Source organism: Nonomuraea sp. NPDC003727, assembly GCF_053586935.1.
Window position 1 is genome coordinate 1 of the sequence record NZ_JBSFNE010000008.1, and the last position, 111,721, is coordinate 111,721.

General features: G+C 72.2%; 104 protein-coding genes and 1 pseudogene (1 of these 105 cut by a window edge). 64 read left to right on the top strand and 41 right to left on the bottom strand.

Going from position 1 to position 111,721, the window contains the following annotated elements; genetic code table 11:
* Window positions 1–85: 85 nt before the first annotated feature.
* The gene (locus tag ACWDLG_RS20835) at window positions 86–229 is read right to left on the bottom strand and encodes a hypothetical protein (protein ID WP_449922157.1); all 144 of its coding nucleotides are present in this window, start codon (window positions 227–229) and stop codon (window positions 86–88) included.
* A gap of 76 nt (window positions 230–305) precedes the next feature.
* On the opposite strand from ACWDLG_RS20835, the gene ACWDLG_RS20840 reads away from it, so the two are divergent.
* The 3 genes from ACWDLG_RS20840 (at window position 306) to ACWDLG_RS20850 (ending at window position 2,366) form a co-directional block, all read left to right on the top strand.
* Window positions 306–785 carry a MarR family winged helix-turn-helix transcriptional regulator gene (locus ACWDLG_RS20840; protein WP_449922159.1) on the top strand — a complete coding sequence of 160 codons (480 nt, stop codon included), beginning with the start codon at window positions 306–308 and terminating at the stop codon, window positions 783–785.
* Window positions 786–820: 35 nt separating this feature from the next.
* Window positions 821–1,447, top strand: a complete 627-nt coding sequence (locus ACWDLG_RS20845; RefSeq protein WP_449922161.1) for a pentapeptide repeat-containing protein — start codon at window positions 821–823, stop codon at window positions 1,445–1,447.
* Window positions 1,448–1,610: 163 nt separating this feature from the next.
* On the top strand, window positions 1,611–2,366 hold the full coding sequence (locus tag ACWDLG_RS20850) for a nucleotidyltransferase domain-containing protein (protein WP_449922163.1): 756 nt from the start codon (window positions 1,611–1,613) through the stop codon (window positions 2,364–2,366).
* Window positions 2,367–2,415: 49 nt separating this feature from the next.
* Here the strand turns inward: ACWDLG_RS20850 and ACWDLG_RS20855 are convergent, their stop codons facing one another.
* Together ACWDLG_RS20855 and ACWDLG_RS20860 are read right to left on the bottom strand one after the other, a co-directional pair.
* Window positions 2,416–3,480, bottom strand: coding sequence for an SWIM zinc finger family protein (locus tag ACWDLG_RS20855; RefSeq protein WP_449922165.1), 1,065 nt, complete (start codon window positions 3,478–3,480; stop codon window positions 2,416–2,418).
* Window positions 3,477–6,062 carry a DEAD/DEAH box helicase gene (locus tag ACWDLG_RS20860; protein ID WP_449922167.1) on the bottom strand — a complete coding sequence of 862 codons (2,586 nt, stop codon included), beginning with the start codon at window positions 6,060–6,062 and terminating at the stop codon, window positions 3,477–3,479. Before ACWDLG_RS20860 ends, ACWDLG_RS20855 begins: the two co-directional genes overlap by 4 nt.
* A 102-nt stretch (window positions 6,063–6,164) precedes the next feature.
* Between ACWDLG_RS20860 and ACWDLG_RS20865 the strand changes: the two genes are divergently transcribed.
* Genes ACWDLG_RS20865 through ACWDLG_RS20875 form a run of 3 tightly spaced genes read left to right on the top strand, consistent with a single transcriptional unit; the run spans window position 6,165 to window position 8,468 of the window.
* Window positions 6,165–6,800 (top strand): DedA family protein, encoded by a 636-nt coding sequence (locus ACWDLG_RS20865; protein WP_354918749.1) that lies wholly within the window; start codon window positions 6,165–6,167, stop codon window positions 6,798–6,800.
* Window positions 6,784–7,836 (top strand): sensor histidine kinase, encoded by a 1,053-nt coding sequence (locus ACWDLG_RS20870; RefSeq protein WP_449922169.1) that lies wholly within the window; start codon window positions 6,784–6,786, stop codon window positions 7,834–7,836. The genes ACWDLG_RS20865 and ACWDLG_RS20870 overlap by 17 nt, the downstream gene beginning before the upstream one ends.
* Window positions 7,827–8,468, top strand: coding sequence for a response regulator (locus ACWDLG_RS20875; protein WP_449922170.1), 642 nt, complete (start codon window positions 7,827–7,829; stop codon window positions 8,466–8,468). Before ACWDLG_RS20870 ends, ACWDLG_RS20875 begins: the two co-directional genes overlap by 10 nt.
* Window positions 8,469–8,664: 196 nt before the next feature.
* On the opposite strand, the gene ACWDLG_RS20880 is transcribed toward ACWDLG_RS20875, so the two are convergent.
* Both ACWDLG_RS20880 and ACWDLG_RS20885 read right to left on the bottom strand, forming a co-directional pair.
* Entirely contained in the window at window positions 8,665–9,708 is a 1,044-nt protein-coding gene (locus ACWDLG_RS20880; protein ID WP_449922172.1) for a glycerophosphodiester phosphodiesterase, read from the bottom strand.
* A 210-nt stretch (window positions 9,709–9,918) separates the two neighbouring features.
* A complete protein-coding gene (locus tag ACWDLG_RS20885; protein WP_449922819.1) occupies window positions 9,919–10,221 on the bottom strand; it encodes a pirin family protein in 303 nt (100 codons plus the stop codon).
* A 62-nt stretch (window positions 10,222–10,283) separates the two neighbouring features.
* Between ACWDLG_RS20885 and ACWDLG_RS20890 the strand changes: the two genes are divergently transcribed.
* Entirely contained in the window at window positions 10,284–10,853 is a 570-nt protein-coding gene (locus ACWDLG_RS20890) for a TetR/AcrR family transcriptional regulator (RefSeq protein WP_449922173.1), read from the top strand.
* Window positions 10,854–10,977: 124 nt separating this feature from the next.
* Here the strand turns inward: ACWDLG_RS20890 and ACWDLG_RS20895 are convergent, their stop codons facing one another.
* Window positions 10,978–11,400 (bottom strand): hypothetical protein, encoded by a 423-nt coding sequence (locus ACWDLG_RS20895; RefSeq protein ID WP_449922175.1) that lies wholly within the window; start codon window positions 11,398–11,400, stop codon window positions 10,978–10,980.
* A 484-nt stretch (window positions 11,401–11,884) separates the two neighbouring features.
* On the opposite strand from ACWDLG_RS20895, the gene ACWDLG_RS20900 reads away from it, so the two are divergent.
* Window positions 11,885–12,928 (top strand): winged helix DNA-binding domain-containing protein, encoded by a 1,044-nt coding sequence (locus ACWDLG_RS20900; protein ID WP_449922177.1) that lies wholly within the window; start codon window positions 11,885–11,887, stop codon window positions 12,926–12,928.
* A gap of 140 nt (window positions 12,929–13,068) precedes the next feature.
* Entirely contained in the window at window positions 13,069–13,515 is a 447-nt protein-coding gene (locus tag ACWDLG_RS20905) for an SRPBCC family protein (RefSeq protein WP_449922178.1), read from the top strand.
* 150 nt (window positions 13,516–13,665) lie between these two features.
* On the opposite strand, the gene ACWDLG_RS20910 is transcribed toward ACWDLG_RS20905, so the two are convergent.
* Together ACWDLG_RS20910 and ACWDLG_RS20915 are read right to left on the bottom strand one after the other, a co-directional pair.
* Window positions 13,666–14,304, bottom strand: coding sequence for a DsbA family oxidoreductase (locus ACWDLG_RS20910; RefSeq protein WP_449922180.1), 639 nt, complete (start codon window positions 14,302–14,304; stop codon window positions 13,666–13,668).
* An 83-nt stretch (window positions 14,305–14,387) separates the two neighbouring features.
* Window positions 14,388–15,077 carry a CTP synthase C-terminal region-related (seleno)protein gene (locus tag ACWDLG_RS20915; protein WP_449922182.1) on the bottom strand — a complete coding sequence of 230 codons (690 nt, stop codon included), beginning with the start codon at window positions 15,075–15,077 and terminating at the stop codon, window positions 14,388–14,390.
* 358 nt (window positions 15,078–15,435) lie between these two features.
* Between ACWDLG_RS20915 and ACWDLG_RS20920 the strand changes: the two genes are divergently transcribed.
* Together ACWDLG_RS20920 and ACWDLG_RS20925 are read left to right on the top strand one after the other, a co-directional pair.
* Entirely contained in the window at window positions 15,436–17,361 is a 1,926-nt protein-coding gene (locus tag ACWDLG_RS20920; RefSeq protein WP_449922183.1) for an outer membrane protein assembly factor BamB family protein, read from the top strand.
* A gap of 2 nt (window positions 17,362–17,363) precedes the next feature.
* Complete coding sequence (locus ACWDLG_RS20925) at window positions 17,364–18,215, top strand: LysR family transcriptional regulator (RefSeq protein WP_449922184.1); 852 nt, start codon at window positions 17,364–17,366, stop codon at window positions 18,213–18,215.
* Between the two features lie 3 nt (window positions 18,216–18,218).
* Here ACWDLG_RS20925 and ACWDLG_RS20930 read toward each other — a convergent pair whose 3' ends face one another.
* Window positions 18,219–18,686, bottom strand: a complete 468-nt coding sequence (locus ACWDLG_RS20930; protein ID WP_449922186.1) for a MarR family transcriptional regulator — start codon at window positions 18,684–18,686, stop codon at window positions 18,219–18,221.
* Window positions 18,687–18,734: 48 nt separating this feature from the next.
* On the opposite strand from ACWDLG_RS20930, the gene pip reads away from it, so the two are divergent.
* Together pip and ACWDLG_RS20940 are read left to right on the top strand one after the other, a co-directional pair.
* Entirely contained in the window at window positions 18,735–19,682 is a 948-nt protein-coding gene (gene pip, locus ACWDLG_RS20935) for a prolyl aminopeptidase (RefSeq protein WP_449922188.1), read from the top strand.
* A 94-nt stretch (window positions 19,683–19,776) separates the two neighbouring features.
* On the top strand, window positions 19,777–20,730 hold the full coding sequence (locus ACWDLG_RS20940) for a membrane protein (protein ID WP_449922189.1): 954 nt from the start codon (window positions 19,777–19,779) through the stop codon (window positions 20,728–20,730).
* A 41-nt stretch (window positions 20,731–20,771) separates the two neighbouring features.
* Here ACWDLG_RS20940 and ACWDLG_RS20945 read toward each other — a convergent pair whose 3' ends face one another.
* Window positions 20,772–21,050 carry a DUF6401 family natural product biosynthesis protein gene (locus tag ACWDLG_RS20945; RefSeq protein ID WP_354918704.1) on the bottom strand — a complete coding sequence of 93 codons (279 nt, stop codon included), beginning with the start codon at window positions 21,048–21,050 and terminating at the stop codon, window positions 20,772–20,774.
* Between the two features lie 125 nt (window positions 21,051–21,175).
* Here ACWDLG_RS20945 and ACWDLG_RS20950 point away from each other — a divergent pair, with 125 nt between their 5' ends.
* Genes ACWDLG_RS20950 through ACWDLG_RS20960 form a run of 3 tightly spaced genes read left to right on the top strand, consistent with a single transcriptional unit; the run spans window position 21,176 to window position 23,647 of the window.
* Window positions 21,176–22,078, top strand: a complete 903-nt coding sequence (locus tag ACWDLG_RS20950) for an ABC transporter ATP-binding protein (protein ID WP_449922190.1) — start codon at window positions 21,176–21,178, stop codon at window positions 22,076–22,078.
* Window positions 22,075–22,857: an ABC transporter permease gene (locus ACWDLG_RS20955; RefSeq protein WP_449922191.1), complete on the top strand. Its 783-nt coding sequence runs from the start codon at window positions 22,075–22,077 to the stop codon at window positions 22,855–22,857. Before ACWDLG_RS20950 ends, ACWDLG_RS20955 begins: the two co-directional genes overlap by 4 nt.
* On the top strand, window positions 22,850–23,647 hold the full coding sequence (locus ACWDLG_RS20960; protein ID WP_449922193.1) for an ABC transporter permease: 798 nt from the start codon (window positions 22,850–22,852) through the stop codon (window positions 23,645–23,647). The genes ACWDLG_RS20955 and ACWDLG_RS20960 overlap by 8 nt, the downstream gene beginning before the upstream one ends.
* Before the next feature lie 330 nt (window positions 23,648–23,977).
* Here ACWDLG_RS20960 and ACWDLG_RS20965 read toward each other — a convergent pair whose 3' ends face one another.
* The 4 genes from ACWDLG_RS20965 to ACWDLG_RS20980 form a co-directional block, all read right to left on the bottom strand.
* Entirely contained in the window at window positions 23,978–25,069 is a 1,092-nt protein-coding gene (locus ACWDLG_RS20965) for an ABC transporter permease (RefSeq protein ID WP_449922194.1), read from the bottom strand.
* Window positions 25,070–25,075: 6 nt separating this feature from the next.
* On the bottom strand, window positions 25,076–26,638 hold the full coding sequence (locus ACWDLG_RS20970; RefSeq protein ID WP_449922196.1) for a sugar ABC transporter ATP-binding protein: 1,563 nt from the start codon (window positions 26,636–26,638) through the stop codon (window positions 25,076–25,078).
* Complete coding sequence (locus ACWDLG_RS20975; RefSeq protein WP_449922197.1) at window positions 26,635–27,672, bottom strand: substrate-binding domain-containing protein; 1,038 nt, start codon at window positions 27,670–27,672, stop codon at window positions 26,635–26,637. Before ACWDLG_RS20975 ends, ACWDLG_RS20970 begins: the two co-directional genes overlap by 4 nt.
* A gap of 325 nt (window positions 27,673–27,997) precedes the next feature.
* Window positions 27,998–28,783: an SAM-dependent methyltransferase gene (locus ACWDLG_RS20980; protein WP_449922199.1), complete on the bottom strand. Its 786-nt coding sequence runs from the start codon at window positions 28,781–28,783 to the stop codon at window positions 27,998–28,000.
* A 47-nt stretch (window positions 28,784–28,830) separates the two neighbouring features.
* On the opposite strand from ACWDLG_RS20980, the gene ACWDLG_RS20985 reads away from it, so the two are divergent.
* Window positions 28,831–30,120, top strand: coding sequence for an MFS transporter (locus ACWDLG_RS20985; protein ID WP_449922200.1), 1,290 nt, complete (start codon window positions 28,831–28,833; stop codon window positions 30,118–30,120).
* On the opposite strand, the gene ACWDLG_RS20990 is transcribed toward ACWDLG_RS20985, so the two are convergent.
* Complete coding sequence (locus ACWDLG_RS20990) at window positions 30,117–30,977, bottom strand: hypothetical protein (protein ID WP_449922202.1); 861 nt, start codon at window positions 30,975–30,977, stop codon at window positions 30,117–30,119. The genes ACWDLG_RS20985 and ACWDLG_RS20990 overlap by 4 nt on opposite strands.
* Before the next feature lie 103 nt (window positions 30,978–31,080).
* A complete protein-coding gene (locus tag ACWDLG_RS20995) occupies window positions 31,081–32,055 on the bottom strand; it encodes an LLM class flavin-dependent oxidoreductase (protein ID WP_449922204.1) in 975 nt (324 codons plus the stop codon).
* A 186-nt stretch (window positions 32,056–32,241) separates the two neighbouring features.
* On the opposite strand from ACWDLG_RS20995, the gene ACWDLG_RS21000 reads away from it, so the two are divergent.
* Together ACWDLG_RS21000 and ACWDLG_RS21005 are read left to right on the top strand one after the other, a co-directional pair.
* On the top strand, window positions 32,242–32,967 hold the full coding sequence (locus ACWDLG_RS21000) for a GntR family transcriptional regulator (RefSeq protein ID WP_354918674.1): 726 nt from the start codon (window positions 32,242–32,244) through the stop codon (window positions 32,965–32,967).
* The gene (locus tag ACWDLG_RS21005; RefSeq protein ID WP_449922206.1) at window positions 32,960–33,907 is read left to right on the top strand and encodes a nucleoside hydrolase; all 948 of its coding nucleotides are present in this window, start codon (window positions 32,960–32,962) and stop codon (window positions 33,905–33,907) included. Before ACWDLG_RS21000 ends, ACWDLG_RS21005 begins: the two co-directional genes overlap by 8 nt.
* Window positions 33,908–34,165: 258 nt before the next feature.
* Here the strand turns inward: ACWDLG_RS21005 and ACWDLG_RS21010 are convergent, their stop codons facing one another.
* From ACWDLG_RS21010 to ACWDLG_RS21030, 5 genes are all read right to left on the bottom strand, one after another.
* Window positions 34,166–35,200 carry an ABC transporter ATP-binding protein gene (locus ACWDLG_RS21010; protein ID WP_449922207.1) on the bottom strand — a complete coding sequence of 345 codons (1,035 nt, stop codon included), beginning with the start codon at window positions 35,198–35,200 and terminating at the stop codon, window positions 34,166–34,168.
* A complete protein-coding gene (locus tag ACWDLG_RS21015; RefSeq protein ID WP_449922209.1) occupies window positions 35,197–36,027 on the bottom strand; it encodes an ABC transporter permease in 831 nt (276 codons plus the stop codon). The genes ACWDLG_RS21010 and ACWDLG_RS21015 overlap by 4 nt, the downstream gene beginning before the upstream one ends.
* Window positions 36,028–36,032: 5 nt before the next feature.
* The gene (modA, locus tag ACWDLG_RS21020) at window positions 36,033–36,842 is read right to left on the bottom strand and encodes a molybdate ABC transporter substrate-binding protein (protein ID WP_449922211.1); all 810 of its coding nucleotides are present in this window, start codon (window positions 36,840–36,842) and stop codon (window positions 36,033–36,035) included.
* Between the two features lie 7 nt (window positions 36,843–36,849).
* Window positions 36,850–37,260, bottom strand: a complete 411-nt coding sequence (locus ACWDLG_RS21025) for a TOBE domain-containing protein (protein WP_354918656.1) — start codon at window positions 37,258–37,260, stop codon at window positions 36,850–36,852.
* Between the two features lie 121 nt (window positions 37,261–37,381).
* Complete coding sequence (locus ACWDLG_RS21030) at window positions 37,382–38,719, bottom strand: serine hydrolase domain-containing protein (protein ID WP_449922213.1); 1,338 nt, start codon at window positions 38,717–38,719, stop codon at window positions 37,382–37,384.
* 233 nt (window positions 38,720–38,952) lie between these two features.
* Between ACWDLG_RS21030 and ACWDLG_RS21035 the strand changes: the two genes are divergently transcribed.
* From ACWDLG_RS21035 to ACWDLG_RS21065, 7 genes are all read left to right on the top strand, one after another.
* Window positions 38,953–39,516, top strand: coding sequence for a hypothetical protein (locus ACWDLG_RS21035; RefSeq protein WP_449922215.1), 564 nt, complete (start codon window positions 38,953–38,955; stop codon window positions 39,514–39,516).
* The gene (locus ACWDLG_RS21040) at window positions 39,513–39,974 is read left to right on the top strand and encodes a hypothetical protein (protein ID WP_449922217.1); all 462 of its coding nucleotides are present in this window, start codon (window positions 39,513–39,515) and stop codon (window positions 39,972–39,974) included. The genes ACWDLG_RS21035 and ACWDLG_RS21040 overlap by 4 nt, the downstream gene beginning before the upstream one ends.
* A 57-nt stretch (window positions 39,975–40,031) precedes the next feature.
* On the top strand, window positions 40,032–42,245 hold the full coding sequence (gene recD2, locus ACWDLG_RS21045; protein ID WP_449922219.1) for an SF1B family DNA helicase RecD2: 2,214 nt from the start codon (window positions 40,032–40,034) through the stop codon (window positions 42,243–42,245).
* A gap of 111 nt (window positions 42,246–42,356) precedes the next feature.
* The gene (locus ACWDLG_RS21050) at window positions 42,357–43,541 is read left to right on the top strand and encodes an Ig-like domain-containing protein (protein ID WP_449922221.1); all 1,185 of its coding nucleotides are present in this window, start codon (window positions 42,357–42,359) and stop codon (window positions 43,539–43,541) included.
* Between the two features lie 130 nt (window positions 43,542–43,671).
* Window positions 43,672–45,363 (top strand): protein kinase domain-containing protein, encoded by a 1,692-nt coding sequence (locus tag ACWDLG_RS21055; RefSeq protein ID WP_449922222.1) that lies wholly within the window; start codon window positions 43,672–43,674, stop codon window positions 45,361–45,363.
* A gap of 57 nt (window positions 45,364–45,420) precedes the next feature.
* Entirely contained in the window at window positions 45,421–45,768 is a 348-nt protein-coding gene (locus ACWDLG_RS21060; protein WP_449922224.1) for a PadR family transcriptional regulator, read from the top strand.
* On the top strand, window positions 45,765–46,379 hold the full coding sequence (locus ACWDLG_RS21065) for an HAAS signaling domain-containing protein (protein ID WP_449922226.1): 615 nt from the start codon (window positions 45,765–45,767) through the stop codon (window positions 46,377–46,379). The genes ACWDLG_RS21060 and ACWDLG_RS21065 overlap by 4 nt, the downstream gene beginning before the upstream one ends.
* Window positions 46,380–46,461: 82 nt before the next feature.
* Here ACWDLG_RS21065 and ACWDLG_RS21070 read toward each other — a convergent pair whose 3' ends face one another.
* Window positions 46,462–47,529 carry a hypothetical protein gene (locus ACWDLG_RS21070; RefSeq protein WP_449922228.1) on the bottom strand — a complete coding sequence of 356 codons (1,068 nt, stop codon included), beginning with the start codon at window positions 47,527–47,529 and terminating at the stop codon, window positions 46,462–46,464.
* 399 nt (window positions 47,530–47,928) lie between these two features.
* On the opposite strand from ACWDLG_RS21070, the gene ACWDLG_RS21075 reads away from it, so the two are divergent.
* The 3 genes from ACWDLG_RS21075 to ACWDLG_RS21085 are packed head-to-tail and all read left to right on the top strand — an operon-like array spanning window position 47,929 to window position 49,371.
* Window positions 47,929–48,417, top strand: a complete 489-nt coding sequence (locus ACWDLG_RS21075; protein WP_449922230.1) for a hypothetical protein — start codon at window positions 47,929–47,931, stop codon at window positions 48,415–48,417.
* Window positions 48,417–48,698, top strand: a complete 282-nt coding sequence (locus ACWDLG_RS21080; protein ID WP_449922231.1) for a hypothetical protein — start codon at window positions 48,417–48,419, stop codon at window positions 48,696–48,698. The genes ACWDLG_RS21075 and ACWDLG_RS21080 overlap by 1 nt, the downstream gene beginning before the upstream one ends.
* Before the next feature lie 4 nt (window positions 48,699–48,702).
* Entirely contained in the window at window positions 48,703–49,371 is a 669-nt protein-coding gene (locus ACWDLG_RS21085) for an HD domain-containing protein (protein WP_449922233.1), read from the top strand.
* Window positions 49,372–49,619: 248 nt separating this feature from the next.
* Here the strand turns inward: ACWDLG_RS21085 and ACWDLG_RS21090 are convergent, their stop codons facing one another.
* Window positions 49,620–50,960: an FAD-binding oxidoreductase gene (locus ACWDLG_RS21090; protein ID WP_449922234.1), complete on the bottom strand. Its 1,341-nt coding sequence runs from the start codon at window positions 50,958–50,960 to the stop codon at window positions 49,620–49,622.
* Window positions 50,961–51,274: 314 nt separating this feature from the next.
* On the opposite strand from ACWDLG_RS21090, the gene ACWDLG_RS21095 reads away from it, so the two are divergent.
* The 8 genes and pseudogenes from ACWDLG_RS21095 to ACWDLG_RS21130 all read left to right on the top strand — a co-directional run bounded on the left by ACWDLG_RS21095 (window position 51,275) and on the right by ACWDLG_RS21130 (window position 69,283).
* Window positions 51,275–52,996 (top strand): ABC transporter ATP-binding protein, encoded by a 1,722-nt coding sequence (locus ACWDLG_RS21095; RefSeq protein ID WP_449922236.1) that lies wholly within the window; start codon window positions 51,275–51,277, stop codon window positions 52,994–52,996.
* Window positions 52,993–54,813 carry an ABC transporter ATP-binding protein gene (locus tag ACWDLG_RS21100; RefSeq protein WP_449922238.1) on the top strand — a complete coding sequence of 607 codons (1,821 nt, stop codon included), beginning with the start codon at window positions 52,993–52,995 and terminating at the stop codon, window positions 54,811–54,813. Before ACWDLG_RS21095 ends, ACWDLG_RS21100 begins: the two co-directional genes overlap by 4 nt.
* 709 nt (window positions 54,814–55,522) lie before the next feature.
* On the top strand, window positions 55,523–56,683 hold the full coding sequence (locus tag ACWDLG_RS21105; RefSeq protein WP_449922240.1) for a thioesterase II family protein: 1,161 nt from the start codon (window positions 55,523–55,525) through the stop codon (window positions 56,681–56,683).
* Window positions 56,680–61,752: an amino acid adenylation domain-containing protein gene (locus ACWDLG_RS21110; RefSeq protein WP_449922242.1), complete on the top strand. Its 5,073-nt coding sequence runs from the start codon at window positions 56,680–56,682 to the stop codon at window positions 61,750–61,752. Before ACWDLG_RS21105 ends, ACWDLG_RS21110 begins: the two co-directional genes overlap by 4 nt.
* Entirely contained in the window at window positions 61,749–67,247 is a 5,499-nt protein-coding gene (locus tag ACWDLG_RS21115) for a type I polyketide synthase (protein ID WP_449922243.1), read from the top strand. The genes ACWDLG_RS21110 and ACWDLG_RS21115 overlap by 4 nt, the downstream gene beginning before the upstream one ends.
* 1 nt (window position 67,248) lies before the next feature.
* Window positions 67,249–67,440 (top strand): MbtH family protein, encoded by a 192-nt coding sequence (locus tag ACWDLG_RS21120; protein WP_449922245.1) that lies wholly within the window; start codon window positions 67,249–67,251, stop codon window positions 67,438–67,440.
* Between the two features lie 87 nt (window positions 67,441–67,527).
* Window positions 67,528–67,932, top strand: a pseudogene (locus ACWDLG_RS21125) (condensation domain-containing protein); the annotation flags it as partial.
* A gap of 58 nt (window positions 67,933–67,990) precedes the next feature.
* A complete protein-coding gene (locus tag ACWDLG_RS21130) occupies window positions 67,991–69,283 on the top strand; it encodes an MFS transporter (protein ID WP_449922247.1) in 1,293 nt (430 codons plus the stop codon).
* 169 nt (window positions 69,284–69,452) lie between these two features.
* Here the strand turns inward: ACWDLG_RS21130 and ACWDLG_RS21135 are convergent, their stop codons facing one another.
* On the bottom strand, window positions 69,453–70,322 hold the full coding sequence (locus ACWDLG_RS21135) for a helix-turn-helix transcriptional regulator (RefSeq protein WP_449922248.1): 870 nt from the start codon (window positions 70,320–70,322) through the stop codon (window positions 69,453–69,455).
* A 210-nt stretch (window positions 70,323–70,532) separates the two neighbouring features.
* Between ACWDLG_RS21135 and ACWDLG_RS21140 the strand changes: the two genes are divergently transcribed.
* Window positions 70,533–70,859, top strand: a complete 327-nt coding sequence (locus tag ACWDLG_RS21140) for a hypothetical protein (RefSeq protein WP_449922250.1) — start codon at window positions 70,533–70,535, stop codon at window positions 70,857–70,859.
* 220 nt (window positions 70,860–71,079) lie between these two features.
* Here ACWDLG_RS21140 and ACWDLG_RS21145 read toward each other — a convergent pair whose 3' ends face one another.
* Window positions 71,080–72,117: an LLM class F420-dependent oxidoreductase gene (locus ACWDLG_RS21145; RefSeq protein WP_449922252.1), complete on the bottom strand. Its 1,038-nt coding sequence runs from the start codon at window positions 72,115–72,117 to the stop codon at window positions 71,080–71,082.
* Between the two features lie 215 nt (window positions 72,118–72,332).
* On the opposite strand from ACWDLG_RS21145, the gene ACWDLG_RS21150 reads away from it, so the two are divergent.
* On the top strand, window positions 72,333–73,595 hold the full coding sequence (locus tag ACWDLG_RS21150; RefSeq protein WP_449922254.1) for a hypothetical protein: 1,263 nt from the start codon (window positions 72,333–72,335) through the stop codon (window positions 73,593–73,595).
* A gap of 56 nt (window positions 73,596–73,651) precedes the next feature.
* On the opposite strand, the gene ACWDLG_RS21155 is transcribed toward ACWDLG_RS21150, so the two are convergent.
* The 4 genes from ACWDLG_RS21155 to ACWDLG_RS21170 all read right to left on the bottom strand — a co-directional run bounded on the left by ACWDLG_RS21155 (window position 73,652) and on the right by ACWDLG_RS21170 (window position 77,746).
* Complete coding sequence (locus ACWDLG_RS21155) at window positions 73,652–75,208, bottom strand: protein kinase domain-containing protein (RefSeq protein WP_449922256.1); 1,557 nt, start codon at window positions 75,206–75,208, stop codon at window positions 73,652–73,654.
* A gap of 143 nt (window positions 75,209–75,351) precedes the next feature.
* Window positions 75,352–75,858, bottom strand: a complete 507-nt coding sequence (locus tag ACWDLG_RS21160) for a GNAT family N-acetyltransferase (protein ID WP_449922258.1) — start codon at window positions 75,856–75,858, stop codon at window positions 75,352–75,354.
* 139 nt (window positions 75,859–75,997) lie between these two features.
* Entirely contained in the window at window positions 75,998–76,714 is a 717-nt protein-coding gene (locus ACWDLG_RS21165; RefSeq protein ID WP_449922259.1) for a phytanoyl-CoA dioxygenase family protein, read from the bottom strand.
* A 75-nt stretch (window positions 76,715–76,789) separates the two neighbouring features.
* Window positions 76,790–77,746 carry a radical SAM protein gene (locus tag ACWDLG_RS21170; protein ID WP_449922261.1) on the bottom strand — a complete coding sequence of 319 codons (957 nt, stop codon included), beginning with the start codon at window positions 77,744–77,746 and terminating at the stop codon, window positions 76,790–76,792.
* A 275-nt stretch (window positions 77,747–78,021) separates the two neighbouring features.
* Here ACWDLG_RS21170 and ACWDLG_RS21175 point away from each other — a divergent pair, with 275 nt between their 5' ends.
* Window positions 78,022–78,513 (top strand): VOC family protein, encoded by a 492-nt coding sequence (locus ACWDLG_RS21175; protein ID WP_449922263.1) that lies wholly within the window; start codon window positions 78,022–78,024, stop codon window positions 78,511–78,513.
* Between the two features lie 35 nt (window positions 78,514–78,548).
* On the opposite strand, the gene ACWDLG_RS21180 is transcribed toward ACWDLG_RS21175, so the two are convergent.
* The gene (locus tag ACWDLG_RS21180) at window positions 78,549–79,970 is read right to left on the bottom strand and encodes a hypothetical protein (protein ID WP_449922265.1); all 1,422 of its coding nucleotides are present in this window, start codon (window positions 79,968–79,970) and stop codon (window positions 78,549–78,551) included.
* Between the two features lie 343 nt (window positions 79,971–80,313).
* Between ACWDLG_RS21180 and ACWDLG_RS21185 the strand changes: the two genes are divergently transcribed.
* Window positions 80,314–80,838 carry an RNA polymerase sigma factor gene (locus ACWDLG_RS21185; protein WP_449922267.1) on the top strand — a complete coding sequence of 175 codons (525 nt, stop codon included), beginning with the start codon at window positions 80,314–80,316 and terminating at the stop codon, window positions 80,836–80,838.
* A complete protein-coding gene (locus ACWDLG_RS21190; RefSeq protein ID WP_449922269.1) occupies window positions 80,835–81,320 on the top strand; it encodes a hypothetical protein in 486 nt (161 codons plus the stop codon). Before ACWDLG_RS21185 ends, ACWDLG_RS21190 begins: the two co-directional genes overlap by 4 nt.
* Before the next feature lie 377 nt (window positions 81,321–81,697).
* Here the strand turns inward: ACWDLG_RS21190 and ACWDLG_RS21195 are convergent, their stop codons facing one another.
* Window positions 81,698–82,189: a MarR family winged helix-turn-helix transcriptional regulator gene (locus tag ACWDLG_RS21195; RefSeq protein ID WP_449922271.1), complete on the bottom strand. Its 492-nt coding sequence runs from the start codon at window positions 82,187–82,189 to the stop codon at window positions 81,698–81,700.
* Window positions 82,190–82,283: 94 nt separating this feature from the next.
* Here ACWDLG_RS21195 and ACWDLG_RS21200 point away from each other — a divergent pair, with 94 nt between their 5' ends.
* The 3 genes from ACWDLG_RS21200 (at window position 82,284) to ACWDLG_RS21210 (ending at window position 83,997) form a co-directional block, all read left to right on the top strand.
* A complete protein-coding gene (locus ACWDLG_RS21200) occupies window positions 82,284–82,829 on the top strand; it encodes a YceI family protein (protein WP_449922273.1) in 546 nt (181 codons plus the stop codon).
* Window positions 82,830–82,999: 170 nt separating this feature from the next.
* Entirely contained in the window at window positions 83,000–83,323 is a 324-nt protein-coding gene (locus ACWDLG_RS21205) for a DMT family transporter (protein ID WP_354918551.1), read from the top strand.
* Window positions 83,320–83,997, top strand: a complete 678-nt coding sequence (locus ACWDLG_RS21210) for a TetR/AcrR family transcriptional regulator (protein WP_449922275.1) — start codon at window positions 83,320–83,322, stop codon at window positions 83,995–83,997. The genes ACWDLG_RS21205 and ACWDLG_RS21210 overlap by 4 nt, the downstream gene beginning before the upstream one ends.
* A gap of 281 nt (window positions 83,998–84,278) precedes the next feature.
* Here ACWDLG_RS21210 and ACWDLG_RS21215 read toward each other — a convergent pair whose 3' ends face one another.
* The gene (locus tag ACWDLG_RS21215; protein ID WP_449922277.1) at window positions 84,279–84,866 is read right to left on the bottom strand and encodes a TetR/AcrR family transcriptional regulator; all 588 of its coding nucleotides are present in this window, start codon (window positions 84,864–84,866) and stop codon (window positions 84,279–84,281) included.
* Window positions 84,867–84,993: 127 nt separating this feature from the next.
* Between ACWDLG_RS21215 and ACWDLG_RS21220 the strand changes: the two genes are divergently transcribed.
* The 3 genes from ACWDLG_RS21220 to ACWDLG_RS21230 all read left to right on the top strand — a co-directional run bounded on the left by ACWDLG_RS21220 (window position 84,994) and on the right by ACWDLG_RS21230 (window position 87,981).
* Window positions 84,994–85,929: an NmrA/HSCARG family protein gene (locus ACWDLG_RS21220; protein ID WP_449922278.1), complete on the top strand. Its 936-nt coding sequence runs from the start codon at window positions 84,994–84,996 to the stop codon at window positions 85,927–85,929.
* Between the two features lie 139 nt (window positions 85,930–86,068).
* Complete coding sequence (locus ACWDLG_RS21225) at window positions 86,069–87,250, top strand: MFS transporter (RefSeq protein ID WP_449922280.1); 1,182 nt, start codon at window positions 86,069–86,071, stop codon at window positions 87,248–87,250.
* Window positions 87,247–87,981, top strand: a complete 735-nt coding sequence (locus ACWDLG_RS21230) for a PIG-L deacetylase family protein (RefSeq protein ID WP_449922282.1) — start codon at window positions 87,247–87,249, stop codon at window positions 87,979–87,981. The genes ACWDLG_RS21225 and ACWDLG_RS21230 overlap by 4 nt, the downstream gene beginning before the upstream one ends.
* On the opposite strand, the gene ACWDLG_RS21235 is transcribed toward ACWDLG_RS21230, so the two are convergent.
* Window positions 87,968–90,970: a BTAD domain-containing putative transcriptional regulator gene (locus ACWDLG_RS21235; RefSeq protein WP_449922283.1), complete on the bottom strand. Its 3,003-nt coding sequence runs from the start codon at window positions 90,968–90,970 to the stop codon at window positions 87,968–87,970. The two genes, ACWDLG_RS21230 and ACWDLG_RS21235, sit on opposite strands and share 14 nt — an antisense overlap.
* Window positions 90,971–91,121: 151 nt before the next feature.
* Between ACWDLG_RS21235 and ACWDLG_RS21240 the strand changes: the two genes are divergently transcribed.
* Window positions 91,122–92,168, top strand: coding sequence for a methyltransferase domain-containing protein (locus ACWDLG_RS21240; protein ID WP_449922284.1), 1,047 nt, complete (start codon window positions 91,122–91,124; stop codon window positions 92,166–92,168).
* Window positions 92,169–92,250: 82 nt separating this feature from the next.
* The gene (locus ACWDLG_RS21245; protein ID WP_449922286.1) at window positions 92,251–93,192 is read left to right on the top strand and encodes a GNAT family N-acetyltransferase; all 942 of its coding nucleotides are present in this window, start codon (window positions 92,251–92,253) and stop codon (window positions 93,190–93,192) included.
* A gap of 123 nt (window positions 93,193–93,315) precedes the next feature.
* Here the strand turns inward: ACWDLG_RS21245 and ACWDLG_RS21250 are convergent, their stop codons facing one another.
* Entirely contained in the window at window positions 93,316–93,750 is a 435-nt protein-coding gene (locus tag ACWDLG_RS21250) for a MarR family winged helix-turn-helix transcriptional regulator (RefSeq protein WP_354918524.1), read from the bottom strand.
* Between the two features lie 147 nt (window positions 93,751–93,897).
* On the opposite strand from ACWDLG_RS21250, the gene ACWDLG_RS21255 reads away from it, so the two are divergent.
* Both ACWDLG_RS21255 and ACWDLG_RS21260 read left to right on the top strand, forming a co-directional pair.
* Window positions 93,898–94,314 (top strand): RidA family protein, encoded by a 417-nt coding sequence (locus ACWDLG_RS21255; RefSeq protein ID WP_449922288.1) that lies wholly within the window; start codon window positions 93,898–93,900, stop codon window positions 94,312–94,314.
* A 59-nt stretch (window positions 94,315–94,373) separates the two neighbouring features.
* On the top strand, window positions 94,374–95,933 hold the full coding sequence (locus ACWDLG_RS21260) for an OmpA family protein (protein WP_449922289.1): 1,560 nt from the start codon (window positions 94,374–94,376) through the stop codon (window positions 95,931–95,933).
* Between the two features lie 176 nt (window positions 95,934–96,109).
* Here ACWDLG_RS21260 and ACWDLG_RS21265 read toward each other — a convergent pair whose 3' ends face one another.
* Window positions 96,110–96,613, bottom strand: a complete 504-nt coding sequence (locus ACWDLG_RS21265; protein ID WP_449922291.1) for an ArsI/CadI family heavy metal resistance metalloenzyme — start codon at window positions 96,611–96,613, stop codon at window positions 96,110–96,112.
* Between the two features lie 90 nt (window positions 96,614–96,703).
* On the opposite strand from ACWDLG_RS21265, the gene ACWDLG_RS21270 reads away from it, so the two are divergent.
* The 4 genes from ACWDLG_RS21270 to ACWDLG_RS21285 are packed head-to-tail and all read left to right on the top strand — an operon-like array spanning window position 96,704 to window position 98,455.
* Complete coding sequence (locus tag ACWDLG_RS21270) at window positions 96,704–97,084, top strand: metalloregulator ArsR/SmtB family transcription factor (protein ID WP_449922293.1); 381 nt, start codon at window positions 96,704–96,706, stop codon at window positions 97,082–97,084.
* Window positions 97,081–97,821, top strand: a complete 741-nt coding sequence (locus ACWDLG_RS21275; protein WP_449922295.1) for an aquaporin — start codon at window positions 97,081–97,083, stop codon at window positions 97,819–97,821. The genes ACWDLG_RS21270 and ACWDLG_RS21275 overlap by 4 nt, the downstream gene beginning before the upstream one ends.
* A complete protein-coding gene (locus tag ACWDLG_RS21280; RefSeq protein WP_449922297.1) occupies window positions 97,818–98,243 on the top strand; it encodes an arsenate reductase ArsC in 426 nt (141 codons plus the stop codon). Before ACWDLG_RS21275 ends, ACWDLG_RS21280 begins: the two co-directional genes overlap by 4 nt.
* Complete coding sequence (locus ACWDLG_RS21285) at window positions 98,240–98,455, top strand: hypothetical protein (protein ID WP_449922299.1); 216 nt, start codon at window positions 98,240–98,242, stop codon at window positions 98,453–98,455. Before ACWDLG_RS21280 ends, ACWDLG_RS21285 begins: the two co-directional genes overlap by 4 nt.
* Window positions 98,456–98,566: 111 nt before the next feature.
* Here ACWDLG_RS21285 and ACWDLG_RS21290 read toward each other — a convergent pair whose 3' ends face one another.
* Entirely contained in the window at window positions 98,567–99,199 is a 633-nt protein-coding gene (locus tag ACWDLG_RS21290; protein WP_449922301.1) for a class I SAM-dependent methyltransferase, read from the bottom strand.
* A gap of 1,056 nt (window positions 99,200–100,255) precedes the next feature.
* A complete protein-coding gene (locus tag ACWDLG_RS21295; protein WP_354918513.1) occupies window positions 100,256–100,819 on the bottom strand; it encodes a GNAT family N-acetyltransferase in 564 nt (187 codons plus the stop codon).
* A 141-nt stretch (window positions 100,820–100,960) separates the two neighbouring features.
* Between ACWDLG_RS21295 and ACWDLG_RS21300 the strand changes: the two genes are divergently transcribed.
* Both ACWDLG_RS21300 and ACWDLG_RS21305 read left to right on the top strand, forming a co-directional pair.
* Entirely contained in the window at window positions 100,961–101,977 is a 1,017-nt protein-coding gene (locus ACWDLG_RS21300; RefSeq protein ID WP_449922303.1) for an aminotransferase class V-fold PLP-dependent enzyme, read from the top strand.
* Window positions 101,974–102,291 (top strand): DUF952 domain-containing protein, encoded by a 318-nt coding sequence (locus tag ACWDLG_RS21305; RefSeq protein ID WP_354918507.1) that lies wholly within the window; start codon window positions 101,974–101,976, stop codon window positions 102,289–102,291. Before ACWDLG_RS21300 ends, ACWDLG_RS21305 begins: the two co-directional genes overlap by 4 nt.
* Here the strand turns inward: ACWDLG_RS21305 and ACWDLG_RS21310 are convergent.
* Genes ACWDLG_RS21310 through ACWDLG_RS21320 form a run of 3 tightly spaced genes read right to left on the bottom strand, consistent with a single transcriptional unit; the run spans window position 102,270 to window position 104,766 of the window.
* Window positions 102,270–103,073 carry an ABC transporter permease gene (locus ACWDLG_RS21310; protein WP_449922305.1) on the bottom strand — a complete coding sequence of 268 codons (804 nt, stop codon included), beginning with the start codon at window positions 103,071–103,073 and terminating at the stop codon, window positions 102,270–102,272. The genes ACWDLG_RS21305 and ACWDLG_RS21310 overlap by 22 nt on opposite strands.
* Window positions 103,074–103,075: 2 nt before the next feature.
* A complete protein-coding gene (locus ACWDLG_RS21315; RefSeq protein ID WP_449922307.1) occupies window positions 103,076–103,834 on the bottom strand; it encodes an ABC transporter permease in 759 nt (252 codons plus the stop codon).
* Window positions 103,834–104,766, bottom strand: coding sequence for an ABC transporter ATP-binding protein (locus ACWDLG_RS21320; protein ID WP_449922309.1), 933 nt, complete (start codon window positions 104,764–104,766; stop codon window positions 103,834–103,836). The genes ACWDLG_RS21315 and ACWDLG_RS21320 overlap by 1 nt, the downstream gene beginning before the upstream one ends.
* A gap of 56 nt (window positions 104,767–104,822) precedes the next feature.
* Here ACWDLG_RS21320 and ACWDLG_RS21325 point away from each other — a divergent pair, with 56 nt between their 5' ends.
* On the top strand, window positions 104,823–105,209 hold the full coding sequence (locus ACWDLG_RS21325) for a nuclear transport factor 2 family protein (protein WP_449922311.1): 387 nt from the start codon (window positions 104,823–104,825) through the stop codon (window positions 105,207–105,209).
* Between the two features lie 768 nt (window positions 105,210–105,977).
* Here ACWDLG_RS21325 and fxlM read toward each other — a convergent pair.
* A complete protein-coding gene (gene fxlM, locus ACWDLG_RS21330) occupies window positions 105,978–107,213 on the bottom strand; it encodes a methyltransferase, FxLD system (protein WP_449922313.1) in 1,236 nt (411 codons plus the stop codon).
* A 306-nt stretch (window positions 107,214–107,519) separates the two neighbouring features.
* Here fxlM and ACWDLG_RS21335 point away from each other — a divergent pair, with 306 nt between their 5' ends.
* From ACWDLG_RS21335 to ACWDLG_RS21355, 5 genes are all read left to right on the top strand, one after another.
* Entirely contained in the window at window positions 107,520–107,669 is a 150-nt protein-coding gene (locus ACWDLG_RS21335) for a hypothetical protein (RefSeq protein ID WP_449922315.1), read from the top strand.
* Between the two features lie 718 nt (window positions 107,670–108,387).
* Window positions 108,388–108,846: a ribosomal protein L7/L12 gene (locus ACWDLG_RS21340; RefSeq protein ID WP_449922317.1), complete on the top strand. Its 459-nt coding sequence runs from the start codon at window positions 108,388–108,390 to the stop codon at window positions 108,844–108,846.
* Window positions 108,847–108,863: 17 nt separating this feature from the next.
* Entirely contained in the window at window positions 108,864–109,106 is a 243-nt protein-coding gene (locus ACWDLG_RS21345; RefSeq protein WP_354922778.1) for a hypothetical protein, read from the top strand.
* 384 nt (window positions 109,107–109,490) lie between these two features.
* Entirely contained in the window at window positions 109,491–111,164 is a 1,674-nt protein-coding gene (locus ACWDLG_RS21350; protein ID WP_449922318.1) for an enoyl-CoA hydratase-related protein, read from the top strand.
* A 49-nt stretch (window positions 111,165–111,213) separates the two neighbouring features.
* Window positions 111,214–111,721: the 5' portion of a helix-turn-helix domain-containing protein gene (locus tag ACWDLG_RS21355; RefSeq protein WP_449922319.1), read on the top strand. 1,022 nt of this gene lie beyond the right edge of the window; only the first 508 of its 1,530 coding nucleotides appear in the window; the start codon lies at window positions 111,214–111,216; its stop codon lies beyond the right edge, outside the window.

Here is a 111,721-nt window from a genome sequence, read left to right on the forward strand (position 1 = left end):
GTTTGAGTAGTTCGGGGTGATGCTGCGGTGGTCGTAGCCGGCGCCGGGCCCCCCCCCCCCCGCCCCCCCCCCCCCCCCCCCGCCGCTAGCCTTCCCCACGGACGCCCCGGGCGAGCTCGGCGGTGAGGGCACGGAGGGCCGCGAGCCCGGCATCCTGGTCGGGGGCCTCGAGAAGGGCCTCGACCAGCGCGGAGCCGACGATCTCGGCAGCCTGCTCGGGCGTGGACACACCGATGTCGTCGACCGGCTGCTCCGTCGTACGGGCCGTAGCGAGCCGAAGGCGCCGGGTGCGAGAGACTGGTGGGGTGACCATCGAGAACGGCCGCCCCGCTCCGCCCCCCACCAGCAGTCCCTCCATCGTGCTGCTGACGCTGGCACGGCAGATCGAGACCGAGCTCAACGCCGTCCTGGCCCCGCTCGACCTCACCGTCAGCAGGCTCGGGCTGCTGGCTCACATCGCCATGATGCCCGGCGTGTCGTTCAGCGACCTGGCGCGGATGTCCGGGACGACGGTGCAGAGCGTCCACGCCGCCGTGAAGGTGCTGGCGGGTGCCGGGCTGGTCCGCGACAACACCGCCCGCGCCGGGTCCGCGTCGGCCATCGAGGTCACGGCGGACGGCTCCCGCCTGCTCCAGACGGCTCAGGAGGCGGTGGCCCAGGTCGACGACCGGCTGTTCGGCCCGGGCGGGGACCCGATCCGCCGTCAGGTCGGCGATGCCGTCCGCGCGGCCTTCCAGGGCGGCGAGCCGCGTCCCGCAGGAGGAACCGGCCGCCAGAGCGCATGAGGAAATGTCGGCGCCCCCGTCTAGGCTCTCGACCCATGACGGCTGACCGCAAGCACGGCGTCCCGGCACCGCCGACCGACTCCACCGTCCGCTCCGCCGACTGGGACAGCCGCGACCTGTCGGGCGAGCAGCACCGGCGGGTCGCCTTCGTCGACGTCGACCTGACCGAAGCCGTCAGCAGGGGAGCCGAGTTCGTCGAGTGCACCTTCCGCGGCTGCCGCTTCAACGCCTCCACCCACGAGGAGACCGGCTTCATCAACTGCACCTTCACCCGGTCGTCGTTCTTCGACGCGACGTTCACCAGGTGCAAGTTCGTGGGCAGCATGTTCGACGGCTGCACCCACGACCTGATGAAGGCCGACGGAGGCGACTGGTCGTTCGTCGGGATGCCGGGCGCCGACCTGCGCAAGGCGTCCTTCACCGGGGTGCGGATGCGTGAGGCCGACCTGACCGGTGCCCGCTTCGCGGGGGCCACGGTGCGCGGCGTCGACCTGTCGGGCGCCTGGCTGAGCAAGGCCGACTTCACCCGCTGCGACCTGCGGGGCAGTGACCTGTCCTCGCTCGACCCCTTCGGCGCCGAGATCGCTGGGGCGGTCATCGACCCGGTCCAGGCCGTCACGCTCGCCACCAACCTGGGGCTGACCGTCCGCGACCAGGGCTGAGCGGGAAAACCGCTTGCCGCAGGAGGCGGGCGGCTCGGTAGGGTCGGGGCCATGAAGTGACGACACCGGCACCCCCTGCGCACGACGCCGTCCGAGCCGTTGCTCCGGCGTCCGTCCCGGGTGCCCGCGACCGCCGTCATCCACTTCACCCGATCGGACGCTCATGACCGACGACATGTTCCTCACCCTGGTCGCCGACCGCCTCGCTGCCCTGCCCGCCGTACGTGCCGTCACCCTCGGCGGCTCGCGCGCTCAGGGCACCCACACCCCGGACAGCGACTGGGACCTGGCCGTCTACTACCGGGGCGGTTTCGACCCGGCCGATCTGCGCGCGGTCGGCTGGCCCGGCGAGGTCTCCGAGATCGGCGGCTGGGGCGGCGGCGTCTTCAACGGGGGAGCCTGGTTCACGATCGACGGCCGCCGGGTCGACGTCCACTACCGCGACCTCGACGTCGTCGAGCACGAGCTCGCCGAGGCCCGGCAGGGCCGCTTCCGCTGGGAGCCGCTGATGTTCCATCTCGCGGGCATCCCCAGCTATCTGGTGGTCGCCGAACTCGCCCTCAACGACGTCCTGCGCGGCACGCTGCCCCGCCCCGGCTATCCGGAGGCCCTGCGTGAGACGGCCCCGCGGGTGTGGCGCGACCGGGCGGACCTGACTGTCCAGTACGCCGCGGCCGCGTACGTCCCGCGCGGCCAGTCCACCGAGGTCGCGGGGGCGCTGGCCACCGCCGCCATGCAGACGGCGCATGCGGTGCTGGCGGCGCGCGGCGAGTGGGTCACCAACGAGAAGCGGCTCCTGCAGCGGGCCGGGCTGCGCGGCGTCGACGCGATCGTGGCAGGACTGCGGCCGGAGCCCGACGCCCTCGGGCAGGCGGTCGCGGCGGCGCGGAAGCTGTTCGCCGCCGCCGTCCAGCGGTGAGCCCGGGGTTCGATCCGGCCAGGACACGGACACCGGACACCGTGCGAGGTCAGTCGGCGGCCTGGGTGGCGGCCAGCGCGGCGGCGGGGTCGGGTTCTGGCGGGCCGGCGGGGAACCAGTCGCCGTCCGCGTCGACGAACGGGTACCAGCGGCCGTCCCTGCCGTAGCGGACCTGAGCGCCGCCGAGGGTCCACCGGTTGCGGACCGCCGCGAAGCCGGGCAGGTCACGTCGCGCGCGGGCGACGGCCTGCCGGGGCGGTGTCCACGTCGTGGCGAGCGTGTCGAGGGCGGCGGCGCCGCCGTACCGCCATGACCGGACGGCGGCCGGGCTGCCGATGTCGAGGTCGTGGGTGGCGGCCAGCCGTACCCGGTCCTGGAACTCGGTGAGCACCGCGGCGGCCCCCGACACCAGCAGCTCGCGGGCGCGCAGCGCCGCGTCGGCGGCCAGCACCCGCAGCGCAGCGGGGTCGATGCCCGGCGCGGGCTCCACCTCCAGGGGCTCCGGGGCGGGCAGCGCGTCGAGCGGCTCGGCGGTCGCGAAGGACGGCAGCGGCGGGATGCCGTGCGCGTAGGCCTCGGCGACGGGGGTGCCGGTCGGCGCGGTGGCCCGCTGGAGCGAGGCGATCAGGTCGTCCTTGTCGAGGCCGCGCATCAGCATCAGCAGGAACGGGTCGCGGTCGAGCAGCCACGAGGCCTGGTAGCACAGCGCGGCGGCGTGCTTGCACGGGTGCCCCCAGTCGGGGCAGTCGCACTCGGGCTCGAGGTCGCCGACTCCAGGAAGGAGCTCCACCAGGTCGTACGGCAGGTCGCCGTCGAGCAGCGCGGCCAGATGGCCCGCCTTGGCGGCGATCTGCTCGACGAATCCCGCCGCCACGGGTGCCACGTGCACGACCGCGGCGTACTCGCCTTCGGCCATCGCGGCGAGCCGGCCGGAGCTGACGGTGATGGGGCCGAGCTGGCCGGTCTTGGCGTAGGCGCGGCCCTTGGCGAGCAGGGTGTGGTCGAGCGAGGTGTCCTCCAGCGCCTTGAGCCAGGCCCTGCCCCACCACGAGGTGGCGAAGCGGGCGCCGGCGCGCTGCGGGGCGAAGGCGGGGAATCCCTTGGCGGCGGTCATCGCAGCTCCACGAGGTTGAGCAGGTCCGCGTCGGTCAGTTCGGTGAAGTCGTTGGACAGCACGGCCTCGGCCAGCGACCGCTTGGTCTCCAGCATGGTCGCGATCCGGTCCTCGACGGTGCCCTCGGCGATGAGCCGGTGCACCTGGACGGGCCTGGTCTGGCCGATGCGGTAGGCCCGGTCGGTGGCCTGGTCCTCGACGGCGGGGTTCCACCAGCGGTCGAAGTGGATGACGTGGTCGGCGCGGGTGAGGTTGAGCCCGGTGCCCGCGGCCTTGAGCGAGAGCAGGAAGACGGGGGCCTCGCCGTCCTGGAAGCGCCTGACCATCTCCTCCCGCCGGGCCACGGAGGTGCCGCCGTGAAGCAGCTGGGTGGCGATGCCCCTTGCGGCGAGGAAACGCTCCAGGAGCCGGGCCATGGTGACGTACTGGGTGAAGACCAGCACCGCGCCGTCCTCGGCGAGGATGGTCTCCAGCAGCTCTTCGAGGAGCTCGAGCTTGCCCGAGCGGCCGTCCAGCACGGGGTCCTTCTCGTGCAGGAACTGGGCGGGATGGTTGCAGATCTGTTTGAGGCTCGTCAGCAGCTTGACGATGAGGCCGCGCCTGGCCATGCCGTCGGCCGCCGCGATGGAGGCCATCAGCTCGCGCACCGTCGCCTCGTAGAGCCCGGCCTGCTCCCTGGTGAGCGAGACGGGCCGGTCGGTCTCGGTCTTGGGCGGCAGCTCGGGCGCGATGCCGGGATCGGACTTGCGGCGGCGCAGCAGGAAGGGCGCGACCAGGCGGCCGAGCCGTTCGGGCCGCGGCTCCCAGCGCGTACGGAAGCGCGCGAGCGGGCCGAGCAGCCCCGGCGTGGTCCAGTCGAGGATCGCCCACAGCTCCGACAGCGTGTTCTCCACCGGCGTGCCGGTCAGCGCGACGCGCGCGGCCGAGGGGATCTCGCGCAGCGCCTTGGCGGTGCCCGATCGGTGGTTCTTGACGTGCTGGGCCTCGTCGGCCACGACCAGGTCCCAGGTGTGCTCGGCGAGCACGGCGGCGTCGACGCGCATGGTGCCGTAGGTGGTGAGCACGAACCCGGTGTCGGCCAGCGTGCGCTGGGCGCCGTGGTAGCGGCGGACCGGGACGCCGGGGGCGAACCTGGCGATCTCCCGCTCCCAGTTGCCCAGCAGCGAGGCGGGGCAGACGACCAGCGTCGGCCCGCTGTTCCTGTGCAGGTGGAGCGCGATCAGCGTGATCGTCTTGCCGAGGCCCATGTCGTCGGCCAGGCAGCCGCCGAGACCCAGGGAGGTCATCTGGGCCAGCCACCGCAGGCCCGCCAGCTGGTAGTCGCGCAGCGTCGCGGCCAGCCCTTCGGGCGGGTCGACGGGATCGGCGACCAGCCTGCCGCGCAGCTCCTCCAGCACCGGACCGGGGGAGACCGCCACCTCCTCGTCCTCCACCAGCGCCGTGCCGGTGAGGGCGGCACCGAGGGCCTCGATGCCGGTGAGCGGTTTCATCTCCCGGTTCCTGGCCTTGCGGGCCAGCTCGGGGTCGATGAGCACCCACTGGTCGCGCAGCCGTACGACGGGGCGGTGGGCCTCGGCCAGCCGGTCCATCTCGGCTTCGGTCAGCTCGTCGTCGCCCAGCCGCAGCCGCCAGTCGAAGCGGAACAGCCCGCTGGACTCGCCGCCGACGACCGCTCTCGCGCTGACGCCGCGCACCAGGTCGCGTGGCCAGTGCACGTCGATGCCGGTGGCCGCGCCGGACAGCAGGCCGGACACCTCCTCGTCGGACAGCTCGAGCTCGTCGGGAACCTCGGCGTCGAGCAGCCGCTCCAGCGGCGGCCACCGCCGGGCCGCCCTGCGCAGCTCGACCACCGCGTCGACCTTGGCGCGGGGGCCGAGCCCCTGGTCGCGGCCCGCCCAGAGCTCGGCGGCGTCCACGACCAGCGCGGGGTCGGCGATGCCGTGCAGCTGTACGACCGCGCGGAAGGCGGCGTGGTCGGCGCCGGCGGTCTCCACCCGCAGCGACAGCCGTACGCCGGGGTCGGCCGCCCATGCCCTCAGCTGTGGCGTCTTGACCGGCTTGGCGGCCGAGTAGGCGGGCACGCCCACCGCGCGCACGGCGCCTGGGGAGCGGGGCATGCCGTCGGCGACGGCGTCGAGGAAGGCGCGGACCAGGCCCTCGGCGTCGGGCAGCAGGCCCGGGGCCGACGGCAGGGGGACGGCCCGCGCCGTGGCGGGCATCGCGTCGGCCAGCTCCCTGACCTTGGCCAGGTCGGCGGCGTCCAGGGGGCCGGCCCGCCACGCGGCGTGGTCGCCCGCGCTCACGCCGGGCCTGATGCGGCCCTTGGCGACGATCTGGAGCGCCAGCAGCGCCACGGCACCCCAGAACCGGGTGGCGGGGTCGGCACTCTGGTCGGTGCGGGCCCTGCTGAGCAGCGCGACCGCCTCGGTGACGGGAACGCGGGTGACCGGAGTTTCACGAGGCCCTTCCGGCTCCGCGATCGTGACTCTCTCGTCGCCCGCCGGGTCGAGGAAGGCCACGGTTGCTGCCCTGGGCGGGTCGCCCGGTTCGAAGACGGCCGTGTGCCGAAGGAGTTCCCGCATAGCCGTACAGCGTACCGTACGGCGTAGCTGTGGTTTACCGCAGCCGCATTTCGGCAGTTGCCCTCATTCTGGGCATATTCGATCACTCATAGGCTCTGAGGCATGACTGCTGAGAACGGAATCGCCGGTTGGGCGACAGGCCTCATGGAGACCCTTGGCGCGCCCGGCGCGGGCATCGCCATCGCGCTGGAGAACCTCTTCCCCCCGCTGCCGAGCGAGGTGATCCTCCCGCTGGCCGGGTTCACCGCGGCACAGGGCGGCATGGGCCTGATCGAGGCGCTGGTGTGGACGACGGCAGGCTCGGTCGTCGGCGCGCTCGCGCTCTACCTGGTCGGCGCGCTGCTCGGCAGGGACAGGGTGGTCGCGATCGCCCAACGGCTGCCGCTGGTGAAGGTCTCCGACATCGAGAAGACCGAGGAATGGTTCGCCAAGCACGGCGTGAAAACGGTGTTCTTCGGGCGGATGATCCCCATCTTCCGCAGCATGATCTCCATCCCGGCCGGGGTCGAGCGCATGCCGCTGGGCGTCTTCCTGGCGTTCACCACGCTCGGCAGCGCGATCTGGAACACGATCTTCGTGCTGGCGGGCTACGTCCTCGGGGAGAACTGGTCGCTCGTCGAGGGCTACGTCGGCATCGGCACCAACCTTGTCATCGGCGCGGTGGTGCTCGCCGTGCTCGTCTTCGTCGGCGTACGGCTGGCCGAGCGGCGCAAGGGCCGGCATGCGAGTCGTCGCTAAGGTCACGCTGGGAGCGCTGAGCGCCGTCGCCGAGCTGATCGCGCTCCCCGTGCTCGCCCACCCCCGCATGGGCGCCGCGCTCGCCCGGGTCGCGGCGACGGAGGCGCGCAGGCTGGACGTGCGGGTGGGCGACTTCTCGCGCGGTCAGGCCCTGCGTTTCCTGGCCCTGCGGCTGCCCCTCGGAATCCTCGGCGGCATCGTCGTCGCCCTGCTCGTCATCGGCCTCGACGTGGGAATCCAGGTGCTGTGGGCCTGGGGCCACGGCGAGGCGTTCGACGGCATGCGCATGACCCCCGGCCTGCTGGCCTACTTCCTGGTCGCGGGACTGGTGCTGCTCTTCCTCGACCTGTCGGGCCTCGTGGGCGTGCAGGCCGTCGAACGGCGGCTCGCCCTGCGCACCCTCGGCCCGCACTCCACCGAGGCGCTCGAACGCAGGATCGCCGAGCTGGCCGAGACCCGCGCCGGCGTCCTGACCGCCGTGGACGCCGAGCGCCGCCGCATCGAGCGGGACCTGCACGACGGTCTGCAGCAGCGGCTCGTCGCGCTGGCCATGGTGATCGGCAGGGCCCGCCGCGGACGCCCCGAACTGCTGGCGCAGGCGCACGAGGAGGCCCAGCAGGCCCTCGCGGAGCTGCGCGAGGTGGCCTGGCGGGTCTACCCGAGCGGTCTCGACGCCCTCGGCCTGGGCGAGGCGCTGGCCGCCGTCGCCGACCGCTCGGCCGTACCGGTGAAGGTGACCTGCGAGCTCGACCGGCGGCCACCGCGCGCGGTGGAGACGGCCGCCTACTTCGTGGTGTGCGAGGCGGTCACCAACGCGGCCAAGCACGCCGAGGCGGACCTGATCACCGTCGACGTGCGCGCCGATGGGACAATCATCGCCGTGAACATCGAGGACGACGGCAAGGGCGACGCCGACCCGGCGGGCGGCGGACTGTCCGGCCTGGCGCGCAGGGTCGCCGCGCTCGACGGCTCCTTCGCCGTCTCCAGCCCCGCCGGCGGGCCCACCGTGATCCGGGCGGAGCTGCCATGCGGGTGATGCTCGCCGACGACTCCACGCTGCTGCGCGAGGGCCTGGCCAGGCTGCTCGCCGAGGAGGGACACGACGTCGTCGCCGCGGTCGGCGACGGCGCCGCCCTCGTCACGGCGGTCGAGGCCGACCGGCCCGACATCGTGGTGGTGGACGTGCGCATGCCGCCCACCCACACCGACGAGGGGCTGCGCGCCGCACTGGAGATCAGGCACCGCCGGCCGGAGGTCAAGGTGCTGGTGCTGTCGCAGTACGTGGAGAAGAAGTACGCCACCGAGCTGATGACCGGCGACGTGTCCGGCGTCGGCTACCTGCTGAAGGACAGGGTGGCTCAGGTCGCCGACTTCCTCGACGCCCTCGAGCGCGTCGGCGCCGGAGGCGCGGCCTTCGACCCCGAGGTGGTACGGCAGCTGCTGGCCCGCACGACCCAGACCGACCCGCTGACCAGGCTGACCCCGCGCGAGCGCGAGGTGCTCGAGCACATGGCGCAGGGCTACACCAACGCCTCCATCGCCGAGGCGCTGTACGTGTCGCAGAGCGCGGTCGAGAAACATGTCAACGCGGTCTTCGACAAGCTCGGCCTGTCCCACACCACCGGCTACAGCCGCCGCGTCCTGGCGGTGCTGCGCTTCCTGTCCTGAGGGCAGACAAGGTCAAGGTCTGCACGTCCGCCACCACGGCCGGTTCGCCTCCATCGAAGGCGCACCGGCCGACGGAGACCGGCTGCCCTCCTGCAGGAGTGCCGTCCTTGGCTCCGGCGATTCAGCCTCACCCGTGGCGAGGGCGCGGGCCGGTTCGTTCGCCCCGCGCGACTGTCAGGCTCTCGCCGCGAGTTCATCACGGCTTGGGTCGGTATTGCTTGGGCAGCTTGAAGCCGCGCTCGGCCATGATCTGCCGCAGCCGGTCCGGGTAGTCGGTGATGATCCCGTCCACCCCGTCGTCGACGAGCTTGTTCAAGGTGGGCTCGTCGTCGACGGTCCATGGAATCACCTTGATGCCCAGACCGTGCGCCTGATCCACCATCTCCCTGGTGACGTACGGCTGGTAGCCCGGGTCCGTCACCCTTCCGTTCTGCGGGAACCCGTGCACCGGCGAAAAGGCGTCAGCGCCGAACGACTTGATCGCCTTGAGCGGGTCCCCGCCGAAATCGTCGATGTCGATGCCACCAAGCCAGGGTGAGGCCCCCGGCTTCCCGGTCTGCAGGAAGTCGCGGTTGGTCAGGGCTACGATCGGCAGCCGCGGCTCGACCTCGCGCACCCGCATCAACGCGCCCCAGTCGAAACTCTGGATGGTGACCTGCCGCATGAGCCCGGCCCGCCGGATCTCCGCCAGCGTCACCTGCACGAACTGCTCCCTCGGCGCCGTCTCATGCGGCGCGCCGGCCTCGACCTTGGTCTCGACATTGAGCATGACGCGACGCGCGCGATAGCGGTCCACCAGCTCGAACACCTCGCGCAGGGTCGCCATCCTGGCACCGGGAACCGGCCGCTGGCCCGGGAACTCCGGCAGCGTCATGGAGCCGCAGTCCATCGTCCTGACCTGCTCGAGGGTCAGCGTGTTGATGTACTTGCCGACATAGGGGAACTCGGGATCGCCCGGCACGGCAGGCGCGGTATCCCTGCACTTCCTGTTGCTGATCCTCCGGTCGTGAGTGACGACCGCCTGGCCGTCCTCGGTGATCTGCACGTCGAGCTCCAACGTGCTGACACCCAGCTCGAGCGCGTTGGCGAACGCGGGCAGAGTGGCCTCCACCACCAGCCCCAGCCCGCCTCGGTGAGCCTGCAAGTCGAAGGGGCGCCTGTCCGCGTCGGCCGCCCCGGGCAACGCCGCGAGCGCGGCACCGAAGATCGTGGCAACCGTGACCACGCGCGATCTGCTCATGGGCCACGAGTATCGACGATCACCGAGGCGGCCGGCCGTACGGGAGGTGATCGTGAGACGAAGGTTCGGTGAGGAGCCGTGCCGCTCAAAACCGGCTCATCGTGACTTTCGGCGTTCGCATGAGCGCCTGCCGGAGCCGCGGTCGTCGCTGGTACCGGCCAGCGGATCGCCATTGCGACCGCCGCCCGTTGCCGGCGAGCCCCGCAGTACTCAGGTGACGATCTCCAGGTCCTGGTGTGGGTGCGTCGCGAAGCCGGTGCCAGGGGGAAGCGTCTCGTCGTTGTGCGCGAGCAGGAACCCGAACCCGACGTCCGCCGGGTCGTCGTGCGGCCCGAACGAGAACGAGCGCCGAGACTCCAGCCAGTCATCCGTGGTCGCGAACCGGTCGCCCGCCCCCCCGCGGCCTGCTGCGCGCCGCCCACCAGGCCGGGAGCGCTGTCGGTGAAGTCTTGGGAAAGGTGAGACGCTTGGTCTCGTTCCTGGAGCGGGCGACGAAGGACGCGTGGATGTCAGTCACGCCCGGTGAGCGGTGTCATGGGCGGGGAGACCCGCTGAGTGAGCGAGGAAGGCGGCAGATGCCACGCGCGGGAGTCACCGCGGAGCGCCTGACCCGGGCGGCGGCGGACCTGGCCGACGAGATCGGCTTCCAGAACGTGACCGTCTCGGCGCTCGCCCGCGGGTTCGGCGTCCAGCCCGCAGCGCTGTACACGCACATCAAGGACGCGCAGGACCTGCGGGTACGGGTGGCCGAGCTGGCCCTGACGGAGCTCGCCGACAGGGTCGGCGCCGCGCTGGCCGGCCGCGCGGGCAAGGACGCGCTGGTGGCCTTCGCCAACGCCTACCGGGACTACGCGAAGGAACATCCGGGAAGGTACGCCGCGGCCCAGATCGAGCTCGACCCGGAGACCTCGGCCACCCGCGCGGCAGCCCGGCACGCGCAGATGACGCGGGCGATGCTGCGCGGTTACGACCTGTCGGACCCCGACCAGACGGACGCGGTACGGATGCTGCACAGCACGCTCCACGGATACGTGTCCCTGGAGACCTCGGGCCGGTTCGACCGCCACCCGCGCGCGGTGGACACCTCGTGGTCCAGAACCCTGGACGCCCTCGACGTCGCCCTCAGACACTGGCCTTCGGCCTGACACCCCACCGCCCCCTTGCCCCTTCCACGGCACCGGTGCACGGTCGGCAGGCGCGCTGGACAGGCGCAGGCGCTCGCTCCGGCGGTGACGAACGTGACCGGGGCCGGCGTCGAGGCCCTTGCGCTCACCGCTGGTCGCTCGCCTCCGTTCGCACGATCCGGAGATCCCGACAAGGCGCCAGGAAGCTCTCGACGTACCACCCCAGATCGACGAACTCGGGCACGCGCGCGAAGGTGCGGTACTCCAGCAGGGGAATCAGCGAGACCGACGCCCTGTCCTCGTGGAACATCACGTTCGCGAAGAAGCCGCCGTCGGGCAGCCTGGCGGTCACGCCTACCGTTTCTCCGGCCTCGTAGGAGGCCCGCATCTCGCGTCTCGCCTCGGCCAGGCCTTCCAGCGGCAGATCCTTCCAGTCGAAGCCGACCATGTACCAGACGGAGTCTTCGTCACGGAGGAACTCCCAGCCCGCCCGGGCGAGCCGGTCGAGGATTTCCTCGAAGTCCACGTCGCGCTCGAACTGCAGGCTGATGATGACGTCGCGGCTCATGTTTCCTCGGCCAGTTCGTGGACCGCCCATCACGATCACCGAGAGTCTTGCCGGTGGCCTGCGTCTCCCGCAACCGCCGGGCGAGGCCACACCCGGCCGGCGGTTGAGGCCACGCCCGGCACGACCCCCGGGTCCATTCTTCGACGCCGACCACATTCCCGGCCCAGACCCCGGCCGCTCCCGGTTCGCTGTCCGCGTGCCAAGGCCCGATGACGCCTCTCGGTTGCGTCGCGCGAACACCTCGGACCCGGCGGCTCACGCCACGTCCAGTCCGACCCCAGGTGGCCGGCCTGCGTCACCGAGCGCACCGCTCAAGATGTTCAGTCGAACGCAGGGCTTCGGAGGCGTCAACACTGAGGGGACCCGCTCACACAGTTGCCTGCCTTTCGCCGTGTCCTGGCCGGCCCCCCGATCGAAGCGCGGGTGTCACCGTCGGCCGGTCGCGGCTGATGGAATGTCGGTGGCTCGCCCTAGGGTGGGTGCCGTGATCAGCCAGCGGGCGCTCAACCGCGCCACCCTTGCCAGGCAGCTGCTCCTGCGCCGGCATGCGATGAACCCCATGGAGGTCATCGAGCACCTGGTCGGACTGCAGGCCCAGGCGCCCCTCCCGCCCTACTTCGGGCTCTGGTCGCGCATGGCGAGCTTCCAGCCGCAGGAGCTGTCGGAGCTGCTGGTCAGCCGGCAGGTCGTGCGCATCACGCTCATGCGCGGCACCGTCCACCTGGTCAGCGCCCGCGACTGCCTGGCCATCAGGCCGCTCATCCAGCCCATGCTCACCCGTGCCCTGGCGGCCAGGCGGGTCGACGGCGTCGACCGCGACGCCGTCGTGGCGGCCGGCCGGGCGCTGCTGACCGAGCGGCCGCTGTCGGTGAAGGCCATGACCCCGTTGCTGGCCGAGCGCTTCCCCGACGCCGCGCCCGGCGACCTGCCGGTGATCCTTCGGTCTCTGCTGCCCATGGTCCAGGTGCCGCCGCGCGGGGTGTGGGGCAGGGCGGGCGATGCCGTCCTGACCCCGGTGGAGGCATGGCTGGGCCGTGACCTCGACCCCGAGCCCGCGCTCGACCAGCTGTTACGGCGCTACCTGGCCGCGTTCGGCCCGGCCACGGTGGCCGACATGCAGGCCTGGTCGGGGCTCACCGGGTTGCGCGCGGCCGCCGCCCGGCTCGACCTGGTCGATCTGGGCGGCGGCGTGCTGGACCTGCCCGACGCGCCGCGTCCCGTGGAGGACACCCCGGCCCCCGTGCGCCTGGTCGCCCCCTTCGACAACCTCGTGCTCGGCCACGCCGACCGCACCAGGGTCATCTCCGACGAGCACCGCAAGCGCGTCATCACGATCAACGGCCAGGTCCACGGCACCGTCCTGGTCGACGGCTACGTCCACGGCATCTGGAAGCGTGACAAGGCCGCGGTCACCGTCTCGCCGTTCGGGCCGCTGACCGCTGCCCAGCGCGAGGAGATCGAGGCCGAGGCCGTCGCGCTCCTCGCCTTCGCCGAGCCGGGCAAGCCGCCCGCCGTCAGCTTCGACTGAGCTTCGACTGAGCGGCTGCCCACCGGTGACCCGCAAGCGAGTCAGTGGGGCGCCAGTGTTCAGCCACCCCCGAGCATCCCGCCGCCCCCAGGCCGCGCGGGCGTCCCGCCAGGCGTCGCGTCGCCCGTAGTGTAGGGATCATGTCGACCCGCATGACCGTCGCCGTGCCGACGACGGTGCCCGCCGAGCGCCTGTTCCAGGTGCTCACCGACTGGCCGCGGCACCGGGAGTGGATGGTCCTCACCACCGCCCGCGCCGTCTCGGGTGACGGCCATGGCGTGGGCGCTGAGCTGGCCGCCTTCACCGGGCTCTGGCGGGTGGGCTTTCTCGACACGATGGTCGTCACCCGGTGGGAGCCGCCCACGACGGTCGCGGTCAGGCACACGGGCCGGCTGGTACGCGGCACGGGCGTCTTCAGGATCGTCGGCGGCCGGCTCGTCTGGGCCGAGGAGCTGTCGCTTCCGCTCGGTACGCTGGTGCGCCCGGTGGCCAGGGCGTTCATGCGGTGGTCGCTGCTGCGTCTGGTCCGGCTGGCCCAGCGATCACGCCCTGTGACCGGCTCTCCCGGGCGGAACGGCACGACCTAGCCGCCGGCCGCCGCACCAAGACCCGCGTTTGACCGCGCACCTCCCGCCGGGACCGAGGGCCGAGCCCCGGCGAATCGCACGTCCAGCAGACCCGTCCCGGCGAACCGGTGCGTCCGGGAAGAGGCGGCGGCCCCGCCGGACGGCCTCGCCCTACCCGCGAACCGTCTCGCGTGCCAGGCCCCGCTCCAGCAGTTCGCGCAGGACGGCGGGCGGCTGGACGCCGGAGAAGCGCGGCGCGCCGTCGATCACCAGGGTGGGGACCCCGGTGACGCCCAGCTCGGCGGCGCGGCGCTCGTCGGCCCTGACCTCTGCGGCGTAGGCGTCGCCGGCGAGCATCTCCCGCACCTCGTCCGCGTCCAGCCCGGTCTCCACGCCCAGGTGTTCCAGCACCGTGTGGTCGGCCACGTTGCGTCCTTCGGTGTGGTAGGCGCGGAACAGCCGCTCCATCGCCTGGTCGGCCAGGCCGTGGCGGGCGGCCAGGTGGCTGAGCCGGTGGGCGTCGAAGGTGTTGACCGGGCGGGCGGCGTGCAGGTCGAGGTCCAGCCCTTCCGCGGCGCCGACGGCCCTGATCCTGGCGGCTCTGGCGGGCGCCTGCTCGCCCCACCACTCGACCAGCGCCTCGGCGGCCGACTGGCCGGGCGTCCGGCTCGCGTCGGGCGCCAGCTCGAAGCTCCGCCAGACGATCTCCAGCCGGTCGCGTTCGGCCATGTCCGCCAGCGCCGCCGCGACGCGTCTCCTGCCGATGTAGCACCAGGGGCACAGCACGTCGACGTAGATCTCGACTCGCATGACCATCCTTTCGTCAGCACCGGGATGACTCCACGGGATGGATGCGATCCTGCAACCTCAACCGCGCTTGAGATCAAGTGCCGTCAGCGCACCGCCACCTTGGCACGGCTGACGGCGGTGGCGAAGGCGGTGATGACCGGGTGCGGCCGGGAGCCGTCGCCGTGCAGCTCGGGCTGGAAGAGGGTGGCCAGAAAGAACGGGTGGCCGGGGATCTCGGCCACCCTGATCGCGCCGTCGTCGGCCCGTCCGGTGAACCTCAGCCCGCCGTCGACGAGGCGCTGCTCGTAGTCGGCGTTCAGCCCGTAGGAGCAGTTGTAGCGCTCGACGGTGGTGGACGAGCCCATGATCTGCTCGACGAGGGAGCCGGGGGCCAGCCGTACCAGGCCTTCGTGGCCGGCCAGGGAGCATTCCAGCGGCAGCAGCAGGAAGTCGCGGGCGGCAGGGTCGTTCTCGGCGTGGGCCACGTCAAGGCCGAGAACGCCTCTGGCGTACTCCAGCATGGCGTGCTGGAAGCCGCCGCAGGTGCCGAGGAAGGGGATGCCGTGCACGCGCGCGGTGCGCGCGGCGTTGAGCGCGCCTTCCTCGCTGCGGTACGGGCTGCCGGGCGGTACCCAGATGCCGTCGAAGCCCTCCAGGTCGGTGGCGTCGGGCGTGGGAATCCAGTACGCGTCAAGTGCCAGCCCTTCCCGCTCGCGCAGCGACTGGAGGATCTGAGGGATGCGGGCGTGCGAGCGGACGCTGGGTGACCGGTCTCCGACCAGGGCGATTCTCATGCCCCCCATCCTGGCGAGCGAGGGTGGTTAAGCGCCAACGATGATTCCTGGTGGACCCATAAGCATTCCTGATGTGTGCGCGTATGTGATCGCGACAGGGCTTGCTCGATCGATTCCGTGCATGGTACGAATGGCCCAATATCGGCCCGGCCCGTAATATGGCAGGCCTCGCTGTGCTCGGTTCCAGAGAGGAACACGACATGCGCCCCGCCTTGGTCGACCTCCACGGTCACCGAGCCGGTCCCGGTCGCCCAGAGCCTCGACGGCCTGGCCACCGACGACCCCGGCACCCCCTCTTACAAGATCGTCGGAAGGCCGCACCGCCATGCCTGCTGAGCACCACACGAGAGGCACATCGATGAGAAGGACACGGTTCGCCGCCGCGCTGGCGACGGCCCTGGTCGTCGCCCTGTCGGGCGTGCCCGCCCCGGCCGCCGCCGCGCCGGTGGTCGAGGACCTGGGCCCCGCGTCGGAGGTCACCTCCATCAGCGCGGCCGAGTTCGTCGGGGACCGGCTCTACCTGGGCACCGGCGGCATCGCGCCGACACGGATCGGCGCCTACAACCCCGCCCGGCGTACGGTGAGCTCGGTGACCGAGCTGCCGACGGGTGAGGGTACCTGGGCCGCGGCGGCCGTCGGCACCGACCTGTACGTCGGCACCTACACCCCCGGCGACATCCACAAGGTCGACACGCGCACCGGCACGGCCACGAAGGTCGCCGACGTCAAGCCTGACCCCTTCATCTGGTGCCTGGACGCCGCCCCCGACGGCAAGATCTACGCGGGCACCTACCCGCGCGGGCGGGTGGTCGAATACGACCCGGCCACCGGCCAGACCCGTGACTTCGGCCAGGTCGTGCCGGGCGAGCAGTACGTGCGCAGCATCGCCGTCGACGAGACCACCATCTACGCGGGCGTGGGCGCGAAGGCGCATCTCGTCGCCATCGACCGGGCCACCGGCGCCAAGCGCGAGATCCTGCCGGCCGAGCTGGCCGACCGCACCTTCGTCGCCACGCTGGCGCTGGAGGGCGGCCTGCTGGCCGCCGGGCTGTCGGCGACGGGCGACCTCATGCTGATGGAGACCGCCGACCCGTCCCGCCACACGCTGGTGGACGCCCCTGGCGACTCCTACGTCACCGCCATCGGCATCGACGCGCCCAACAACGACGTCTACTTCGGCACCAGGCCGTCGGGGACGCTCTACCGCTACGACCGTGACACCGCGAAGCTCGACAGGCTGGCGGTGCCGTACGACGGGGCGGCGTTCAACCGCGTCTTCGTCGGCGGCGGCAAGGTGACGGGCGTGCTCACCAGCTCGGTCGTCGAGTACGACCTGGCCACGGGCGAGCTGACCGGCGTCGACCTCACGCAGGCCGGCATGCCGCCGGCGCCGGAGCTGCCGATGGCCGTCACCGCCACCCGTGACCAGGTGCTGGTCAGCGGCAAGGCGGGCATCCAGGTGCACGACCTGGCCGGCGGCGCGAGCACACGCACCTTCCTGCCGGGCGAGGCCAAGGCGATGACGGTCGTCGGCAGGCAGGTCTACCTGTCGGTCTACACGCTGGCCTACCTGTTCGGGATGCGGCCCGACGGCACCGGGCTCAGGCGCCTGACCCGGGTGGGCGAGGAGCAGAACCGCCCGCTGGACGCCCACTACGACCCGCTCTCCGGGCGGCTGCTGGTCGGCACCCAGCCGGAGTACGGCCTGCACGGCGGCGCCCTGGCCCTCTACGACCCGCGCCGCGACACGATCGAGACCTTCAGGAACGTCGTCAGGAACCAGTCCGTCCGCTCGGTCACCAGCATGCTCGGCACCGCCTACGTCGCCAGTGAGATCGCCGGCGGCCTCGGCACCACCCCGGTGGAGAAGGAGGCCCAGCTGGCCGCCTTCGACCTGCGGACCAAGCGGGTCCGCTGGTCGCTGGTGCCGGTACAGGGCGCCACGTCGATCTCCGACCTCGTCGCCCACCGCGGCAAGCTGTACGGCGTCGCCGACACCGGCGTGCTCTTCGAGTTCGACCCGTGGCGCAGGAAGGTGACCCGCACCGTCCAGGTGCCGCTGAGCGCGGCGCGCAGCGGCACGCTCGTGGAGACGCACGGCCGCCTCTACGGCACCGACGGCAGGACGATCTACCGGCTGGACCCGTCGGCCATGACGATCTCCACCGTGGTCGACGGGCTGGACGCGCAGGCCTACGGCACCCAGCCGCTGCTGGCCGCCGCGCCCGACGGCCGTGCCCTGTACGCGCTGCGCGCGAGGAACCTGGTGCGCGTCACACTCTAGGGATGGACCCGCACCTGCTCAGGACTCTGGTCGCCGTCGCCCGCAGGGGGTCGTTCTCGGCGGCGGCCGAGGAGCTCGGCTACACCCAGTCGGCGGTCTCCCAGCAGATCGCCACGCTGGAGGCCGATCTCGGCATGCCGTTGCTGCACCGCCGTCCGGTCGCGCCGACCGAGGCGGGCGTCCGGCTGCTGGAGCACGCGGGCCCGCTGCTGCTGCGCGTGGAGGCGGCGCGCGCGGACGTGCGCCGCGCGGCGGCCGGGCCCGCCCGCCGGCTGGCGGTGTCCGCCTCGCCGCTGGCCGTCACTGCCTCGATCGCCGTACGGCTGGCGCGTGCCCGCGCCGCCCACCCCCGCCTCGACCTCACGCTGGCCACCGTCGACCGCGACACCGTGGCGGCCGACGTCGCCGCCGGGCGCGCCGATCTGGGGATGATCGACGGCATCGCCGCGCCCAGCGACCCGTTGCGCCTGCCGGACGTCGGCCCGCTGACCGCGGTGGGCGTCGCGGAGGAGGACCTGGTCGTCGCCCTCCCGTCGGACCATCCGCTCGCCGGCCGACCGGGCCTGCGGCTGGCGGACCTGGTCGACGCGGTGTGGCTGCAGACCACGCTGTGCCCGCTCGAGCGGCTGCGCGACCTGCTGGGCGACGGCTTCCGCCCCGGCCTGGCCTACACCGGCGACGACGTGCACACCGTGCGCAACCTGGTCGAGGCGGGACACGGCCTGACCTTGCTGCCCGCCTCGGCCGGCCGGGGCGTCCCCGTGCTCGCGCCCCGCCTCACCCACCGGGTCGAGCTGCTGCACGGCGCGCTGCCTCCGGGCCCGGCCGCCGACGTCGCGGCCGCTCTCCGCTGAGCGTCAGCGGCGCCGGGCGGCCGCGCCGGTCCGCTCCCGCATCGGACGGCGGCGCAGCGCCTCCAGCGCCTCGTCGACCAGGCGGGTGAGCGGGTAGGGGAGTTCGGCCTCGAGTTCGGCCACGGCGGCGTCGGTCGCCAGCCGTTCCTCATCCATCGCGGGCAGCAGCGCCTCGGCCTTCGGGGTGAGGTGGACGATCCGCTGGCGGGCGTCGGCGCCGGGGGAGAGGCCGACCAGTTCCTCCCTGGCCAGCTGGGCGACGGTCTGGCTGGCGGCCGAGTGGGTGACGCCGATGGCGCGGGCCAGGTCGCGGATGGAGCTCGGACCCTCGAGGGCGAGTTGCCGGAGGACCGGCGCGTAGCGGGGGCGGAAGCCGTCCAGGCCGAGCTGGGGGTAGAGCGCCGTCACGCCGTCGTCGAGCAGGTCGAGCAGCAGGCGCAGGCGCGTGCCGAGCACCTCGCGTGGTTCCATGGCCCTAATATAACAGTGCTGTTGTATTTTCTGACGGAAAGGACCGGCATGTATCCCCCCATCGAGCCCTACGACCACGGCCACCTCGACACCGGCGACGGCCACCTCGTCTACTGGGAGGTCTGCGGCAACCCCGAGGGGAAACCCGCGCTCGTCGTCCACGGCGGGCCAGGCTCGGGCTGCACGCCCGGCCATCGCCGCACCTTCGACCCGGAACGCTACAAGATCATCCTGTTCGACCAGCGCAACTGCGGCCGGAGCCTGCCGCACGCCGCCGACCCGGCCACGGACCTGACCACCAACACCACCCACCATCTCATCGCGGACATGGAGCGGCTGCGCGAGCATCTCGGCGTCGACCGATGGCTGCTGTACGGCGGTTCGTGGGGCTCGACGCTCATGCTGGCCTACGCTGAGGCGCACCCGGAGCGCGTCTCGGAGATGGTCATCGTCGCGGTGACGACGACCCGCCGCTCCGAGACCGACTGGCTCTACAAGGGCGTGGGCGCGTTCTTCCCCGAGCAGTGGCAGCGCTTCAGGGAGGGCGTACCGGAGGCCGACCGCGACGGCGACCTGCTGTCGGCCTACGCGCGGCTGATGGCCGACCCCGACCCCGACGTGCGGGCCAAGGCCACCAACGACTGGGCCACGTGGGAGGACACGGTGATCTCCCTGGAGACCAACGGCAAGCCGAACGCCTACAGCGACCGACCCCCCGCCGAGCTGGCGGCGTTCACCAGGATCTGCGCGCACTACTTCGCCAATGACGCCTGGCTGGAGGAGGGCGTCCTCCTGCGTGAGGCGCACCGGCTGGCCGGAATCCCGGGCGTGCTCATCCACGGCCGCTTCGACCTGGGGTCGCCGCTGGGGACCGCGTGGGAACTGGCCCAGGCGTGGCCCGACGCCAGGCTCGTGGTGGTCGACGACTCCGGGCACACCGGCAGCGACACCATGCGTGAGGAGATTCTCGCGGCGGTAGCCGGCTTCGCCCGCTGACGCCGGGCGTCACCGCAGGTCGCGCATAGTCACCAGGTAAAGGGGCAGGGGTCCCGTGCCAGGCTGGACAAGGCTGGAGGGGGGAACCTGAGCCATGAATCCTGACGATTGGAGAAGAGGGCTGGTCGACGCCTGGACGGCGACCGCCAGCTTCGTTCCCAAGTTCGTCGCGTTCCTGGTGATCCTGCTGGTCGGCTGGGTTATCGCCAAGCTGCTGTACAAGATCGTCGACAAGGGGCTGACGCGCATCGGGTTCGACCGCTGGGTCGAGCGCGGCGGCGTCGGCCGGATGATGGAACGCAGCCGCTACGACGCGTCGGACCTCATCGCCAAGCTCGTGTACTACGCGGTGCTGCTGATCACGTTGCAGATCTCGTTCTCGGTGTTCGGGCCGAACCCGATCAGCGCGCTCCTCGGCGGCGTGGTGGCCTGGCTGCCCAAGGCCGCGGTCGCGATCATCATCATCGTCGTGGCCACGGCGATCGCCAGGGCGGTCAAGGACGTCGTCAGCGCCGCGCTGGGCGGCCTGTCGTACGGCAGGCTGCTCGCCACGATCGCGCAGGTGTTCATCATCGCCCTCGGCGTGATCGCCGCGCTCAACCAGATCGAGATCGCCACCACGGTCACCATGCCGGTGCTGATCGCGTTCCTGGCGGCGGTGGCCGGCGTCCTGATCGTCGGCCTCGGCGGCGGCTTGGTCAAACCGATGCAGCAGCGCTGGGAGGCGTGGCTGAGCAGGGCCGAGGCGGAGACCAACGCCATCCGCACCGAGACGGCGGCCTACGACCGCGGACGCCGGGACGCCATGGCGGGGGCGGAGGCACCCGCGACCGCTCCGGCCCCGGCGCGGGCCGGAGCGCCGGGATCGGCCCAGCCGGCACAGGGCGGCGGCTACCAGTCACGTCCGGGCGAGGCCGGGGGCTACGAGTCACGCCCAGGCGAGGCCGGGGGTTACCCGCCACGGCCGGGCGAGGCCGGCGGCTACGAGTCACGCCCTGGTGAGGCCGGCGGATACCGGCCAGGCCCCGGTGAGCCGCCGCCGAGGTGAGCCGGTGCCCGCGCCCTCCCGACGAGGTGGACGGAGAAGCGTCAGGTCGCGGGGGAGAGCATCAGGCACACCGCGCTCATCCGCAGCGTGGCGAAGTCGAGAGGGTGGCCGGGCTCGGGGGCCCGCCACCCTTTCTCGTGCGCGCCGTCCCAGAAGCCGATCAGGTAGCTGAGCAGTGCCGTGTGGCCCACCTGCTCGCCGATGGAGCGGATGGCGTGCCGTACGGCGGCGACGTGCTGGTCGAGGAGCGCCCCCACGCCGGGATGTTCGGCGGGCAGTGCGAGCACCCAATGCGCGAAATCCGCTCGGATCCGCTCCACCCATGCAAGATCAGACACCAGACGCCTCGAAGTCGTTTGCCGCAACGTTACCCTGCAACCATAAACGGCGACGCGCACAGAAAGTAATTTGCCGACTGCCGCACATGTCTGAAAGAAATTGACGGGTGATCCGCGTCGAGAAGTTGACCAAGATCTTCCGTCGCCCGCGCACGTTCGGCGGACCCTTCGGCGCCCTGCGCACGCTGGTGACCCGCCAGTACGACGAGCGCACCGCCGTCGACGACATCAGCTTCGACATCGCCGAGGGCGAGGTCGTCGGCTACCTGGGCCCCAACGGCGCCGGCAAGTCCACCACCGTCAAGATGCTGACCGGGATCCTCACCCCCACCAGCGGCGTCGTCGAGGTCGCCGGCCGGGTGCCGTGGCGCGACCGCCACGCCAACGCCCGCGCCGTCGGCGTGGTCTTCGGCCAGCGCAGCCAGCTGTGGTGGGACCTGCCGCTGATCGAGTCGCTGCGCCTGGTCGGCGACCTGTACGACGTGCCCGCCGCGCGCTTCACCACGTCGATGAAGAGGATGCGCGACCTGCTCGGGCTCGACGACTTCCTGGCCACCCCCGTCCGCCAGCTCAGCCTGGGCCAGCGCATGCGCGGCGACCTGGCCGCCGCCATGCTGTACGAGCCGCCCATCCTCTACCTCGACGAGCCGACCGTCGGGCTCGACGTGCTGGCCAAGCAGGCCGTACGCGAGTTCATCCTCGACACCAACCGGGCCGGCCGCACCACCGTGCTGCTGACCACGCACGACCTGGCCGACGTCGAGGCGCTGTGCAAGCGGATCATCCTCATCGACAAAGGCCGGGTGCTCTACGACGGCGGCATCGAGGACCTGGTCGGCGCCTACGCGCCACCCCGCAGGCTGGTGGTGCACACCGACGACGGCAGCCACACCTACGAGCTCACCGAGGGACTGAAGGTCCCCGACCTGCTGGCCAACCACGCCGTCCGCGACCTGTCGATCGAGGAGCCCGACCTGGAGAGCGTGATCAAGAGGATCTACGCCGCATGATCCGGTCCTTACGCGGCATGGCCCGCATCGGCCTGCGCTTCCAGTTCGCCTATCGCAGCGAGGTCGTCCTGACGTCGCTGACGCTGATCGCGCAGGTGTTCCTGCTGCGGATGGTGTGGACCGCGGTGTACGGCGAGCGCAGGCAGGCCGCCGATCTCACGCTGGAGCAGCTGCTGGCCTACCTCACCCTGGCCAACCTGCAGACGTTCGCCACGATGCCGGTCATCACGCGCCTCGCCCACTTCCGGATCCGCACCGGCACGGTGTTCTTCGACCTGGCCAGGCCCGTCGGCTACCTTCCGCAGATGGCCGCCTTCCAGGCCGGCCACACCGCGGGCGCGCTGCTGCTGCTCTCCCCGGTCGTGCCGGTGGTGCTGCTGGTCGGCTCGATCACCCCCACCTCGCACGCGCTGCCGTACGCGGTGACCTTGGCCCTCGGGTACGTCATCGGCCTGCTCATGGCGCTGCTGATCTGCCTGATCGGCTTCTGGACGATGGAGACCGGCGCGATCTCGCTGCTGTATCGCCTGGTCAGCCAGTTCTTCGCGGGCACGATGGTCCCGCTGTCGTTCTTCCCCGGGGCGCTGGGCGTGCTGGCGGACGCGCTGCCGTTCAAGTACCTGGGCTACGTCCCGGCCGCCATCTACGTCGGCCGGCTGTCCTCCGCCGAGATCGCCCGCGCGCTGCTGGTGGAGCTGGCGTGGATCGCGGCGCTGTGGGCGCTGCTGTGGGCGCTGTGGCGGCTCGCGCACCGCAGGGTGGTGATCAACGGTGGCTGAGCTCACCCGCACGCTGCGCCTGTACTGGCGGCTGCAGCGCGCCGCCATGCGCGGCGCCATGCAGTACCGGCTCAACACCGTCATCGGCATCCTCACCGGCGCGGTCTACCAGGGCAGCGGCTTCGCCTTCATCTGGGTGATCATGCACACCTTCCCCAGCATGGCCGGCTGGAGCCTGCCCCAGATCGCCTTCCTGTACGGCATGCGCCTGACCGCCCACGCGCTGTGCATGCTGCCGCTCAGCAGCCTCATCGGCATCGACTGGCTGGTCCGCGAGGGCGAGTTCGACAGGATCCTGCTGCGCCCGCTCAACCCGCTCGTCCAGGTGATGGCCAAGCGGATGGGGGTGGGCCAGCTCGGCGACCTGCTGGTCGGCGTCGTCCTGCTGGCCGTCGCGGGCGGTGCCGCCGGCATCGCCTGGACGCCCGGCCTCCTCGCCTTCTGCGCGGCCGCCGTCGTCGGCGGCGCGCTGGTGGAGGCGGCCTTCTTCCTCGCCCTGTCGTCGACGGCGCTGCGGATGCTCGACACCTTCGCGCTGCGGGTCTTCGTCGACGACGTCTTCAGCCGGTTCGGCTCCTATCCGATGAGCGTCTTCGGCGGCGTCACCCAGTGGGTGCTGACGTTCGTGCTGCCGGTCGCGTTCGTCGCGTACGTGCCGGCGACCGTCGTGCTGGGCAAGGCCGTCATGCCGCTGGCCTACGCCAGCCCCCTGCTGGGCGTCGCGCTGTTCGCGGTGGCCTACCGGATCTGGGCGGGGCAGCTGCGCCACTATCAGAGCGTCGGCGCCTGACCCAAGCCGGTCCGGGGAGGTCGGCAGGGGTGACCGGAGCGGGGCACGCGGGGACGCCGCCGTTCGTTCCGGCAAGTCAGCCGTGCCCGTCCAGGTCATGCCGGTCGGGGACAGCAGCCCGTTCCGTACGGCAGGCCGTGCCGCGGAAGGGGCTGCTGTTCAGGCCTTGATGGTGTCGGTTCGGCGCAGTCGCCATCCGGCCAGCGCGGTGAGCGAGATGCAGGACTTCTACGCCTACATGCTCGACGAGCTGGTCCCGCTGATCGACAGATGGCGGCAGCGCCATGCCGCCGGCGCCCGCTGACCGCCGACCGGGAGCGCAGGCCGTCGTCAACCGCCGCTGGTCGCCGACCGCCTGGTGTTCAGCTGGTCGAACCCGACCGCGACCAGGATGAGCACACCGATGGCGATCTGGAGGTAGAAGGCGTTGATCGCCAGCAGGTTGCCACCGTTGTTGAGCACTCCCATGATCAGTGCTCCGGTGAAGGCGCCGATGGCGCTGCCCTTCGCGCCGAACAGGCTCGCGCCGCCGATGACACAGGCGGCGATCGCGCTCAGTTCGAAGCCCGTGCCCGCGGTGGGGATGCCCGCTCCCAGCCGGGAGGCGAGCAGCACCCCGCCGAGACCGGCCAGCATGCCTGAGATCATGTAGACCGAGACCGTCACCAGGCGCACGGGCACACCCGCGAGGCGGGCCGACTCGGGATTCGAGCCGACGGCGTAGATGTAGCGGCCGAAGACCGTCCGGGTGAGCACGAACCACATCACGGCGGTGACCGCGAGGGCGATGATGAGAAGGTTGGGAATGCCCAGGACGGTGCCGTTGGCGATCGCCTGGAACGACTCCGGCACGCCCTGAATGGTCTGGGCGTCGGTGCTGAGCAACACCATTCCACGGGCGATGCCGAGCATGCCCAGGGTCGCGATGAACGGTGGCAGCAGGGCACGGGTCACCAGCAGACCGTTGACGATCCCGAGAGCGGTGCCGATCCCCACGCCGAGCAGGATCGACGGCAGGATCGGCATGCCGGCGACCAGGAGCTGCGCGGTGGTGGCGCCGGTCAGGCCCAGGACCGACCCGACCGACAGGTCGATCCCGGCGGTCAGGATGACCAGGAGCTCGCCGACCGCGATGATCCCGAAGATCGCGACCTGCCGGGCGAGGTTGGCCAGGTTGTTGGCGGTGAGGAACTCGTCGCTGGCGAGCGTGAGGGCACCGACCGCCACGAGCAGCACGACGAGGCCGCCGCTCTCTCGTCCTGCGATGTCGCCCAGCGTGACGACCCGTCGCCGGGGCTCGGCCACCTGCTCGGGCGCCTCCCTGGCCTTCGGCACCGTCGCCAGCCCGGGTTCCGCACCCCCGGGCGGCCTGTTGACGATCGTCGTGGTCTCGATCGGCTCACGCCAGATCAGCTTCGGCATTTCGGCTCACTCCTCCTGAGTCGGTGGAGTCACGCCCGGGGCCACCGTGGGCTCTCGGGTCGGCGGCGTCTCGGCGCCTGCGGTACCGCTCGCCAGGTGGAGCACGTCCTCCTCGGTGGCGGATCCGGGAAGCTCACCCGCGACCGCCCCGTCGCGCAGCACGAGGATGCGATCCGCGAGCCCCAGCAGCTCCGGAAGGTACGACGAGACCACGATGATCCCCAACCCTTTCGCGGCCAGGTCGCCGATGATCGTGTACAGCTCACCCTTGGCCCCGACGTCGATGCCCTTCGTGGGCTCGTCGAACATCAGTACTTTCGGCTTGGTGAGCAGCCATCGGGCGAGCAGCACCTTCTGCTGGTTGCCGCCGGACAGCGTCGACACCGGCTGGGCGTAGGAACCGGCCCGCAGCCGCAGGCTGTCGAGCAGCCGGTCGGCCTCCTCGACCTGCTCACGACCGGGCAGGAGACCACGCCGGGAGCCGGTGCGCAGGCTGGCGATGGTGACGTTCTCCCGGATCGACAGCTGCGGCAGCAGCCCCAGCACCTTGCGGTCCTCGGTCAGCAGTCCTACCCCGGTGCTCATCATCGTGCGCGGTCCGGACGGTTTCACGGACTTGCCCTCGACCTCCACCTCACCGGCCACGATGGGGGACGCCCCGAAGATGGACAGCAACAACCCGCTGCGCCCCGACCCCAGCAGCCCTCCGATGCCGAGGATCTCTCCTGATCCGACGTGGAGGTCGATGGCCGGCGAGTTCTCGAACCGGCGCAGTCCCCTGACCCGCAGCGCGGGCGTTCCCGCGTGCCGGTGGGTCTCCGGGTAGAGCGAGCTGATCTCCCTGCCGACCATCGCGGTGATCAGGCGGTCCTCGTCGTAGTTGCTGATCGGCCCTTCCTCGGACAGGCCCCCGTCCCGCAATACGGTCACCCAGTCGCCGATCTCGAACATCTCCTCCAGCCGGTGGGTCACGTAGAGCATCGCGATGTCGCGCTCGCGTAGCCGCCGGATGTGCTCCAGGAGTCGCTCGGACTCGGCCTCGGTCAGCGCTGTGGTCGGCTCGTCGAACACGATCACCTTGACGGAGTCGGCGGTCAGCACCTTGGCGATCTCCACGAGCTGGCGCGTGGCCGCGGGGAGCCGTTCCACGATAGTGGCGGGGCTGATGTCGGTCAGTCCGACCTCGTCGAGCGCCTTCCTGGCATGGGACCGCAACCGGGCCCTGGCGATGATCCCCTTGTGCGCGGGAAGACGTCCCATGAAGAGGTTCTCCTCGACCGACAGGTGCGGGAGCAGGCTGAGCTCCTGGTAGACGGCCTGAATGCCGGCCGTGCGCATGTGCGCGGGGGTCGGCGTGGTGACCGGTTGGCCGTCGATCTCGTAGGTGCCGCTGTCGCGGCGCAGCGCGCCCGTCAGCACCCGGATCAGGGTCGACTTCCCCGCGCCGTTCTCCCCGGCGAGGCAGTTCACCTGGCCGGGAACGAGACGGAGCGAGACGTTGCTGAGCGCCTGCACGGGCCCGAAGGCCTTGGAGACGTCACGTAGCTCGACGACGGGTTCCATCATCATTCCGCCTTCATCGTCGGCGGATTGAGCAACTGCTTCACATCCGGCTCGTTCATGTTCTCCTTGTCGGCCACGACGGCGCCGGGGTCGATGTCACGCGGCGGGATGCGACCGACCGTGGCCATTCCGGCCCCCAGAACGCCCTGGTAGCCGAAGAAGTAGGGGTTCTGCACCACCAGCGCGTCGATGGTGCCGGCGGCCAGCGCGGCGTTCTCCTGCGGGTCGGAGTCGAACGCCACGACGGGGACGGTGTCAGCCACCTTGTTGTCCTGGATCGCCCGCGCCGCGCCGACTCCCGAGGTGTTGTTGTCCGCGAACACGCCCGCCAGGTCGGGGTTGGCGGTGAGCGCGTCGTTGACCTGCGACGCCGCGGTGTTGATGTCGTTGTTGTTGAAGCGCTGCAGTACCACCTTGACCTGCGGGCAGTTGAGCGCGAGGCCCTGCTTGAAGCCGGCGTCCCTGGCGACCAGTGACTGGATGCCGGCCACGGACGATTCGATCATGACGCCGCCGCTCGTCTTGTTCAGCGCCTTGAGCAGGTCGCACATGCGCTTGCCTGCCTGCATCCCGGCCTTGACGTTGTCGGTGCCGATGAAGCCCTCCGAGGCGGTGGTCACGCGGCTGTCCACGGTGATGACCTTGAGCCCCGCCTTGCGCGCCCGGTCGATCGCCGAGTTCAGGGCGCTGGAGGAGTTGGGCGCGATCACGAGCCCGTCAACGCCTCGGGAGATGGCGTTCTCCACCAGTTGCACCTGCTCGTCGATGTTCGTCTCTGACGTGGGGCCGAAGGTGCTCACGTTGAGGCCGAAGTCTCCGCCCGCGTGTTTCGCCCCGGCGATCATGGTCTGCCAGAACGAGGAATCACTCGCCTTGATGACCACGTCGATCTTCTTGCCACTCGCCGCCCCGCCCGCGCCTCCGCCGGTCCCCTGAGCGGCCGAACTCGTCGCCCGGCCTCCCACCACTCCGATCACCAGTGCCACCAGAGCTATGGCTGCGACGAGCGACAGCGAGAAGACGATACGTGAGCGAGCCATGACGGCCTCCTGAAAGCGCTTTCAGGGATCTCGACAGGCGTCTCAGGCGGCTTTCAGGCTCGCTCGTCGGCTTGGGGGACGGACCAGCGCCCAAAGCGGTGAGGTGCGCCCATGGAGAAATTTTCAGTCAACACGTGCTCATTTGGTCGGACGCTTCCAGCAAAGCCCTGGAAGGGTCTCGGGGAAAACTCGTAAAGAGAAAAGAACTCATTACTCGCAACCGTTGCCGGCACCGCGCGCTGGGCGGCGGCCGGCGAGGTCGGGGGGTCTCGGCGGTCCGCCGCCGGGCGAGGCCGGCCCTGCGGTCGCGAGGGCGGGCGCCGGGTCAGGGGCGCTTGGCGGCCACCGCGCACAGGTGGTAGTCGCCCTTGACGGACGACCTGTCGGTGGTCGCGTCGGGACGCCACTCGCGGGTGTTGACGATGCCGGGCTCGAGCAGTTCGAACCCCTCGAGGAAGCTCTCGAACACGTCGCGGCGCCGGGTGGTGAACGGCGAGGAGGCGTTCCGGTAGACGGCGCTGACCTCGCCGGCCTTCTGCGGCATCGTGTCGGGCGCGACGTGTGTCAGCACCAGGTGGCTGCCGGCGGGAAGCAGGTCGCGGTACCGGCGGATGATGCCGCCCGGGTCCTCCGTGTCGGTGATGAAGTGCAGCAGGGAGACCACCAGGAGCGCGATGGGCCGCTCGAGGTCGAGCACCTGCGCCGCTCCGGCCATGACCTTTTCCGGCTCCCGCAGGTCGCCCTCCTGGACCGTGACGCCGGGGGAGTGGCCGAGCAGGGCCCTGGAGTGGGTCAGGACGACGGGATCGTTGTCGACGTAGACGACCTCCGCGCCGTCGATCACCTCGTGGACATGGCCGGCGGTCGGCAGGCCCGAGCCGATGTCGAGGAACTGGTCGACGCCCGACTGCCTGAGGTGGCGGACCGCCCGCTGCAGGAACGCCCTGCTGTTGCGGGCATCGCCCCTGACCTCGGGGATGAGCGCCAGGACCTTCTCCGCGGCACGCCGGTCCACCTCGAAGTTGTCCTTGCCACCCAGGTAGTAGTCGTACATCCGCGCCACGTTGGGGACAACTGCGCTGATACCCGGAGGAACCCGCTCACTGCTCATGAGGCAAACCTAGACGATCTACGTCTTGTCTTGCGATGATCGTGCGCATGTTAGGTCTGGACGCGACGCCCGGCATCAGCAAGACCAACCTGTGGGCCTGCATGGGGCTCGGGTTCCTGGGCACCGCCGTCATCACCTTCCTGCCGGCCGGCCAGCCGTACATCCTCAACGAGGTCCTGCGGCTGTCCTCCGGCGACCTCGGCAGGATCACCGGCTACCTGCAGATCGCCGCGGAGGTGGCGCTGATCCTCAGCCTGACGTGGTACGGCGCGCTGGCCGACCGGATCGGCAGGCGACCCGTCGCGGTCGCCGGGCTCCTGCTGTGCGCGGCGGGCGCGGCGCTGTACCCGTTCGCCGGCAACACGGCCGTCCTCGTCGCGCTGCGCGTCCTGTTCGCCCTCGGCATCGCCGCCCTGCACGTCACGATGTCCGCGATCACGGCCGACTACGTGCGCGACCACGCGCGCGGCAAGGCGTACGGCTGGCTCGGGCTCTTCAGCGGCATCGGCGCGATGATCGCCGTGCTGGTGCTGGTCAGGCTGCCCAGCATGCTGGAGGAGGGCGGCATGGAGCCCACCGCCGCCGCCAGGACCGGCTTCCTGGTCGTCTCCGCGCTCGTCCTGCTCGGCGCCCTGGCGCTGCGCCACACGCTCTCGCCGGCCCTGGGCGCGGCCGAGACGCCCAGGGTGCCGCTGACGCGGCTGATCGCCGAGGGCGTCAGACTGGCCCGCGACCCCGGCGTGGCGCTGTCCTACGCCGCCTCCTTCGTGGCGCGGGCCGATCTGGCCCTCGTGGCGAGCTTCCTGTCGCTGTGGATCGCCGACCACGCCACGTCCGTACGAGGCATGTCGGCCACCGAGGCCCTGGCCAGGAGCGGCGCCGTCGTCGGCATCGCCTACACGGTGATCGTGGTGGGCGCGCCGCTGTTCGGCTGGCTCGGCGACCGGATGCGGCGGCAGCACGTCGTCATCCTCGCCCAGGCCGTCGCCGCCGCCGCCTACCTGTCGACCCTGCTGGTCAGCGACCCGCTCGGGCCGGGGATGATGCTGGTGGCCGCCTTCATCGGCCTCGGCGAGATCGGCGTCATCACCACGGCCGGGCCGCTGCTCGCCCAGCAGGTGCCGGCCCGCTACCGCGGCTCCTCCTTCGGCGTGCAGGTCCTCTGCGGCGCGATCGGGATCTTCGTCATCTCCGGGGTCGGTGGCTGGCTGTACGACCTGTGGCGGCCGGCCGCTCCCTTCGCGTTGTCCGGGGCGTGCGGGCTGCTCGTCGTGGCCTTCGGCCTCGCCGTACGGCGTCGCGTCGTGCCGCACCCCGAGGCGGTAGCCGCCGCCTAGATTCTCCCGTTGCGGCGCAGGACATCGATGGCGTGGACGGTGGTGGCCCCACGCCACTCCAGCGCGCCCGCGGGGGAGACGGTCGCGTAGTCGACGCTCCAGCCGCCGTCCTCCTGCTGGAGCGCGGCCAGCCGGTCCAGGTCCGCCGCCACCGCCTCCTTCGCGAACAGCCGCCGCGACGGCAGATCGGGGTAGGGCGAGAAGTCGAGCGGCCGCAGCTTCTCCTCCTCCGTGCCGCCCTCGACCCGCAGCTCGCCGTCCGGCGGGATGAACGCGGCCAGCTTGTCGAGCAGGTCGGCGTGCTCGGGCCGGGTGTCGAGGAATCGGACGGCGAACGCCAGCACGTAGGCGTGCGGCTGCTCCTTCAGGGCCGCGATCGCCTCCAGGCAGTAGGCGGTGGCGCGGGCCAGCCACGGGTGCCCGCCCACCGCCCCGTCACGGGCGGCCGTCCGCCAGGCGGCCGCCGCCGTCACCGCGGTGATCTGCAACGACGACGTCGTGGTGTCCGCGTCCCGCCACCACGGCGCGGTGGCGGCGGGGACGGTCAACGGCAGCGCGAACGGCAACCCCCCGTCGGGCCGCGTCACCGTCTCCAGCCAGTCGCACAGCTGGGCGGCCCGCGGGCTCGGCGCCTCCTCGAACACCTCGAAGGCGTGCAGTGCCGCCCCCGGCTGGCTCTCCGGCGAGCGCAGGTCCGGCTCCAGGCCCCAGCCGTAGCCGCCGTCGGCGTTGCGGTATCCCTCCAGCGCGGCCAGCGTCGCCTCGGGCGTGCCCGTACCGGCCAGCAGCTCGAAGCGGCGGCGGTCCAGCAGCCGCGCGTGACCGGCCATGAACGCTCTCACCTTGTCGATATCCATGCCCCCATCCTTCCCGGCCGCCGGCCTGCGGTCTTGTACGGATCAGCCATGCCCCCACGTCACCTCTCCGAACGGGCGTCCGGGCGAGCACGGCACCGTCCGGTCAGCGGGTCGGGCCGAGGACGTCCGCGGCGATCCGGTGGAGCTGGTCGGTGAGACGGTCGGGCGGGAACAGCCACAGGCCGAGCGAGTCGGCGCCGGCGTCGAGCAACCCCTGGAGCCGCTCCCGTACGTGCTCGGGGTCGCCGGCGGCGGCGAACTCGTCGATCCAGGCGTCCTCGACGGCCAGCGGCTGCCCGTCGGCCAGGGCGGCGACCCGCTGCCGGATCTCGGCGCCGTAGCGCGACCGGCCGACCAGCGCGGTGTGCGCTTCGGCCTTCAGGAAGAAGCCGACGGCCTCCCGTACCGCCTCCCGCGCCTTCCGGGCGTCATCGGAGACCGAGGCGAGGACGAACGCCGTGACCGGGGGAGCCGGCCGGCCCGCCACGGCCGCCTGCTCCCTGGCCCAGGCGACGTACGAAGGGCCGGCGAGAACCGACAGCAGGACTCCGTCGGCCCTGGCGCCCGCGGCCCGCAGCGCGCGCTGGTTGACCGCCCCGATCCACAGCTCGGGGGGCTGCCGGGGCGGGAACTCCAGCCGGATGCCGTTCAGCTCGTGGGTAGCGGTCCGGCGGTCGACCCGCTCGCCGTCCAGCAGCTCCCGCACCACGTCGAAGGTCTCGACGACGGCGGTCAGCGGACGCTCGGGCAGCAGTCCCATCTGCCGTAGCCAGTGGGTGTTGCCCAGGCCGACGGCGGCCCGGACGCGTCCGGGGTACATGCGAGCCAGTCCGGCCAGTTCCATCGCCAGGATCGCCGGATGCCTGGTCACCACGCTGGCCAGACCCAGACCGACGGGCACCGCCTGGGTGGCGGCGAGCAGCTGGGTGAGGCCGGACAGGCCGCCGGTGAAGAAGCAGTCCTCGGAAAACCACAGCTGCCCGAAACCGAGCCGCTCGGCCAGCGCCGCCCCCTCGGTGACCTCTTCGGGCGGCGTCAGGCTGCCGAAGACGACTCCGATCATGCTGGTGTCCACCATGGTCTCCTTCCGACGACTAACCGGACATTGTGTCCACTACGCCTAAGTGGATGCGGTGTCCACTTATTCCTGGAAGGGAGATCGAGGCCCTGTACCAGGACTTGTATGAGAAGTGTTGACACTTCTCTGTTCAATCCGCACCATGGTGGCCACCGGCGTGATCGTGGCCACGAAGGGAGATCGAATGTGACACGGCGACATCGGACGCTGGCCGTGCAGGTGCGCGACCGGCTCCGGACACTGGTCGTCGAGGAGGGGTTGCGCCCCGGCGACAGGCTGCCCTCCGAGAACGACCTCATCGCGCGCTTCAGCGTGAGCCGGACGAGCCTCCGCGAGGCCCTCAAGCTCCTCGAGCAGGAAGGACTCATCCAGGCCCGCCACGGCGACGGGCGCTACCTGACCTCCCAGCCCAGCCTCGATCGCCCGCTGACCCGCCTGGAAGGCGTCACCGAGATGCTCGCCAGCCGCGGCTACCAGGGGGACAACGCGGTCCTGGACGTCTCGGTGCTGGAGCCCGACAGCCACCAGCGGGAGACCCTGCGGTTGCCGGCCGGGCAGGCGATCGTACGGCTGGAGCGGCTGCGCCGGCACGAGCACGACGTCCTGCTGTATTCGATCGACTTCTTCGCCCGGTCGCTGATCTCGCGCCCGCTGGACGAGGTCGACTGGACCGGTTCGCTGTTCCAGACCCTCACCGAGCACGGCCACACCGTCGCGTACGCGGTGACGCATGTCCGTGCCGTCACCCTGACGGCCGAACAGGCGGCACGGGTCGGCATCGAGGAGTCAGGCGGGGCCTGGCTGGCGCTGCTGCAGACCCACCACGACAGCGGCGGGCAGCCGTTGCTCTACTCCGAGGACTACCACCGGGGCACCGACTTCTCCTTCCACCTGGTGAGGCGCCGTGACTGACCTGACGACCCGCCGTCCGGTGCTCTTCGACCACGACGGCGCCCTCGACGACCTGCTGTCGCTCCTTCTCCTCACCCAGTACGACACGGTCGACCTGCGCGGGATCGCCGTCACGCCGGCTGACTGCCTGCCCGTGCCGGCCATGTCGGCCACCCGCAAGATCCTCGAGCTGGCCGGGCTGCCGCAGGTGCCGACGGCCCTCGGCGAACTGACGGGGCGCAACCCCTTCCCGCTCGCCTGGCGCATCGACGCCCTCCGCGCCGACGCGTTGCCCGTGCTCAACCGGAGCGCGCCGCCGACGTCGCGGGACGGGGCGCTTCCCGCCCACGAACGTCTGGCCGCGTGGCTGCTGGAGGCCGACGCGCCCGTCACCATCCTCGCCACCGGCCCGCTGACCAACCTCGCCTGGTGCCTCGACCACCACCCGGAGGTCGCGGCCACGATCGAGGAGGTGGTCTTCATGGGCGGAGCCCTCGACGTTCCCGGCAACGTCGACGAGCCGGGGCACGACGGCTCGGCGGAGTGGAACGTCTACTGGGACCCCGAAGCCGCCAAGCGCGTCTTCGACTCGACGCTCCCGATCACGCTCTTCCCCTTGGACGTGACCGACCGGGTGCCGGTGACCACCGCCTTCACCCACGCCTTCGGCCGCCACTACGGCAAGCCGCTCAGCGATCTGGCCGGGTCGCTGCTCGCGTTGACGTTCGGCGTGCTGGAGACCACCGGCCTGCCGTACTGCTGCTGGGACAGCCTCACCACGTCATACCTGGCCGAACCCGGCATCTGCGGCTTCGAGACGGTCCACTGCGACGTCGTCACCGAGGGAGCCGGCCAGGGGCGCACCGTGCGCGACCCCGGCGGGCGGCCGGTCAAGGCCGCCGTCACCGTGGACCCCGACCGGTTCTACCGGCACTGCCTGGACGTCCTCACCCGGCGGTGAAGGAGCCGGGCTTCAGCCTGACGCCCGTGCCGGCTGCGAGGGTTCCACCGCCCGACCGCCTCGACGGCGGCCTGCCGTCCGGAGCGTGACGATCGCGCGCTCCGGACGGCGTCGCGACGGCCGACGCTCGCTCACGGTCTCGCCCATGGCCGCCACCGTGGATCGCGCCCGATGAAGGCCGGCAGCCTGTCCTGCGAAGACGCGTCCTTCCCGATCTCCACCTCGGGGCCGAACACCTCGACGCCGGGCCCGAACGGTTCATGCCGGGTAGGCGTGGGTCTCCGTGGCCTTGACCGACGCCCAGATGCTCTGCCCTGGTGTCAGGTCGAGTTCGGCCACGGCGGCCGGGGTGATGTCGGCGAACGCGCTGATCGGCCCGTTGAGGTGGACGCGGACGCTGTCGCCGTGCCGTTCGATGCCCTCGATGCGCGCCTGCCACAGGTTGCGGGGGCTGCCGTCGGGACGCGAGCGGTAGAGGGCGACCGCGGCGGGCGGGAAGGCCACGAACGCGGGCCCGTCGAGCTGCTCGGTGGTGCTGACCACCAGCTCGCCGACCTTGACCTGGTGCCCTCCGGCCAGGCCGCGGTAGAAGTTGAGCCCGACCAGGCGGGCGACGTAGTCGGTCCGCGGCCTGCGGGCCACCTCGGCGGGCGTGCCCTCCTGGACGACCGCGCCGTCCTCGATGACCACGAGCCGGTCGGCCAGCACCATCGCGTCCAGCGGGTCGTGGGTCACCAGGACGGTGGCGCCGTCGAAGCCGGCCAGGTGATGACGCAGCTGGGAGCGGATCTCCAGCTTGGTGTGCGCGTCCAGCGCCGCGAGCGGCTCGTCGAGCAGCAGCAGCCGGGGCCGTACGGCCAGCGCCCTGGCCAGGGCGACGCGCTGGGCCTGGCCGCCGGACAGCCGGCGGGGCCTGGCCGCGGCGTGCGCGGCCAGGCCGACGCGCTCCAGCCAGTCGCGTGCCGTACGGCGCGACTCGGTTTTGGCCGCGCCGCGGCAGCGCAGCCCGAAGGCGACGTTGTCCAGCGCGGACAGGTGCGGGAAGAGCAGGTAGTCCTGGAAGACCATGCCGATCGGGCGCTGCTCGACGGCCATGTCGTGCAGCGGCTGATCGTCGAGGGTGATGTGCCCGCCGGCCGACAGCCCGGTGAGGCCGGCCAGGGCGCGCAGCGCGGTGGTCTTGCCGGCGCCGTTGGGCCCGAGCAGGGCGACGACCTCGCCGGCGGCGACCTCCAGCGAGACGTCGAGGCCGAAGGCCGGTCTGGTGACGACCAGGCGGGCGCGCAGGGTCATGGGCTGCTCACCCACCGGTCGCGCAGGCTCGCCAGGATGACCACCGAGACGGCGAGCAGGACGAGGCTGAGCACGATGGCCGCCTCAGGCTCGCTCTCCAGCGCCAGGTAGACCGCCAGCGGCATCGTCCTGGTGGTGCCGGGGAAGTTGCCGGCGAAGGTGATGGTGGCGCCGAACTCGCCGAGGGCCCTGGCCCAGCACAGCACCGCGCCGGCCACGACGCCCGGCATGATCAGCGGCAGCGTGACGCGGCGGAAGGTGATCCAGCGGGAGGCGCCGAGCGTGGCCGCGGCCTCCTCGAAGCGCTGGTCGGTGGCGCGCAGCGCGCCCTCGACGCTGATGACCAGGAACGGCATGGCCACGAACGCCTCGGCGACCACCACGCCCGCCGTGGTGAAAGGCAGCGTGATGCCGAACGTGGCGTCGAGCCACTGCCCGATCAGGCCGCGCCGGCCGAGCACCAGCAGCAGCGCGACGCCGCCGACCACGGGCGGCAGCACCAGCGGCACGGTGACCAGGGCGCGCACCAGCCGCCGGCCGGGGAAGGACACCCTGGCCAGCAGCCAGGCCAGCGGCACGCCGAACACCAGGCAGACGGCCGTGGCGACCGTCGAGGTGACCATCGACAACCGCAACGCCTCCAGCACCTGCGGCTCGGCCAGCCGGTCCAGCAGCGTCGCCCACGGCGCCCGGACCAGCAGGCCGGCCAGCGGCAGCACCAGGAAGGCGAGACCGAGGAGGGCGGGCACCACCAGCAGCCAGGGCAGGCGGCCGGTGGTGCCTCGTCGCTCGGCGCCCTGGGCGGGTGCCGTGGGTGTGGCGGTCATCGGGGTCAGGGCGCCTCGAATCCGGCCTTGGTGAGCACGCCCTTGCCCTCAGCCGACAGCACCAGGTCGACGAACTGCTTGGCCGGGCCGGGCGCGGGCGCCTTGGACAGCGCCGCGATCGGATAGTCGTTGATCGCCTTGTCGGCCTCGGGGAAGGGGATGCCGCGCACCTTGCCGCCGGAGGCGATCACGTCGGTCTTGTAGACGAGGGCGGCGTCGACCTCGCCGAGCTCGACCTTGGTGAGCGTGGCCTTCACGTCCTGCTCGAGCGTCACCGGGGTGACCTTCAGCCCGGCCGCGTCCAGCGCCTTGACGGCCGCGGCGCCGCACGGCACCTGCTCGGCGCACAGCGCGACCTTGACCTTGGCGTCGGTCAGGTCCTTCAGGTCGTCGACCTTGGCAGGATTGTCGGCCGGGACGGCGATCTCCAGCTTGTTGCGCACGAACGTGGCAGGCGCGCCCGCCAGCCCCGCGTCGGTGACGGTCTTCATCGTGGCGGGGCTGGCGGCGGCGAACACGTCGGCGGGCGCTCCAGCGGTGATCTGCTGGGCCAGCGTGGCGCTGGAGCCGAAGTTGAACTTCACCGTCGTGCCCGGATGGGCGGCCTCGAAGGTCTTGCCGAGTTCGGTGAACGTGCCGGTCAGCGACGCGGCGGCGAACACCGTCACCGTCGCGGCCTCGCCGCCCGCCGCGGAGGCGGTGGCGGCCGGGGCGGCCGGAGCGGCCGCTTCGGTCGACCCGCAGCCGGACAGGCCCGCCAGGGCGACGACGAGGGGAAGGGCGAGGGCCCATCGGGATTGACGCCTGAGCACCAAGGACTCCTTACTGACTCACAGTGCGAGTGTGGTCGGGGATCTCCACGACGACGTTCGTGGACTTGATCACGGCGACCGCCACCACGCCCACCCGCAGGTCGAGCTCGTCGGCGGACTGGCGGCTCATCAGCGACACCACCCGGAAGGGACCCGCGGCGATCTCCACCTGGGCCATCACCGCGTCCTTGATGACCTCGGTCACGATGCCGCGGAAGCGGTTGCGCGCCGAGGAGTGGCCCGTGCCGTCCTCCGCCTCGATCTGGGTGCGGGCGAAGGCCGCCAGGTCGGCGCCCTTCACCTGGCGGTGGCCGTTCTCGTCGCGCTCGGCGGCCAGCCGGCCCGCGTCGACCCACCGGCGTACGGTGTCGGCGCTGACTCCGAGCAGGGCGGCCGCCTCGCTGATCCGGAACGTCGTCACAAGTAATCACCATACCTTCGCACATTCCAGTCTGAACACCCGGGTAGCCGCGCATCTGCGGGGCGAATCGCCGCCATGTCATGGCAGATGCGGCGAGCCCGCGCTGCGGCGGCGATGCGCGCTAGCGGGGGGCACCCCACTGGCCGGGCCCGCCGGGGATCGGCGTCCCGTCCTGGTACGGCTCGCGCGTGAAGATGAAGGTGTTCAGGTCGAGGAACCCGTCGCCCACCCTGAGCACCTCACCCGCGTAGTAGCCGTCCAGGCCGAGCCAGGTGCCGTCCTGCTGGGCCACGAAGCGCGAGGCCCGGCCCGGGCCGTTCACCGGCGTCAGCGACAGCCCGCGCTCGGGCAGCAGCCTCAGCAGGTACGGCGTGGGACCCCAGTGCCACAGCCCTGTCAGCGCCAGCAGGCCGGGGTCGGCGGCGACCGGCTTCCACGGCTCGGGCAGGCGCGGCTCGTGCTCGTCGAGGATGGCCAGCAGCTCGGTCGCCAGCGTACGGCTCACGCCCGAGGTGGTGTTGGCCATGAACAGCACGCCGACCTGGTCGGCCGGATCGCTCCACACGGTGGCCAGGAAGCCGGGCATCGACCCGGTGTGGCCCGCCAGGCGCCGCCCGCCGGACCTGGCCAGCTGCAGGCCCAGGCCGTACCCCGAGGTCCACGCGTCACCGTCGTCCACGGTGGCGGGTTCGCGCATCTCGGCAAGCGTCCCCGGCGCCAGCACGCCCGGCGTGGAGCCGGCCAGGAACGCCGCCCACCTGGCCAGGTCGGCGGGCGTCGACCACAGCTGTCCCGCCGGGGCCATCGCGGCCGCGTCGTGCTCCGGCTCGGGCAGCAGCACGTCGGCGAAGGGGTGCACGGCGTAGCCCGTGGCGTGCGGAGCCCGGGGGCGCGCGGTGGTGTCGTTCATCCCCAGCGGCTCCAGGACCTCCCTGCGGACCGCCTCCAGCCACGTCATGCCGCGATGGCGCGCCACCACCTCGCCCAGCAGGCCGAACCCGAGGTTGGAGTAGTGGAAGCGGCGGCCCGGCCGGTGCCGCGAGCCCTCCGGGCCGAGCCGGGCGGCCAGCTCGTCGAACGGCAGGCCGGGCGTGCGCTCCCACCACTCCGTCGGCGGCTCGGCCGTCAGCCCGCCGGTGTGCGAGAGCAGCTGGGCGATCGTGACGTGCTCGAACGGCGTGCCCTCCACGTGCTTGCCGAGCGGGTCGAGCAGGTCGACCAGGCCCTCGTCGCGCAACCTCATCACGACGGCGCCGACCATGGACTTGGTGATCGAGCCGATCCGGTACTGCGTGTCGGGGGTGGGCGCACCGTCCCCTACCTGGCCCCTGGCCCCGAACCAGGCCGGCCGGCCGTCCCGCACGATCACTGCCGCCAGCGACGGCACCCTCGACTCCGCCTGCTCCACGGCAAGCCTGCGCAGCAGCGCCCTGGCCGCCGTCTGACCCACTTCACTCATGAGCGGAAGATTACCGAGGGTCAACCCCCGCTCTGCCCACGTCAGGATGATCAGCCGGCACCGCTCCAGAAGGTCGTCCTGACGGAAAGCTGTCAGCGCGATCGCCGCGACGCATGCGCCGTTCTACGATCCTTGCGGATTCGGCGCTCGGGGGGCTCAGCGCACGCGCAGCAGGCGCCGGTCTGGAACGCGCGCAGGTCACGCCGTAGGTTCCGAGGAAGAGGTGTTCGCACATGGCCGCCCAGTCCTGGACGCACCCCGACACCGTTAAGACATCGCTGCTCAACGGTCGTCACCACCGGGCCGCCCTCGGCCTGTTCCTGGTCGTCGTGGTGGCGCACTGGGCCGAGCACCTGGCCCAGGCGGTCCAGATCTACGTCCTGGACTGGCCGATCCCCGAAGCCCGTGGCGTCCTCGGCGTGCCGTTCCCCTGGCTGGTCAAGTCGGAGTGGATGCACTACGGCTACGCGCTGCTGATGCTCGCCGGCTTCCTCCTGCTGCGCAAGGGCTTCACCGGGCGCGCCCGCACCTGGTGGAACATCGCGCTGGCCATCCAGACCTGGCACCACCTGGAACACTTCCTCCTGCTCATGCAGGCGGTGACCGGCAACAACCTGCTGGGCAGGCCGGTGCCCACCAGCATCATCCAGCTGCTGGTCCCCCGGGTGGAGCTGCATCTGTTCTACAACGCCGTCGTCTTCGCGCCCATGGTGGTGGCGATGCTCCTGCACCGGCGCCCCCGCGAGTCCGAGCGTGCCGGGATGCGGTGCGGCTGCGCGCTCGCCTACGGGCGATGACGATGGCGGGCGGACGGCCCGGCAAGCGGTCTCCGGCCTTCGCCGTGGCGATGACCCTCGTCGCTGCTTTCCTGCTGTACCTCGCCACCCCGAACATCGGTCATGTCATCCGGGCGGCACGGGCCGACGGTCTTCCTGGCACGTTCACCGCGCAACGCCTCTACTGCGTCCAGCATCCCGGACACGAGAGCTGCAGCTGGATCGGGACCTTCCGCTCCGACGACGGCACCGTGCGCCGGGCCGAGGTGGCGATGTACGACAGCGACCGGGAGTCACACCGTGCCGGCACGGAGACCAGGGCCATCGACGTCGGGCGGCCCAACCGGGTCTACGGGCCGGGCGGCTCGGGGGAGTGGATGTTCACGGCGCTGCTGCTGCTGGGCGGCCTGGCGATCCTGGCCCATCTGTACGTCCGGCCTCTGGTGCGACGCCTGTCCCCGCGGGCCGTCCACCGCTGATCACAGTCGGCCGCCGCTGCTCTACCCTGGCCAGAAGAGCTCGGGAGAGAGGTAGGCGTGACGGCTGGATCAGGCGGTCCCCCCGCGACGACGCTGGAAGCGGTGCTCGAACGGATCACCTTCGCCAGCGAGGAGACCGGCTACACCATCGCCCGCGTCGCCACCGAGCGGTCGGGCGCCGAGTTGCTGACCGTGGTGGGGCCGTTGCTGGGCGCGCAGGTCGGCGAGTCGCTCCGGCTGACCGGCAGGTGGACCTCCCACCCGCGCTACGGCAAGCAGTTCGAGGTGTGGTCCTACACCACCGTGCTGCCCGCCACGATCCAGGGCATCCAGCGCTACCTGGGATCAGGCCTGATCAAGGGCATCGGTCCCAAGATGGCCGAGCGCATCGTCGGCCACTTCGGCACCGACACCCTCGACATCATCGAGACCGCTCCCGAGCGCCTGGTCGAGGTGCCGGGGCTGGGGCCCAAGCGGACCAAGCTGATCGCGATCGCCTGGGAGGAACAGAAGATCATCAAGGAGGTCATGATCTTCCTCCAGGGCGTCGGCGTCTCCACCTCGATCGCGGTCCGCATCTTCAAGCAGTACGGCGAGGCGTCGATCTCGGTCGTCCGGAGCCAGCCGTACAAGCTGGCCGACGACGTCTGGGGCATCGGCTTCAAGACCGCCGACACCATCGCCCAGGCCGTCGGGATCCCGCACGACAGCCCCGAACGCGTCAAGGCCGGGCTGCGCTACACGCTGTCCCAGGCCGCCGACGACGGCCACTGCTACCTGCCCGCGCCCAACCTGGTCGCCGACGCCGTCAAGATCCTCGACGTGCCGGCCGAGCTGGTCAGGACGTGCCTGGACGAGCTGATCGCCGAGGAGGGCGTGGTCCGCGAGGACATCCCGGCGGGCGAGAACCTCGTTCCGGCCGTCTACCTCGTCCCCTTCCACCGCGCGGAGCTGTCGCTCGCCGGCAGCCTGCTCGGCCTGCTGCGCACCGGCCGCGACAGGCTGAAGGCCTTCGCCGACGTCGACTGGGTCAGGGCCGAGGACTGGCTGCGCGGCCAGAGCGGGGCCGAGCTGGCCGCCGAGCAACGCCAGGCCGTCCGGCTGGCTCTCACCGAGAAGGTCGCGGTGCTGACCGGCGGGCCCGGCTGCGGCAAGTCGTTCACCGTCCGGTCGATCGTGCAGCTGGCCCGTGCGAAGCGGGCCAAGGTCATCCTGGCCGCCCCGACGGGCCGGGCGGCCAAGCGTCTGGCCGAGCTGACCGGTCACGAGGCCACCACCGTGCACCGGCTGCTCCAGCTGCGGCCGGGCGGCGAGGCGACCTTCGACCGCGACAACCCCCTGGACGCCGACCTGGTCGTGGTCGACGAGGCGTCGATGCTCGACCTGCTGCTGGCCAACAAGCTCGTCAAGGCGATCGCCCCCGGCGCGCACCTGCTGCTGGTCGGCGACGTCGACCAGCTACCGTCGGTCGGCGCGGGCGAGGTGCTCAAGGACCTGCTGGCCGCCGACGACATCCCCCGGGTACGGCTGACGCAGATCTTCCGCCAGGCGCAGGAGTCGGGCGTCGTGGTCAACGCCCACCGGGTCAACACCGGCCGCCATCCCGTGCTGGAGGGCATGAAGGACTTCTTCCTCTTCCCGTGCGAGGAGCCCGAGGAGATCGCCTCGCTCACCGTCGACGTCGTCGCGCGCCGGATCGCCCGCAAGTTCGGCCTCAACCCGCGCCGCGACGTGCAGGTGCTGGCGCCCATGCACCGGGGCGCGGCGGGGGCGGGCGCGCTCAACGCCGCCCTGCAGGAGGCGCTGACCCCCTCGCGCGAGGGCATGCCGGAGCGCCGGTACGGCGGGCGCGTGTTCAGGGTCGGCGACAAGGTCACCCAGTTGCGCAACAACTATGACAAGGGCGCGGCGGGTGTGTTCAACGGCACGGTCGGCGTGGTCACCGACATCAGGCTGGACGATCAAAAGCTGACAGTCCTGACTGATGAGGAGGAAAGCGTCGACTATTCCTTCGACGAGCTCGACGAGCTGGCCCACGCCTACGCCGTCTCGATCCACCGGTCGCAGGGCAGCGAGTACCCGGCCGTGGTGATCCCGCTGGCCACCAGCGCGTGGATGATGTTGCAGCGCAACCTGCTCTACACCGCCATCACCAGGGCGAAGAAGCTGGTGGTCATCGTCGGGTCGCGGCGGGCGCTGGCGCAGGCCGTCAGGACCAAGGGTGCGGGAAGGAGGCACACGGGACTGACGCACAGGCTGTCAAGCGGCTGACAGCACAATGTGTCCGAATTTGAATGAACTCTCCCATAAGATGCAGCATCCAATGGATATGGCCATTAAGGTTTTTGGGTGCACTTTGCTGGTATGGGGGAGAGGGTTGTGTTGAGCGTTGCGCCAGCGTGGCGGAAGCCTGCCGCCGGGGTCGCGGTCATTGTGGCGGCGGCTCTGACCGCGTCGTGCTCGAACGGCTCGGCGGTCACCGGAGGGACCACCGCGGACGGCGGATCCGCGACCACGTCGGCGACGCCCGCGCCGCAGATCAAGATCAGCCCGGCCGAGGGCAGCGCCAAGGTGAAGCCCAACAAGAAGGTCGTGGTGACGGCCTCGGGTGGCGCCCTCGACGAGGTTGTCGTCGAGGGCGGCGGCAAGCGGGTGGAAGGCTCCTTCAACGCCGACAAGACCAAATGGGTCTCCAAGGAGCCGCTGCGGCCCACCAGCGCCTACAGCGTCTCCGCCAAGGCCGGGACGACCACCGCCGCGGCCAGCTTCAAGACCCTCAAGCCCGCGGTGGTCCTCGACGTCGCCGACCTGACGCCGAACCAGAAGGGTGAGAAGGTCGGCGTGGGGGCGCCGATCATCCTCACCTTCAACAACCCGGTGTCCGACAAGGCCGCCGTCGAGGGGGCGCTTGAGGTTGAGGCCGAGAAGCCGGTCGAGGGCGCGTGGCGGTGGATCAACGACACGACCGTCATCTACCGCACCGCCAAGTACTGGCCCGCGCACCAGACGGTGAAGGTGACCGCCCGCCTGAACGGCGTGCAGGGCGGCAAGGACATGTACGGGCTCGAGGACTACACCACCTCGATCAAGATCGGCGCCCAGCAGATCAGCAAGATCAACGCCAAGACGCACATGATGTACGTCTACCGGGACGGCAAGAGGGTGCAGACCATGCGGATCAGCGCCGGCATGGCCACCACCCGGGAGTACACCACCACGTCCGGCATCCACATGACGATGGAGAGGGGCAACCCGGTCCGGATGATCTCGCCGGGCCGCAAGAAGGGCGACCCCGGCTACTACGACGTGATGATCAACCACGCGGTGCGGATCTCCAACTCGGGCGAGTACGTCCACGCCAAGGACAACGTCTGGGCCCAGGGCAGGCGCAACGTCAGCCACGGCTGCATCAACGCCCGGCCCGACCAGGCCAAGTGGTTCTTCGACAACGCGCAGCGCGGCGACATCGTCGACATCAAGGGCACCAACCGGGCGCTGGAGTGGAACAACGGCTGGGGCTTCTGGCAGCTGTCGTTCAAGGAGTGGAAGAAGGGCAGCGCCCTGTAGCGTCGCCGGTGGCGAGGCGGTCCGCGCCTCGCCACCGACCGGTTGCGGCGCGCACCCGGTCGAACCGGACACTCCGTCCTGCGCCACAGGCCATTCTCGAGCCGCAGTCCCGCGATGATGTGAGGCATACGTGCGCATCGGCCCATACCGCATCCTCCGTCAGCTGGGACAGGGCGGGCAGGGCACGGTCTACCTGGGGCAGGACGAGCACGGCGGGCTCGCCGCCGTCAAGGTCATGACCGGCGGGATCGACCGTGCCTTCGCCCGCGAGGTCGCCGCGGCCCGCCAGGTCGCCGAGTTCTGCACGGCCCGCGTGCTGCGTGTCGACCTCGACCACCAGCCGCCCTACGTGGCCAGCGAGTACATCGACGGCCCCGCCCTCGCCGCCGTCGCGCCCGTGCGCGGCGCCGCGCTGACCAGGCTGGCCATCGGCACCGCCACCGCGCTGGCCGCCATCCACCGGGCGGGCGTCGTCCACCGCGACTTCAAGCCGGGCAACGTGCTCATCGGCCCCGACGGGCCCAGAGTGATCGACTTCGGCATCGCCAGGCTGGTCGACGTCACCGCGACCAGGGAGGGCGCGTCCGGCACGCCGCCGTACATGGCGCCCGAGCAGTTCCGCGGCCTGCCGGTGGGGCCGGCGTCCGACGTGTTCGCCTGGGGCGCGACGATGGTCCACGCCGCCAACGGGTGGCCGCCGTTCGGCAACGACACCTTCGCGGCGACCGCCTACCGCATCCTGCACAACGAGCCGGCCCTGGGCGAGCTGCGGGAACCGTTGCGCGGGATCGTCGCCAGGTGCCTGGCCAAGGATCCGGCGCTCCGGCCGTCGGCGCGTGACCTGCTGCTGGAGCTTCTCGGGGAGCGGGCGCCCGCGCAGGAGGACGCCGCCCTGCGCCACGGCGCCGAGGCGGCGCACGGCGGCGCCGTACCGACGGCCGGCGGCGTTGCAGGGGTGCCGGGCGGGGGCGGGGCGGTGCCCGGCGGCGCCGTACCGACCGATGGCGTCGGGCGCGAGCGCCCGACGGCAGAGCGTGGATCCGGTTTGGCGTCACGGCGGGCTCTCCTGGCGGGTGGGGTGGCGGCCGTGGTGGCCGCGGCGACCACCGGCGTGGTCCTGTGGCGCGGCTTCGGCACGCCGGGGGACGACATGGCCGACCAGCCGACCCCCACCGGCTCCTCGACGGCCCCGCCGACCTCCCGGGACCTCCCGCTCGCCCTGGAGAGCGCGGTCAACGTGACGCCCATGGCCGACTTCACCTTCGAGGGGTTCCTGCCCCAGGGCACCTGGGCCACCAAGGCGCGGGGGAAGCTGTCCTACGATCACGACGCGGTGTCGTCGGTCGACACCCGCATGGACATGACGGTGACGGCGGAGAATCTCGAGCTGACCCAACGCGTGGTCCTCACCGAAACCGAGTACATCGACGGAAAGGAGATGCCCGACCCGTCCCGAGCGCCGATCCTGCTGTACGCCCGGTGCCCTCACACCATGGGAGCGGTGGGCGTGATCGCCGATCTGGCCAGGACGACCGAGAACGTGAGCGCCTCGGGCCGCCGTTACGCCGGCGCGCTGGTCACCAGGAAGGCTCCGGCGCCGCTCGCGCGGCAGATCAGGGCGCTCCACGGCGACGAACGCACCGAGCGGGAAACCGCCGACACCAGCCTGTCGTGGGTGCTGGTGCTGGACGGGCGGAACAGGCCGAAGACGTTCGAGCTCTCGTGGCATTTCCCGCTCGACGAGACGACCAAGCTCACCGCCAGGTTCACCACCACCTACCGCGACTGGCGCGAGGGCGAGGTTCGAGCGCCCGGCTCGTAGGAGCGCCACCTGCCCCACTACCATGCGAGACCTACTAGTAGGTGTTACCTTCCTCTCATGGCGGACGTGACGTCCAGGCGGACACAGTGGCTGCGCGGGGTGCTCGACCTCGCCGTGCTGGCGCTGCTCGCCGAGACCGGCGAGGACTACGGCTACGCCCTGCTCCAGCGCCTGGACCGGGCCGGGATGCCCGACATGAAGGCCGGCACGCTCTACCCGCTGCTCAACCGGTTGACCACCGACGGCCTGCTGCAGGCCGAGTGGCGGGCCGGAGAGGGCGGGCCGGGACGGAAGTTCTTCAGGCTGACCGACGAAGGCCGGGCGGTACTCGCGACGCAGGGGCCCGAATGGGCGGCATTCGCGAAGACCGCGATCAGCGTGATCGAGCGAGGAGTCAAGGGATGACCGCTCTCGACAGGAAGTACCGCGAGGAGCTGACGCTGGCGCTGCGCCTGCGCGACATCTCGGGGGTCCGGGTCGGCGAGGTGCTGGCGGAGGTCGAGGCGCACGTCGCGGAGACGGGCGAGGACCCCACGACTGCGTTCGGCACCCCCAAGGAGTACGCGGCGACGATCGCCGAACAGCTCGACACGCGGTCGGGTAAGCCCTCGACCCTCCACCAGGCGATCGGGGGGCTGGCCACGGGTGCGCTGGGTTACGTCGGCCTGACCCTGCTCTGGAGGGCGTTACGGGCCGACGGGCCCGCGGCGTCCTTCACCACGGCGGACACCGTCGGGGGGATCGCCTTCATCGCCCTGATGACGGCCGGGACCTCCCTCTCCTTCCGCGCGGCCACCGCGCTCGCCAACGGCAAGCTGTACGGCGTGCTGGGCGGCTGCGCCCTGGTGGCCTCGCTCGCCTCCTTCCCTCTGTCGGAGGTCCTGCTCGACGACCAGACCTCGCTCGTCGAGGTCTCACGCTGGGTGGCGGTGGGCCTCGGGGTGGCGGCGGTCGCCGGTTCCCTGCTTCTCGTGGTCGGCGCCATCAGGCACGGCCGCGTGGTCGACCCCCGCTGAACGCACGCCGGTCCGGGCTCTCGGACCGGCGTGGCCCGCCGTGTGGGGCCGTTGATCGGCACGCGCCGCCGACGGACCGACCTTATTCGTCACCCCAGCGGCACGTGGCGCGGGCCGCGGATGCCGTCACGGTGGAGGTGTCGTGGACGCGATGGGGCTGGTTGGCCAGGATGAGGGTCAGGCGTCCCGGCCCGGGGACCGGCCAACTGCCCAGGGTGACCCAGGTGCCGCGATGGGCTTTCTGGTCAACGGTGACCGGTCCGCCCAGGTGCGGGGCGGTGGTGTCGTCGTCGTCGAGGTAGTAGTAGGCGGTGCCGGCCGACCGGCGGTCGTCGGCGATGAAGGCCTCGACGGTGCACCTGGCGTGCGGCCGGGTGTCGAAGTACCAGTTCACCAGCTGCGTGGCATGGCCCAGCTCGGACGTCACCTGCAGGAACAGCGCCGTGCCTGTGCAGCCGTCCTGCCTCCAGCCGCCGCCGGTCGGTCGCCAGCCGGGGTCGGCGTAGGACCATTCCGCCTGGCAGCCGAGGCCGTGCACCGCGCTCCAGGTGTTCGTGGCGGCAGGCGTGGCACGGCTTGGCGAGGAGCCCGTGACAGGGGCGCTCACCTGGGAGGGCACGGCCTCAGGCAGGGCGGGCGACACCTTTGTCACGACGGGCCCGGGGCCGGCGGCCGTCTGCGTGCCGCCCAGCGCCGACATCCCCGCCGCGAAGAGGACGGCGGTCGCCGCCACGACCGCCGTCGTGATCACCCATCGCAGGGACTTCTTGCGCGTCAGGAGCCCGCGGCCGGCGCCGGGGTCCGTAGGGCCCACGACCGGGCCCTCGGCTGCGGCGCCCGGCTCGTCGGTGCCGGCGCCTTCGCCGGCCGCCTGCTCGACAGGGTTGTGCCGCGCCGCCGATGCGGTTCTGCCGGCGGCGATGACCTGTGCACGGCGATCCACCCACGGCTGAGGATCGTCGACACCGAGAGCGTGAACCAGCGCTCGCAGCACGCCCTCCGACGGCAGACGATGCCCCTGCAGCGCCTGGCCGATGACCGACTTCGAGTAGGGCGCCTGGGCGCGCCGGGTCCGGTCCGCAAGCTCCCGTACCGACGGTGACCCCTGCTGCCGATGCAGCGCCCGTAACTCTCCGATGAAGACGTCCACCGGGTCCTCGCCGGACCCCGGCCGGTGTCCTCGTCCATCCTCGGCTACCGGGTCGTCACGATCTGACACTCGCCTCTGTCCTCGCTTCCTCGCTGGTCATCCGCTGTCCGGGCCCGGCGGGTGCCTGGTCGTCGCCCGCGTGCGGCGTCCACCGACGGTGGACACGGCAGCAAGTGATCTCACACCCTCGCGGCACACCGTCTCGTCCCTGACAGGAGTTCTCGGGAGATCTTTTCAGCGGATCACGGTCCTGGCCATCGCCGCCGCTCGGGGCGCCCAGAACGGCCGCTCGTGGTCGGGTCGCGTGGCCCGGAAGGCCGGGACAGTGGGTTACCTTCAGGCCGACTGAAGGTTCATGGTAGGTTTCAGCCTGCCTGAAGGATGACCTGAGGAGGACCTGTGGAAAGTCTGCTGCTGTCGGTGCATGTGCTCGCCGCCATCGTGTTCGTCGGCGGTTCGGCCGTCGCGACGAGCCTGTTTCCCCGCTACGCGCCCGTCGCCGCCGGCCTACCGGCCGGCGCGGGCGCAGCCGACCCCTCGCCGCCACCCGACCAGGGCGACAGGAACCGGGCGGTGGCCGTCGCCCTGCACCGCATCACCCGGGGTTACAGCATTCTCGGGCTTGTCGTGCCCGCCGCCGGGATCATCCTGGCCAGTGGCCAGGGCCGTATGGGCGAGATCTGGATCACCATCTCCATGGTTCTCACCGCCATCGCCGGCGGCCTGCTGGCCACGCAGATCTACCCGCGCCAGCGTGACGCGCTCAGCCGTCCCGACGACGGCAGGCGGTTGCGCCGGCTGTCGATGTTCACCGGGATCTACAACCTGGCATGGGCGACCGTCGTGGTCCTCATGATCGTCCGACCCGGCTCGGGCACGGGAGCGTGATGTCCGTGCGCGCCCTGCGGATCGCGGCCGGTCTCGAGACCGCCTCCCTGGTGATCCTCATCGTCAACCTGCTCACCGTGCACGCCAAGACGATCACGACGTTCGTCGGCCCGGTGCACGGCATGTGCTACGTCGCCGTCATCGGAGCCGCGTCGCTGGTCCCGCGGGCCTCCTCCGGCGCCCGCCGGCTTGCCTGCGTCCCGGCGGTCGGCGGCCTGCTCGCCCTGCGCCGCCTCCACTCCGACGTACGACACCCCGCCCCCGGCGCCCAGGAAGGCTGACCCGATGGACACGTACGGCGACCTGCCCTTTCCCCGAACCGAGCCGGCGTTGAAGGCGATGCGCTTCGCCAGGGACATCGAAGAGCCGGCGATCTTCAACCACAGCATGCGCACCTACCTCTACGGGCGCTTCCTCGGCGAACAGCAGGGTCTGCGACCCGGCCATGACTACGACGACGAACTGCTGTTTTTGGGATGCGTCCTGCACGACGTGGGGCTCAGCGACGAGGGCAACGGAGACCAGCGTTTCGACGTCGACGGCGCCGACGTGGCCGCGCGCTTCCTCACCGAGCAGGGAGTCGCGCCGGACAAGGTCGAGATCGTCTGGGACGCGGTAGCCCTCCACCTGTTCTTCGACGTCGCCCACCGCAAGCGGCCCGAGATCGCGCTCGTGACGGCCGGCGCCGGATACGACCTCACCCCCGCGGCGGCGCACCCCCTCCCCGCGGGCTACGCCGATCGCATCCATGCCGTGCTGCCCCGCCTGCACGCCGCGGCCGCGCTGCGCGACGCGATCGTCGGCCAGGCGCTCGACAAGCCGCACAAGGCTCCGCCGTTCAGCATGATGGGTGAGCTCGTCCGCCAGAAGACGCGGATGAGCTGGCCCACCTGGGACCAGCTCATGTCCCAGAGCCCCGGCTGGAACGACTTCGACGGCCTCGGCGGCGACTGACGCCCCTGGCCCATCGCTTCCTCGCCCCCACCGGCGGGCTGCACCGCCGGCCGCACGCCGCCGCCCCCGCCGCCCCCTCCCTCACCCCGCTCGTCTCCGTCTTCCTCGGGCTCCTGCACGACGTGGGCGCTGACATCACCGTCGGCTGGGCGGCCGGGGCCGACGCGCAGGACTGACCTCCGCACCTTCGGCCGGCGACACGGACGCTGAAGGACACCGACTCTGCCGGCGCCGGGGCGTCACGGCCCTCACGAAGCCGAGCGGGCGGCCGCGGCGGGCGGGATGTTGTGCGAGCGCCCGAGGATGTTGTCCGGGTCCCAGGCCCGCTTCACCTCGGCCAGCCGCGCGTGGTCGGCGGGAGTGTAGGCGGCCGCGGTCCGGTCCGGGTCGGTGAGGAAGTTCAGGAACGACCCGCCGGTGACGTGCGGGCCCAGCCAGCCGGTCACCTCGCGCATCCGCTCGTCCACCTCGGCGGCGTCGCGGGAGCCGTCCAGGACGGCCGTCGTGATCACCGAGAACGGCACGTCGCGGTGACCGACCGGGCCGGCCCCCTCGGCGGGCCGCGCCATGGCCCCGCCCCAGTGGCGCAGCTCGATCGCGCTCACCGGCTGCTCCGCGCCCTTGACGATCGCCTCGATCGCGTCGTCCGGCACCTCGCGCAGCAGGTCGAGGTGCTGGCGCACGGCCATCGGCGGGGGAGGGGGCCCGCCGAACGCGGTCGCCGCCTCCGCGAAGCTCATCGCCGCGAACCCGCCGGCCAGCGCCGGGCCCGCCGCGTCGACCAGCGGGGCCAGGCAGCGCTCGGCCGCCTCGGCACCGCCCGCGTAGAAGGCCCGTACGGCCAGCGCCCACCCGCCCGTGTCCGGCATCCGCATGAGGATGATCGAGGTGTTCGACTCGTCGGGCTCGTCCGGCGCCCACTCCCGGTAGCGGGCCAGCGTGTCGGCCGCCCGCTCGGCGGGGAACAGGGTCATGCCCGCGTAGACGTCGGTGACCGGGTGCAGCGCGAACTCCAGCGACGTCACGACCGCGACGTTGCCGCCGCCGCCGCGCAGCGCCCAGAACAGGTCGGGATGCTCCTCGGCGCTGACCGTGAGGCGCCTGCCGCCGGCCGTCACGACCTCGGCGCCCAGCAGGTTGTCGGCGGCGTAGCCGTACCGGCGCGACAGCCAGCCGGTGCCGCCGCCCAGCGTGTAGCCGGCCACGCCGATCGCGGGCGTGCCGGACACGGGCGCCAGCCCGTACGGCGCGGCGGCGGCGATGACGTCGGACCACACCGCTCCGGCGCCGGCGCGCGCGGTGCGCCGTTCGGGATCGACCCGCACCTCGGCCATGCGAGAGGTCTTCAGCACGATGCCGCCGTCGGCCGGCACGAGGGTGCCGTGCCCGGTCGACTGCACGGCGAAGGGCACGCCGTGCTCGCGGGCGACGGCGATCGCGGCCCGGATGTCGCCCGGGCCCTCGGCTTCCACGACGGCGGCGGGCCGGGGGTCGATGGTCCGGTTCCACGCCTGCCGTTCGGTGTCGTAGCGCTCGTGGCCGGGGGTGAGGACAGCGCCTTTGACGAGGGCGCGCAGTGTGTCTTCCATGTTGTGATCGTCGCGGTGCCGGCCGCCTCCGGTCGTCGTACGAGGGAAGACTCCTTCGGCTACGACCCAGGAAGTACGGCCGTACGGCCCACGGCGGCCGGCAAAATCGGTTGTCCGCCAGGGCGGCCGTCTGTTGTACTCCCGGGCAGCGAGTCGTCGAGAAAGGGAGCGCAGCGATGCGGAGAGCGTTCATGTCCACCCAGCCGCGAACCTTCCCCGACCCCAAGGACATGACGCTTCGTGCACGCCTTGACCCCACCGACGGCGGCCTATGTAGCCGCCGGTAGACCGTCATCGGGCGGTGACACCGCCCGATGACGACACCCATCACCGGCGTCCTGCGCGAGCTGCGGCCCGGACGCCGTTCCGCCGTGGCGCTCGCCGCCGCCATCAGCGCCGCCACGCTCCTGCCGCTGTCGGCGCCCCAGCTCACCCGCCGCTTCGTCGACGACGCCGTCGCCGGAGCCGGCACCCGCCACCTGGTCCTGCTCGCCCTGGCCTTCCTCGCGGTCGCCGTGGCCGCGCAGGCCGCGCGCGTGGTCACCGCCTGGCTCGCCGGCCGGCTCGCCTGGGACGGCACGAACCGGCTCAGGGAGCGGCTGGCCCAGCACGCCCTAGGCCTCGACATGGCCTTCCACGGCCGGCACACGCCCGGCGAGATGATCGAGCGGGTGGACGGCGACGTCGTGGCCGTCGCCCGATTCGTCGTCGCGTTCCTGATGGACGTCGTGGCGAGCCTGCTGCTGCTCGGCGGCGTGCTGGTCGTCGTGTTCGCCGTCGATCCCCTCATCGGCGGCGCGCTGCTGGCCTACTGCCTGCTCGCCGGCTTCGGGATGGCCCGCGCGCAGCGGCTGGCCGTACCGACGGCCGCCCGGTCGCGGGCGGCGAGCGCCATGCTCTTCGGCCACCTCGAGGAACGGCTGGCCGGCGCGGAGGACATCCGCGCCAACGGCGCGGGCGAGCACACCGTCTACCGCTTCCACCAGGTCGCCTCCTCCTGGTACCGGGAGGAGTTGCGGGCCTCGCGGATCGGCAGCGTCCTGCTGGCTTCGACCGGCGTGGCGTTCGCGGCCGGCACCGCGATCATCCTCGCCCTCGCCGCGTGGGCGCAGCAGGCGGGCACGCTCACCGTCGGCACCGCCGTCCTGCTGTTCCAGTACACGCTGATGGTCCGCGCGCCCTTCGAGCGGCTGATCGAGCAGCTGCGGCAGTACCAGTCGGCGCTGGCCGGGTTCGCCAGGGTCGGCGACCTGCTGGCGCGGCGGCGCGCGCTGCCCGACCCCGTGAACCCGCGTCCGCTGCCTGCCGCGGGACCGCTCGGCCTGGAGCTCGACGGCGTGGGGTTCGCCTACGGCGACGACGAGCAGGTGCTGTCGGGCATCACCCTGACGCTGGCGCCGGGCGAGACGCTCGGCCTGGTCGGCCGGACCGGCAGCGGCAAGACGACCATCGCCAGGCTCCTGCTGCGCCTGTACGACCCGACCGAGGGCGCGGTCCTGGTCGGCGGGCTGGACCTGCGCGCGGCCGATCCCGCCTCGGTGCGGCGGCGGGTGTGCGCGGTCACGCAGGACGTGCAGCTGTTCGCCGCCGGCGTCCGCGACAACCTGACGCTGTTCCGGCCGCACGCGGACGATGACCGGCTGCGGGCCGTCCTGGACGAGGTGGGTCTCGGCCCGTGGCTGGCCGGGCTGCCCGACGGGCTCGACACCGAGCTGCGCGGTGTCTCGGCCGGTGAGGCGCAGCTGCTCGCCTTCGCGCGGGCGTTCCTCGCCGACCCGGGACTCGTCGTCCTCGACGAGGCCTCGAGCAGGCTCGATCCGGCCACCGAGCGGCGCGTCGAGCGGAGCATCGACCGGCTGCTGGCCGGCCGGACGGGGGTGCTCATCGCGCACCGGCTGTCGTCGCTGTCGCGGGTCGACAAGATCGCGGTCGTCGCCGAGGGCAGGATCGTCGAGTACGGCCGGCGCGCCGACCTCGCCGCCGACCCCGGCAGCCGGTTCGGGCGGCTGCTGGATATTGCGGGGGTGCGCCGATGAGGGCCGCCCTGCTGGTCGCCGTCCGGCTGACCGGTTTCGACCTGCGCCGCTACCTGATCGGCGCGCTGCTGTGGCTGCCGGTCAGCGTCATCCCGCTGGCCGGCGGGCTGCTGCTACGGGCGCTGTTCGACCACATCAGCGGGCAGCGCGCCGCGCTGGAGGTGTCGCTGTGGCTGTGCGCGGCGTTCGTGGGGGTCGAGCTGGTTCGCGGCGCCGTCCTGGTCGTCGCCTTCACCTACGGGGTCTACTGGTGGGACGCCGCCGCGACGCTGCTGCGCGCCAACGTGCTGCGGTCGGTCATGACCGCGCGCGGGCCCGCGGCGGCCAGGCTGCCGCACGCGCCGGGTGAGTCGGTGGGCCGGCTGCGCGACGACGTGAGTGACCTCGTCGAGCTCGCCGACGAGTCGGTGCCGCTCGCGGGAGCGCTCCTCTTCGGCGGCGCCGCGGTCGCGATCATGGTGTCGATCGACCCCCTGATCACCCTCGTGCTGGTCCTGCCGATGATCGGGATCGGGGTGCTGAGCCGGCTGATGAACGAAGTCGTCAGGCGGCTGCACCAGCGTGCCCGCACGCTCGGCGCGGCCGTGACCGCCTACGTCGGCGAGATGTTCGGCGCCGTCCTGGCGATCAAGACCGCGGGGGCCGAGGAGGCGGCGCTGGAGCGCCTGCGCCTGCACAACAGCAGGCGGCGCGCGGCCGCGGTCAAGGACGGCATGGCCACCGACCTGCTCGGCGCCGCGACGGCCGCGAGCGTCGAGGTCAGCATCGGCCTGGTCCTGCTGCTGTCGGCGGCGGCGATGCGCCGTGGCGAGTTCACGGTGGGCGACCTGGCGCTGTTCACCAGCTACGTCGGCTGGCTGGCGGCCCTGCCGCGCACCGTCGGCGGGATCCTCTACCGGCTGCCACAGGCCGCGGTCGCCACCGAGCGGCTCACCGGGCTGATGGCCGGCCACGAGGACGCCGCGGACCTGTCGAGGAGCAGCGGCGTGTGGTTCCACCGTGAGCCGCCGCCCGCCGGCCCGGCGCCCTATCACGCGGACCCGCTGGAGGTGGTCGAGATCCGCGGGCTGAGCGTGCGCCACGCCGGCGGCGGCCACGGCGTGCGGGAGGTCGACCTGACGGTCAGGCGGGGGTCGTTCACGGTCGTCACCGGCGCCGTCGGGTCGGGCAAGACGACGCTGGTGCGTGCCCTGCTCGGCCTGGTGCCGCTCACCGGTGGCACCATCGCCTGGAACGGCGTGCGCGTCGAGGACCCCGGCACGTTCATGGTGCCGCCCAGGGCGGCCTACGTGAGCCAGGTCCCGCGGCTGTTCTCCGCCTCGCTGTGGGAGAACCTGCTGCTCGGCCGGCCCGACGACCATCTGGCCGGCGCGCTGAGGCTGGCCGCCTTCGACGAGGACCTGGCCGGGATGCCGGACGGCGCGGCCACGGTGGTCGGGCCGCGCGGGGTGCGGCTGTCCGGCGGTCAGGTGCAGCGGGCGACGGCGGCCCGCGCGCTGGTGCGGGCCCCGGAGTTGCTGGTCGTCGACGATCTGTCGTCCGCGCTGGACGTCGAGACCGAGATGCTGCTGTGGGACCGGATCGCCGCGGCCGGAGACGGCGGCGGCCCCGCGACGCTCGTGGTGGTGTCGCACCGGAAGGCGGCGCTGGAGCGGGCCGATCAGATCATCGTCCTCGACCGCGGGCGCGTCGCCGGCCGCGGCCGACTGTCCGAGCTGCTGGACGGCTGCGCGGAAATGCGGCGGCTGTGGAGCGAGGAACTTTTCTCCGAGGCCGAAGAGGATCCGCATTATCCCTCTGGCCGGAGAAGCCGCTGACAGGGAAAAGTCGATATCAATTCCCTCTTCTGTTATCTCGCTGATTTCGCGGAGTTTCGGCTCCCCTCGAGGGAGCCGGACTACCATGCAGAAAGGGACCGAAACCGGCAGATCCCGACAAGGATGACGGCGCCTTGACACCGGACCGTTCAGTGAATCCGCTGTCGCCGCCACGCCCGCCCGACAAGATGACGATCTTGCTATTGCCGCCTTTCCCATCTTCAGGCAGGGGAGGCGAATTCCGTTCACTTCGCCGCCGGAAGGCCCACGGGTATGGGTGTGACCGAATCCTCGATTTGGTCCCAGGGCGTAAAGAGCGGCCTATATCACCTGAATGCTGATACGAGAAGGCCCCAAGTGTACGAACTGCCGGCTGGGCATCGGATGGCGGGCCGCGATAAGCGCCGTTGACGCCTCCCGTTAGGAGTCGATATAAGAGGTTCTGACCGCGAATGCGGCAAAACCGGGGTACGACGTACATTCTTGTACGGGATTCAATTTCCAGTGTTTTTGCAGCTCTGCCGAGGAGCGCTCGCACCATGGCGACGAAGCAATCCCCTCCTGCGCGACCGACACCCTGGCCACCCAGTCCCGTCCTCACCGTCGCACGCGACACCCGACGCGGCGGGGGAGGTGCGCAGCGATCAGCGGCCAGCTGACCGCGGCTCCGCGCGGCCCCCTCCAGGCCACCGCGCGCCGCGCCCGCACGTTGTTCTGCCTCCCCTTCGCCGGCGGAGGCGCCAGCGCCTTCTCCTCCCTGCAGCGGGCCCTCACCGGCCTCCAGGTGGTGGCGCTCCAGCTGCCCGGCAGGGAGAACCGGCTCGCCGAGCCGCCCGCCTTCACCGTCGAGGAGGTCGCCGACCAGATCGCCCCGGCCACCACCTCCCCCTACGCCCTGTACGGGCACAGCATGGGCGCGCGGCTGGCCTTCGAGGTGGTCAGGGAGCTACGCCGCCGCGGCCTGCCCCCGCCCGTACGCCTGTACGTGGGCGCCGCCCACCCGCCCCACCTCAGGGTGCCGCTGGCGGCCACCGCCGACCTGCCCGACGAGGCGTTCATCGACCAACTCGTACGGCGCGCCGGCGCGCTGCCCGAGCTGAGGGACGAGCCCGAGCTGCGCGAGCTGATGCTGCCCCTGCTGCGATCCGACATGGCCTGGATCAAGCGCTACCGGTACACCCCCGAACCCCCGCTGGACACCCCCGTCGTGGCCGTGGCCGGTCTGCACGACGGCGAGGTGGCCCCGCCCGACATGCTGGGCTGGGCCCGGCACACCGCCGCCGGCTTCGGGCTGCGCACCGTGCGCGCCGGCCACCTGTTCGTCAAGGACGCGCCCGAGGAGCTGGCCCGCCTGATCACCGCCGACCAGGCCGAACAGGTCGACGGACCGGAGGCGGACGAGGTCCACCTCTGGCTGGCCGACCGCCCGGCCGGCGCGAAGGAGGTGCTGAGCCGCTACGGCGGCCGCACCGTGGCCGGCATCGCCGAAACGGGCGGGCTGACCCTGATCGCCGTCACCCGCGACCACCGGGCGGGCGTGGCCCTGCGGCTGACCACCGCGGCCGAGCCCGTCGAACTGTCCGAGCTCGACCCTGGCGAGCGCGAGCAGATCGAGGACGCGGCGGAGGAGGACCGGCACTGGCTCGCCCAGCGCGCCGTCACAGCCAGGCGGGCGCTCGTCGCGGGCGCGGGCCGCGGCGCGCCGGGCCCCTTCGCCGACCTCGGCGATGGCGGCCCGTGGCAGGTCGACGGCTGGCACGTGCTCCACCTGCCCCTGCACACGCCGCGCGGCCAGGCGCAGGCGGCGGTCGCCGTGCCGTACGGGCCGGCCAGACCGGCGCTGTTCACGCTGGAGGGCCGGACCGGATGACCGACGTGAAGCCGGGCCCGCTCCTGCACGAGCTGGTCACCGCCCAGGCCGACCGCACGCCCGACGCCGTCGCCGTCCGCCAGTGGGACCGGCGCCTGACCTACCGCGAGCTCACCCGCGCCGCCAACGCGCTGGCGCACCGCCTGCGCGAGCACGGGGTGGGCCCCGAGACGCGCGTCGGCGTCTGCGCCAGGCGCACCCCCGACCTGCTGGTGTCGGTGCTGGGCGTCCTGCTGTCCGGCGGCGCCTACGTGCCGCTGGACCCCTCACACCCCCGCGAACGGCTGCTGACGATCGTCGAGGACGCCGCCATCGACCTCGTCGTCGCCGACCCCGCGGGCGACCGGACGCTGGCGGGCGCCCCCGTCGTGCTCCTGCAGCCGGACGCCGGCGCGGCGCCCGAGCCGCCCGCGCGGCGCACCCACCCGGCCGGCGCGGCCTACGTCCTGTACACCTCGGGCTCGACGGGACGGCCCAAGGGCGTCGTGGTGAGCCACGACGCGGTGGTCGCCTTCGTCACGATGGCGGGCGGGCGGTTCGAGCTGGGCGAGGGCTGCCGCTCGATCGGCTTCGCCGCGCTCGGGTTCGACGTGTCGGTGCTCGACATCTTCGCCCCGCTGGCCAGGGGCGGATCGGTCATGCTCGTGCCCGACGAGGACAGGGTCGACCCGGCCAGGCTCCAGCGCTTCCTCGAAGGCCACGAGGTCACCTGGGGCACCATCCCGCCCGCCCTGCTGCCGCTGCTGGACCCCGACCGGCTGCCCTCGCTCGCCGACCTGCTCACCGCGGGCGAGCCCGCCGGTCCCGAGCAGGTCGCGCGCTGGGCCAGGCCGGGCAGGCGGCGCTTCCACAACTGGTACGGCCCGACCGAGACCACGGTGTGCGTCGTCGGCACCGAGCTCGAGGGCGCATGGGACCGGCCGTTGCCGATCGGTCACGCCCTGCCGGGCTGCACCGCGCACGTCCTGGACGACCAGCTCGACCCCTGCCCTGCCGGTGTGCCGGGCGAGCTCTACATCGGCGGCCCGCAGCTGGCCCGCGGCTACCTCGACCGGCCCGGCCTGTCGGCCGAGCGGTTCGTCCCTGACCCCTACGGCCCGCCCGGCGCGCGCCTGTACCGGACCGGCGACAGGGTCGTGCTCGACGCCGACGGCCGGATCGGCTTCCTCGGCCGCCTGGACCGGCAGGTCAAGGTGCAGGGCCAGCGTGTCGAGATCGGCGAGATCGAGTCCGTGCTGCGCGCCCACGAGGGCGTCCGCCAGGCCGTCGTCGACCTGGACACCGGGGCCGGCGGGCTGAAGGAGCTGACCGCCTACCTGACTCCCGAGGACGCCCCCGACCTGGCCGGGCTGCGCGCCCACTGCCTGCGGACGCTGCCCGCCTACATGGTGCCCACCAGGGTGGTGCGCCTGCCGGTCCTGCCGATGACGGTCAGCGGCAAGGTGGACATGGCGGCACTGCGCGCCCACCGGCCGTCCACGGCACCGGCGCGGGGCGGGCTGCCGCGAAGCGCCGAGGAGCGCGCCGTCGCCGCGGTGTGGGCCGGGACGTTCGAGAGCGCCGAGCCCCGGCTCGACGACGACTTCTTCGCGGCCGGCGGGCACTCCCTGCTGGCCATGCGCCTGACCGCGGGCCTGCGAGCCCGGCTGCGCAGGGAGATCGCCGTCGAGGACGTGCTGTCCGGCCGTACGGTGGCGGGCATCGCCGCGCGCGTGGCCGGCGCGCCGCCGCTGCACGAGGCGCCCGGGGTCGCGCCCGCCGCGCTGTCGGCGATCCAGCGGCGGATGTGGTTCGTCGAACGGCTCGCGCAGGGAACGCCCGTCCACAACATCGCGATGGCGCAGCGCCTGTCGGGCAGGCTCGACGTCGGCGCGCTGCGCGCCGCCCTGGCCGCCGTCGCCCGCCGCCACGAGGTGCTCAGGTGGCGCGTGCCGGAGTCCGGCGGTGTCCCTGCCGTCGCCGTCGACCCGCCCGGCGAGGTGCCGCTTCCCGTGGAAGAGGTCACCGGGGAGCAGGTGCGCGAGCGGTTGCAGGCCGCGGCGGCCGAGCCGTTCGACCTGGCCGGGGGCCCGCTGTGGCGGGCGCGCCTGCTGCGCCTGGGCGGCGACGAGCACGTCCTGGCCGTCACCGCGCACCACATCGTCTTCGACGGCTGGTCGCAGTCGGTGCTCTACGACGACATCGGCCGCGCCTACCGCGGCGAAGCGCTCGCCCCGCTGCCCGCGACGTTCGGCGGCTACGTCGCCTGGCTCGGCGGCAGGGAGGCCGCGGCGGACCTCGACTGGTGGAGCGCCCACCTCGACGGCGCCCCGACCGTGCTCGACCTGCCGAGGGACCACCCGCGGCCGGCCGTGCAGACCTTCGAGGGCGCGAGCGCGAGCGCCGAGGCGGACCCGGCGGTCAGCGCCGCCGTCCGGGCGCTTGCGGCACGTCTGGGGGCCACGCCGTACGCGGTCATGCTGGCCGCCTTCGCCCAGGCGCTGCGACGGCTGACCGGACAGCGGGACCTCGTCGTCGGCACCCCCGTCGCCGACCGGCGCGACCCGGCGCTGGAGCCGATGGCCGGATGCCTGGTGCAGATGCTGCCCGTGCGGATGCGCGTGGCCGACGGCGAGGCGTTCGCCGCGCACGTGACGCGCTGCCAGGCGACGCTGTCGGACGCGCTCGCCCACCTCGACGTGCGGCTGGAGCGGCTGGTCGACCGGCTGGGCCCCGGCCGCGACCTGTCGCGCAACCCGCTCATCCAGGTGCTGTTCAACATGTACGACTTCACCGAGCCCCGCCTGAGCCTGCCCGGGATCACCGCCACCCCGCTGCCTCCCGGACTGCCGGGGTCGCTGTTCGACCTCACCCTGTACGTCGGCGAGCGGCAGGGCCGCCACGTCCTGCAGGCCGTCTACAACCCGCGGCTGTTCCGGGCCGAGCGGGTCGAGGCGCTGCTGGCCGGCTATCTCAGGCTGCTCGGCGACCTGGTCGCCGCGCCCGACGAGCCGGTACGGCACGCCGCCCTGCGCCCCGCCACGATCGACCCGCCCGACGGCGCCGCTGTCCTGCCCGGCGGGACCGCGGCGCCGCCCGCTGTCCTGCCCGGTGGCGCGTCGCCGCCCGATGGCACCGCATCGCCGCCCGGCGGCGTTCCGGCGCCGCCCGGCGGCGTTCGGGCGCTGCCGGGGGGAACGGCGGCGCTGCCCGGCTGGAGCGGTTCCGGGGTCGTGGAGCGCTTCCTGCGGCAGGCGGCCGCCCATCCGCGGCGGGTGGCCGTCAGCGGCGAAGGCGGCGAGCTGACCTACGCCGCGCTGGCCGCGACGGTGACGGCGACGGCGGCACGGGTCGCGGCGGCGGTGCGGCCGGGGGAGGCGGTCGCCGTCCTGGCCGCCCGTCGAACCGAGCTGCCCGCCCTGCTGCTGGGCGTCCTGGCGGCGGGGGCGCGCTGGGCCGTCCTCGACTCCGCGCTGCCGCCCGCCAGGCTGGAGGCGCAGGCCAGGGCGGCCGGCGCGCACGCCATGATCGCCTGCGAGGGGGTGGCGGTCCCGCCCGAGCTGGACCGGCTGCCTCTCCTCACCCAGCCCGCCGCCCCCGGCGCGCGCCCCCGGGACGAGCTCCCCTTCGTGCCTCTAGAGCGGCGGGGGTATCTGTCCTTCACCTCCGGCACCACCGGAGCGCCCAAACCGGTCCGCACCGGCGAGCGGCCGCTGGCCCGCTTCCTCGCCTGGTACCCCGCCGCCTTCGAGCTCACGGCCGGCGACACCTTCGCCCTGCTGGCGGGCCTCGCGCACGACCCGCTGCTGCGTGACGCGTTCACCCCGCTCGTGCTCGGCGCCCGCCTGTGCGTGCCCCACCAGGACCACGTCCGCGACCCCGCCAGGCTGTCGGCGTGGCTGCGGGACCAGGCCGTCACCGTCGCCCACCTCACCCCGCAGCTGGCCACCCTCGTCGCCGCGGCGGGCACGCCGCTGCCGGACCTGCGGCTGGCGGTGTTCGGCGGCGACCGGCTGACCTGGGCGGAGGTGGCCAGGTTCGCGAAGGTCGCCCCGCGGGCCGGCATGGTCAACGCCTACGGCACGACCGAGACGCCGCAGATCCAGGCGATGCACCTCATCACCGGGATCACCGGGACCGGGATCTCCGGGACTTCCGGAATCTCCGGGCCGGGCGGCGACAGCGGCGACCCCGTGCCGGTCGGCCACGGCGTCGACGGCGCCGAACTGCTGGTGCTGGACGCCGGTGGCGCGCCCGCCGCGGTAGGGGAGCTGGGCGAGGTGGTGGTCAGGAGCCGCCGCCTGGCCGACGGCTACCTCGACGAGGACCTCACCAAGGAGCGCTTCACCGTCGAGGCCGACGGCGTGACCGGCCGCTACCGCACGGGCGACCTCGGCAGGTACGACCCCGACGGCGGCGTGGTGGTGGCCGGCCGGGAGGACGGCCAGGTCAAGATCCGCGGCTACCGGGTCGAGCTGGGCGAGATCGAGCACGCGCTGCTGGCCCACCCCGGCGTGCGGGCCGCCGTCGCCGTGGCCGTCGACCAGCCGGGCGGCCAGGTCACGCGCGCCTACGCCGTACCGGCGAGCGCGGCGACGCAGGCCGGCGAACTGCAGCGGCACCTGCGCGCCTGCCTGCCCGACCACGCGGTGCCCGCCGACCTGGTCCTGCTGCCCGCGCTGCCCCTGACCCCCAACGGCAAGGTGGACAGGTCCGCGCTGCCCGCGCCGGCGCCCAGGCCCGCCCCCCGGCGCGGCGAGGAGCCCGCCACCGGCACCGAACGGCTCATCGCCGGCGTCTGGCGCGAGATCCTCGGCCGGCCGAGGATCTCGGCCGGCGAGAACTTCTTCGAGATCGGCGGGCACTCGCTCGCCACCGCACAGGTCCAGGCCCGTCTCACCGCCGCGCTCGGCAGGGACGTGCCGATCGTCGACCTCTTCCGCTTCCCGACCGTCCGCGCGCTGGCCGCCCACCTCGACGGCGAGCGCCGCACGGCCGGACCGGAGCGTGCCGCCCGACGCATCGCGGCGCGCCAGGCACGACCGTCATCTCGCAGGCCCTACCAGGCCAGACAGGAGAACAAGGAATGACCGGTCCGGCGAACCACGTACCCGAGCAGGCCGTCGAGCCCATCGCGGTCATCGGCCTGGCCTGCCGAGTGCCAGGCGCCGCGGACGTGCCCGCGTTCTGGCGCAACCTGGTCGACGGGGTGGAGTCCGTCAAGTTCTACACGCGCGAGGAGCAGGAGGCGCTCGGCGTCCCCGACTACATGCTCGACGATCCGACCTTCGTGCGGGCGGCCTCGGTGGCCGAGGACTACGGCGGGCTCGACGCGGCCTTGTTCGGGATGTCTCCCAGGGAGGCCGAGCTGCGTGACCCGCAGCAGCGGATGTTCCTCGAGCTGTCCAACACCGCTCTGGAGGACGCCGGCTACGACCCGTCCCGCTACCACGGGGAGGTAGGGGTCTACGGGACCATCGGGTCGGACGAATACCAATGGCTGTACATCCGCCCCAACCGGAAGGTGTTCGCCTCCGTCGGCAACCTCGCCGTCTTCACCGGGAACCATCCCGACTACCTGGCGACGCTCGTCTCCTACAAGCTCGACCTGCGCGGGCCCAGCGTCACGATGCACACCGCCTGCTCCTCCTCGCTGGTGGCCGTCCACGTCGCCTGCGAGGCGTTGCGGGCCGGCGAGTGCGACATGGCGCTGACCGGCGGTGTCTCCCTGGAACTGCCCGCCGAGTGGGGCTACCAGTACCACCAGGACGGCATCTACGCCGGCGACGGGCACTGCCGCACCTTCGACGCCGCCGCGCAAGGCACCATCTGGGGCGGCGGCGGTGGCGTCGCCGTCCTCAAGCGCCTGTCGGACGCCATCGCCGACGGCGACCACATCCGCGCCGTCGTCGTCGGCAACGCCATCAACAACGACGGCGCCACCAAGGTCGGCTTCTCGGCCCCCAGCGCCGAGGGCCAGGCCGCCGCCGTCTCGCTGGCGCTGGGCGTCGCCCAGGTCGACCCGCGCACCGTCACCTACGTCGAGGCCCACGGCACCGGCACCGCCCTCGGCGACCCGATCGAGGTGGCCGCCCTGTCGAGCGTCTTCAGCCGGGACACCGACGAGGCCGGCTGGTGCGGCATCGGCTCGGTGAAGACCAACATCGGCCACCTCGGCCCGGCCGCGGGCATCGCCGGCTTCATCAAGGCCGTGCTGGCCGTCGAGAACGGCATGATCCCACCGAACCTTCACTTCGAGAAGCCCAACCCGCGCATCGACTTCGGCACCAACCCCTTCTACGTCGCCTCGCAGCTGGCCAAGTGGGAGACCGACGGCTTCCCCCGCCGCGCGGGCGTCAGCTCCTTCGGCATCGGCGGCACCAACGCCCACATCGTCATGGAGCAGGCGCCGCCCGCCGCCGTGCCCACCACCCAGCCTCGCCCCGCCCACCTGCTGCAGCTGTCGGCCCGCACGCCCACCGCGCTGGAGGCCGCCGTGCGCCGGCTGGCCGACCGGCTCGACGGCGCCGAGATCGACCTGGCCGACGTGGCCTTCACCCTGCGCAAGGGCCGGCGCGAGATGACCCACCGCGCCGCCGTGGTCGCGGCCGACGCCGCCGACGCCGTCGCCGCGCTGCGTGACGCGCGCCGCCTGGTCAAGGGCAAGGCGGGCAAGCCGCGCGTGGCCTGGCTGTTCTCCGGGCAGGGCGCGCAGTACGCCGGCATGGGCGCCCAGCTGTACCGCACCGAGCCGGTCTTCGCCGCGGCCGTCGACGAGTGCGCCGAGCTCCTGCACGAGGACCTCGGCCGCGACATCAGGACCCTGATGTTCCCCGCCGACGACGAGCGCGAGCAGGCCGAGGAGCAGCTGCGCCGCACCGCGCTCACCCAGCCCGCGCTGTTCACCCTCGAATGGGCGCTGGCACAGCTGTGGCGCTCGTGGGGCGTGGAGCCGGCCGCCATGATCGGCCACAGCATCGGCGAGTACGTCGCCGCCACCTGCGCAGGCGTCTTCGACCTGCCTGACGCGCTGCGCCTGGTGGCCGCCAGGGGCAGGCTCATGCAGAGCATGCCGGAGGGCTCGATGCTCGCCGTTCGCCTGGACGAGGACGAGGTGCGCCGGCAGCTGCCCGACGGGCTGTCGATCGCCACCGTCAACGGCCCCGGCACCTGCGTCGTGGCCGGGCCGACCAGCCTCGTCGAGGAGTTCGCCGCACGCCTGGAGGAGGCCGGCGTCGGGCACACCCGGCTGCGCACCTCGCACGCCTTCCACTCCCCGATGATGGACCCCGTCCTCGGCGACTTCCACGACATCGTCGCCCAGGCCGAACGGCACGCGCCGAGCATGCCGTTCCTGTCCAACGTCACCGGCACCTGGATCACCGCGCAGGACGCCGTCGACCCCGCCTACTGGACCCGCCACCTGCGCGAGGCCGTCAGGTTCGGCGACTGCGTGGCGACCCTGGCCGCCGAAGGGGAATGGCGCCTGCTGGAATGCGGCCCCGGCCGCCAGCTCGTCGGCCTGGCCCGCACCCAGCTGCCGCGCACCGGGCCGGCGCCGCTGGCCAGCCTGCCCGGCCCCGCCGACCCCAAGCAGGACCTCGAGGTGCTCTACGCCGCGGCGGGGGAGCTGTGGACCTGCGGCGTCCCCCTCGACGCCGACGCCTTCGGCGACCCGGCCCGCCGGGTCCCGCTGCCCGCCTACCCCTACGAGCGCACCCACCACTGGGTCCAGACGCCCATCGACTCCCAGCTGATCTACCCGCTGCCGCCGCGGGCGGGCGCGCTCCCACCGGAGGAGTGGTACTCCGTCCCCACCTGGCGGCAGACCCCCCTGGCCGTCACCGCGAGCCCGGCCACCTGGACCGGCCGCCAGGTCGTGTTCGCCGGCGAGGCCGCCGCGCCGCTGGTGGCGGCGCTGCGGACGGCAGGCGCCGACGTCGTGCCGGTCGTCCCCGGCCAGGCCTACGGCGTGGCCGCCGACGGCACCGTCTCCCTCAGGCCGGGCCACCGCGAAGACTACGAGACGCTGCTGGCCGACGTCGGCGTACCGGCACGGGTCATCCACGCCTGGGCCCTCGACGGCGCGCCGGCCACCGGCGTCCAGGACACCCTCGACGCCCAGGACGTGGGCTTCCACAGCCTGCTCGGCCTCGTTCAGGCCCTGGCCCAGGCCGAACGCGAGCACGACGTCCACCTCGACGTCGTCACCGCCGCGACCCAGGGCGTCACCGGCCCCGACCTGACCAGACCCGAGCACGCCACGGTGGCCGGCATCGCCAAGGTCGTCCCGCTCGAGGCCCGCTGGCTGTCGGTGCGCCACATCGACCTGGAGTCGCCGACCGGCGACCTGGCGGCCCTGCTGACCGAGCTGGCCGCCACACCCGAGGAGCCGGAGGAGGGCGTGCCGCCGTCCCCCGTGGCCCTGCGGGCCGGCCGCCGCTGGGTGCGCCGCTACCAGCAGGTGCCGCTGACCGCCACGGACGAGCCGGCGAACCTGCGCGAGCAGGGCGTCTACGTCATCACCGGCGGCCTCGGCGGCATCGGCCTGACCCTGGCCGAGGACCTGGCCGCCCGCCTGCGTGCCAGGCTCGTCCTGCTCGGCAGGTCGGGGCTGCCCCCGCGCGAGCAGTGGGACGCCCTCGAACCGGCCGATGACCGCACGGGCCGCGCCGTCCGTGCCGTCCGCAGGATGGAGGCAGCGGGAGCCGAGGTGCTCGTCCTGGCCGCCGACGTCACCGACCCCGGGGCGCTCCGGCGGGTCAGGGCGGCCGCCGTCGACAGGTTCGGCCGCGTCGACGGCCTCATCCACGCCGCGGGCCTGCCCGGCGGCGGCATGGCCGAGGTCAAGGAGCGCGCGGCGGCCGACCTCGTCATGGCGCCCAAGCTGGCGGGCACGATCGCCCTCCGCGAGGCGTTCGGCGACCTCGACCTCGACTTCGTGCTGCTGTGCTCGTCGGTGACCGCCGTCGCCGGCGGCTTCGGCCAGGTCGACTACTGCGGCGCCAACTCCTTCATGGACGCCTACGCCCACACCTGGCCAGGCCGGGTGCTGTCGGTCAACTGGGGCGCCTGGCTGGAGGTCGGGATGGCGGCCGAGGTCGCCGCGCCCGTGGCCTTCCGCGCGCTGCAGCGCGGCGACCGGGTCTCCTCGGTCGCCCACCCCGTGCTCACCCACCGGCACGAGACCCCGGGCCGCACCCCCTGGTACAGCGGGACGGTCGCGCCCGAGACCCACTGGATCCTGGCCGACCACCGCATCGGCGCGGTGCCCGTGATACCGGGCACCGCCTACCTGGAGAGCGCCGCCGCCGCCTTCCGCGACAGCGTGCCCAGCCCCGGCCCCGGCTACCGGATGGAACTGCGCGACGTGGCCTTCGTCGCGCCGCTGCCGGTGGCCGACGGCGGCAGCGCCGAGCTGCGCGTGCTGCTGACCCCCAGCGGCGACGGCATGGAGTTCGAGGTCGTCAGCGTCGTCGGCGGCCGCTCCCACCAGCACGCCAGGGGCGCGGCGGCCTGGGTCCGCACCGACCAGGAGCACACCGACGACCTGGCCGACGTACGCGCCCGCTGCTCCCTGGCCGGCACCGACGACGTCTCCAGCATCTTCACCTCCGCCTCCGGCCTGCTGTCGTTCGGCCCGCACTGGACCAGCCTGCGCTCGATCCACCTCGGGCAGAACGAGGCGCTGGCCCGGCTGGAGGCGGGCCCGCAGGTCGCGGCCGAGACCGGGACGTTCACCATCCACCCGGCGCTGCTCGACGAGTCCACCGCCTTCCTCGACCCCTCGGACGAGCACCCATACTTGCCGCTCGGCTACGGCAGGCTCGTGGTGCACGCCCCGATCCCGCCGCGGGTGTGGAGCCACGCCGTCCGCCGCGACGGCGGCGGGGGCGAGATCGTCGCCGCCGACTACACCCTCTACGACGACGACGGCGGCAAGGTCCTGACGATCTCCGACTTCGTGCTGCGCAGGATCGACACGGCGGCCGTCACCCAGTCCGTCGACGACGGCGCCAAGGAGAGCGTCGAGGACCAGGCCGTGAACGAGGAGTCGGCCGCCGCCGGCATGGCCATGGACCTCGACGGCGCCAAGTCCGGCATCTCGCCGGCCGCCGGCGCCGACGCCTTCCGCCGGCTGCTGTCGGTCGGCCTGGGCACCCAGGTCGTGGTCAACGCCACCCCGCTGGAGGAGTTCGTCGCGGGCGTCCGCGACCTGACCCAGGACACCGTCGCCGAGGAGCTGGACGCGGCCGCGGCAGGGGAGGCCGCCACGGCCCTGGACACCGACCACGTCGCGCCGCGCAACGAGCTGGAGAGCACGCTGGCCGGACTGTGGGGCGAGGTGCTCGGCGCCAAGCAGGTCAGCGTCGAGCAGGACTTCTTCGAGTTCGGCGGCAACTCACTCGTCGCCGTCCAACTGATCGCCCTCATCAGGAAGAAGCTCGGCGTCAGGCTGCCCATGCGCAGCCTCTTCCAGGTTCCGACGGTGGCGGGCATGGCCGCGCTGGTGGAGGAAATGCGCGGCCGGCAACCGGACAAGCAGGTGGCCCTGACCAGGCTGCCCCGGCACGAAAGGGCGTGACATGCGCGTCGGCCAGTACAAAGTCGTGGTCAACGACGAGGAGCAGTACTCCCTCTGGTTCGCCGACCGGCCGCTGCCGGACGGCTGGCAGGAGGCGGGCTTCGCCGGTGACAAGCAGCAGTGCCTGGACCACATCGAACAGGTCTGGACCGACATGCGCCCACGCAGCCTGCGTGAGGCCATGGAGGGGTAGGAGGAAGGACCGGTGAGCGGCTCGTAATCTTCCCCGCCTCCTACGCCCCAGGAACGCCTGTGGTTCCTGTCCAGATTCGACCCCGGCCTGCCCGCGCACCACGTCAACATCGTGGTCGGCCTGCCCGAGGGCACCGGCCACGACCGGCTGGCCAGGGCCATGGCGGAGGTGGTCAGGTCTCACGAGACGCTGCGCACGGCACTGGCCGTCGAGGACGGCTCCCTCGTCCAGGTTGTCAGGGCCGAGCTGCCGGTCGCCCTCGCCCGCACCGACCTGCTCGGCCTGCCCCCGGAGCGGGCCGAGCGCGAGTTCGACGCGCTGGCCCGCGCCGACGCCCGCCTGCCGTTCGAGCTGGACCAGGCGCCGCTGTGGCGGGCCCGCCTGGTCCGGCTGCCCGGCGGCGGCGAGCGGCTGGTGTTCGTCGTCCACCACGCCGTCTTCGACGCCACCTCCGCCGCCGTCTTCGTCGCCGAGCTGCTGGAGATCGACGCGGCCCTCGCGCAGGGCCGCCCGCCCCGGCTGCCCGAGCTGCCCGTCCAGTACGCCGACTATGGTCCAGCTCGAACAGCAGGCGCCGGCCCTGGTGGCCGCGCACCGGCGGCCGTGGCCGGTCGGCCGGCAGGTCGAGCCGGTCGGACTGTGGACGGGAGAGAGCCTGTCGCTGATCGGCACCCAGGTGACCGTGCTGGCGATGCCCATCGTGGCCTATCTCCTGCTCGACGCCTCGGTGGCGGAGATGGGCGTGCTCGGCGCCCTGGCCAGGCTGCCGATGGTGCTCTTCTTCGTGGCCGGGGTGTGGGTCGACCGGATGCGCCGCCGTCCGGTGCTCATCTGGAGCGACGCCCTGCGCGCCGTGATGCTCGGGATCGTGCCGCTGCTGTTCGTGATGGACCTGCTGACGCTGTGGTGGCTGTACGTCGTGGTGTTCGTCATCGGCGTCTTCGGCGTGCTGTTCGAGGTCGCCTACCGCTCCTACCTGCCGGTTCTCGTCCCCGCCGAGCAGCTCGGCGAGGGCAACAGCCGCCTGCAGCTCAGCGACTCGCTGTCGAAGGCCATCGGCCGCCTGGCGGGCGTGCTGGTGGCCGCCCGCTCGGCGCCGCTGGTCATCCTCATCGACGTGGCCAGCTACCTCGCCTCGGCCCTGTGCCTGCTGTCGATCAGGAAGAGGGAGGAGCCGCCCGCGGCCGACGGCGGCGGCACCCTGATCGGCGCCGTCCGGGCCGGGTTCAGCTGGGTGATGGCCCAGCCCCAGGTACGGCCGCTGGCCATCGCCACCGCCGTCTACTCCTTCTTCGACATCGGCATCCTGCAGACGCTGTACTTCCCCTACGTCGTCGACGGCGTCGGCGTGCCCGCCGCCTGGGTCGGCGGGGTGCTGGCGGTCGGCGGCATCGGGGCGATCATCGGCGCGTGGCTGTCGGTGCGGCTGATGAAGGGCATCGGTCCCGGGCCGACCATGCTGTGGTCCACGGTCGTCGGCAACAGCGCGCTCATCCTGGTGCCGCTGGCGGGCGGGCCGCTGTGGCTGGCGGTGGGCATGCTGGCGTTCGCGCAGCTGCTGGTGGGGTTGTGCGCTCAGGTGTTCATGGTCAACAACATCACCGTGCTGCAGACGGCGACGCCCAGGGAGCTGACCGGCAGGGTGACCGCCACGATCTGGGCCATGGGGTTGGTACCGGCGCCGGTGGGCGCCCTGGTGGCGGGCCTGCTCGGCCAGGCGGTGGGGATGCGTCCGGTGGTGCTGGTGGCGGCGCTGATCGGGGCGCTGGTGCCGATGGCGGTGCTGGCGCTGTCGCCGATCCCGAAGATGCGCACGGTGCCCGAGGCCCCGGTGGCCGCCTGAGACGTCCTCGGACGTCCTCGGACGTCCCGGCGCCGAGAGACCGCCGAGCGCGCCGGGACGGCGGCGGCACCGGCGACGGCACCGGCACCGGCACCGCGCATGACGCCGGGCGATCGTCCGTGGCGGGCACGGTGAGCCCGACGTCGTCACCGCGCGCATGACGCCGGACTCAGCGCCGGGCCTCCCACAGCGCGCAACCGGTGTCCTCCTCGTCGGCCGTCAGGAAGTGAAGGCTGCCGAGCACGGTCAGGGCGTACTCCGAGGGGCTGCCGGGCTCGGCCTGCAGCGTGATCAGCCGCTGGCCCGGAGCGCTGTCGACGGTGAACGACTCACAGGCGAGGACCAGGTCGCCGACGTCGTGACGGCAGACGAGCGTCATGCCGTGCCGTATCGGGGACAGGTCCTGGCGCGCCCACAGCCGGCGGAAGTCGGGGCTGCCGCGAGACAGCTCACGGACCAGATCGCTCAGGTGCGGGTCGTCGAGGTCGGCTCCCGCGTCGGCGCGCAGCTGGGCGACCATGACGCGGGCGCCCCGGTCCCGGTCGGCGTGGAAGTCGCGCGCGGCCGGGTTCAGGAAGACCATCCGCAGGAGGTTGTCCGCGTGTTCCTGGCCCTCGAAGAGGGCGGCGGCCAGCGGGTTGGCGGCCAGCACGTCCATCCGGCGGTTGACCACCAGGGCCGGGGTGTACGGCCAGCTCCGTATCAGCCGCAGCAGCTCCGGGCCGGCCCGTCCGGTGTCGCCGGGCCTTCTGTGCCGTCGCGGCCTGGGATGGGCGAGCTCGTGCAGGTGCGTCACGGCCTCGGGCGCGAGGTCCAGCGCCGCGCTCAGGGCGTCGATCACCTGGTCGGACGGGTGGCGCTCGCGTCCCTGTTCCAGACGGACGTAGTAGTCGGTGCTGACCCCGGCCAACATGGCCACCTCCTCCCGGCGCAGTCCCGGGGTCCGGCGAGGACCTGAGTCCAGCAGTCCTACCTGGGCCGGTGTGGTCGCCTCGCGTCGGGCGCGAAGGAACTCCCCCAGAAGGTTGTGACTGTCCATCTCATCACCAGATATTCGGGTGCATACAACGGCAGAAACCAGGCGGCCGGATGCCGTATTCCGGATTTACGGTGATTTAACTTTTACCGATTCCGGCGGGAGGCGGGGCGTCGGGACACGGCGGCGATCGTCGCCGTATGCGCCGACCGCCGCGCACCCATGACGCTGCGCAAACGGTGAGCACCGCTCCCTGGGAGCGACACTCCTACCATGCTCGGCGAAACCGCCCTTAGCGTGAATTCAGACGTCGTGTCGGTGCCGTTCGCCGTACCGATTCGGCGCTTCGCCAGCCGGGCATCGCCCGGGACGCATCCGATCCGACTGGAGCTGAGCTCGATGATCAAGCTGAGGAACGTTCTGGCAGCTGGAACCGCGGCGGCGGTCGCTCTCATGGCGCCCGTGACCTTGTCGGCCGAGATCTTCGGCGCCGGCGCCGCGGCCGCGACGCACGTCAGCGCGTCCGGTATCGACGACCCCGGTATTGGCAACTCCGGCGGCACCAATCCCGGCGGCGGAGGCAGCAACAAGAACAATTAATGAAATTCCTAAAATTCGCAGAAATCCCCGGAAACTCCTGGAAAAGGAATGAAAAGGCGCCGGATATCATCTTTCCGGCGCCTTCTTTGGTCCGGTCACCGAATCGGCGGTCACGCCCACCGAGTGGTCCAAGGAGCCGCCAGTCGCCGGAATTCGTCACCCTCCGCATTCCCGATTCCCGCGACACCAGGCGGCAGGCCGTTCGGCTCAGTCGTTGAGCTCAGTCGTTGAGCTCGGCCAGCCAGGCCAGTTGCTCGAGGCGGTCGTCCGTGGTGGGCGCGTTGAGCCCGACGATGAGCCGGGTCGCACCCGCCTTGCGGTAGTCGGCCAGCAGCCGCCGGACCCGATCCGGCGTGCCGCACAGGGTCAGCGCGTCGATCAGGTCGTCGGGCAGTTCCTCCACGGCCTCACCCATGTCACCGTCGAGATAGGCGTCCTGCACCCGGGAGGCGGCCGCGCCGAAGCCGAGCCGGTGGGCCAGCCGGTTGTAGAAGTTGACGCCCTTGGTGCCCATGCCGCCCAGGTACAGCGCCACCATCGGCCGCACCATGTCGCGGGCGTAGTCGGGATCGTCGTCCACCATCGCCATGACCATCGGCGACACCTCGATCCCCGCGGCGTCGCGGCGGGCGCGCGCCGCCCCCGCCCGCAGGCGGTCGAGCGTCTCGGCGAGGTGCTCGGGCGGGAAGTGGATGGGCAGCCAGCCGTCGGCGATCTCCCCCGCGAGCTCGACGGCCTTGGGCCCCATGGCCGCCAGGTGGATCGGCAGCGGCTGCCGGAGCGGGCCGGTCGTCATCGTCAGCGCCTTGCCGCGGCCGCCGGGCAGCGGCAGCACGATGGCCGGGCCCTCGTGCTCGACGGGCCGCTGGTCGAGCGCGGTCCGCACGACCGTCACGTAGTCGCGTAAGTGGGCCAGCGGCCGCTCGTAGCGCTGGCCGTGCCAGCCTTCGGCCACCTGCGGCCCGGAGGCGCCCAGGCCCAGCAGGAACCGGCCGCCCGAGACCCTGTCGATCGTGGCCGCGGCCATGGCGGTGGCGACCGCCGTACGGCTGGACATCTGGATCACCCCGCTGCCCAGCGCGATGCGCTCGGTGCCGGCCGCCAGCCACGCCAGGGTGGTGGCGGGGTCGGCGCCGTAGCCCTCGGCGGCCCATGCGGAGTCGTAGCCGAGCCGTTCGGCCTCCCGTACCAGTGCGAGCTGCGTTCGCGGGTCGGCCGCCGCGGGGCCGAGGGTGCCGATGCTCAATCCGAGTCGCACAGCCGCCTCCTGTCGCCAGATGCAGTGATCACATCATGGTCGAGGAACGGCCCGCCGCACACCCCTTGTGACGGAGCGGGCCCGGCCTCGTGGCGGGACGTCGGGAACAGGGGTCGCTCATGCCGCCGGTAGGCGGGATCCGGCCTGCTGGTACGGCGAGCAGAGCATGGCGGCCTGCACTAGGCTCTGCCTCCATGCCACACAGGGCGACGATCTTGCTCCTGCTGGCCTTGATGATCGCGGGATGCGGAACCGCACCACGTCATCAACATCAGGCCGCGCCGCAAACCTCCGCAACCGCGACGAACATGCCGCCGAAGGTGTCCCCGATACCTTCGGGCACGGGCAGCGAGCGCGCCGATGACGTCAACGGTGACGGACGCGCGGACCTGGCGTTCGAGTTCAACGACCACGATCGGCGATATCTCGCCATTGTCTACGGCTCGCCCCAAGGGCTTGATCCCGCGACACGGGCGGTCATCTCATCCGACACCTTCGTCCCGCTGCTGAGCGACCCGGTGCTCAGGGCCGACCTTGACGATGACGGGTTCGGCGACGTTCTGCGCCACGGCAGCCTGCCCGGCCACGAAGAGCAGGACCGTCTGCATGTCTTCTGGGGCGGACCTCACGGCATCGACGTCGGGACGCCGCCCACCCCCATCCACCCGCCCGCGATGAGACATGGGGCGGTCAATGGGGCCGTCGCCGGTGACTTCAACGGAGATGGCGCCGCTGACGTGGCGATACCTGGTCGGGATGACGGCACCGGGGAGGATGGCAGCCTGGCCGTGTTGTACGGGCCGTTCAGCCGGGACGCGGTTCCCGCACGCCGCACCATCCAGCCGTCACCGACCGGCGGCATGGGATCAGGGACCATGACTGCGGACAAGATCGCCGGGCGGCGTGCCACCGGGCTGGTCGTGCACGAGGCCGACGACGGCGAGCAGACCGCCGGCTGGCTCCTCACCGCCGGCCGGGACGGCCTGTCCGAGAAAGGCCGCAGACTCAACAAAGGCATGGCGACCGCGTTCGGCGACTTCGATGGTGACGGCGCCAGAGACGTCGTGATCGGCGACGACGGTAGCCGCAACAACGAGCCTCCCTACGAGACGGAAGCGCCCTCGGTCGACAAGGTTCTGACCGTCTATTACGGGAACGGCCGGCGCCAGGTGTTCAGGGGCACCCACGGCCCGGCGGTGTCCGGCGATGTCGATGGGGATGGCCGCGATGACCTCGCTTTCGGCGGGATGGCCCAGGATGCCTCGCCGACCTGGCTCTTCGTGGGCGGTTCCGGAGGCTTGCGGAACGCGGGAGGAGTCGTCGCGACGGGTGGTGCCCAGGCCGCGACGGCAGGTGACTACGACGGTGACGGCGACGACGAACTCGCCTTCCTCTCCGGTTATGACGCGATCACGGTCTGGGTCACAGACGGAAGGAAAGTCCTCGCCCGTTTCGACACCACAGGCTTCACCTCATGACGGCCGCACGCGTCGCGCCCGCCGGCCGCGTCACCAACCTCACGGGACAGAACCATCTAGTCCCGGCGAAGGCACCATCGGCCGGTGGCCGGAAGCATGGCCATGAGCACGGCGGCAACCGCGAACAAGCCCGTCACCGGGGCGGCCACGAAGAGCGGCACGATCACGGAGACGGGCGTGTCCGTCGTCAGTTCCCCGCCCGTCAGAAAGAACTGCACGCCGGCGCTCATGCTGTGCACAGCCGCCACACCGCCGGCCGTCGCGATCATCCGGCGCCCTGCCACCCTGCGCTGGGACAGCAGCAGAGCGCCCATGACGAGCACGACCCCCTCCGCCACAGCCACCGCCAGATTCGCCGCCATCAGCAACCCGAACGGCTCGTCGGCGAAGCGCAGGAACATCTGGGCGGCCTTGAGGATCAGGATCAGAAGCCCGGGAAGGCACAGCAGTGCCAGGGTTGTCGCGGCGGTCGCGGTGCCGCCACCGGGCCCGGCCGCCGGACGGTCCGCGGGCTGCCAAGGATGAGGAGCGGGCGTCGCGCCTGAGCGGCTGTCCGCCGGCCGCGCCTCGGGAGCGGGGCGTCGCGGGTCCGCCTCGACGGCGACGCGGCCCGATCGATCGCCGGGCACCGTTTCGCCGATCCCGGTGCCTTCTGTCGGTACGGGCTCGTGCGGCGGTACGGGGTCTTGTCGCGGTACGAGCTCGTGTGGCGGTTCGGGGGCGCTGGGCCGGGTCGGGGTGCGGATCATCGTGCCGCGTTCGGTGATCATGGCGGTGATGTCCGGTGGGAGCCAGCGGGTGGCGGCGGTGGCGTCGGCCGCGGGCGCCTCCAACTGGTCGAGGATGTCGTCCAGCGTGGGCCGGTCGGCCGGAAGTTTGGCCAGGCAGGAACGCAGCAGGGCCCTGATGTCGGCGGGGACGCCGTCGAGGTCGGGCGGTTCGTGGACGATCCGGTAGACGACCAGGTCGGCCATGCCGCCGCCGAACGGTCCGGTGCCGGTGGCGGCGTAGGCGAGCACGCAGCCGAGGGAGAACACATCGCTCGCCGGGCCGATCTGGCCGGCCCTGGCTTGTTCGGGGGACATGAATCCGGGGGTGCCGATGACGCGGGTGGAGGCGTGCACGGTGTCGAGGGCCTTGGCGATGCCGAAGTCGATGACGCGCGGCCCGTCGTCGGCGAGGATCACGTTGCGGTGGGTGAGGTCGCGGTGGACCAGGCCGCTTGAGTGGATCGCGGCCAGTCCCTCGGCCAGGCCCGCCCCCAGCACGCGGACTGCCGCGGCCGGCAGCGGCCCGTGCGCCGCGACGGCCTCGGACAGGGAGGGGCCGGGTATGTAGGCGGTGGCCAGCCAGGGCGGGTCGGCCTCAGGGTCGGCGTCGACCACCTCGGCGGTGTAGAAGCCGCCGACCCGGCGGGCGGCCGTGACCTCCTCGGCGAACCGGCGCCGGAACTCCGCATCGCCGGCCAGTTCGGCGTGCACCACCTTCACCGCGACCGCCCGGCCGCCGCGGGAGCGGGCCAGGAAGACCCGGCCCATCCCGCCGCTGCCCAGATGCCCGATCAGCCGGTACGGCCCTATCTGCCGGGGGTCGCCATTCCGAACAGGATCCATCGCCCCATACTCCTGCACAAGAACATCCGCGTCCGGCTGATTGCCGCAGTCGGATCACGCATCCGCGCCCACGGTGTCCTGCGGACCGTACGGCTGGAGCCGCCCCGCGGCCGGGTGCCCGCCGGGCACCCGGCGGGCACCTCTCAGGCGGCCGAGACCCTCCGCTCGAGCACCTGGCCGGGCCACTCGCCGACCGTGAACCGCTCGGTGGGGCGGAACCCGCAGCTCTCGTAGTAGCGCACCAGCTGCCCGTCATCGCCGGCGTAGCAGTCGACCCGCACCAGGTCCACACCCTGCTCGGCGGCCTCGGCCATCGCCTGTTCCAGGAGCGTCCGGCCCACCGCGCGGCCGTGGAAACGCTGGTCGATGACCAGGCCCTGCACGTACACCTCGGGCTCGGGCGCCGGCGCCACGTAGGTGACCGGCTCGCCGAGCGTCATGCACCCGGCCGGCAGGCCGTCGATCTCGGCGATGCGCATCCCGTCGCCGCCCGCCCAGCCGGTCACCATCTCCACGCGCTTGGCGCTGGCCGAGAACGGCTCGCTGCCCCACTGTCCCGTCCGGCCCTGCGAGACCAGCCACTCGATCGCGCTGTCGAACATCGCGACCACCGCCGCCACGTCGCCCGGCCCACCTTTACGGATATTCATCCCGGAATCCTACGAGCGGTCCGCCGGCACGCCCACCGCCGCCCCGTCTCCTGCCGTCAGCCGCCGCGTCCCCTGTCGGCACCCGGCCGGGGGACGCGGCGCCCGGACCTCCCTCCGAGGGCGACCCCGGAGGGACACGTCACTCCCGTACGGCGCGCGCCAGCGGCGTGTCCGCCGACGGGTCCAGCGGCGCCGACAGGAAGATCGGCGTCTGCGCCATGAACCGCGGCCGGCTGCCCAGGTGCTCCTGGGCGGCGTGCACGGTCAGCGGATGCACCACGTACACCTCGCCGGGCAGCCCGGTGGCGTACGCCAGGGGCCGCTCGGCGCTGGCGGCCTCCACCAGCCGGCTGGCCGGTACATGCTCGTACGTGCCGTCGCCGAGGGCGGCGGCCGCGTTGCGCTGGGAACCCACCCTGATCCTGGTCGGCGCGTCGTCCGGCCCCACCTCGGAGAACAGGATGAGCAGCAGCAGCGTGCCGGGGCGCCCGCTGACGGCCCAGCTGCCGTCCTCATGCATGACGTTGAGGTCGATGTGCCAGCCCCTGTCATCGGCCGGCGGCAGGTTCGGGAACCGGATCGGGATGTTGCCGCAGGCGCCGCTCGGCCGCCAGCCGCCCTGCCCGCACACCTCGTCCAGCGCCTGCGCGAGCACCGGAGAGCGGATGATCTCCCCGAACGGCCCCACACCGGTCATGTCGGCGGCCCACACCACGGGCTGCGTCCAGCCCGAAGGGTCGTCGGGAGACAGGCCGATCTGCTTCCACAGCAGCTCCTGCGCGGCCAGACCCACCTGCGGCGAGGCCGCCTGCACCTTGACGAAACCCTGCTTCACGAACTGGTCAGTCCAACTCATGACGGCCACGCTACAAGCGCGGTCAACCGGTTTTCCGGCGGCGGATCGGCCCCTTACGGCGCCGGTGGGCGCCCGTCAGACCAGGGTGAGCTGGTCGGCCCGGGGCGTCCGGCGGGTGGGGGAAGGGGCGGCGCCGCACCGCATGCCGTAGGCGCGGGCCAGCTGCTCGATCTGCCCGGTGATGCGCTCCTCGTAGCCCGGCGCGGGCAGCCCCGCCGCGTCGTACAGCTCCGCGTAGCGCTCCACCAGCCCGGGATGCGCCTGCTCCAGCCATGACAGGTACCACTGCCGCGTGCCGTACGGCAGGCGCAGCACCACCGGCCGCACCCCCGAGGCCCCCGCGGCCGCGATGCGCCGCACGGTGGCGGCCAGCTGGTCGGCCGCGTCGCTCAGCAGCGGCAGCACCGGCGACATCAGCACCTGGCAGTCGACCCCCGCCTCGCGCAAGGCCGCCACCAGTTCCAGGCGCCGCTGCGCGGTAGGGGCGCCCGGCTCGACCACCCGGCGGATCTTCTCGTCGACGAACGCGATCGAGACCGCCACCGGTGCCCGCGCCGCCGCCAGGAGCCCGGCGTCGCGCAGCACCAGCGGGCTCTTGGTGTAGACGGTGAACGGCACGCCCGCCTCGGCCAGCGCCGTGACCAGCGCGGGCATCAGCCGGTAGGTGGCCTCGGCCTGCTGGTAGCAGTCGCCGGCCACACCGATCGCGAGCGGCTCGCCCGGCCAGCGGGCCAGCTCGTCGCGCAACCGCGAGCCGGCGTTGGCCTTGACCACGATCCTGGTGTCGAAGTCGCGCCCGGTGTCCCAGCCGAGCGAACGGTGGCCGCGCCTGGCCACACAGCCGCGGCAGGCGTGGGCGCACCCCCGGTAGGGGCTGACCGCCCACCGCTCGGCGACGGCCGAGGTCACGGGCACCTTCTCGATCATCGTGCGGGCCTGCGTCTCGTAGAACCCGTCGCGCACGACGGCACGCCGCTCTATCGCGGGGCGCTCGTCGACGACGTCCACGAGCGGAAGCGCGTCCCAAGCCACAGCCACCATAGAACACGCATTCGACACCGGTTTCAAGCAGAACGGCGACAGCGCCGCCACTGCGCCGCCACTGTGCCGCCGGGCCCTCAGGCCGGCCACGAGGGCGACACCACTGTCCCGCGCCGGGCGGGCTCGGCGGCCTTCGCCGGCTGGACGAGGCGTCCCCGGCTCGGCGATCGCCGTTCCGCAGGGGCGGCCCGTGCCGCCGAGAGCGCGCGTCCGGCGCCCCTCTATCGTGAACCCCGACATCAGCGTCTCGGACGAGGAGATCCCACATGACCGCGCCCCACGATGCAGGGAACCGCAGGCCGCCCGCCGTCCGCCAGCTGCGCCTGGTCGTCGAGGCCGAGGACTACGAGGCCGCCCTGGCCTTCTACCGGGACGTTCTGGGCCTGCCCGAGCAGGCCGCCTTCTCCAGCGGCGACGGCGCCCGCGTGGCGATCCTCGATGCGGGCCAGGCCACGCTGGAGATCGCCAATCCCGCGCAGAAGAAGATGATCGACGACGTCGAGGTGGGTCGTCAGGTGGCGCCGAAGATCCGGGTCGCCTTCGAGGTCGACGATGCCCGAGCCACCACCGACGAGCTGGTCGCGGCCGGCGCCGAGCAGGTCGCGCCGCCCACCGTCACGCCGTGGCAGTCGCTGAACTCCAGGCTCGACACGCCGGGCGGCCTGCACATCACGCTGTTCCAGGAACTGCGCACCCTGGAGGAGCGCGAGTCGCTCGACGGCTTCGGGACCGAGGACGGACGACGCGCCGACTCCTGAACCCCGGCCACCCCGGTCCGGCGGCCCCGAGACGGTCACCCTGATCGCGCTCCACCGGCGCAGGAGACCCGCGGGCGGGCCCGCGGTGTCCGGCTCACCCCGCCGTCGTCCTGCCCGCGCGGCCCGCGCGTGACGGCCAGGCCCAGGGCCAGGCAGGTCAGCGGGATGGCCGGGACCACGTAGCGAACGTCGTAGCCGACCGCGAACGGCGGTAGCAGGACCAGCGCCACGGCGGCCAGGCCGGGAAGCAGCGCGTCGGCGCGCCGCCGTACGACCGCCAGGACCAGCGCGGCGGCCAGGACGAACACGAGCAGCGGGAACGGCAGGTAGCCGACACGCTGGTAGGCGCGCAGCCAGCCCGCGTACGGCTCGGCGATCCTGGTGGCGGCCGGGCCTTTCTCGTACGACTCGGCGACGGCCCGCACCGACTCCCGCAAGGGCCGCGCCTTGAAGGGGAACCAGTACGGGTTGGTCCGCCTGACGGACGGGTCCCGTTCGGTGGTGCGTTCCCAGCGCAACAGCCACCGCAGGTCGGCGCCGGCGGCGGCCAGGTAGTCGCCCGGCTGGGCCAGGATGGCGGCCCTGGCGAACCGGCCGGCGAGCGCGTTCCGGTCGGCGCGCACCGCCCTGATCGGCGACCACGGAGCCCACAGCCAGAACGGCGGCGCCGGCCTGGCGGCCACCGGTATGCGGGGGCACAGCGGGGCCAGGCGGGGTTCGGGGCGGATCACGGCGCAGTCGGCGAACGTGGTCGTCCTGGCCCACAGGAACTGGCCGTCGGCCCTGGTCAGGCCGAAGGTGCCGCTCGTGGCGCCCATCCAGGTCGCGTACGCCAGCAACGGCACCGCGCCCGCCAGCACGAAACGGCTCCAGACCCGCCACCTGTGGCGGTGCCACAGCAGGTGGCCGGCCGCCAGGACGAGCACCACGGCCCCGATGGTCCTGGTGAGCGTGGCCAGGGCCAGCAGGGCGCCCCCTGCCGCCGCGGCCGCCGGGGTGAGCTGCCGCCGCAGCAGCACCAGGATCCCGCCCGTGGTCAGCACCACGAACAGGGAGTCCGCCATGATCATGTGTTCCAGCAGGATCAGGAACTCGTCGTACATCAACGGCGCCACCAGCGCGGTCGCGCCCCACCCGGGCAGCCCCCGGCGCCGCAGCAGCGCGTAGGCCGCCACGGCCGTACCCAGCCCGAGCAGGTGCTGGACGGCGGTGACCAGCGTCAGGCCGGGCCCGGGGGAGAGCGCGGCGAGGAACAGCGGGTAGCCCAGCGGCCGGAACGCGCCCGGCTCGGGCGCGGCGGCCGCCTTCAGATAGGTGAAGGAGTCGGCCCAGAACCACAGCGCCGGCCGGTATCCGAGCATCGCCAGCCCCCTCAGGGCGAGCGCGGGCACCAGCGCGATCAGCAGCGGCAGGTGCCGTTTTCCTGGCAGCACGAAGACAACGGCCGGCGCCGTCATGGGGAGGCTCCTTCGGCAGGGCCGGCCGGGGCTGCTCACCCGAGCCCCCGCCGACGTGATCGTGTGGCCGTTCCCGTCGTGTCACGGGCGGAACGGTTACCGAGTCGTGGCGCGCGGAACGGCTCGGCGTGGCGCCGGTGGGCGGTCCCGCGTCCTCATCTGTTGATTGCCGTCACGGCCGCGACAGGTTCACGCCGCCCGGCGCACCCGGCCCGGCCGGCGGTAAGGACGCGCGGCCTGAGCAGCCCGGACCCGGCCGCCCTTGCCCGATGGCCGGAAAGATGCGCAAGTGGTGAACCTGACCGGCGCGCCGCCCGACTGTTCGGGGTGACGGGAGGACGTGATGACCGATGAGCTGCTGGTGGTGCGCGCGCAGCTGGGCGAGCGGGCGGCGCTGGCCGAACTGGTGGCCCGCTGGCGGATGCCGGTGTGGACCTACGTGCGCCGCATGCTGGATGCCGAACGGGCCGATGACGTGACCCAGGAGATCTGGCTGGCCGTGGTCCGGGGGCTGCCCCGGCTTCGGGAGCCGTCCCGGTTCGCGCCCTGGCTGTTCACGATCGCCCGCCGGTCGGTGACCGACCGCCTGCGCGACCAGTACGCCCGGGAACAGGAGACGCTCGCGGCCGGCGACGTGGTCGCCGAGGACCCGGTGGAGGCCGTGGTGGATCGGGCCGAGTTGGTGAGCCTGCTGTCGGGCCTGCCGGTGCCGGAGCGGGAGGTCCTCGTGCTGTTCTACCTGGAGGACCTGCCGGTGGAGGACTGCGCGCAGATCTGCCGGGTCCCGGTCGGCACCGTCAAGTCCCGGCTCAACCGCGCCCGTCGCCTGCTACGCGCCCGCCTGGAGGAGAAGGGATACCGGCCGTGACCGAGGAGCGACCGCGCCTGTCGGCGCAGGAGATGATCGAACGGCTGGAGCCGTCGCTGTCACCGGGCAGGCGTCTGCGGGCGGTGACCGCGCTGGTGGCCGGGCTGGCCGGGGCGGTGTTCGTGGCCGCGCTGTGGTGGAGCGAGCCGGGCCCGCTGCCCGGCCGTACCCACCTGGCCTTCGCCCTGTTCACCGTGTTCTGCCTGGCCTGGACGGGTTACGGCGGGTGGCTGCTGACGCGCCGGGTGCCGCTGTTCGCCACCGACCGGGTGATCGCCGCCTGGATCGGCCTGGCCGCCTCGCTGGCGACCACGGCGGCGCTGGCGGCGGCCGCCGTTCAGCGTGGCGCCGGCCTGGTCCTGGCGTTGGCCGTCGGGGGACTGTTCGTCGCGGCGGCGCTGGTGCTGGCCGTGCGCGCCCATGCCCGTAGGACGGCGCTGCTGCGCCGCGTGCGGGAACTGACCGGCGGACAGGAGGAGTGAACGGCCGCCCCGGCCCTCAACGGTGACGCCTGCCCGGGCGCGCCACGACAGCGGTTCGTGGCGGGACGACAGACATCTTCGAAGGGAAGGAATACCGATGGCACACAACGCGAAACTGATCCGGCGCCGGTTCGGGACGGTGGCGCTGCTCGTGGCGGTCCTGGTCGTCACCGGGCTACTTGTCGCAGGCCTCATCATGCTGCCGGCCTGAGGCCGCCACGCTGTGGCCCCCCGCTGGCATCGCACCGTCCGGCATGGAGTGCTGGCCACACGGCGACGCCGGGCGCTGAGCTCACCGCACGTCCTGGGCCCTCCTCACCGACGTGTACCTCGGGGGCCCGCCCGGTAGCCGGCGATCGAGGTTCGGCGCCACGGCCTCACTCTGCATGGCCGGCTCCGGCTTCCTTGGCCGGCTCCGGGTCGGCGGTCAGGTGGTCGAGGAGGACCTGGCTGATGTCGCCCAGGTGCCGGAGCTGCTCGGGGGTGAGCAGATCGATCAGATGCTCGCGCAGGCTGGCCACGTGCCGGGGGGCCGCGGCCCGCAGTGCCGCCAGGCCGTCGTCGGTCAGGACGGTGAGCCAGCCGCGCCGGTCGTCGGCGTAGTGCTCCCTGCGCACCCACCCCTTCGCCTCGAGCTTGTTGATCGCGTGGGAGATGCGGCTCGGCTTGGAGTTGGTCCAGTGCGCCAGTTCGCTCATGCGCATGGTCCGCTCGGGCGCCTCGGAGAGCAGGACGAGGAGCTCGTAGTAGGTGGGCGGCATGCCGGCCGCGGCATGCAGGTCGCGCTCGAGGCGGTCGGTCAGCAGGCGGGTGGCCAGCCCGAACGCCCGCCAGGCGCGCTGTTCGTCGTCGTTGAGCCATCGTGTCACAAAACCATCGTACTCAAAAGTTGCGCGCTGAAATAAGCCGATGTACCGTCCTGCTGAATCTTCCAGCACTGAACTAATCGGCTTGGAGTGAGACATGCATCCCAGCGCGTCCACCGGCACCTACAGCATCGACCCCGCGCACAGCCGCTTCGGCTTCGTCGCCCGGCACGCGATGGTCACCAAGGTCCACGGCAGCATCCCCGTCAAGGAGGCGACCGCCTTCCTCGACGCCGGCGACCCCGCCGCCTCCAGCGTCCACGTGGTCCTCGACGTGGCCGGGATCCAGACCGGCAACCAGCAGCGTGACGCCCACCTGCGCACCGGCGACTTCCTGGACGCCGCCGGCCACCCTTCCATCACCTTCGAGTCCACCGGGGTCAAGCACGTCGGCGGCGACAGCTTCGAGGTCACCGGCCGGCTGACCATCCGCGGCGTGACCAGGCAGATCACCATCCCCCTCGACTACACCGGCACCGCGGTCGACGCCCAGGGCCTGACCCGGGTCGGCTTCGAAGGCAGCACCGTGATCAACCGCAAGGACTTCGGCATCACCTACAACGCCGTCCTGGAGACCGGCGGAGTGATGATCTCGGAAAAGGTCACCCTCGACTTCGACCTGTCCGCCGTCAAGACCGCCTGAGCACAACCCCCTGAAAGCGACATCATGCGTACCGTCACGATCCCCGTCCTCGCCGGCGCCCTCACCCTGACCTGCGCGCCCGGACCGGGCGACGGGATCCGGGGGCTAGGCGTCGTGGCAGGCCACAGCTAAACTGGTACGGTCGTACCAGTTTTCCGGGAGGGTCCCCCATGGCCTGGCTGCTGCTCTTCGGCGCGATCGCGACAGAGGTCGTGGCGACGTCCGCGCTCAAACTCAGTAACGGTTTCAGCCATCTCGGCTGGAGCCTGGTCGTCGTCGCCGGATACGTCGCCTCGTTCGTCCTGCTGGCCCAGGTGCTGAAGGCGCACATGGATGTCGGAACCGCCTATGCCGTCTGGTCCGGTGTGGGCACCGCCGCCATCGCGCTCATCGGCGCCGCGTTCCTGGGGGAGAGTCTCACCCTGGCCAAGGTCGCGGGGATCCTGCTGATCATCGGCGGGGTGGTCGTGCTCAACCTGGCCGGTGCCCATTGACGGGGCGGGCGGCCGGGCCCGCCGTACCGGCCGAGCGGCCCGAGCGGCCCGAGCAGCCGGAACAGCCCGAGGAGCCCCAGGGGCCCGAGCGGCCGGAACGGCCTGCGCGGACCGCGCAGCGGGACAGGTCTGCTGCGGCCGGCCGGCCGCAGCAGACGCGCGCCCGAAAGCGCCGGGCCGCGCTGCTGGAGGCGGCCGTCGACCTGCTCACCGAGGGCGGTTTCGCCGCGGTGACCCATCGCGCCGTCGCCCAGCGGGCCGAGCTCCCGCTGGCGGCCACCACCTACTACTTCGCCTCCCGCGACCAGCTGCTGGCCGAGGCGTTCGGCCGGCTCGTCGACGTCGAGCTGGCCGCCACCCGCCGATGGGTGGCCGACCACGGGCCGCGTGCCGTCCTCGACGAGGTCGTCGCGGCCGACCGCATGCGCCAGCTGGCGCTGTGGGAGCTGTACGTGCACGCCGGACGCGATCCCGTCCTGCAACAGATCGCCCGCCGCTGGACCGACGGCTGCGTGGCCGTCATCGCCGACGCGCTCGGCCTGCCCGCCTCCGACGCCCGCGTGCGGCTGCTCTACACCACCGTCTCGGCGCTGTGGCTGGAACACGTGGTCGAGCAGCGCCCGGCCGGCGACGCCCGCGCCCTGCTCGACCTCGCCCTGCGAGCCATCGGCTGAGCCGCCAGGCATTCACGACGATCCTCGCGGTGACCGGGAGCGTTCGACGACGAGCTCCTTCGGCACCCTCGCACGCGGTCGGGTGCGGCCTTGCCCACCGGCTCACGCAGCGGCCCCAGCTCGCGGGCCCGGCCGGTGAAGTCGCCCACCCCGCGGGCGGCTCGCACCTCCCCAGGGCCGGCTTGGCGGCTGGCCGCCGAGATCCTTCTCCGGTCCGTCGCGGCGGGTGGCCGGTGAGCGTCACGCCTCGCCGGGGAGCCGATACTCACCCTGCGGCGCCATCAGCGAGGCGGGCCTTCCGGCCGGGGGCGCACGCCGTCCAGAACGAGGGTGAGCAGCCGGTCGGCCAGGGCCGCGCCGTCGGGTTGCTGCTCGGCGGCCAGGGAGATGGCGTGGACGAGGGTGAGCAGCTCGACGATCGAGACGTCGGACCGTACGGCGTGCGCCTGCCGGGCCCTGGCCAGCAGGCCCTGTCCGGCCTCGACGATCATCGTGTGGCAGGTGGCTCCCACGAGGGGATCGCCGTCGTCGGAGCCGCCCATCAGTGAGGCGGCCAGGCCCCGGTTGGACACGGCGTGCGTGGCCACGGCGCCGAGCCAGCTGACCAGCGCCTGTTCGGGGTCGGGGGCGCCGGCCAGGTCGGTGGCGGCGGAGCACAGGGTCTCGACCTTGTCGCGGAAGACAGCCTCCAGCAGCCGCCGGCGGGAGGGGAAGTGCCGGTGCAGGGTGGCCGAGCCGACGCCCGCGCGCCGGGCGATCTCCTCCAGCGACGCCTCGGCTCCCTGTTCGGCGACGACCGCGGCGGCGGCGGCGAGCAGGCGGTCGTAGTTACGGCGCGCGTCGGCGCGCATCGGCCGCTCGGACGGCATCGGTTCTCCTGGGGGCTTGCAGAAACGGGGTGGCCCTCCATATTCTAGCCCGGCTATAACCGGAGGGCCACCCCACTTAGTGGGGCGGCTCAGCATGCCCATCTTCTGGAGCCACATCGTGAACACTGTGAACACTGTGAACCCCGCGGACAACACCATCGTGGTGGTGGGGGCGACCGGCCTGCAGGGCCGGGCCGTGACGGCGCACCTGCTGGCCGACGGCTGGCGGGTACGCGCGGTGACCCGCGACCCGGAAGGCGCCCGCGCCAGGGCGCTCGCGGCGGCGGGCGCCGACCTCGTGAGCGCCGAGATGGACGACGTCGCCTCCCTCATCGCCGCGGCCGACGGCGCGCACGGCCTGTTCGGCGTGCAGCCCACCGTCGGCTCCCCGGGCACCCCGGCCGGTTTCTCCACCGAGGACGAGGTCCGCTGGGGCCGCAACGTCGCCGACGCGGCACAGGCCGCCGGCGTCCGGCACCTGGTGTACGCCTCGGTCGCCGGAGCGGGCCGCCACAACACCGAGAAGCTGCCCCAGAACGTGGTGAGCAAGTGGCGCGTCGAACAGCACATCGCCCGCCTAGGCCTGCCCGCCACCTTCCTGCGCCCGGTCTCGTTCATGGAGAACTACACCGGCGGCTACCACCTGCGCGACGGCAGCGTGACCGCCCCGTTCGCGGCCGACGTGCCGCAGCAGATCATAGCCGTCGACGATGTCGGCGTCTTCGCCGCCATGGCCTTCGCCCACCCGCACGACTGGATCGGCCGGGCGGTGGACCTGGCAGGGGACGAGCTGACCCCGGTACGGCTCGCCGCGGCCGTCTCCGAGGCCGTCGGGCGGCGGCTGCCGTACGTCCAGATCCCGATCGGGGTGATCGCGCAGATCGGCGAGGAGTTCGCCTACGCCTACACCTGGCTCAACGAACGCGGCTACCGCGCCGACGTCGCCTTCACCCGCGCGCTGCACCCCGGCCTGATGGACCTGCGCACCTGGCTGGCCAGAACCGGAGCGGCCCAGATCACGCGCTTCCTGGCCGGCGAGGACCCCGCGCCGCGGCACCAGTGAGCGGCCGGCGCCGGGCATCTCTCACCGCGCGCCTGCATCAGGGCCGTGTTAGCGCCGTGTTATCGCCGTGTCAGCGCCGCGGTAGTGCCGTGCCAGGCCGTGCTCCGAGCATCGCAAGCAGGACCACGGAGGTGATGAGATGGCAACGGTCCTGGACCGGACGACCCGCACACCCGGGCGGCAGCGGCGCTGGCTCCCGGTCGCGGCGCTCGCCGCCGGCACGTTCGCGATCGGAACCGACATGTTCGTCGTGGCCGGCCTCCTCGCCGGGATCGCCCACGACCTCGACGTCACGATCGGCACAGCTGGGTTGACGGTGACGGTGTTCGCGCTGGCGTACGCGATCGGCGCGGTGCTGCTCAGCGCCCTGCTGGGAGGGCGGCCCCCACGGCGGGTGCTGCTCGGCTCGATGGCGCTGTTCGGGACGCTGAGCGTGCTGGCGGCCGCGGCACCGGCCTTCCCCGCGCTGCTGGCCGTCAGGGTGCCGGCCGCGCTCGCCGCGTCGGTCTACGTGCCTGCCGCCGGCGCGGCGGCCGTGGCCGCCGTCCCCGCCGCGCACCGGGGGCGCGCACTGGGGGTGATCCTGGCCGGCACGTCGGCGGCGATGGTGGCGGGCGCCCCGCTGGGTGTGACGCTGGCCGCGGCGCTGTCGTGGCGGGCCGCGTTCGGGCTGGTCGCCGTGCTCGCGGCGGTCACCGTCGGCGCTCTGCTGCTGACCCCGGCCGGGTCCGCCCCGCCGGCCCGCGCGACGCTGCGCGAGCGGCTGCGCCCACTGCGTTCGCCGGCCGTGGCCGGGGCGCTCGGCGTGACCTTCCTGGTGATGACCGCCTCCTTCGGCATGTACACCTACCTGCCGTCGCTGCTGGCGGCCGCGCCCGGACAGCTCGGGGCGGCCGTCGCGGCGTTCGGCATCGGCGGCCTGGCAGGGGTGTGGTGGGGCGGCAGCGCGGCCGACCGCAGCGGCGCCGGCCGGGTCGTCGTGCCGGCGCTCACCGCCCTGGCGGTCATGTTCGCGGCGCTCGCGCACGTCGCGGCCGTACCGGCCGGGGCGCTGGCCGTCACAGCCGGGTGGGGGATCGCGGCCTGGGCTTTCGTCCCCGCCCAGCAGCACCGCCTGATCGGCCTGGGCGACGGGCCCGCGCCGTTGCCGCTGGCCCTCAATAGCTGTGCGGTCCACCTCGGGTCGGCCACCGGCGCGCTGCTCGGCGGCCTCCTCGTCGATACGGCCGGCGCCGGCCGCCTGTGGCTGCCGGCCGTGGCGTGCCTGGCCGCGGCGCTGTCCCTCCACAAGATCCACACCAGAAAGGCCGGCACGTCATGATCGACTCTTCTGCGGCCGTCGTCGCCGGGCTGGGCACCGTCCTGGGGATCTGGGCGCACCCGGACGACGAGGCCTACCTGTCCGGCGGGCTGATGGCGATGGCACGCGACAACGGGTCGCGCGTGGTGTGCGTGACCGCCACCCGCGGCGAGCGCGGCACCGCCCACGTGGACTGGCCGCCGCCCCGGCTGGCCGCCGCCCGCACCGGCGAGCTGGCACGCTGCCTGCGCATCCTCGGCGTCGCCGAGCATCACTGGCTCGACCACCGCGACGGTCACTGCGCGGCGGTCCCCGAACCGGAGGCGGTCGCGCCGCTGTGCGAGCTGATCGAACAGGTAGGCCCCGACACCGTGCTGACCTTCGGCCCGGACGGCATCACCGGCCACCCCGACCATCGGGCGGTCTCGGCCTGGGCGAGCGCGGCCTTCGACCGCGCCGCCCCGCCGGGGGCGCGGCTGCTGTACGCCACCTTCTCCGAACGGCGGGCACCGCGCTGGAGCGCGCTGAACCAGAGCCTGGGCGTCTTCCCGCCGGGACAACCGATCATGACGCCCGCCCACCGGCTGGCCGTCGACCTCGTGCTGGACCCGGCGACCGCGGCCCGCAAGGTCCGCGCCCTGGCGGCGCAGGAGAGCCAGACCGCCGGGCTCATCGCCGGCCTGGGCGTCGATCTCTACACGGCGTGGGTGAGCGACGAGGCGTTCGTCGAGAGGAGTCTCATGAGCGGGTGAGGTTCCGCTCGATCGCCTGCCGCGCCACCTCCAGAACGGCGACCCGGTTGGGCACCGGCGGCGCCCCGGCCGCCCAGGCATGCGGGTCGCCGTCGCGACGGCCGCCCCCGGTGGGGCCCCCGGTGGGGCCGCCGGTGGGGCCGCCGGTGGGGCCGCCGGTGGGGCCGCCGGTGGGGCCGGCGCCGGAAGGACGGCTTCCGGCGGGGGCGCCGGGCAGCGGTTCGGCGCCGCGACTGCCGCTTCCCGCCGGAGCGTCGGGAGCCTGCTCGGCCGCGGCCTCGATCAGCGCGGCCGGCTCGTCGTCGCCGAGCCGGCGCAGCAGCCCGGCGAGGTTGCGCAGGGTGACCCACAGGTGCGTCCAGTTGCCGTTGCGGGCGAAGTAGGCGATGACCTCGCGGTAGCCGCCCAGCGCCTCGTGGACGCGGCCGGCGCCGGCGCGCACCGACAGCAGCCCGACGGTGGCGACACCGACCAGGAAGGTCGCGCCCGAGGCGCGGGCCAGCTCGATCGCGCGAAGGTAGTGCCACTCGGCCGGCTCGCTGTGGCCGGCCCTGCTCTCGATCTCCCCGGTGACGTAGGCGCCCCAGGAGGCCATCGTGGGCGATCCCGCGCCGCCGTGCCGCTGCCGCTCGCTGAGCCTGCGCGCCTGCTCCAGGTCACCCGCGTACGCTCTGGCCAGCGCCGCGATCCCGAAGCTCTCCAGCTGCCGGTCGGCCAGGACCGCCGCGGCCAGCGCGTGCTCGACGACCTCGTCGTAGGCGCCGCGCGCCAGGTCGGCCGCCGACAGCGCCACCAGGCAGTGCCACGACCCGGTGCCGCGGGCCGCCTTCTCCAGCCCGGCACGGGCCAGCCGGTCGGCCCGGCGGTAGTCACCGCGATGGTAGGCCGCCTCGGCCGCCGTGCCGAGCACGGCCCCGGCACGCGGGTGCGCGGCCAGCGCCGGATCACCGGCCAGTTCCTCGGCCAGTTCCTCGGCCCAGTCCAGGATCTCCAGCAGATCGCGGTAGGCGATCGCGTCGAACAGCGCCACCACCATCGCCGCGGCCTCGTCCACGGACCCGCGGCTGCGGGCCAGCCGCCAGGTGGCCCGCAGGTTCGCCATCTCGCGGCGCAGGACGGCGTCGGCCTGCGGCTCCCGCTCGGTGGTCATGGCGGCGCTGATCCACGCGGTCAGCTCGACCGCCCACCGCAGCATGCGCCCGGCGGCCGCCTCCTGCTCACCGGCGGCCGCCAGCCGGTCCAGCCCGAAGGCCCGCAGCGTCTCCAGCATGCGGTACCGGGTGCCGCCGCCGAAACAGGCCTCGATCATGGAGGCGTCGACGAGGCGGGCCAGCACGCTTCCCGGATCGCTGTCCAGGCCGAGCTCGGCGGCCAGCCGTTCGGCGGTCTCGAGGTCGACGCCGTCGGCGAAGACCGACAGCTGCCGGAACAGCCGCCGCTCGTCGGGCGTGAGCAGCTGGTAGGACCATTCGATGGTCGCCCGCAGCGTCCGGTGCCGGGAGTCGGCGCTGGGCCTGCCGCCGCCCAGCAGGTCGAGCGAGCGGTCGAGGCGGTCACGCAGATCGGTGAGGGAGAAGGTGGACAGCCGGCCGGCGGCCAGCTCGATGGCCAGCGGCATCCCGTCGAGCCGGCACACGATCTCGGCGACCGTACCCAGCTCGGCCGGCGACGGCGGCGGCCCGGGACGCACCCGGCCGGCCCGCTCCACGAACAGCGCCACCGACGCGGCCCGCGCCGGATCCTCGCCGGGGCCGGGCAGCGCGAGCGGCGCCAGCCGTTCGGCGTACTCGGCCGCCAGCCCGAGCGGTTCGCGGCTGGTGGCCAGCACCGACAGGCCCGGACAGCACGACAGGATCACGTCGGCCAGGTCCCGGACGCCGTCGAGCAGGTGCTCGCAGTTGTCGATCACCAGCAGGCCGGGACGGTCACCCAGCAGCGCCAGGCAGGCCGACAGCACATCGCCCTGCACGACCTGCAGGTTCAGGGCCGCCGCCAGCGCGTGCGGCAGCGCGGCCGGGTCGGTGAGCGGCGCCAGCGGCAGCACCGTGGCCGCGCCGTTCTGCCGGGCCACCTCGAGGGCGACCCGGGTCTTGCCGACGCCGCCGGGCCCCACCAGGGTGACCAGCCGCTCGCCGGCCAGCAGCCGGCGCAGCGCCGCCACCTGCCGTTCGCGGCCGATCAGCGCAGTGGCCGGCCCGGCCGGCGCCTCGGACCGGCCGGGCGGCGACCAGGCGGCCTGCCCGCCGGCGATCTCCCGCTCGAGCTCGTCCAGCGCGGGCGTGGGGTCCAGACCGGTCTCCTCGACGAGCCGGCGCCGGTACTCCCGGCCGGCGCGCAGCGCCTGCGGCGCCTGCCCGGTGGCCGCCAGCGCCCGCATGAGCAGCAGAACGCCGGGCTCGCGCAGCGGGTCGGCGGCCGAGCAGGCGGCCGCCAGACCCAGCACGCCGTCGGCCTGCCCGGCGACGACCGCGGCGGCGACCAGCGCGTCGCTCACCTCGCGCTGCAGCTGCGCGTACTCCTCGACCGCGGTGGCGATGGGCACCACGCCCGTCAGGTCGGCCAGCGGCACCCCCCGCCACAGCCCGTGCGCCCGCCGCAGCAGCTCCAGCGCCGCGTCCGCGTCCTGGCGCGCCGTCGCACGCGCCGCGGCCAGCAGCTGCCGCGCCTGCGCCACGTCCAGCTCGTCGGGCCCGAGGTCGAGCCGGTAACCGTCCTGCCGCGTCTCGAGCCGGACCGCCGCCGGGCCGAGGTGAGCCCGCAGCCGGGAGATGTGGTTGTGCAGGGCCTGACGCCCCGACTCGGGCACCTGCGCCGGCCACAGCGCGTCGACCAGGCGATCGGTCGTCACGATACGGCCCTCGGCCAGGGCCAGCAGCGCCAGCACCGCCCGCCGCTTCGGCCCGGGAACCCCCACGAGGGCGCCGTCGACCAGGAGCCGCAGCGGCCCGAGCACCTCCACCCGCACCAGCGGCGCGCACCGGACTGACATGGCACCTCCCCACGGCCGGCATACCCCCGCCACCAGGACAGATCTCAGCCTGTTAGCACGAAGATAGCCCGTGCGACCGCCGTGACAGCCCCCGCGCCGAACCTTTCCCCACAGGCCGGCACCAGCCGGCCCGACGGGAAGGAGACCAGGGATGAACCACGACAAGGTGACGGCGTTCATGGGCCGGATCGTGTCCGACCTGGCGGCCACCGACGCCGCCGGCTCGGTCGTGATCGGCCAGCGGCTCGGCCTGTACCGCGCGCTGGCCGAGGGGCCCGCCACGCCCGAGCGGTTCGCCGAACGCACCGGCTGCCACCCGCGCTACCTCACCGAGTGGCTGCGCGGCCAGGCCGCCGGCGGATACGTCGACTACGAACCACGGACCGGACAGTTCCGCCTCAGCGAGGAGCAGGCCTACTGCCTGGCCGACCCGAACGGCCCGAACGCGCCGGCGGCCTTCCTGATCTCGCTGGGAATGCTGCGCGCCGAACCGCGCATCACCGAGGCGTTCCGCACCGGGGCGGGCCTCGGCTGGCACGAGCACGACCAGGACGTGTTCGTCGGATGTGACGCCTTCTTCCGGCCCGGCTACGTCGCCGAGCTCATCCCGAGCTGGATCCCCGCCCTGGAGGGAGTCGAGGCCAAGCTGGCCGCCGGCGCCCGGGTGGCCGACGTCGGCTGCGGGCTCGGCTCGTCGTCGATCCTGCTGGCCGAGGCCTACCCGCGCACCACCGTCACCGGCTCCGACTACCACACCGAGTCGATCACGCTGGCCCGCGAGCGGGCCGCCGAGGCCGGCCTGGCCGGCCGGGTGGAGTTCGAGGTGGCCACCGCGCAGACCTTCAGCGGCGCCGGCTACGACCTGGTGACGACGCTGGACTGCCTGCACGACATGGGCGACCCGCTCGGCGCCGCCCGGCAGGTACGGCAGGCGCTGGCCGCCGACGGCACGTGGCTGCTGGTCGAGCCGTACGCCTGCGACAAGCTCGAGGACAACTTCACCCCCGTGGGCCGGCTGTACTACAGCGCCTCCACCTTCCTGTGCGTGCCCAACGGCCTTTCCCAGCCGGGCGGCAACGCCCTGGGCGCCCAGGCGGGGGAGAGCGCCGTCCGCGAGCTGGCCGAACAGGCGGGCTTCACCCGCTTCCGCAGGGCCGCGCAGACCCCCTTCAACCTGGTGTACGAGATCAGACCGTAACGACGGCGGGGCGGCGGTCGCGCCCCCGGTACGGCCGCCGCCCTCTTGATCCGCGCCCCCGCCCGTCGCCAAGCTCGTCGGCATGACGATCACAGTCCGCGCGTTCGCCCCCGGAGACGAGCGCTCCCTGATCGAATCCTGGAACCACAGCCTCCCGGCCGACCCGACGACCGCGGCGTGGTTTCGCGACTGCGTGCTGCTCGACCCCAACTTCGACCCCGACGGCCTGCGTGTGGCCGTGTCCGGCGGGAACGTCGTGGGATGCGCCTACGCCGTACGCCGGCTCATCCCGCCGGCCCCCGGCACCGACCTGCAACCGCAGACCGGCTGGATCCCGTTCTTCTTCGTCGCCCCCGCACACCGCGGCCACGGGCTCGGCCGGCGGCTGCTCACCCAAGCACTGGACTTCCTGCGGGCCGCCGGGCGGACCCGGATCGACTTCGCCTCCTACACGCCCCACTACGTCCTGCCCGGCGCCGACCCCGACCTGTATCCCGCCGCGCTCGGCCTGCTGACCAGCCTGGGGTTCACCACCCGGTCCACCCCGGTCGCCATGGACCGCACCCTGGTCGGCTACCACACCCCGCCCGAGGTGCACCGGCTGCGCGCCGCCCGCCAGAGCCAGGGGTACCGCTTCGGCGACCCCACCGACGGCCTGCTGCCCCAGCTGATCAGGTTCGCGGCCGAGACGTTCAACCCCGACTGGGGCGAGGCGATCCGCCACCACAGGGACACCACCCGCATGGTCATCGCCACCCGGCGCGACCGGCTCGCCGGATTCGCCCTCTACGGCGCCTACCGCGGCATCCCCGAGCGGTTCGGGCCCTTCGGCGTGGACCCCGGCGAGCGCGGCACCGGCCTGGGCACGATCCTGCTCCACCTCGCCATGACCAGGATGCGCGCCGAAGGCCTGCACTCCTCCTGGTTCCTGTGGACCGGCGCCGACAGCCCGGCCGCCAACCTGTACGCCAAGGCCGGCTACCGGGTCACCCGCCGCTTCCACCTCATGAGCTGGACGGCATGAGCTGGACGGCATGAGCCACGGCCCGCCCCGGGCCCGGCACCAGCGGCCCCGGCCGTACCGGAGCGGGCCTGACCGGACCGGGGGAGGCCGGGCCCGGCGGGACCACGGGTCGCCGGTGGCTGCTCAGCCGGTGACGTCCTCGCGGGACAGCTCCGACAGCGTCCGCACGCAGCGCAGGAAGGCCTGACGGTCGGCGGCGGGCAGGCGGGCGAGCACGCGGTCCTCGTTGGCGTGAATGCCGGCCTGCACGGACCTGCGGACGCCGCGGCCGTCCTCGGTGATGGCCAGCACTCTCGCGCGGCGGTCGCGCGGGTCCGGGGTGCGGGAGATCAGCCCTGACTCCTGGAGTCTGTCGAGCGTACTGATGATGCGGGTCCTGTCGGCGCCGATCGAGTCGGCGAGGGCGGCCTGGGTGCGCACCGCGCTGTCGTCGAGCGCGCTCAGGACGGCGTAGCCCCACATGGAGATCCCGTGCGCCTTCAGCACCGGCAGTTCGGCGGCGATCAGCGACCGCACCAGAGGCTGCAGCATGGCGGCGAGGTCGCGGCGCTCTGTCATGCGGCCGGGAAAACTCGTTGACAGATAATAAGCACATGTAGATTATATGCGGACGTCTACGAATTCGCAGCCTCTTCGCGGGCCGCCGGCCAAGCCGCGGCCACCCACCGAACCGGCCGCACCGACTTTCACCTTGAGGAGCATGCCGTGACGACAGGCGTCCGATTGATTCGCAACGACCAGCTCGCCTCGACCGTGGAGTACGCCTACGCCGCGGTCGCCGACGCGCCCGTGCGGTCCATCTGGGTGGCCGGCGCCTGCCCCCTCGACCGCGACGGCCAGACCGTCGCGATCGGCGACTACGTGGGCCAGGCCCATCAGGTGATGCGCAATCTGGTGACCGCGCTGGAAGGGGCGGGCGCCTCGCTGACCGATGTGGTCAAGACGACGGTGTACGTGGCCTCGTCCCGGCAGGAGGACCTGGGGCGGGCCTGGCAGGTGTACCGGGAGTACATGGGCGACCACGACGTGCCCAGCACCCTGCTCGGGGTCACCGTGCTCGGCTACAACGACCAGCTCGTCGAGGTGGAGGCCGTCGCCGTTCTGGCCGGTGGACGCGACTGATGGCGGCCGCTCCCCGGAAGCGACCCGGGAGATATTTCGGACATGGCACAATCTCCGCCATGCCGCACCGCATCCTGGCCCTCGCCACCGCCCTCACCCTCACCGCCACCGGGTGCGGAGCCCTGCCGCCGCGCGAGGCCGCACCGCCACCACCAGACAGCGCCCCGCCCACCGCGGCCCCACCGGCGGCGACCCCGGCCACCAGCGCCCCGGCCGCCACGGCGACACCGTCAAGCCAGGACACCCGCCCGGCCCTGGCGGAGACCACCAGCACCGAGAACGCGGCCATGAAGGTCGAGGTGGTCGGGCTCAACCGCGTCAAGGGCAAACACCTGGTCGTACAGATCCGCCTGTCCAACACCGGCACCGAGAACCTGCCCTGGGCCGCCGACATGGGCGACCAGACCCGCCCGCTCGGCGAGATGAAATGGGCCTCGGGGATCGGCGTCCTCGACGCCCGATCCCGTACCTGGATCCTGCCGTACAAGCCCGCCGGCTCCCCGTGCCTGTGCAGCGACCAGGACCGCGACGACCTCGGCCATTTCATCGACCCCGGTCAATCGATCACCGTCTACGCGGTCACCCCCGCCCCGGCGGGTGATCCCGCCACGACCACCGTCGTCACCCCCGTGGGTGCGCCGATGCCGGACGTCCCCATCAGCGACGCCCCACCGGCAGGCGACTTCCCCGACCCCGAGGCCGAACCCGTCACCCCTGTCACACGCCGCGTCATCCTGCCGTCGGAGTCGCTGGACAAGTCGGAGGAGACCGCGGACGACGGCACCGACCTCCAGGTCAACCTCTCCTCCGACGTGCTGTTCGCGGTGGACAAAGCGATCTTGACCCCGCGGGCCAAGGCCGTCCTGGCCCGCACGGCCAAGCTGATCGACTCCTCACCCACCACAGTGGTGAAGGTGGAAGGCCACGCCGACTCCTCGGGCAACAACGCCATCAACGACCCCCTGTCACTGCGCCGCGCCCAGGCGGTGCAGCGCGCCCTGTCCGGCCGTCTCACCAGGAACGGCATCCGCTTCCAGGCCAAGGGATACGGCTCCCGCCGCCCGCTGTACGGCAACGACACCGACGAGGGCAAGCGCCGCAACCGCCGCGTGACGGTCACCTTCGCCAAGCCGCAGCCGAAACCCGCCGACCCCGCCGCCGAGGTCGTCTCCACCCTCGGCCCCGACGCGGACCTGACCGCCACGGGCAAGGCGGCAGGCCAGCCCATCGCCATGGAGATCACCGGCCTGCGCCGCCTGGACGGCGGCCTGGGCCTGCTGACCTACAAGGTCACCAACGAGGGCTCGGCCGAGGCGTGGTTCAACGAACTCCACCACGCCCAGGACTGGGAGTCCTACAAGTACCAGGCTGCCAGCAACGTCCGCCTGACCGACGCCACCGCCCGCCGCCAGTACCTGCCGGGCCGCCTCCAGGTCCCCACCGACAACGGCGTGGACTCCTACTGCGCCTGCACCGACGTCTCCGGCGTCCGCCTCGCCACCGAGAAGTTCGCTCCCGGCCAGACCCGCGAGTTCTGGAGCCTGTTCGCCCTCCCGGACACCAGGACCCTCAACGTCAAGATCGCTTCCTTCCGCGACCTCCAGGTCCCCGTCCGGTAGAGGCCCCACCCACGCGACCCGGCCCTCCGCTCCCGAAGGCGTCCCCAGCCCCAAAGTAGGGTCTTCGTGTCAGTGGCGCCCGTGGCCGCTGTCGCGTGGCCGGATCCAGGTTCGAATTGATGAAGCATCGAGCCCCGGTGTCCCGTTGATCGGGTTGCCGGAGCTCGTTCGTCCGGTCAGGGCGCGGACGGGCCGCACACGCAGCCGCCCTCGGCCGAGGTCCGCGCCGCGGCACCGACGGTGGCGTCGGCCGGAGCGGTGGTGCTGGTACAGCAGGCCTGCGGGGCGCCGCCGGCGCTCTTGCCGAGGTTGTCGGCGTCGGCCTTGACCGTGTAGACCTCCCACGGCTCGGCGCCGGGGCCGGTGACCCACACTTTGTCCTGGAGGGCGTAGCAGCAGGAGGTGTCGTTCTCCTCGAACGTCACCAGCCCGGCCTCGGCCAGGCGGGTGGCCGCGGCGGTGACCTCGGCGGTGGTGGCGACCTCGACCCCGAGGTGGTCCAGGCGGGTCGCCTCGCCGGCCTCGCCTTCGATGAGGACGAGCTTGAGCGGCGGCTCGGTGATCGCGAAGTTGGCGTACCCGTCGCGGATCTTGGCGGGTTCGGCGCTGAACAGCTTGGAGTAGAAGGCGATCGAGTCCTCCAGGTCGGCGACGCGTAGGGCGAGCTGGACACGGGACATGACGAGTCCCTCCTCACAATGAGACTGTTTCGACGTCTGTCGATACAGCGGAGATTGCCATCCTGATTAGACATCTGTCAACATAGAGACATGTCGAATCAGAGTCGTTTGCCGGTCATCGACCAGGACGACGCGGCGTGCTGCGCGCCGATGGCGCGTGAGCCTCTCGGGGAGACCGACGCCGTCGAGCTGGCCAAGATGTTCAAGGCCCTCGCCGACCCGATCCGGCTACGACTGCTGTCCCTGATCGCCTCGCACGCGGGAGGGGAGGCGTGCGTGTGCGATCTGACCGGCCCGTTCGAGGTGTCCCAGCCGACGATCTCCCACCACCTGAAGGTGCTACGTGAGGCCGGGCTCGTGGGGTCGGAACGGCGCGGCACCTGGGTGTACTACTGGGTGCTCCCGCATGCCCTGGAACGCCTGTCGGCGCTGCTCCAGACCCCCGAGGCCGTCGCGACGGTCTCGGCGTGAGCATCTCGCCGGCCCGCCGCACGGTCGCCGAGGCGCTCGGCACGGCCGTGCTGGTCGCGGTCGTCGTCGGCTCCGGCATCCAGGCCACCGCTCTGACGCACGACGTCGGCCTCCAACTCCTGGCCAACTCCCTGGCCACCATGTTCGGGCTCGGCGTCCTGATCGTGCTGCTCAGCCCGGTGTCGGGCGCGCATTTCAACCCCGCCGTCACCCTGGTCGCCTGGTGGTCCGGGCGCCGCACCGGCGACGGCCCGACCCTCCGCGAGGCCGCCGCCTACATCGCCGCGCAGACCGCCGGAGCGATCGGCGGCGCGATCCTGGCCGACGCGATGTTCGACCAGCCCCTCATCGCCTGGTCGACGCACGACCGCTCCGCCCCGCACCTGTGGCTGTCGGAGGTCGTGGCTACCGCCGGGCTGATCTGGCTGACCGGCGGCCTCGCCCGCACCCGCCGCGCCCACCTGGCGCCCGTCGCGGTCACCTCCTACATCGGCGCCGCCTACTGGTTCACTGCCTCCACCAGCTTCGCCAACCCCGCCGTCACCCTGGGGCGCGCGTTCACCGACACCTTCGCCGGAATCGCCCCCGCCGGCGTCCCGGCGTTCGTCGCCGCCCAGCTCGCCGGAGCCGTCCTCGGCGTCGGCCTCATGGTTCTCACCTTCGGACCGCTCACCCCCTCGGCACCCGCCGTGCCGCTGCCCGCCCCCGCCGAGCAAGGAAGCGTTCCCACCCCATGACCACCCCGCCGGCCGCAGCCCCTTCGGTACTGTTCGTGTGCGTCCACAACGCCGGCCGCTCCCAGATGGCCGCAGCGTTCCTCACCCACCTCGCCGGGAACGCCGTCCAGGTCCGGTCCGCCGGATCCGCCCCCGCCGACACCGTGAACCCCGCCGTCGTCCAGGCGATGCGCGAGGTGGGGATCGACATCTCCGCCGAGACTCCCAAGGTTCTGACCGCAGACGCCGTCGAGGCCTCCGACGTCGTCATCACCATGGGCTGCGGCGACGCCTGCCCGTTCTTCCCCGGCAAGCGCTACCTCGACTGGGTCCTCGACGACCCCGCCGGGCAGGGCGTCGACGCCGTCCGGCCCATCAGGGACGAGATTGAACGCCGGGTCCGCGGCCTGCTCGCCGAACTCGGCGTCCCCACGACCACATGACCAATCCCCACACGACGGCCGCCGGGGTTCGGATCGGGCCGACGCTTCCCGACTACGCCGACCAGGTGCCGGCCATCTACCAGGCCGGGATCGACACCGGTCACGCCACCTTCGAAACCCAAGCCCCTACCTGGACCGAGTTCGACGCCGCCAAGCTCCCCGCCCACCGCCTGCTCGCCCTCGACCCCGACAGCCGGGTACTCGGTCGGTAGGCTCGGCAACGTGCGGCGACCTCGTCCCACGACGGGCGCCCTGGCCCGGGCGCACGCTGAAGGTTCAGCGCGTGCGACGCCGAAGACGGGGCGGGGCGGGGCCGGTCGTCGTCAGGCGACGGGCTTTCGGGCGGCGAACCGCTCGATCATGCCGAGTTTGAAACGGTCGTGCCGTTCCACGGCCAGCCCCATGGCCTGGACCAGCGGCAGCGGCCGGCGGCGGAAGTGCTCACCCTGCAACGGAACGCTCACCAGGTCGGCCGCCGCCTGCAGCACCCGGATCGGCCACGACGAGGAGGCGACGTGGTCGGCCAGGAGCAGCAGGCCGCCCGGCCGCAGCACACGCTCCATCTCGGCGAGCGCCCGCGACTCGTCGGGGATCGCACACAGCGCGAACGTGCAGACCACCGTGTCGAAAAACGCGTCGGGGAAGGGCAGCGCCTGCGCGTCGGCCTGCCGCAGATCGGCCGGCACGCCTAGCACCCCGGCACGGCGTCTGGCCACCGCGAGCATCGCCTCGCTCCACTCCACACCGGTCAGCCGCACCCCGCCCGGATAGTGCCCGAGGTTCAGGCCGGTACCGATCGCGACCTCCAGCACCTCGCCGGACGCCTGCCGGCAGAGCCACGCGCGGGTGTCGCCGAAGAACCGGCGTTCAGCGAAGGCCATCTTCCGGTCGTAGGCCGGGGCCTGGCGGTCCCAGAACGTGCGTAGCCGCACGTTGCGCGTATCGGAGTCAGCCACCACGGCACCAGCCCTTCTCCCGGTTCCTCGACCCTACCCACCGCGATCACCAGGCGCGAGGACAACGCGAGGCTGCCCCTGGCGCCGTAGAGCAGGTCGATGGAGCCGAGCCCCGCGTCGACCACGTCTGCGCGGCATAGAGGTTCTGCGACTCCGGCTGCGTCGGTGAAGGTCTCCTTCTGCGCCGACTTCGCCGATGCGCGCCGCCGGCAGCCGACGCTCTACAACCCCGCCAGGAACCGATCCACCGTCCGCGGCGCCGCCCTCACGCGCCGGACGCCGGCGACTCGCCGAGCTGATGGCTGATCCCGCTCAGCACGCTTCCGGCGCACCCGCTGGACAAGAGCGCCAGAGTCGACGCCTTGCAGTTTGTCCAGGGGCCGATCCGCCCTCGCCGACCCCAGAACGCATCTCTTCCTAAGCCCGGCCACTTTCACGCCCGGCCACGCAGCCCGGCCACGCAGCCCGGCCACGCAGCCCGGCCGCCCAGCGCGGCGCTGCGCCCTGCCTGCGCTACAGCGACCCTGCGCCACGGCGCCACGGAATCCCTCGCCGGAGCCACGGCGCCACGCTGCATGCCGGAGCCACGGCGAAACGGAATCCCTCGCTGGATCGCCGGGGGAGTGCGGCACCTGCCTGCCCGCCCCGCGCGAACCCCCACACCTGACCGTCGCAGAAGGCGCCGCAGAGCGTTCAGACGGTCCTCACCCAGCACGGCCCGCATGCGTCCAGATCACACGCCGCCTCCACCAGCCCACACTCGACAGCAGCCCAGCGCGCCTCCGCGCCGCACAGCGCAGCGATCTCCGCATGCCGCACCCTGCACCCTGCACCCCTCCCGATCCGCAGTCGCAGTCGCAGTCGCAGTCGCAGTCGCAGTCGCAGTCGCAGTCGCAGTCGCAGTCGCAGTCGCAGTCGCAGTCGCAGTCGCACCGACGATGCTCGACGCGCTGCCGGTGGCGCACCACCAGCTGCTCGGTCACAGGCTGACCGTAGGGCCGCAGATCTCCCGAATCATCCGATGAAGAGGCGACCCGCTACGAACAGGCGGCCCCGCTACCGCGACCGGCCGGCCCACTCCGAGCCCAACATCGCGTACACGACCTCATCGGTCCACTCGCCCTTGACCAGCTCGTTCTCCACCAGGTGCGCCTCACGCCGCATCCCCAGCTTCTCCAGCACCCGCGCCGAAGCCGTATTGCGGCCATCCAGCCGCCCCACGATCCGATGCAGCCCCAGCTCCTCGAACCCCAGCCGCAGCATCTCCCTGCTCGCCTCCGGCGCATACCCCTTGCCGTGGTAGTCAGGGTGCAGCACGTACCCGATCTCACCCTGCTCGTGCTGCCGGCTGGTCCAGATCAGCAGCGCCTGCCCGATCACCTGCCCCGACTCCCGCAACGTCACGGCAAGGTCGAGCAGATCGCCCTCCTCCCGCAACGCCACCCGCCTCACCCGCTGGTCCAGCATCTCGCGCGAACCCTCAAGATCCCGCGCCTCCCAGTACAGAAACCGCGCCACCTCGGGCAACCGCTCCCATGCATGAACAGCCGCCAGATCATCACGGGTGAAAGGACGCAACGACAGCCGATCCGTCACGATCGGAAAAGAAGGCGTGAGCACGCCCGCAGTCTAGAAACCACACCCCCCGAAAGCGACACAATTTCCACCTGCGGCAGAACCGGCGACACCAGCTCCCGGGCCGACCCCCCACAGCCGCCCTCCCCACAGGCCCGCACACCCGCGCCACCTAAGCTGACCCGCATGCACCTCGACGCCGCCCGCAAACTCTGGCAACCCACCCCCGGCTGGCTCAACACCGCCAGCTACGGCCTGCCGCCCACCCCCGCCTACGACCAGCTCCAGACCGCACTCACCCAATGGCGCCACGGCAGCACCGACTGGCAACCCTGGGACGACCAGGTCACCCACTCCCGCGCCGCCTTCGCCACCCTCATCGGCGCCCCCACCGCCGACATCACCGTCAGCTCCACCGCCTCCCAGATCATCTCCCAACTCGCCACCGCCCTCCCACCAGGCGCCCGCGTCCTCATCCCCGACATCGAATTCACCAGCAACGTCTACCCGTGGGCCATCGCCGCCCACGTCGACACCGCACCACCCGACCGGCTGGCCGACGCCATCACCCCCGACACCACCGCCGTCGCCTTCAGCCTCGTCCAGTCGGCCACCGGCAAGCTCGCCCCCCTCGACGACATCATCCAGGCCGCCCGCGCCCACGACACCCTCGTCATCGCCGACGCCAGTCAAGCCTGCGGCTGGCTACCCCTCACCACCGACGGCCTCGACGCCCTCGTCTGCGCCGCCTACAAATGGCTCATGTGCCCCCGCGGCGCCGCCTTCGGCTACCTGTCACCCCGCCTGCGCGAACGCATGACACCCACCGCCGCCAACTGGTACTCCGGCACCAGCATGTACGGCATGCCGCTCACCCACCACCCGGACGCCCGCGCCTTCGACCTGTCACCGGCCTGGTTCTCCTACGTCGCCGCCGCCCCCACCCTCGACCTGCTCAACCAGCTCGACATCCACGACATCCACCGGCACAACCTCGCCATGGCCAACCGCTTCCGCACCGGCCTCGGCCAACCGCCCGGCGACAGCGCCATCGTCTCCCTCGACAGCCCCCACCCCGACACCCCCCAACGCCTCGAGCGCGCAGGCGTCCGCATGGCCGTACGCGCCGGAAAACTACGCGCCAGCTTCCACCTCTACACCACCGAACTCGACGTCGACCTCGCCCTGGAGGCCCTGGCATGACCGTGCTGCACATCGCCTACGCCACCGACTGGCACCACGCCCAGCAAAGCGGCGAATACCGCATCTCCACCCGCGGCCGCACCCTCGACCAGGAAGGCTTCATCCACCTCAGCGCCGACCGCCGCCAAGCCCGAACCGTCACCGACCGCTTCTACGCCGACGTCACCGAGCCGCTCCTCCTCCTGGAGATCGACCCCACCGGCCTCGACATCCGCTACGAAACCCCACCCGGAACCGACGAGACCTTCCCCCACCTGTACGGCCCCCTGCCCACCAGCTCAGTGACCGCCGTTCACGAACACAACACCCGCTGAATCCGCCGCGACGCCACCCACAACCCGACCCCCGCCAGCACCACCAGATACAGCGCGTGCCCCGCCAGCGCCCACTCCAGCTGCCCCAACGCCAGACCCCGCACCAACTCCACCGCGTGATACAGCGGCGTCACCTCCACCACCGCCGCCAGCACCGGCGGATAACCCCCCACCGGCGCGAACGTCCCCGAGAACAGGAACAACGAGAACTGCGCCGCCGTCATCAGATCGAAGTCCTGCCACCCCCGCAAGAACGTCGACACCGCCATCCCCGCAGCCCCGAACGCCACCCCCACCAGCATCGTCGCAGGAAAAGCCGCCAGCGCCCACCACGGCTCGGCCAACCCCATCACCGCCATCACCAGCAAGAACGCCGCCGTATAGAACGCACTGCGCATCATCGCCCACGTCAGCTCACCCAGCGCCACCTCGATCGGCCGCACCGGCGTCGCCAGGATCGCCTCGAACGTCTTGGCGTACTTCATCTTGAAGAAGAAGTTGAACGTCGTCTCGGCCAGCGCACCGTTCATCGCCGACGCCGCCAGCATCGCCGGAGCCACGAACACCGCATAGGACACCACCCGCCCATCACCCAGCGGAATCCGCCCCACCAGCGCACCCACACCGATCCCGATCGACAGCAGGTACAGCAACGGCTCGAAAAACCCCGACACCAGCACCAGCCAGTACGAGGCCCCGCTCCGCAACGCCCCCACATTGCGGCCCACCACCGCACCGACCCGCCCCGCCGACACCCGCCGGGCCACCACCAAGGTCACCATGATCAGTCCTGAAGTCGCTTACGGTAGGCGACGGCCGCCCAATACAACCCCGCCACACACAACACCAGCAGATAACCCACGTGCGCCCACACCGGCCACGGGGGAGCGGCACCCAGCGTCGCCGCCCGGCACAACTCCACCGCATGCCACAACGGCGACGCATACGCCACCAACCGCACCAGCGCCGGCAACTGCTCCACCGGAAAGAACACCCCCGCGAACAACGTCGAGGGAATCATGACGAACCGAAACAGCAACGCGAAGTAACTGTCATGATCGATCGACGCCGCGAACGCCGTCACCGGCGCCGCCACCGCGACCGCCAGCAAAGCCACCACCGGCACCGTCGCCACCGACCACACCGACGCCAACGCCCCGAACGCACCCACCACGACCAGAAACACCACGGCCGCGATCAGCACCCGGAACACGATGTAGAGCATCCACCCGCGCACCATGTCCCACGCCGACACCCGCGTGGCGAACATCGCGTGCGCACCCCGCGTCCACTTGAACTCACCCATCACGCTGTAGGTGCACTCACCGACCGCCATCTGGAACGCCGTCGAGGCCAACACCCCCGGCACGATCCACTCCACGTACGGCACGCCACCCACCGTGCCGACATAACCGCCGACACCCAGCCCGATGCTCGCCAGGAACAACAGCGGCAACAAGAACGACGAGAACAACGACGCCCGCCACAACCGCCTGTACAGCGTCAGATGCCGCTCCAGCACCGCCACCGTCGGATGCGCCATCAGTCCACCAACGTCCGGCCGGTCAGGTGCAGGAACACATCCTCCAGCGACGAACGCCGCACCAGCACGCTGGAGGGCGCCAACCCCCTGCGATGCACCTCCGCCACCGCCTCGTCCCCGTCCTTGGCATACAGCAGGATCCGATCAGGCAGCACATCCACCCGATCACCCACCCCCGACAACCGCTCCGTGAACCCCCGCAGCGGCGCACCCCCGAACCGCAACTCCACCACCTCGGGCGACGAATACGTCTCGATCAGCGACCGCGGCGACCCCTCGGCCACGATCCGCCCGCCGTCCATCACCACCAGCCGATCACACAACTGCTCGGCCTCGTCCATGTAGTGCGTCGTCAACACCAACGTCACCCCACGCTGCTTCAACCGGAACAACCGCTCCCACAGCAGATGCCGCGCCTGCGGATCCAGCCCCGTCGTCGGCTCGTCCAGCAACACCAGATCAGGCTCGTTCACCAACGCCCGCGCGATCGTCAACCGCCGCTTCATCCCACCCGACAGCGGCTCCACCTTGCTCGACGCCTTCTCCGTCAACTGCGCGAACTCCAGCATCTCCGCCGCCCGCTCCCGCGCCTGCGCCCGCGACAACCCGAAGTAACGCGCATACGTCGTCAGGTTCTCCCGCACCGTCAGATCGGGATCGAGATTGTCCAACTGCGGGCACACACCCAGCCGCGCCCTGATCGCCGGCCCCTCCCGCACCGGATCCATCCCCAGGATCCGCAACTCACCGGCCGACGGCATCGACACACACGAGATCATCCGCATCGTCGACGACTTGCCGGCCCCATTGGGCCCCAGGAACCCGAACGCCTCGCCGGGCGCCACCTCCAGATCGATGCCGTCCACCGCGGTGAAGTCACCGAACCGCTTGACCAGCCCGCGCGCGTAGATAAGAGGATGAAGAGCAGCCACGAGCCCGCACCCTAACCAACCCCACCGACAAAACCGCAACCGATTAAATCAACGCCATGGACACCCGCACCGCCGCCCAACACTTCGCCGACACCTGGCAGCAGGCCTGGACGCACCACGACATCGACGCCCTCGCCGGCCTCTACGCCGACCACGCCGTCCACACCAGCATGCCCTTCCGCCCACCCCACCACGGCAAAGCGGCCATCCTCGACTACATCCGCTGGTCCTTCGACGGCGAGACCCCCATCACCGTCACCTTCCACACCCCGCTCGTCGACGCTGACCGCGCCGCCATCGAGTTCCACGTCCACGCCCTCGACGGCGACCAGCCCACCGTCCTGGCCGGCTGCGTCTTCGCCCGCTTCGACCCCGACGGCCTCGCCGTCGAAACCCGCGACTACTGGCACACCCACCCGGAACCGTGCGATCACACACCGTGACGAACCCGTGGCCCCGTCGCCAACCCCACCGCCACCACCATCGGGGACAACCGATCGATGCACACGGTGACCAGCCCGCCCCGGCCGCGCAGCGCGGGCGGCAGGCGGCAGGCGGCAGGCGGCAGGCGGCAGGCGGCAGGCGGCACAGACTACAGGTGGGCGCGGACTGCGGATGGCGCGGACTACGGGTGGGCGCGGGCGCCTCCCGCGGACGGCCAGGAAAGCCGACAGCCCATCCGGCCGTGCGGCGGTCCGTGGGGGATTGCATCCCCGCCGCGCTTGCCAGAGGTCGCCGCCCGCGTCCGACGCCGGCCGATCCACCGGCTCGACGACACCCAGCGCGCCCCACACTCCGGGCCTCCCATACCTCCACCCCTCAGCACCGCCGGCCCCCGCACCGTCAGCGCAGAGCCATGACCGGCTCGCCAGCCCACCAACTCGCCGCCGTCGGACGCGTACCGCCCGGCGCCGCCCGCCAGCGGGGGAGAGGCACCTCCCACCCGGGCCGGCAACACCGGCGCAGACCGGGGGAGCCGGACGATCACCCCGCCTCACGCCTCACGCAACCGCATGACCCCCGCGACGCACGACCCCAGCACGACCCCACCATGACCCCGTGACTCAGGACGCAGGTGTCCCAGGGCCCCGTGTCCGGGCGACACCTAACCCGGTTCTCCGCTTGACCCCGATCTCCGACAACCGGTCTTCATGACTGTGGCAACTCGCATCGCCACGTGCTGAATCCGGCCACGGTACGGCCGACCGGTCTCACGCCCAGGCCATCACCAGCCGGGTGTGACGCTTGGCGAACACGCGGCCGACAGCCGGAACCGGCACCGCGACCTCAGCGGGATAGAGCGCGAAATCCGGACCGGGATGCCCCCTCCAGTCACGATCCCACGTCCGCACATGGCCATGAAGCCGCCGCATGAGCTCTGCGCCGCCGGGCCCGTGCCCGTGCACACCGAGCTCCCACCCGCGTTCCCCGGCCTCGCCGTCCACCGGAGCCTCGCGCAGGGTGAGATAGGCGAAACTGTCCGGCGTGATCAGGGCCGGGCAGTACCAGCGCGTGGCGGGCTCCACGACCCGGCCGCCGTCGCGCTCCCAGTCCCGCCAGATCATGCCGAAAGACTCATCCATGGTCACGATCCACAGGTTCAGCGAGTCGAACGACTCGCCGCGCCGCACGGTCACCCCAGTCCACGCCTCCACCCGGCTCGACGTCAGCGCCCGGTCGAGCGCGCCGACGTCGAGTTCAGGCCCGCCCTCGATCGTCAGCCGCACACCACCATCCGCGACAACCGCCTCCTGATGCGGATGCACCCCCGCGCCCTGCATCGCGACGAACCCGCACACGGTCGGATCCAGCCCGACGAACCCGTCGCCCTCACGCACGAACGTGATCGACCTGGTGATCGTCCCGAACACCAGCGGAACCACCATCCGGCCGCCCACGGCCAGCAGGCGCCCCCACGGGCAGTCCCACGCCCCGACCGTGACCAGGATGGCGTCGAAGCCCTCGACCGGCACGTACCCGTCGGCCGCGTCCTCGGCGTCCCCTAGGACCACCGTCACCTGCGGGTAGCCGGTCTCGGCCAGGAAACGGCCCGCCCGCTCGGTGACGAACGGGTCGATGTCCACGGTGACCACCAGACCCGCCGGGCCGACCACCTCGGCGATCAGCGCCGCGTTGTACCCGCCCGACCCGATCTCCAGCACCTTCGCGCCCGGAAAGAGCCGGGCGGCCTCCAGCATCTCCGCCTGCAGCCAGGGCGCGCTGATCGAGCTCGTCGCCCTGCCCGCGTCATCGCGCTTGGTGACGACCACGTCCTGCACGGAGTAGGCGGCCTCGAGCGGCGCCTCCGGCGCGAACCTCTCGCGCGGCACCCTCGCGAAGGCCGTCGCGATCTCGGGGGAGCGGATCGACCCCCGCTCGGTCAGCGCCGCGACCATGTCGGCGCGCAGGCGGTCGGGCGTCTCGGATGACGGGGCGTCTGCGGTCACCGGCCAACACTACGTTCGCCCGGCGACAGTCCCGGGCCTGCGGACGAGGTACGGACAGCCCCGGCCAATGCCACCCGCAAGCGGCGACCCGGACCTTCCCCAACCGCCACGAAAGATCAGCCCCCCGCACGCCAGGGGCCTGCTCCCGCCGAACGCCAGGAAGGCCGGCGCAGGACAGGGGAAGGCAGGTGGGCGGGGGCAGGCGGGTGTGCGGGCAGGGGCCGACCATGGGCGGCGTGACCATGGGCGGCGGCCGCCACGACGAGGACGACGGCGAGGGCGATGACGGCCAGGACGGCGACGAGAATGCCCATCTCGGCACGAGAGCTCATCCCCACGGGGGAGCGCGCCGAGACGATGGCGGAGAAGTGGAGCCCCCTCCGGCACCCCGCCACCGCCCACCAGGGCAGGATCGCGGCCACCACCGACACGCTCGGCACCCCGCTGAAGCCTTGAGATCAACCCGCCAAGACAGAAGCAACGCCTTGTCGGCCGACTCGGCCAGCCCGCCCGCCAGGTGCTCACCAGAAGACGCCTCGACGCCGTCGAGACGGCCGACGCCATCCTCACCGCCGCCACCGCGGAAGAGGCCGAAACCGAATTCATGAACGGCCTGCGCCTACCGAACCGCTCCTGACCATTACCGTGCGCGACCCAGGCGGACCGGCCGAAGCACCCCGAACCGGGCAGCGGGGGAGAGGAGCACGCCCGAACACCGAAAGGCCCGCAGGGCCGTACCCCGCAGGCCATCACGACCGGTTGAAGAACCTAGGACGTCAACACGCGTACACCAGGAGACTGCGGCACCGCCACGGGCGCCTGCCGTACGACCTCCACCGGCTGCTGGTGAAGCTGCGGCTGCTGCCGCGCGGCGATCCGCTCGGCACACCCGCCCTCGCAGTAACCGTTGGTGACGATCAGCCGAGCACGAGTCGCCGTGTACGACTCACGCCCCGAAGCGGGCAGAACCCCCTGGCACACCTGGCACAAGACCGCGTCGTTCCCCACGTGTGCTCCCTTATCCGACGTACGGACTACCCACACTATGCGACACCTCCATCCCGGGTCAGCCTTTCCCACGAACCGTCAAAGCCTCCGTCAGGAGAGCGCGGCGAATGCACTACTTGACATAATGTTCATTATCGAGCAAACGTTGATCGCGTACGATCACGCCATGCCCAACATCGGAGTGCCCGAGATAGGCATCCTCGTCGCCGTCCTGGCCGTCATCGCCATCGCCGTCGTCCTCGTCGTGACGGCCGCCGCGCGCGCAGGCCGCACCTCCGTCACCCACATGAGCACCGGCGGCCCGCTGCCGCCACACGACCTGGAAAGTGCCCTGCGCACACTGATCGCCGACGGCAAGCAGATCCACGCCATCAAGCTTTTGCGTCAGCACACCGGCCTCGGACTCAAATCCGCCAAGGACGCCGTCGAGGCCATGGCCGCGGGCCGCGACCACCCCGCGCTGGCCCGCCTGCGACCGCCCGCACCCGCTCTGGCCAGGCCCGACCTGGCCACCAGGGTCCGCGAGCTCAAGGCCGCCGGCCGTACCGAGCAGGCCGTGCACCTGGTGATCGGCGAGACGGGCATGAGCCTGGGCGACGCCGAGACCTTCGTCCGGACACTGTGATCCCTTACGATCGCATCATGACGAGCATGGGCTCCCTCGTCCTGCTGACCGTTCTCGTGACCGCCGTGATCATCTCGCTGATCGTCCTGGCCGTACGGCTGACGCGGCATCCGCGCAACCGGCTCCTGCCCAGCCTCGACATCACCGACCAGGCGCGCGAACTGAAGGCGACGGGCCAGTTCCAGGACGCGGTCTTCCTGGTGCGCGGCGAAACGGGCATGAGTCACCGCGCCGCCACCCGATTCGTACGGAAGCTATGAATCAACGCTAAACCGGACAGAAGGTGAATTCTGTTTGGTTTAGAAAACGGGGCGAACCGGACCTCCGGCCTGCCCTCGACGGCTCACGCGCGCAGCCGGCTCCCGCAACCGGCTCCACAAAGCGGGCGCGGCGCCGCTCCCCCCGCCGCCTCTCCTCTGGTCGCGGATCATGCGAGCACATCGGGTCGCGTGACACCCTCTCCCCCGGCGCGGCCGGCTTTCGCTCACGCCACAAACCCATGCGAAATGCCCGCTTTATCCCCTTTCGCCCAGATCTCGGCGCCGGAAAAATCGGGAATTTGCGCTGTTCTGTCACTCGGCTTTGCTTGGGCGTGTCAGCATCACTTGCCTAGTCGAAGGTTCAGCTCTGAAGGATGCTCCAAAGTGCGGATTCTGCTTCTTGTCTCGGCGTTCAACGGCCTGACCCAGCGCGCGTGGATCGAGTTGCGCGAAGCCGGTCACGAGGTGACCGTCGAACTCGCGATCTCCGAGGAGGTCATGCTCGAGGCGGTGTCCCTGGCCAAGCCGGACCTGATCATCTGCCCCTTCCTGAAGGACCGGGTGCCCGAGCGGCTCTGGCGCGAGCACCGGGTGATCATCATTCACCCCGGCCCGCGCGGCGACCGGGGACCGTCGTCGCTGGACTGGGCGATCCTGGACGGCGAGCGGCGCTGGGGCGTGACGGCCTTGCAGGCGGCCGAGGAGATGGACGCGGGGCCGATCTGGGGGTGGCGGGAGTTCGCGCTGCCGGAGGATCCGATGCGCAAGAGCAGCCTGTACAACGGCCTGGTGACCGATGCGGCCACGGAGCTGGTGCTGGAGGTGGCGCGCAAGGCGGAGGACCCGTCGTTCGTGCCGGCGCCGCTGGACTACGGGCGGCCCGAGGTGTGGGGCCGGTTGCGGCCGGCGATGCGGCGGGCGGATCGGGAGTTCTCGTGGGCGGAGTCGTCGGATCGGGTGGTGCGTCGGATCAGGGCCGCTGACGGGGCGCCGGGGGCGGCGGCGGTGTTGTGCGGGATGGACGTGCGGGTGTTCGACGCGCGGCTGGGGCCGCAGCTTCTGGGTCAGCCGGGTTCGGTGGCGGCGCGCCGGGGTGGCGCGGTGCTGGTGCACACCGGGGACGGGACGGTGTGGGTGGGCCAGTTGCGGCGTGAGGACCGTGGTGGGGTGAAGCTGCCGGCGGTGTCGGTGCTGCGGCGGCGGCTGGGGCGGGCTCCGGCTTCTCAGCCGGGGTTCTCGGAGATCACGTATCAGCGGGCCGGCCGGGTGGGGGTGGTGAGTTTCGACTTCTACAACGGGGCGATGGCCACCAACCAGTGCCGGCGGTTGGTGGAGGCGCTGCAGTACGCGGTGGCGCAGGACACGCGGGTGCTGGTGGTGCGGGGTGGTGAGGTGTTCTCCAACGGGATCCATCTCAATGTGATCGAGTCGGCGCGTCATCCGGAGATGGAGGCGTGGATGAACATCAATGCGATCAACGGGGTGTGCCGGGAGATCATCGGGTGTACGGGGCAGTTGGTGGTGGCGTCGGTGGGTGGTAATGCGGGTGCCGGTGGGGTGATGATGGCGCTGGGGGCCGATCGGGTGTTGGTGCGGGAGGGTCGGGTGTTGAACCCGCACTATCGGACGATGGGGTTGTTCGGTTCGGAGTATTGGACGTATGTGTTGCCGGCGCGGGTGGGTGCTGAGCGGGCGCAGGAGTTGACGGGTGCGGCGTTGCCGGTGGGGGCGCAGCAGGCGGTGTCGATGGGCTTGGCCGATCGGGTGGTGAAGGGGTCGCGGGAGGAGTTCGAGCAGGAGGTTCTGGAGTACGCCGAGCGGTTGGCGGGGCGTGATGACCATGGGGATCTGGTGCGGAGGAAGCTGGCGCGGCGGGAGGAGGATGAGCGGCGCAAGCCGTTGGACGCGTATCGGATCGAGGAGTTGGCGGAGATGAGCCGGGACATGTTCGATGATCGGCGGGGGTTCGCTGCGGCGCGGCGGGATTTTGTGGGGAAGGTTAAGGCGGTGGTGACGCCTGAGCATCTTGCGTCTCATCGTGGTGTGTCTGGTCTCTGAGGTCACGCCTGTCGCTGCAAGATCTCATATGTGAGATATGTTGCCTCTTGTGGCAGATGACTATCTTGTACGGATCGGTAAGCTGATCAGGGACGCGCGCCAGCACCGCGGGTGGACGCAGCAGCAGCTCGCGGAGGCGCTGGGCACCAGCCAGAGCGCGGTCAACCGCATCGAAAAGGGCAACCAGAACATCAGTCTTGAGATGATCGCCCGTATCGGTGAGGCGCTCGACAGCGAGATCGTGTCCCTGGGCTACGCCGGTCCGATGCACCTGCGGGTGGTGGGCGGCCGGCGGCTGTCGGGCAGCATCGAGGTGAAGACCAGCAAGAACGCCTGCGTGGCGTTGCTGTGCGCGTCGCTGCTGAACTCCGGCCGGACGATCCTGCGCAAGGTGGCGCGGATCGAGGAGGTCTACCGGATCCTGGAGGTGCTTGCCTCCATCGGGGTGCGGGCGCGGTGGATCAACGGCGGCGGCGATCTGGAGATCGTGCCGCCGGCCCGGCTGGACCTGGCCTCGATGGACACCGAGGCGGCCCGCCGTACCAGGAGTGTGATCA

What these genes read in the sequence shown, in the direction of transcription:
- ACWDLG_RS20845 (WP_449922161.1), top strand. Translation starts at nt 821, where the DNA reads ATGACGGCTGACCGCAAGCACGGCGTCCCGGCACCGCCGACCGACTCC.
- ACWDLG_RS20850 (WP_449922163.1), top strand. Translation starts at nt 1,611, where the DNA reads ATGACCGACGACATGTTCCTCACCCTGGTCGCCGACCGCCTCGCTGCC.
- ACWDLG_RS20855 (WP_449922165.1), bottom strand. Translation starts at nt 3,480, where the DNA reads ATGACCGCCGCCAAGGGATTCCCCGCCTTCGCCCCGCAGCGCGCCGGC.
- ACWDLG_RS20860 (WP_449922167.1), bottom strand. Translation starts at nt 6,062, where the DNA reads ATGCGGGAACTCCTTCGGCACACGGCCGTCTTCGAACCGGGCGACCCG.
- ACWDLG_RS20865 (WP_354918749.1), top strand. Translation starts at nt 6,165, where the DNA reads ATGACTGCTGAGAACGGAATCGCCGGTTGGGCGACAGGCCTCATGGAG.
- ACWDLG_RS20870 (WP_449922169.1), top strand. Translation starts at nt 6,784, where the DNA reads ATGCGAGTCGTCGCTAAGGTCACGCTGGGAGCGCTGAGCGCCGTCGCC.
- ACWDLG_RS20875 (WP_449922170.1), top strand. Translation starts at nt 7,827, where the DNA reads ATGCGGGTGATGCTCGCCGACGACTCCACGCTGCTGCGCGAGGGCCTG.
- ACWDLG_RS20880 (WP_449922172.1), bottom strand. Translation starts at nt 9,708, where the DNA reads ATGAGCAGATCGCGCGTGGTCACGGTTGCCACGATCTTCGGTGCCGCG.
- ACWDLG_RS20890 (WP_449922173.1), top strand. Translation starts at nt 10,284, where the DNA reads ATGCCACGCGCGGGAGTCACCGCGGAGCGCCTGACCCGGGCGGCGGCG.
- ACWDLG_RS20895 (WP_449922175.1), bottom strand. Translation starts at nt 11,400, where the DNA reads ATGAGCCGCGACGTCATCATCAGCCTGCAGTTCGAGCGCGACGTGGAC.
- ACWDLG_RS20905 (WP_449922178.1), top strand. Translation starts at nt 13,069, where the DNA reads ATGTCGACCCGCATGACCGTCGCCGTGCCGACGACGGTGCCCGCCGAG.
- ACWDLG_RS20910 (WP_449922180.1), bottom strand. Translation starts at nt 14,304, where the DNA reads ATGCGAGTCGAGATCTACGTCGACGTGCTGTGCCCCTGGTGCTACATC.
- ACWDLG_RS20915 (WP_449922182.1), bottom strand. Translation starts at nt 15,077, where the DNA reads ATGAGAATCGCCCTGGTCGGAGACCGGTCACCCAGCGTCCGCTCGCAC.
- ACWDLG_RS20920 (WP_449922183.1), top strand. Translation starts at nt 15,436, where the DNA reads ATGAGAAGGACACGGTTCGCCGCCGCGCTGGCGACGGCCCTGGTCGTC.
- ACWDLG_RS20925 (WP_449922184.1), top strand. Translation starts at nt 17,364, where the DNA reads ATGGACCCGCACCTGCTCAGGACTCTGGTCGCCGTCGCCCGCAGGGGG.
- ACWDLG_RS20930 (WP_449922186.1), bottom strand. Translation starts at nt 18,686, where the DNA reads ATGGAACCACGCGAGGTGCTCGGCACGCGCCTGCGCCTGCTGCTCGAC.
- pip (WP_449922188.1), top strand. Translation starts at nt 18,735, where the DNA reads ATGTATCCCCCCATCGAGCCCTACGACCACGGCCACCTCGACACCGGC.
- ACWDLG_RS20940 (WP_449922189.1), top strand. Translation starts at nt 19,777, where the DNA reads ATGAATCCTGACGATTGGAGAAGAGGGCTGGTCGACGCCTGGACGGCG.
- ACWDLG_RS20955 (WP_449922191.1), top strand. Translation starts at nt 22,075, where the DNA reads ATGATCCGGTCCTTACGCGGCATGGCCCGCATCGGCCTGCGCTTCCAG.
- ACWDLG_RS20965 (WP_449922194.1), bottom strand. Translation starts at nt 25,069, where the DNA reads ATGCCGAAGCTGATCTGGCGTGAGCCGATCGAGACCACGACGATCGTC.
- ACWDLG_RS20970 (WP_449922196.1), bottom strand. Translation starts at nt 26,638, where the DNA reads ATGATGATGGAACCCGTCGTCGAGCTACGTGACGTCTCCAAGGCCTTC.
- ACWDLG_RS20975 (WP_449922197.1), bottom strand. Translation starts at nt 27,672, where the DNA reads ATGGCTCGCTCACGTATCGTCTTCTCGCTGTCGCTCGTCGCAGCCATA.
- ACWDLG_RS20980 (WP_449922199.1), bottom strand. Translation starts at nt 28,783, where the DNA reads ATGAGCAGTGAGCGGGTTCCTCCGGGTATCAGCGCAGTTGTCCCCAAC.
- ACWDLG_RS20985 (WP_449922200.1), top strand. Translation starts at nt 28,831, where the DNA reads ATGTTAGGTCTGGACGCGACGCCCGGCATCAGCAAGACCAACCTGTGG.
- ACWDLG_RS20990 (WP_449922202.1), bottom strand. Translation starts at nt 30,977, where the DNA reads ATGGATATCGACAAGGTGAGAGCGTTCATGGCCGGTCACGCGCGGCTG.
- ACWDLG_RS20995 (WP_449922204.1), bottom strand. Translation starts at nt 32,055, where the DNA reads ATGGTGGACACCAGCATGATCGGAGTCGTCTTCGGCAGCCTGACGCCG.
- ACWDLG_RS21010 (WP_449922207.1), bottom strand. Translation starts at nt 35,200, where the DNA reads ATGACCCTGCGCGCCCGCCTGGTCGTCACCAGACCGGCCTTCGGCCTC.
- ACWDLG_RS21015 (WP_449922209.1), bottom strand. Translation starts at nt 36,027, where the DNA reads ATGACCGCCACACCCACGGCACCCGCCCAGGGCGCCGAGCGACGAGGC.
- ACWDLG_RS21030 (WP_449922213.1), bottom strand. Translation starts at nt 38,719, where the DNA reads ATGAGTGAAGTGGGTCAGACGGCGGCCAGGGCGCTGCTGCGCAGGCTT.
- ACWDLG_RS21035 (WP_449922215.1), top strand. Translation starts at nt 38,953, where the DNA reads ATGGCCGCCCAGTCCTGGACGCACCCCGACACCGTTAAGACATCGCTG.
- ACWDLG_RS21040 (WP_449922217.1), top strand. Translation starts at nt 39,513, where the DNA reads ATGACGATGGCGGGCGGACGGCCCGGCAAGCGGTCTCCGGCCTTCGCC.
- ACWDLG_RS21060 (WP_449922224.1), top strand. Translation starts at nt 45,421, where the DNA reads ATGGCGGACGTGACGTCCAGGCGGACACAGTGGCTGCGCGGGGTGCTC.
- ACWDLG_RS21065 (WP_449922226.1), top strand. Translation starts at nt 45,765, where the DNA reads ATGACCGCTCTCGACAGGAAGTACCGCGAGGAGCTGACGCTGGCGCTG.
- ACWDLG_RS21080 (WP_449922231.1), top strand. Translation starts at nt 48,417, where the DNA reads ATGTCCGTGCGCGCCCTGCGGATCGCGGCCGGTCTCGAGACCGCCTCC.
- ACWDLG_RS21085 (WP_449922233.1), top strand. Translation starts at nt 48,703, where the DNA reads ATGGACACGTACGGCGACCTGCCCTTTCCCCGAACCGAGCCGGCGTTG.
- ACWDLG_RS21090 (WP_449922234.1), bottom strand. Translation starts at nt 50,960, where the DNA reads ATGGAAGACACACTGCGCGCCCTCGTCAAAGGCGCTGTCCTCACCCCC.
- ACWDLG_RS21095 (WP_449922236.1), top strand. Translation starts at nt 51,275, where the DNA reads ATGACGACACCCATCACCGGCGTCCTGCGCGAGCTGCGGCCCGGACGC.
- ACWDLG_RS21100 (WP_449922238.1), top strand. Translation starts at nt 52,993, where the DNA reads ATGAGGGCCGCCCTGCTGGTCGCCGTCCGGCTGACCGGTTTCGACCTG.
- ACWDLG_RS21110 (WP_449922242.1), top strand. Translation starts at nt 56,680, where the DNA reads ATGACCGACGTGAAGCCGGGCCCGCTCCTGCACGAGCTGGTCACCGCC.
- ACWDLG_RS21115 (WP_449922243.1), top strand. Translation starts at nt 61,749, where the DNA reads ATGACCGGTCCGGCGAACCACGTACCCGAGCAGGCCGTCGAGCCCATC.
- ACWDLG_RS21120 (WP_449922245.1), top strand. Translation starts at nt 67,249, where the DNA reads ATGCGCGTCGGCCAGTACAAAGTCGTGGTCAACGACGAGGAGCAGTAC.
- ACWDLG_RS21130 (WP_449922247.1), top strand. Translation starts at nt 67,991, where the DNA reads ATGGTCCAGCTCGAACAGCAGGCGCCGGCCCTGGTGGCCGCGCACCGG.
- ACWDLG_RS21135 (WP_449922248.1), bottom strand. Translation starts at nt 70,322, where the DNA reads ATGGACAGTCACAACCTTCTGGGGGAGTTCCTTCGCGCCCGACGCGAG.
- ACWDLG_RS21140 (WP_449922250.1), top strand. Translation starts at nt 70,533, where the DNA reads ATGCTCGGCGAAACCGCCCTTAGCGTGAATTCAGACGTCGTGTCGGTG.
- ACWDLG_RS21155 (WP_449922256.1), bottom strand. Translation starts at nt 75,208, where the DNA reads ATGGATCCTGTTCGGAATGGCGACCCCCGGCAGATAGGGCCGTACCGG.
- ACWDLG_RS21160 (WP_449922258.1), bottom strand. Translation starts at nt 75,858, where the DNA reads ATGAATATCCGTAAAGGTGGGCCGGGCGACGTGGCGGCGGTGGTCGCG.
- ACWDLG_RS21165 (WP_449922259.1), bottom strand. Translation starts at nt 76,714, where the DNA reads ATGAGTTGGACTGACCAGTTCGTGAAGCAGGGTTTCGTCAAGGTGCAG.
- ACWDLG_RS21175 (WP_449922263.1), top strand. Translation starts at nt 78,022, where the DNA reads ATGACCGCGCCCCACGATGCAGGGAACCGCAGGCCGCCCGCCGTCCGC.
- ACWDLG_RS21180 (WP_449922265.1), bottom strand. Translation starts at nt 79,970, where the DNA reads ATGACGGCGCCGGCCGTTGTCTTCGTGCTGCCAGGAAAACGGCACCTG.
- ACWDLG_RS21185 (WP_449922267.1), top strand. Translation starts at nt 80,314, where the DNA reads ATGACCGATGAGCTGCTGGTGGTGCGCGCGCAGCTGGGCGAGCGGGCG.
- ACWDLG_RS21200 (WP_449922273.1), top strand. Translation starts at nt 82,284, where the DNA reads ATGCATCCCAGCGCGTCCACCGGCACCTACAGCATCGACCCCGCGCAC.
- ACWDLG_RS21205 (WP_354918551.1), top strand. Translation starts at nt 83,000, where the DNA reads ATGGCCTGGCTGCTGCTCTTCGGCGCGATCGCGACAGAGGTCGTGGCG.
- ACWDLG_RS21215 (WP_449922277.1), bottom strand. Translation starts at nt 84,866, where the DNA reads ATGCCGTCCGAGCGGCCGATGCGCGCCGACGCGCGCCGTAACTACGAC.
- ACWDLG_RS21225 (WP_449922280.1), top strand. Translation starts at nt 86,069, where the DNA reads ATGGCAACGGTCCTGGACCGGACGACCCGCACACCCGGGCGGCAGCGG.
- ACWDLG_RS21230 (WP_449922282.1), top strand. Translation starts at nt 87,247, where the DNA reads ATGATCGACTCTTCTGCGGCCGTCGTCGCCGGGCTGGGCACCGTCCTG.
- ACWDLG_RS21235 (WP_449922283.1), bottom strand. Translation starts at nt 90,970, where the DNA reads ATGTCAGTCCGGTGCGCGCCGCTGGTGCGGGTGGAGGTGCTCGGGCCG.
- ACWDLG_RS21240 (WP_449922284.1), top strand. Translation starts at nt 91,122, where the DNA reads ATGAACCACGACAAGGTGACGGCGTTCATGGGCCGGATCGTGTCCGAC.
- ACWDLG_RS21245 (WP_449922286.1), top strand. Translation starts at nt 92,251, where the DNA reads ATGACGATCACAGTCCGCGCGTTCGCCCCCGGAGACGAGCGCTCCCTG.
- ACWDLG_RS21250 (WP_354918524.1), bottom strand. Translation starts at nt 93,750, where the DNA reads ATGACAGAGCGCCGCGACCTCGCCGCCATGCTGCAGCCTCTGGTGCGG.
- ACWDLG_RS21260 (WP_449922289.1), top strand. Translation starts at nt 94,374, where the DNA reads ATGCCGCACCGCATCCTGGCCCTCGCCACCGCCCTCACCCTCACCGCC.
- ACWDLG_RS21265 (WP_449922291.1), bottom strand. Translation starts at nt 96,613, where the DNA reads ATGTCCCGTGTCCAGCTCGCCCTACGCGTCGCCGACCTGGAGGACTCG.
- ACWDLG_RS21270 (WP_449922293.1), top strand. Translation starts at nt 96,704, where the DNA reads ATGTCGAATCAGAGTCGTTTGCCGGTCATCGACCAGGACGACGCGGCG.
- ACWDLG_RS21280 (WP_449922297.1), top strand. Translation starts at nt 97,818, where the DNA reads ATGACCACCCCGCCGGCCGCAGCCCCTTCGGTACTGTTCGTGTGCGTC.
- ACWDLG_RS21285 (WP_449922299.1), top strand. Translation starts at nt 98,240, where the DNA reads ATGACCAATCCCCACACGACGGCCGCCGGGGTTCGGATCGGGCCGACG.
- ACWDLG_RS21300 (WP_449922303.1), top strand. Translation starts at nt 100,961, where the DNA reads ATGCACCTCGACGCCGCCCGCAAACTCTGGCAACCCACCCCCGGCTGG.
- ACWDLG_RS21305 (WP_354918507.1), top strand. Translation starts at nt 101,974, where the DNA reads ATGACCGTGCTGCACATCGCCTACGCCACCGACTGGCACCACGCCCAG.
- ACWDLG_RS21310 (WP_449922305.1), bottom strand. Translation starts at nt 103,073, where the DNA reads ATGGTGACCTTGGTGGTGGCCCGGCGGGTGTCGGCGGGGCGGGTCGGT.
- ACWDLG_RS21315 (WP_449922307.1), bottom strand. Translation starts at nt 103,834, where the DNA reads ATGGCGCATCCGACGGTGGCGGTGCTGGAGCGGCATCTGACGCTGTAC.
- ACWDLG_RS21325 (WP_449922311.1), top strand. Translation starts at nt 104,823, where the DNA reads ATGGACACCCGCACCGCCGCCCAACACTTCGCCGACACCTGGCAGCAG.
- ACWDLG_RS21335 (WP_449922315.1), top strand. Translation starts at nt 107,520, where the DNA reads ATGCCCATCTCGGCACGAGAGCTCATCCCCACGGGGGAGCGCGCCGAG.
- ACWDLG_RS21340 (WP_449922317.1), top strand. Translation starts at nt 108,388, where the DNA reads ATGCCCAACATCGGAGTGCCCGAGATAGGCATCCTCGTCGCCGTCCTG.
- ACWDLG_RS21345 (WP_354922778.1), top strand. Translation starts at nt 108,864, where the DNA reads ATGACGAGCATGGGCTCCCTCGTCCTGCTGACCGTTCTCGTGACCGCC.